Below are 114067 nucleotides of genomic sequence, written 5' to 3'. Positions count from 1 at the left end.
TACTAGAGGAAGAGAAGACGGTTTAAGAACTTCTTCCTGTTAACAATTAAGGGGAAGCCCTTTACAAGAGGAGTGGAGGGAATCCTATGGATGATGCTAACGAACGAATGAATAAGAGGCTGCAGCAATTAGCAGCATCAGCAGAGCCTACGTTTTGGGGCTTTCTTGGCTGTGAATTTGTAAGTATGCAAGACAATATCATCACGATTGCTTTGGAAGCCAAAACGCATCACTTAAACCCGATAGGGATCGTCCATGGCGGTGTACTATCTTCCTTGCTGGACAATGCGATGGGAATTGTTGTGATGGTGGCCAGACCGGAGGATAAGGTTGTAACAACGAATTTGAATGTTCATTTTGTAGCTCCGCTTTATGAAGGCCGATTATTGGTGACGGCTGAGCTTGTTCATCAATCCCGTAAGATGATAACTACGCAAGGTCGTGTTTTTGACCGTGAAGGCAATTTGGGGACGATTGGTACGGGAACGTTTCGAGTGATTTGAGGTTGATTCATTATAAAGGAGAGGCATGTGTTAAGCATGTCTCTCTTTTTCGCTGTATAGGAAATTCAAACTTTGCCTGCTCGCATCAGAGGTCTCGCTGAAAGCGCGGTTTTTGCGCTTATTTGTTCTAAGTTTTAGATTTCACTGTGCATATGTCATGTTTTCTGACATAAAAATAAAACAAAGTCATAAAACATTCATAAAATCCTACAGAATGTTATATAATCTAACATAAATCCATTGACTGAATTGGCAAGGTCATCCTATAATCATTTAAAAGGCACTAAGGGGGAAGCACAATGCATCTTACCATTCGTGAGGCATTATCCATATATCCTTTAACGGAAGCGAAGCTTGTTGCAGGCAAGCAAGGTGATTCACGCATCGTCAAATCAGTCAATGTGATGGATGCTCCTGACATTGCGGATTGGACGAAATCCGGAGAGATGCTCTTCACCACGGCTTTCGCGATGAAGGATAGTCCGCAAGAAACGGTTAATTTACTTCGTAAATTAAATGATCGTGGAGCTGCTGGGTTAGGGATCAAGCTAGGGCGTTTCTGGTCGGAGCTGCCGCAGATTGTTGCAGATGAAGCAGATCGGCTGCATTTTCCGATTATCGAGATGCCCTTTCAATTTACGTTCTCAGATCAAATGAATGCCCTATTTAACGCTGAATACCGCCGCAATACGCAGCTGCTGCAAAATGTTCTGGAGAAACAGAAGAAGCTGATGCAATTCGGATTGAAACAGGATAATATGCTTTCCATGTTCCAATTAATCAGTGACATTCTTGGTTATCCTATGGCGGTAGTGGGAGCTCGGGGACAAATTTTATATAACACAAGCACATGGAGTCCAGATCAACTCTCTCAGAATTGGCCGTGGAAACGGAAATCAGGCTGGGTGTACGCAGGTAAGGAACGCGCTTATCGTGTAGGACTGCATCAGCAGGACGATGAGCCTCTTGGACATTTATTGATAATTCCTGATGCGGTTCTACTCGCAAACGTGGAGGAAGGTTTATTCCAGCAAGCTGCAGATATCCTGACCTTCCATATGTGCTATACGTTCCGATCGCATGTTGAAGCATCCGCACAACGCGATTTACAAAACAATCTCATACGCTACTTGGATAAAGGAACCTCTTTAGAGGAATTCCTTGAACAGGCGGAAGCTAGAGGGATATCGATCTTTACAGGAGCTTATCAATGTGTGATTAGCAAAAATAAGCCTGAAAAACTGCTGGAGGAGCAGCCCCAACTTAAGCTCAAGAACCTCAAACAATATATGGAATCACATCCGAAATCAAGCGGTTTAACTGGACACCATTTTGTGTTCAAGGATTTGATGTTCTCGATCTATTCAACGAATCAGGTTGATGGGTTTCCAGAGGAAGAGCTGTCACAGCTTCTGACCAAGTACGCTAGCGATTCGGGATGCATCGAAGAAGCCGGTGAAATTGCTTTCTATACAAGCTCTATGAAATTAAAGCCAACAGCGTTAAGGGAAGCCTATATGGAATGTTTGGAGACGCAGCGTATGGCGTCCAAGCTTGGACTGCCAGATCGTGTGCTTCATTATGAAACCATCGAATTCGCACATCTCTTCCAGAACGTATCTTCCAGTATGATGGAAGATTACTGTGCCAAAATTCTACGTCCTTTACTTGAAAAAGATGCCGAGTATTCGCAAGAGATGATTCGAACTTTAGAGGTATTCATTCGTAATGATGGTCAAGTAAGCGAGGCGGCAAAGCAATTATTTATTCATAGGAATACCGTAACGTATCGCTTGGAGAAGATTAGTGATCTCTTACAGGTTGATTTCAAAAAAGTAAACGATCTATTAAAATTGAAGGCCGTCTTCTTGTTCCGCCAATTTTTACATGTTAGATAGTAAACATAAAACCCTGAGACGCTTTAGGCGCTCAGGGTTTTCGTTTTTCTAATGTAATTACAGTAATCTCCGGCCTGCACATCAGGCGAAAAGGGAGCGTCGTTGTTCCAATACCGCGATTGGTGTAAACAAGCATTTTCGAATTAGGCACTTCATTAAGCCCTATGACATAATTTCTACCGCGCGGTGGTGTAATAACAGCTCCAACTCCTGGTAACCGTATTTGACCGCCGTGTGTATGACCGGATAATTGCAAATCGATGGCGCGTTCAGTTGCCTTATCCGCAAAATCAGGACAATGAGAAAGCAGCAACGTAAATACTTGAGCATTGGCCCCGCGCAAGGTTTTCGCGATATCCGGTTTACCCGTCAGCATATCCTCAACGCCTGCTATTTGTATCGTTTGTCCTTTATAAGTGATCGTCTGAAAAGCGTTAACGAGAGATTGAAAGCCTCCGTTATGCAGGATCGGGAGCGTGTAGTTGTACCCAATCCACTTATCGTGGTTGCCAAGTACTGCCCATTTTCCCAAGGGTGCCTCTAAGCTGCCCAATAATTGACTGGTTAGATCTGGATCTTCATTAATATCTGCGTCAAATAAATCGCCAGTAAAACAAAGCATATCCGCTTTTTCTTTCTGAATAAGCTTCATGACGCGTTCTAAGTCCTGAAGGTCGAAGTGATGACCAATGTGGATATCGCTGAATTGTAGAAGTTTAATACCATGGAAGGCATTGGGGAGACGCTCGAAAGGCAGCGTTATTCTCGTAATCTCGACCCATTTGGGTTCCAAGAAACCAGCATAACTGCCAAGTAAACCTCCGGAAGCGATGAAAGAGCCTGCAAGCACAGTACCTTTCTTGAGAAAAGAGCGTCTTGAGATCGGGGGTGGTGATTGCATATGTTCCTCCTGTTCTTCCCTAGGAATATTTACAATTTCATTATACCAGTAAGTTAGAGGGGGTTGCGAGTTGTGCGAGTTGTATGATTTGCATATGATGGCTGCTTACTTTATAATCATTATTAACTAAAAGGAAGGGAGATGTTCTTATGTCAGCATGGAAAGAATTAACTACAGTAGAAGAGTGGCAGGAAGTACTGAATCGCTCCTCCGAGAAACCCGCTGTCGTTCTAAAGCACAGCACAACATGTCCGGTAAGTGCAAGCGCACTTGATGAATATGAGGAATATCTGTCTGGTAAACCAAATGCGGATGTGGATTATTTCTTAGTGAAAGTTATCGAATCCCGTCCGGTTTCGAATCAAATTGCTGAGGATCTAGGAATCAAACATGCGTCCCCGCAAATCCTTTATTTTAAAGATAAAGAATCCATCTGGAATACATCTCACTGGTCTGTTACAAACAAACATATCACAGCTGTTTTAGATTAATCCTATAATCCAATGCCAAAGAAGCCCTTGGTAACTGCCTAAATAAAAATAGGCGTTACTAAGGTTTTTTTTATTTTTTCCGTTGTATACATTTTACAATTAATTGAACGAAGTTTAAAAATGATTGGCAAGCCGTTCTTCCTCCTATATACTTATTTGGCAGCGATAAGATATCAACTTCTTGAGGAGTTACACATCATGAATGCTATGAATAAAACGAAAGTACCTATCTCCATATTTCTTTTAATCGGCATTATTGCCATTTCATTCTCAGCGATTTTTGTTCGCTGGTCAGATGCGCCTGCTTCTGTCATCGCGATGTACCGGCTTCTCATGACGAATGCCTTGATGCTGCCTTTTCTGTGGAATTATAGGAAAGAGATTGCTAGAATTCGACTAAGAGATTGGCTGAGAACAGCCATATCCGGTATATCGCTTGGTTTGCATTTCTTATTTTGGATGGATTCCCTTCATTTTACGACAGTAGCGAGTTCGACGGCTATTCTAACGTTAGAGCCCATTTTTGTGCTGCTCGGAGCGTTTCTTCTTTATGGACATCGGACTAGTCGGACGGCCTTGATCTCCATGTGTATGGCTATTGTGGGTGCCATTTGCATTGGGTGGGGGGATTTCCAATTTTCCGGTACAGCGCTTAAAGGGGATTTGTTATCACTGGTCGGTACGCTTGCTGTAGCCTTACATATGCTCTTAGGCAAAAGCTTAAGAGAACATATATCGGCTTTTGTTTATAGTTTTTTCGTTTTCTTATTCGCGGGTCTGGTACTTGCTGTCACGAACGTGTTCACAGGCGTGTCCTTTACTGCTTACCCAGCGAAAGAGTGGGGAATATTCTTACTTTTAGCTATTGTTCCTACGGTTTTTGGTCATTACGTATTTAATTGGCTGCTTAAATATATGAAGGCTTCTTCCGTTTCAATGACCGTCTTAGGGGAACCGCTGGGTGCCACTTTATTAGCTTATTTCTTACTTGGAGAAACGATCACAACCGTTCAACTGCTAGCCGGGTGTTTGCTGTTAGTTGGCGTGGGCATGTTTTTGCGCAGTAATGAAAAGCAGTAATTTTTTTTCGTAATTTATTGAACGTAGGTTGAATAATAACGACTGTCAAAAGCTTGCTTACGCGGAGGTATATTGTGAGATTTCGTGATTTTCATCGTAATGTCAAACTAAGAATTGGGCTATCCTTCTTATCGGGAACAGCCAATAATATGGTGCTTCCCTTCATGTCGATTTATTTTTCCGGAAAATTAGGAGATACAAGTGCTGGACTAGTCGTAATTCTTGGTATTCTTGCAGGAGTCATCGCGGGGATAATAGGCGGCTACTATGCGGATCGAATTGGGCGCAAAAAGCTGATGCTGACAGCAGAAATAGGTTGGATGCTCTGTTTCGTTGGAATGGCGATGGCTAATTCGGCTTGGCTTGAATCTCCGGGGATGACCTTTGTTTTGATGATTTTTGTTAGTATGTTCTGGGGCATTCATGGTCCTGCCAATGAAGCCATGCTGCTCGATGTAACTGCTCCGGATATACGAAAATTTATGTACGCCATCATGTATTGGATGAACAATTTATCTTTTGCAATAGCTGGGCTTGCAGGCGCTTTCTTATTCAAATCATATCTGTTTGAGCTGTTCATTGGCTTGTCCGTTATTGGCTTAGTCACTCTGCTCGTAACTTATTTCTTTATTGATGAAGTGTATCAACCACAAGCTGCTAGAGAGAGTAATAGTAGCCGAAAAGGAAGTCCGTCGATGTGGGCCAATTATCGAATGGTACTACGTGATAAAACCTTCATGATCTTCACACTAGCTTCTCTGCTGCTTGTCTCGGTTGAGTTTCATCTTGGTAATTATGTGGGTGTAAGGCTGGAAAGGGAGATGGTGAATATGCCATTCTTCCCATGGAATGAACAATCTTGGCATATTGACGGGTTGAAAATGTTAGGATTTATCCGCACTGAAAACACGGTGCTTGTCGTTGTTCTCTCCGTCCTTATGGGGGTTATGATGCGCAAGTTCTCCGATAGCAAAGTACTGTTCGTTGGGTACACCTGTTACATATTGGGTTACAGCTACCTTGCTTATAGCAATCACCCCTGGCTGCTGCTCATCTCGATGTTCATTGCAACGGTTGGAGAGCTTATGTATGTACCGATTAAACAAGCCTATCTGGGCAATATTGCGCCTGATCATGCAAGAAGCTCGTATATGGCATTATTCGGAATGGTGTATAAAGGGGCCATGCTCTTAGGAGGTTTCGGTGTCATGCTAGGCGGATTGATATCCTCGTGGATGATGGCATCTCTTATCGCGTTAAGCGGATTCGTTGGCATGATCATGTTCTATTCGATTCTAGCTCAATTAGAAGATCGTAAAGTGAAGGCGGAGATTAGCCACCAGGCTTCTTCTGCAAGCGTTTCGGCGTAAACAGACGAATCAAATAATCCGCAAATGAAACAGCCACATCAACAGAGCAGGAGCTCTGTTGCATGCGGCTGGTCTTTCGTATGGGGAGATGGTTATTTCTTCGCTGCAGCGAATTCCGCTTTGATTTTACTTAACAGCTCTGGGCTAGTGAGCACTTCGTATGCTGTGAAAGCCAGAAGTTTTGCCGTGAAAATCATAGCATTAAGCGCGGGTTCCTGCAGCGCCAGATCACGGAATTCCTTGGTGTGCAGCATATGTCTCTCGTCTACAACTTTGACGAATGGGTGAATCGTCGGGCATTGGGTAGACACGTTGCCTAGGTCGAGGGAACCATGATCCTTGCCAACTTCGATCTCTTTCGGATCAATTCCCATTGCTAATAACTGATCAGTGAAGACGGCTGAAAGTGTCTCATTGGTTCGAAGTTCGTCATACGAATACTCGTAAAAGGAAGTTTTCAATGTACAGCCGGTTTGCAGAGCAGCGCCCTCAGCGCAGTGAAGTACTTTTTGCACGAGCTCGTTCGTATATGTGCGGGATGCTGAGCGGACATAGAACTGAGCGACAGCATAGTCAGGGATAATATTTGGAGCTTTGCCGCCTTCGCTAATGATGCCGTGAATACGCGCATCAGACTTGGTTTGTTGGCGCAGTGCATTTATGGAATTGAACAGTTGAAGCACAGCATCAAGTGCGTTGACGCCTTCATAAGGTTGAGCAGCTGCATGAGCAGAGCGACCAAAGAATTCGTACTGGATAGCGTCCATAGCTAGCGATTCGCCTGACTTCTCATACGTATAGTAAGGGTGCGCCATCAGTGCGATATCCACATCTTTGAATAGTCCAGCCGCGGCCATTGGCACTTTGGCACCCTTCGTTTCCTCGGCAGGTGTTCCATATACACGGATGCTGCCGCCTGTTTCATCGATGACCGACTTAAGACCGATGGCGGCACCAATACTCATCATACAGATGAGATGGTGACCGCAAGCGTGACCCAGGTCGGGCAAGGCGTCATATTCAGCTAGGAAGGCTACGACAGGGCCCGCTTTACCAGAATCATAGGTAGCGATAAAAGAGGTTGCAATATCTAAGACACCGCGTTCAACGTGGAAGCCATGATGGGTCAATTCCTCCGTTAAGCGATCCGAAGCTTTAAATTCTTCATGCCCAAGTTCTGGGTTTGCTCCTATAAAGCTGGATATGGCTTTGAATCTGTCCGAATGGTTATCAATGGTTTGCGTAATGGTTGTTTTCATAAATGGAAGGCTCCTTTATTGAATGGTTCTTAGCTCCATTGTAGTATAAAGGAAGGCGAACTACCACTTTACAGCACACTGGGTTACAATTAATGAACAAAAAGAGTTAATATACGAAATCTTACCAAATAGATTTTTTGCGAAATAATTAGGGGGATTCTCAGATGATGAAATATGGAGCCGAACACGAAGAACACCGATTTACATTATCTTTCACGGAATCAGAGGTAAGAGGGCAATGGCGGGACATTTTCTTAAGTATTCATAAGGAGGTTGGCGAGGAGTTTCCGGAGGATTTAATCGATCCTTCTATACTCGTTATCTGTAATCTCGATGGAGAAATTGTTCAAATTGTCCTTCATGACGAGGGCTGTGATTGTGAATTTCAATTTACATTCTCGGAGAAAGCACAAATCGAAAATTATGTTAAGCAGCATGTAAACGTATAAAAAAACGACCAAAGAACTGGTTAGAATGTCCCTTCCCAAACTGGGCGCTGGCGCATATAGTATTATACGTCAGGCTTTAGGGAGAGGATAGCAATGGAAAAGACGATCAATTATTTGGCATTTGGAGATTCATTAACGGTTGGTTTTGGAGCTCCGGAAGGTCACGGATTCGTATCTATCTATCGGCAAAAGTTGGAGCAATTGCTGAAGGTTCCTATTCACTTAAAGCCTGCAGGCAAGAATGGTGCTACAACTAGTCAATTGCTTCAAACACTTGAGTTAGATCCGGAAATCCAAAAAGATATAAGAGAAGCGAATCTCATCACGATTACAGCTGGTGGCAATGACTTAATCCAGGCGGCAATTCCTTTCTTTTATCAGGGAGATCCTGCTTACTTAAAATCTGCTCTTCAAACGTATGAATCCAACTATAAGAAAATGATCGGAGAAATTGAGGCGCTGCGGAAAGGGATTGAGGAGCCTTTCTTAATCGTTTTAGTCGGGCTCTACAATCCTCTGCCGCAGGTGCCGGATGCCGCTTATTGGGTACAGCGTTTTAATTTATTTCTGCGCAAATTAGAGCAGCCTCATATTCTTGTGGTTCAAGTGTATGATGCTTTCGTAGGCGAAGATAGTCGTTATTTGTCTGAGGATGCCATCCACCCAAATGAAATTGGTTATGAAGAACTGGCGCGTCAAGTGGAGAATGCGGTTTCTCTCCAACACCTTCAGCAATTAATCCAATGATTAAGCCAGTATCACATACTCGAATATAGAGAAGAAATGACAGGCGCTACCAGCGAGAACGAAAATGTGCCAAATGGCATGGTGATAAGGGATGCGCCGCCATACATAGAAAATGGAACCAAACGTATAAAATAGTCCGCCTACGACGAGCCACACGATACCGCCTAACGGTAGGTTCATGTACAGTGGCTTAAATGCGAAAACGATCAACCAACCCATGAGTATGTAACAAAGGGTTGAAACCAAGATGAATCGTTTCACGTAGAATATTTTCAAGACGATCCCGACAAAGGCTAAGCCCCAAATCACGCCAAAGAAGCTCCAACCCAAGGGACCTCGTAAGGTGACGAGTAAATAAGGTGTATAGCTGCCAGCAATTAACAAATAAATGGCGGAGTGATCAAGAAGCTCAAACACATCCTTCAATCGCGGATGGCTCACACTGTGAAGCAGCGTTGAACAGGTATAAAGTATGACTAATGCTGCACCAAAAATGCTAAAACTGACAATGTGCCAAACAGTGCCATGTAAGGAAGCCTGCACAATGAGCAGGACAAGCGCTGCGATGCTTAACAACACGCCCACGCCGTGGCTGATAGCGTTGGCCTTCTCTTCCCGAACAGAATAGTCCATAAACAACCCTTCTTTCACAATAATTACCTACTACCTCATAGATTGGACGATGAAAAGATGTTTTTACCTTCATTTCAACTGCAAAATAAAATTGCCTTAGTCACAGGAGCTGGAAGAGGCATTGGCAAAGCGCTAGCCATAGGTCTTGCAGAGGCGGGGGCTGACGTAGCTCTTTTCGCCCGTACAGCAAGTGATATTGAGGAAGTAGCCCATGAAATTCGTGCCTTGGGACGAAAGGCATATCCGTTTACGGTTGATGTCACGAATAGAGAACAGATTGAGGAAGCTGTCCAACAACTCATTGAACAGACGGGCCGTCTGGATATTCTAGTGAACAATGCGGGCATGAATATTCGCAGTCAAGCGCTGGCTGTGACGGATGAAGAATGGGATACGATCATGCAGACGAATCTTAAATCTGCTTTCTTGTGCTCACAAATCGTTGGTCGTCATATGCAGCAAAAGGAATATGGAAGAATTATCAATATCGCATCTGTTGCTGGACAGGTTGCCCTTCGAACTGGAGTTGTATACGCAGCTACCAAAGCTGCGATGATCCAAATGACGAAGGTGCTTGCACTTGAATGGGGGAAATATGGGATCAATGTGAATAGTATTGGACCGTGGTATTTCAAAACGCCTTTGACAGAGAAAATCCTTGCTAATCCAGAATACTTAGCCGACATTATTGCACGTACACCTCTGGGGCGCGTGGGTGAGCTTGAGGAGCTGGTAGGACCCGCTGTATTTTTCGCTTCGGATGCGGCGAATTATGTGACAGGCCAGACTCTGTTCGTTGATGGTGGGATGACCATTTATGGCTTTTAATGGCATACCGCAGGTATTGTTTTCGCCAAATAATAAGAAATGAGTGGACACCATGACGACAATCAAGATTATCACAGATAGCAGTTGCGACCTCCCCGAAATGATCGTTAATGAGATTGGGATTGCGATTGTTCCATTATCCGTACATTTTGGAGAGGAATGTATGCCTCCTGATATGGAGCTTACTGATTTCTATGCGAGAATGAAAAAGGAGAGTGTCCTCCCGAAGACGTCAAGTCCGGCTCCGCAGCTATTCCTCGCTGAATATCAGAAGGCCAAAGTAGATCAAGATATTCTTGTGATCAGTCTTTCATCGGCGCTTAGCAGCACCTACCATCATGCAGTCATGGCTAAAGAGATGCTCCTAGAAGAAGGTTATACAGGTCGTATCGAGGTGATTGATTCGAAAACAACCTCACTTGGACTGGGCGTTCTTGTCTATAAGGCAGCCAAATTGGCGGAAGCGAATGTTCCATTTGAACAAATTGTAGAAGTGATAGGGCAATCTGTGAAGACTTCAGGCACTTTCTTCTTTTTAGACACGCTTGAAAATGTCATTAAAGGCGGCAGGCTCGACCGAGTGAGGGGAGCTGTCGCGTCTGTGCTGAATATTAAGCTTCTAATGAAAGGCAGCGAAGAAGGTGCCATAGAAGTGCTGGAGAAGATCCGCGGCACCCAGCAAGCCTTGAAACGTTTAATCGCCAAAATAGGGGAAGCTCAACACGATTTCGATAAAGATGTGATTGCCGTCGCGCATTGCAATTGTGAGGATAGAGCGCGTGAAGTCTTGGACCAACTCCTTGAGAAATATCCATTCCGTAAAGTGCTATTCTCTAACATGGGCACCGTCATTGGTACTTATGCTGGTGAAGGCGGCGTACTGATTGCTTACTAAAAATGTGAGAAAAGTCGTGACAAAGACACCTATTTACTCGATCCTTATGATCGGTGAACAGGTGTCTTTATTCATTGTTGAAATTATGCGGGATAATGGGTTTCGACAATCTCAGTATCTTCCGTTGAGACCAAAGGAGACAGTTCTCCAGGAGCCATTAGCCATAATTCATGAAGCGCACGCGTACAGCCTACGTACAGCAATTTGGCATCCATAAAAGTGGCTTCGTAATGCCCGGCAGTAACATCCATGAGCAGCACAGCATCAAATTCAAGTCCCTTGGTCAAAAAGACGGGCAGGACCGAAATACCACCGCGATACACTCGCTGCTTGGAAGTTATGAGATTTGTTTCGATGCCAGCGTCTGTCAAAGCATCATGCAGCTCCTGTGCTTGCTTCTCCGTACGGGCAACAACAGCGATTGTGCTCGAGCTCCCTTGCTTCAAGGTTGCGATGGCACGCTGCAGTAGCGGCAATCGGCCTTTGATATCTGTCTGTAGAACGCGGACTTTGTTGCCGCTGCGGAACACGGGCACAGCAAGTAGCGGATTCTCGACGCCTCGTTCCAGGACCTGATTGGCAAACTGGATGATTTCCATCGTTGAACGATAACTGCGTTCAAGTTCGAAATAACCGGTTTCGTCTACCTGAAATAAGCTGGAAAATTCCTTCCAGTCTGTGATGCCTTGATAAGCGTGAATTCCCTGTGATAAATCACCGAGTATTGTAAACGAGCTATTCCGTGTGTATGAATCAAGGACAGCCACCTGGAAAGGTGAAAAGTCCTGCGCCTCGTCGATTACGACATGGTCGAATAACCGGTCTGAGGGAATGCCGAAAAGGCGTGTATGAATATAAAGGAGTGGAGCGAGATCCTCGAGCTGCACTTCTTTTTTCTTGAAAAGCTTCAGCGAAGCGGTAACAATAGGTTCTGGTATTTGGTTGAGTAGGTCGATCGGCAAGCTGTCCGGACGGCCTTTATCTGAGAAAAGTATTTTGTAGAAGCTGAATGCCGAATGATCGGGCCAACCTGTCAGATACGTACGCAGGCGTTGAGAAGCTTTCTTTTTCAGCTCTTTCTTCCGACTTTGCTCCCAAATCTTGTCGAGCTGAATTTCCATCCAGCGTTTGATCCGTGCAATAACACGCTCGCGCCTTTTGACAAGCGGATAATGCTTATTCTCTACAAAAAACCATTCGCGGATGGTTGCAATTGGAAGCTTAACACCCTCCCACGGGATGAAATCCGAGGTAGGCACATAAGACTCCTCGAACCTTGTGAGACAGTCATCCAGGTATTGTTTAAAAGCAATAGACCCTTTAAATCGTCCCGGTGCTTGATCATCAACCGGCGGTCTTTTGCTGCCAAGCGAGAACCAGGTTTGAAGAACGAGTGACTGATCCGCTAGCTTTACTTCTTGGTCGAGCACATCAATTGCCCAATCAGTGAAAGTGCTTTGCTGGATATTTCCGACGCCAAGTTCAGGCAACACACCGGATATGTAATCAAGGAACATGGAGTTTGGCGCAAAAATGATCATCCGTTCTGCACGAACCTGCTCGCGGTATTGATAGAGTAAGAAAGCAAGTCGATGCAGGGCGACAGTCGTTTTACCGCTTCCTGCGACCCCTTGGATAATCAATGCTGTATTCTTCGCTGCGCGGATAATGCGGTCTTGCTCGGCTTGGATGGTAGATACAATGTCGCGCAGTTTATTGTCTTTATTTTCGCCAAGACGGTAAAGTAAGAACTCATCGCCGACGGCTAGAGAGTCTTCATTGCGGTCATAGGTATCAACGACACGCTGGAGAATTTGTTTGCGGACAACGAGGTTGCGCTTGAGATAAACGAGACCATCGATAAGGCCGTCCGGTGAATCGTAAGAAGCAGCGTCAAGCCCACCCGTGAATGAATAGAAAAGGCTAGCGACGGGTGCCCGCCAGTCAATGACAAGCAATTGGCCTGTTCGCTCGTCCTCGACGCCTGATTTACCAATATAAAGCGGAAGGGCGGAAGCCGATCCAGTCTCTTGGAAGTCTAGGCGGCCGAAATAAGGTTCATCAACAGCTTTAGCTAAATTGTTTCGGCCATTCTCGCGAGCTGCCTCTAACGCTTGTTCCGTTAAATCCGGTCCGTAATAAACAGGAGTCGACCTAAGCCGCTCAAGCTGTTTGTCAATTTCCGCATTCGTTCGTTCAAGCTGCTGTAATTCTTCTTGATAGGCACTTTGAGTCTTTGTGTCCAAGATCAGTTACCTCCTAAGATCAGATATTGTCTATTGTATGAAATAAACAGGTAAACAATATATCACACCTGTCAGTATATGGGAAGCTAAACTGTCAAGCTTATGATTTGGGCTCATTGGTAAAGAATGTTATAATAGACTGGAACTTATTATAATTTGAAGGAGTGCTGAGCGATGTCGATCTATCATATTGACGTTCAAACGATCTCAGGAGAAACGAAGTCACTTTCCGAATATAAAGGAAAAGTACTGCTCATTGTAAATACAGCAAGTGCATGTGGGCTTACACCGCATTATAAAGGGCTCCAAAGCTTATATGAACAGTATCAAGACAAAGGATTGGTTGTTCTTGGATTCCCTTGTAATCAGTTTGGCGGTCAAGAACCAGGAACAAATGAAGAGATCCAAAGCTTCTGCGAGCTCAACTACAAAGTATCATTCCCGTTATTTGATAAAATTGATGTGAAGGGTGAACATGCTCATCCTTTATATACTTACTTGTTAAACCATACACCTGAACCGTATCGTACAGGAGAAATCGAATGGAATTTCGTGAAATTCCTCGTTGACGCAAACGGTATTGTTGTTAAGCAGTACAGCGCAAGTACCGATCCAGCAACTATCGCTCCGGATATCGAAGCCATTTTAGCATAGGATAAATAAAAAAAGCTGTTGCATCTACATCAGCGGCTCGCTATAATCATAATAATCATGAAGTTGAAGGAGACGAATCATATGAAGAATACAACTTGGTTCGTACAAATTCATTATTTTTATAGGCGTTAGCACACACCTGTACATATCAGGGTGGGCTAACGCATTTCGCGTTGGCCTCCCTGCGGGATAGCAATTCGCGCAGGACCATAGGTCCGGCGCGTTTTTTTATCTCGTTAAGAATGGGAAGGGTGGATGGTATGCGAAACGTGGAAGGATCAAATGTAGGTTGGAGTTCAGAAAGTTCGTATGGAAAGCAGCTAGAAGAACAAGCTATGGTAATCCTTCTTGACCCTAAAGCATCAGAAGCTGCATATCGAATGGCAAATGAACTGAAACTAGCTGGTATAGGAATAAAGATACTTGATGAGAAGTTGGATGTGGATAAGCAGTTAATTGCTGCGACAAAGCTAGGAATTCGCTTTATTATCTGTATAGGCTTGGCAGACAGTTCGACTGACCAAGTGAAATTAAGGGATATGCTGGATCTGAAAGAGAAAGTGATGCCGATGGATCAAGCTATTTATTGCATCGAAAAAATATATCCGCCAGCAGCTTTTACATAATAAAAGAATGGAGTGAAGAGATGAAGCACCGATATGGATTTACATATGCACATCCGGATGATGAGACGTTTCTTAGTGCATGCATCATTCGCAAACTTGCCGATCAAGGGGAAAATCCTGTTTTGTTGTTGGCAACACGAGGTGATGCGGGAAGACTAGGGTTAGAGCGGGCAAAAGATCGATCAGAGCTGGCTAAGCTGCGAGAGAAGGAGATGGATGAAGCCGCCAAGGTGCTGGGCTTGTCTCACGTGGAGCACTTGGGCCATCCAGATGGTCAGCTTGCAGAGATTGATTTCAATGCTCTAGTTGAAGGCGTCATCTCTTTTATTCAGCGGTATGAGGTCGAGGTACTATTTACATTCCCGGAAGATGGGGGCAATGGTCACCCCGATCATATCACCATCTCCAAGGCGACAACGGCGGCTGTATTGAGCGGGAAATGTCCGAGTGTACGCAAGTTATATTATGCAGCAGCAGCTTCATTGCGAGCTAAAGGTCACAAGCCTTCGATAGAAGTAGATACAGAGGCTGGTTGGCCGATCAAGGCAGCAGCCTTGCGGGCGCATGCAACTCAGCATGTAGCTATCGCCAAATACTTTGGTGACCTTGATGTTTTTCCGGAAAATCGCCGATGGGAAGCTTTTGTGCTGGGTTGGCAGGATGGAACGATGTGGCCCGAGCAGGACCTCACGAAGGTACTGGAAGAATAGGGAAAGAAAGTGGTATAATAGGGGACAAGGCAGGTGAACGACTTCATGGCAATTGTGGCTAAAATTGAAGCTGTACTTATCGCAGATGACGCTTCAACGTTTGTAACGAGAGAAATCGACGGTGTTGAACTAAGTTTTGGGGGCATTGAAGGTGATCGGCACTTCGGGTTATTCGCCAAAGCAGACTCGCGGCAGCCGATGTACAAGAAAGGCGAAGAGATCATGAATCGTCGTCAACTCAGTATTGTATCCTTAGAGGAACTGCAAGGCATTGCGCAGCGACTGGGTGTAGAAACAATTAAACCTGAGTGGTTGGGTGCAAATATAGTAGTGAGCGGTGCCCCTGAATTAACCAAGCTTCCTATGGGAATCCGAATGATTCTGCCAAGTGGCGGCGGACTTGTGTGCGAAGGTGAGAACGAGCCCTGTGCAGGACCTGGCAAGCAGATTGCCAATCATTATGGAGACAGAAGCCTAACTCAACAATTTATCAAACATGCTAGGCAAAGCAGAGGGATTGTCGCTTACGTGGAACGCCCAGGCGAGATAAAACCGGGTGACTTAGTCCAGATTCAAATTTAGTGAAATTATTTTTTTAGGTACCCCCAGAAGTGTGCGCCTCTTCTCGAAGTCTATATTAGAGAGATTTATCATAGAGAATGGATCAGGAAGGTGTGGAGAAATGTCACTTTGCAACTGTGAAAAATGCGGACAAGTTTATATTTCGAAATTTGAAAAGCGTTGTAAAGCTTGCTCCCAACTTCATTTGAAAGAGTCACACAAAGTGAAGGATTTCGTTCGGGCCCATCCGCGTGCCACACTTATTGAGGTTTACCACCAAACGGGTGTATCTTTGAAAACGATTAAAGAACTTATGAGAGCTTGAATATTTAGTAAACGAAAAACCATTGAGAGCTTGAATACATAGTAAACGAAAAACCATGATGATCTTCATTGAAGATTTCATGGTTTTTTATGTGGGATTATATGGCTGCGCCTATAAAAGTAGCGATAGGAACTTATTAAGGATCTTGGTTAGGAACTGGCTAAAGGAACTGGTAACGAATTGGCTAAAGGAATTAGCAAAAGGAACTAGGAGGCGCTATTTGTCCCAATATTCACGTTTATTCGTGTAAAGGGAATTAGGAGGCGCTATTTTGCTGTTCTTGGTTGAAAATAGGGCAGCCGAAGGGAAATAAGTGATCGACGTTCCGTTTCATAAGCAAAATAGTGGCTATCGAGCAAAATAAGGCATTGACGTTCCGTGTATGAAACATAAGGGTGAAGGTAATAGGAAGGCGAGAGCTAATCATCATATATGAATCAGTTGAAATCCGCACCCAGGTTCTCCTGAGACAAATAGCTTAAAAGTCTTTAATTCCCAAGCGGGATTGAAGGCTGTTAAGCTATTTTGCAGCAGTCACTACCGCTTAGCAAACACATCCAACAGAAGTTCATCCTTCACAGGATCTTGTACATCCCAAGCTGTGGCGAATCTGACTTGGTGAGAAACGCCAACAATTTCGTACTTCTGTACGAGATGTTGGCGTGCGGAGCCAATGATGAGCGAATGCAGCCGCAGCTGCTTCTTCTGACCAAGAGCGCCAAGCTTCTGCAGCGTTGCTTTGGAGATTTGGCCGACACCATCGGTGACCATCACGAAGTCGGCATCGTGAAACTGCCGCTCGTGCTGTACGATGTCCATGCCTCTGCTTAGCGGCGCGTCGAAGTTCGTGCCGCCGCCGAAAGCAAGCTGAGCCAGACCATAGAAGCGGTCCCAATCCGGCCGCTTATGCGACAACACATGCTCGATGAGCTCGCCCTTCGCCCCGAACAGGAGCAGGACGAAGTCCCGCCGCTCGAGAAGGGAGAAGGAGGCGAAGGTCGCCGTAAACAGCTGAGCAAGCCGCAGCTTGCTGCCTCGCATGGAATGGGAGGTATCAAGCATGCAGATAACAGGACCTTTCTGCGGCTCTTCTATTGAGCCGGTATAATTGTAGGTCATGAGCTTATTTTCCATCCATTTGACGAGAAAATAAGGCTCAAAATCTTCGTCAGCGAGCAAGCTGGCTTCGCTCGGAAGCAGATGCGCGATGTCGCCAGACTGGCGTAAATCATCGTAGGCTTCCGGGACGTAAGGCGAGCGCAGCTTCTTCCGCTGCACCCGAAGGTGATGGATGTTCCGTCCCACCTCCTGAAGGAAAGACACCAGATCCTTGCTGCGCTTCAGCTTCTCAATCCACTGCACGTAATGCTCGAACGTCTGCCGCCGCAATTTCCCCAGCTCGCTGCCCCAGCGCCGGTTCGCGAGCCGCTGACTCGCTTGCACGAGCTCGTGCACATTGAAGCTGTCCATCTCTTCGAGGGACAGCGTCTCCTTTAAAGCCTGTCCGAGCCAATCGCCAAGCTCTGCCTCGATCTCCTTCATGGCCGCGAGGTCGCGCGCGCTCATGCGGTCCAGCTGCCGCTCGCGGCGCTCGAGTTCCTCTTCCGCCTTGCGCAGCTTCGCTTTGAGCTTATCGCGCCTCATGAACTCGGTGCGCATTTCGTTTTGCAGCTCCGTGATTCGCTGCTTCAGCGAGCGGATCTCCTCCGCGATGAGCGGCCGCGAATCGACAGCTTCCTGTTTGTCTTCGACGGCGCGCTTCCCTTGCTGCAGCGTATAGCCAACGAGCCGCAGCTTCTCGATTTGCTTCTCGGAGAGGCGCTCACTTACGCTCTTTTCCTCTTGTCCGCTCATCTGCTGCTTCTTCTCGAAGCCAAAGCCGCTTATTTTCTGTTCCTTATGCCTGCGTTTGACTTCCTTCTCATAGGACTCGGTAAGCCACATCAGCGCCTTTAGCGCTGTTTTGAAAGAGGCATTCACTTGCCCGATGGTACGAGGGTGAATGGACACATAGAAGTACTGCTTGCGCAGCGTTAAGACCATCCAACGGTGGAAGGGGGTTTCCTCTACGGTGCCGTCCACTTCCGGCTTCGTTAAGTAGAAGCACATAAAGAAATCCGCAAAAAGTTCAATTGTAAACCAAGGGGCTTGCCTTACGGCTTCGCGCATCCATTCTTGTGCGACGCGCGATGAGTGTACGTAGCCCTCGAACACATACCTGTCAACCCGAGTGCAGCGTATGATCATAGTGGTAACCTCTTATAACGTATAGTCGTATACGATTCCTGGGATTTCCCGGTCAAACAATGTGCGATATAAACCTTGGATGGATTGCAATATGCGCTCGCCCTGAATGCGCAGGTGTGTGAATTTAACGGCATACTGCTCAGGGTGCTGCAGAAAGATAGATTGGGAAGCGATCCATTCCGGCAATTTCTTTTCTTTCTCCTGCCAGGAGACAAGTCTGCCTCGTAAGCTTCTAGCTGTTTCTTCCAGTTCCGCTCGGCAATCTTCCAAAGTCGCTTTCAACCGCTCAGAAGCATCTTTATTTAAAGCGCCGCCGATTTCTTTTTTAAATTGGAAGGCATGTAATTCATCTTCTTTCTCCAACCATTTTTTAACCGTCAAGTTATATTGAAGCAGCGGGAGCTCTTGTTCCATTTCTCGTTTGAGCATGTCCTGGAATAAGGTGTCGAAGATCGCTTTGAGCTCTACCAAATCTTCAGGGAAATCCCAGAGCATATGCGGGGTTAGTACGGTATCCCACACATTGACAGCGCTGCGTCCATGGATGGCTGCTGAAATCTTCCACGAATGGCCAATCTTGTGGTAGCGGCGATCCGAAAGCACATATTCTTTCTCTTCAAGAGCTGTCTTCAATTGAAAAAGCATGTAAACCAGCGCATCTGGCAATTGCACCTCGGCCGCTTGTGATTTCAGCTGCTTCACCAATTCCGTTGACAAGAGGGTAGGGAGAGGTGTAGTTGGTGCCTGAAACATGAGTTCAAAGCTGGAAATTTGCTTGACATATTCAACTTCAAATCGGAATAGGAAACGGTCGTACAGCGCTGCTAATTGTTCGTTATCTTCGGGTAATTCATTCGATGCTGCCATTAAGAATAAAAGGGGAGACTGCTGCTTCTGCCGTCCATTAAAGAAGACACGTTCATTCAAGACAGAAAGGAGCGCATTCAGTATGGCGCTGTTCGATTTGAATATTTCATCGAGGAAAGCAAAGCGAGCACTTGGTAAATAGCCGTCTGTGAGCCTAACATACTCATCATTTTTAAGTTTTTGCAAGGAGACAGGCCCGAATAATTCGTCCGGTGTTGTGAATCGGGTTAATAAATAATCATAATAAGGTTCGTTACCGAATAATTCAGCCGCAGCGCGTGCTAATTGAGATTTGGCTGAACCGGGAGGTCCAACTAATAAGACATGTTCGCCGCTCATGATAGCGAGCAGCAAGACACGGATGAGCTCTTCCCGTTCCATGAAGCGTTTTTCGAGATGACCCATAGCTTCTCTTAATTTGTTCTGTATGACGATGGGTTCTTTCACATTGTTGTCCCCCTTGGCGTAATCAAAGCTCGTATGTTTACATTGTATCAAACTGACCGGCAAACATCGAATATGCTACAATGTAATCTGTAGTGTCTACATGACATTAACGCTGCACAGGCAGTTTGCAGTCTTCCAAGAAAATACAAAGGAGCGTTTCCTATGCCCCAAATGATCGTTAGAGGAATTAGTGTTCCTCAAATTCAATCCATTAGTACGGCTTTAATTGAAGAACTAGCTCAAGTATGCTCCTGTGGAACAGACAACTTTATGTTGGAATGTCTCCCCACAGTTTCTATATTTGAAGGGAAAGAAGTCGATCCTTATCCTTTTATAGAAGTAGGATGGTTTGAGAGAGGGCAGGAGACGCGTGATGAGTATGCTAGAGTACTAACCAAACACGTTCATTCGCTTGGCATTCCTGAGGTAGAGATCGCCTTTCGCGTATACCGGGAGGATAGCTATTATTGGAATGGGAAGTTAGTTTGAAGGAATTCATGGCTAAATGATTAAACGAAGGAGTGATCCCTATGCGGATTGGTGTAATCTCGGATACACATTTATCACCGCGTGTTCAGAAACTGCCTGATGCTTTAATTACAGGTTTACAAGGTGTTGATCTTATAATTCATGCGGGAGATTGGGTCAGTGAGCACGTTGTTGATCTCGTTGAGCGAATCGCACCGTGTGAAGCTGTGGCCGGCAACAATGACGGACCTGATATTATTGAACGATTCGGCCTGAGGAAAATACTGTCAGTCGGCAACTGCCAGATTGGTCTTATCCATGGAGACGGCTTTCGCAAAACGACAGAGGAAAGAGCCCGAGAAGCGTTCCAGGCCGAGCGGCCGGATATCGTCATCTTCGGACATTCCCATGTTCCATACAAGCAAATGATGAACGGAATTCTCATGTTTAACCCGGGCTCGCCAACGGATAAAAGAAGGCAGCCGCAGTACTCTTACGGTATCATCGAGCTCGGTGATAGCATTCATGCGGAGCATTTCTTTTATGATAGCAAGGTTTAGCATCTTACATTGCGTAATCCCGCATTAACCTCCTGAGACAGCTTGGAAAACGATAAGCTGATCACCTTGCTGCAGCGTGATATTTAAATCTTCGAGCCAAGCGATATTCATGTCATTGTAATAAAGTAGGACATGCTTGCGGACTTGCCCGGTTTCGGTCCAAAGATGAACGCGCAGCAGGGGATAGCTCGATATTAGTTGATTTAGTGCTTCCTGTAACGTAAGCGCATCCAATTGAAATTTGACGTTTCCTCCTGTGCAATCACGCAGCAAGGAGGGGACGCTGACGGATATAAGCATGCTAGTCCTCCAAAATCATTGGCTTCACAGTTAGGATTCGTGATAATTGTCCAGGCAGACGTTCCCAACTTTCTCCACGATCTAGTGAACAATAAATTTCACCTGAAGTTGTTCCAAAATAAAGACCATAAGGCTCAAGCGCATCTACAGCCATCGCGTCTCGCAGTACGCTGACATGTCGTTCTTCATCTGGGAGCACATCCCCAATGGGCTTCCAGTAGTGTTCACCGCGTGCCATTCTGTAGACAATTAACTTGCCGTCACGCATAGAGCGTTGTTCGCTGCTTTCAAGCGGGATAAGAAATAAATCGCCTGTTGGTGAAATGGCAATCGGAAAACCAAACGGGGCATCGCCATCACGAAGTGTAAGGCCTTCCTCGATCGGAAGCCAACTATCACCGCCGTCGATGGATTTGAACACCCCGCTATGCTCCTGCATATAGAGAACATCGGCGTTTTCCGGGTCGAGCACCATCTTGTGCACACAGTATCCGACACTCTCTTCCGGTTGACCTGTTGGTACTCGGTTTAATCCGTTGTTACAGGGCTTCCAGCTAATCCCCCCGTCAAGTGTACGGAAGACACCAACCGCGGATATTCCAATCCACATGCGCTGCGAATTCCTTGGATCAATGAGAATGGTATGCAAGCACATACCGCCGGCTCCGGGAAACCACTGTGGACGTGTGGGGTGCTTCGTTAAACCATCTAACTCTTGCCACGTTTGACCGCTGTCTCGACTCATGAATATTCCCGCTTCTTCGACACCCGCAAAAAGAGTATCAGGCTGAGACGCAAGACCAGGCACCAGCTGCCAAATACGGTTTAGCGAAAAACCACTTTCCTCGGAGTACCTTGGACTATCTGCAATCTGTTCCCACGTTTCACCGCCATTGCTAGACATTCGAATTGTCGCACCATAAGCAGCATGAGAGGTTCCTGCATACAACTTATTTGCTGATCGTGTATCTCCAAGAACACTATAAGCTTCCCATCCTGGTAAAAAAGGTCCTTGCATGGACCAATTTCGTCTTTCAGTCGTTGAGGAATAGATGAAAATGCCTTTATTGGTGCCGACAAGCAGTTGAAAGCGCTTTGACATATGTGGCCTCCTTTAATTATACTCCAAGGTTAAGTTCGACAGATGGCAAATAATTCCTTCTCCAAAATGGTGTCATTTCCTTAGTTTGCTTAGGTATACACCGTGTTAGCAAGAGTAAGTAGGACATACACTGTCATAGTTCTATTATTCGAATGGCGGTGATTCGGTGCGTACTACGGTAGGTGTCCTATTGGACTTGGAAACTTATTTAGGTATTGCGAAAGGAAGAACAGGAAATGAACGTTTAGCCTTGTATAACAAAGCAGGGAAGATGCATGGGTTAAGACCTTTTTATATGTGTTTACAACATGTAAAAGGGAAATCTGCTTTGGGCTATTACTATGAAAATAATGCGTATAGGCTTGTTAGACGTTCTATTCCTCGTGTGACACATAACCGAGCCATTAGCTTATCTCCTTATTTAAGAAAAAAATTAAAAGAGCTTTCCCAATCAAGCATCGTATTCAACAGACAAAATCGTTACGATAAACATCGCATACATCAACTCTTATACGCTAATCATTCGCTGCGTAAGTATCTTCCTGATTCTATTAAATATTCGCGGGAAAAATTAGAAGACTCTATGAAGAAATACTCCTCGCTGTTCATCAAGCCAACCAACAGCAGTGTAGGTGATGGGATCATCAAAATATCCAAGCAGGAGAGCGGGGGTTGGAATCTGTATTGGATGAAAGGGAAGCCAAAGCTTGTATCTAAGAAGCAAGTCATTTCTTTCATTGCGAAGATAGTAGGTAAACAAAACTACATGATACAGGAAGCGATTCAGTTAGCAACTTACAATGAAAGGCCTTATGATCTACGTATCTCGGTGCAGCGTGGAGGTAGCGGGCAATGGCAAGTTACCGGAATGATTGGGAAAGTTGCAGCTTCAGGCCGTCATGTGACTAATGCGGCAAAGGGAGGGAAAGTTAAACGGTGTGAGCAGCTATTTGAGGCAAGCCGATTTGATTCCAACCAAATGAAGCAAGAGTTACAGCAAGTATCTCTGGAAATTGCCCAATATATTGGCGTAAAATTGCCTCATATGGCTGATATCGGATTAGATGTGGGCGTTGAACGGGATGGCCGTATCAAATTGATTGAAGTAAACGGCAGAGACCAACGCTACACCTTTAAAAAAGCAGGCCTGGATACGACTTTTTACCGAACTTATGAAACACCAATGAGATACGCAAAGTTTCTTTTGAATCAGCTGAATGATTAAAGCCCCAGTCTACTGGGGCTTTTTGAATAAGAAAACATCCTGTTCTTCAAACTAGTTAGGGACTGATTTACAGGGGAATTCTCACTATTTTCTAATCTACTTAGATTATACTAAGAGTAATCACGAGACAAGGGAGATATCGATGAAACGGGTATTGATCATAGAAGATGAAAAAAACTTAGTTCGATTTATTCAACTGGAACTGGAACACGAATCGTTCGAAGTACAGACAGCTTACGATGGAAAAACCGGATTGGAATTAGCCCTTCAAGATCATTGGGACTTGATATTGTTGGATATTATGCTGCCAGAGCTGAACGGAATTGAGGTTTGTCGCCGTATTCGCGCAGCGAAGAAGACCCCAATCCTGATGCTGACAGCCAGAGATAGCGTTGTTGATCGTGTATCAGGCTTAGATAGCGGCGCAGATGATTATATGCCCAAACCCTTTGCCATTGAGGAATTATTGGCTAGGATTAGGGCTATTTTCCGCCGAATAGAACTTGATGAGAACGACCCGCATGCTATGCTTACTTTTCAGAATATTCAAATCGATATGGACGCCCGCATGGTCTATAAAGACAAGCAAATCGTTGAGCTTACAAAGCGTGAGTTCGATCTATTAGTGATATTCATGAAAAACCTTAATCTCGTGCTGACGCGCGATATGCTTTTGGATCATGTATGGGGGTATGATTCGTTAGTGGAGACGAATGTTGTCGATGTTTATGTCAGGTATTTGAGGAACAAGTTAGATCAAGCCGGCGAGAATAGCTGTATTCAAACGGTTCGGGGAATCGGATACGTGATGCGATGATGAAACGATTAGCTTATTATGTTCGGAAACTCCCCATTAAATGGAAGCTCATGTTAGGGGCATCTACACTCATCTTCCTTTTATTCGCAACTTATAATTTCTCCCAATATCTAGTGCTCAAACAGTGGATGATGAATCAAGAGGAAGACAAAATTCAAGTTAGTATGGCACAACTACAAGACTATTTACAAGAAAAATCAAATACGCTGGATGCCGTGCTGCTAACAGAAGTTCGACCCTACATAGAAAAAATGATTGGAAAAAACCAACTAGTACGTATCATTGGACAGAATGGAGATCCACTCCTGACTGTAACGAATCATTTTGACGAAAAATGGGTTACACCTAAAACAGTGTCTGCACCAGAGCTATTTGATATCACCCCTCAAGAAGATCACATTCTCATTTATAGGAGTCCATTCATTACGGCAAAGTTTGTCGGAACTTTAGAGATCGCAAGTAATCTAGAAACGTTCGATCATTTTAGTCAGACGTTATTCTGGGTTATGCTGATCGGTGGGGTGTTGGCTGTTTTCATCAGTGCAATTAGTGGCTTAGCTATTGCTAGACAATTGATGCGCCCTATTCGGACATTGGCAGCTACCATTCGGAGTGTGAAGGAGAAAGGGCTGACAGAGCGTGTTAGCAACATAGAAAAAGGAGATGAATTATCCAGTTTAGCGCAGCTTTTTAATGAATTGATGAATCAACTGGAAGTCTCTTTTCGCCAACAAAAGCAATTTGTTGAGGATGCCTCACATGAGCTGCGGACACCAATAACCATATTAGAAGGTCACTTGTCCCTCTTAAATCGCTGGGGTAAATCGGATCCTGAAGTTTTAGATGAATCCTTGCAAGCTTCACTTCAAGAAACTAGGCGCTTAAAAGGGATCGTCGAAGAACTTCTGACCTTAACGAGAGTAGAAACTCACCTCGACTCTGAAATTCATGAGCCCATTCCAATAGAACCCGTCATTCTTCAGACGCTCAAAAGATTTGAGGTCCTCAATCCCGATTTTGAATTTCAAGTGAATACGGTGAAAATAAGTAATGTCCTGATCGCGATAAGCCCACTGCATCTAGAGCAAATTCTCCTGATCGTTCTGGATAACGCGGTTAAATACACCATGCAAGATAGACGGATCGTAATTGAGGGACTACGTTTGATAAATGAAGTTCAAATTACCATAGAAGATCATGGCATAGGTATTCCGCAGACTGAATTGCCTTATGTGTTTGATCGTTTCTATCGTGTTGATAAAGCAAGAAATCGTGAGATAGCGGGTACAGGGCTGGGGTTGTCCATTGCCAAGCAATTCGTGTACAAGTATCAGGGTGAAATAACGATACGAAGCAAGGAAAATGAAGGGACCAAAGTTATCATTAAATTACCTATTAACCAAATTATTAGATAGTACATTTCTCATTTTGTTCTCATCTTCATCATGTAAAGTTATTTTAAATGCTTTGGTTCGAGCATTCAGTATAAATAAAGGATGATGAAGATGAGCTTTACTCAGTTGGATTATCATTGGTTTCAACTCATTAATCAATTAGGAAATACCCTACCTGCACTGAATCCGATTATGCGATTATTAGCTTCATATGCGGAGTACGTGTTTTACCTCGGCATTGTCATTTATTGGTTTTCGAGGCAAAATATTAAGCGAAGAATGGTAGCTGAATCACTTCTGTCCGCATGTGTTGCTGTGACTATCAGCGGTATACTTGCGCATTTCTTCTACCGCGATCGACCGTTTGTCACACATCATGTCATACAACTGATCGCGCATCCGGCCAATGCCTCCTTTCCAAGTGATCATGCCATCGGCGCTTTCGTAATAGCCACATCCATTTGGATACACCGGAGAAAAGATGGGAAGCTATGGCTTGCTTTAGCAGCGGGGATTGCTTTCTCGAGAGTTTGGACAGGGGTACATTATCCATCGGATGTCATGGGTGGCGCTGTGATTGGAATAGCTGCCGCGGTTCTCATACATCAATTATTTAATTCCTCGTCGCTTGCACTGGAATGGTTGACGAAAGTCATTGATTGGTATGAAGCAGTCGAGTCCAGGATTTGGCGCAGGAACTTTGCACCTCGATCTTCGGTAAACAAATGATGAATACATTTTTAGGGATCTCAAGCAAGAATTTTGTTATTTGCCGTTTTGGCGTATTATGTGCTCAAAACGATTATACAGAGACGATGGGTGGAACAATGGCTTATACTAAAAAAGAGTGCTATTGCCCTTTTGAGAATAACTCGGAAATTCCATACACCTATCGCTATTCTTGCCATCGGCGTCATTATTCTGCATATCGTGGACGCTATTTTATACGGTATCAAACTTGATTTTGCCAATATAACTGGACTGCTCGCAGGACTTTCCTTGTTGCCTGTACCGATTGCAGGTGTATTTCGATCCCGAGGACTTGATCGGAAATGGCATTTGCGATTTGGGCTAATTTTTGCTGTTTTATTTTTAATTCATGCCTTCCTCTGATAATCGGGGAATGACGGGAGGACATCCATTGAAAAAAACATACTTGGCTGTATCGTTTCTTATGCTAGTGGTGACAGCTTGTTCCAATCTGGATCAAGGTCGTGTTGCGACATCAACACAACCACAGATTCAAACTGCGACTCCCGCTGCATCGAAAGTGGACTCCCCTTTAAATACGAATAAACCTGATCAACAGGAAGTTCCAATACCGAGCCCTACCTTATCACCTACACCAAGTCCGTTGACCACGGCTTCAAGTCCACCGAAAGTGCCTAACCCGGCAGTTTCTCAAGGTGCTAAACCCGACCATGTTGTGGTTGTGGTAGAAGAGAATCATTCCTATGAGAAATTGATTGGCAATGCGTCGGCCCCTTATATCAATGCTCTGGCTGGGCAAGGGGCGTTCTTCACACACTCCTATGCGGTAGCACATCCTAGTCAGCCTAATTATTTCGTCTTATTCTCAGGCTCCGATCAAGGTGTCAAAAATGATTCTTGCGGGCATGAATTTAAGACGGCTAATTTGGCTAGTGAACTGGTGAAGGCAGGTTATTCGTTTGCTGGTTACTCGGAGGATTTACCTGCGATTGGTTCAACCGTTTGTACAAATCACCAATATGGCCGAAAACACAGTCCTTGGGTGAGTTTCTCCAATGTTGCCAAAGAGAGCAATCAACCTTTTGGCCAATTTCCAAAGGATTTCAGCAAACTGCCAACGGTATCTTTCGTCATCCCTAATCAGGATAATGACATGCATGACGGGACAATTCTTGCTGCAGATGATTGGCTCAAAAAACACATTGGACCCTATGTAACCTGGGCTCAAAGCCATAACAGCTTGCTCATTCTAACGTGGGATGAAGATGATAATTCTAAAGACAATCATATCCCAACAATCTTTGTTGGGCCTATGGTCAACCCAGCCAAATATGATCAGCGTATTACGCATTTGAATGTGTTACGTACGTTAGAAGAGTTGTATAAACTGCCTTATTTGGGCAGTACAGCTGATGTTCCTGCAATTCAAGGAATTTGGAAGTAAAAGTAAAATCAAATTACTTACTGCTCAAAGGTGCAGCTTTATTGAAATCCATTTAGATGCTAAACGGATTTTTTCTTTTGTCTTATCATTTAATGTTTTGGGTTAGGGGTAAGTGAAGCTTTCTCTCGGGCGCTCTAGAATAAGCGCGTTTTCCGCGCTTATTTGCTCGGGGGCTCCTGAATAAGTACATTACCGCGCTTATCAGAACTAGCGTACGGTACGATTTGCTGAGAAACTGGTTATCGGCTTAACCGAATTTCCAGTTGCATGTTGTTTTTAGCACTTGAATACTATAAATTTGATAGAAAAGAAGTATAAAAACGGGGAATCTACTTATGTCCATACGTCTGAAGTTGTTACTCACCTATGCGGCGATGCTGCTAATTCCACTAGTCATGATGATTATTAGAGCGATTAATGGGTACCAAAGAAAACAACGAAGAAATTCGCATACATGGTCTTTTAATCGATTATGGTTCCCGTCGCGTTTTCATTCATGAGCAAGAAATTAGCCTTACGACGAAGGAATTTGGTTTACTCTATTTTCTGGCTATGAATCCAAATCGTGTTTATAGCAAAGATCACCTTTTTGAACGTATATGGGGAATGGATGCGATGGGAGATTCTCAGACCGTTACGGTCCATATCCGTAAATTAAGAGAGAAGATTGAATTAGAAGCATCCAGCGCGCAATATATTGAAACAGTATGGGGTGCAGGTTATCGTTTTCGCCTATAAATATATGCGATGAAAGGTGGTTTTTCCTTGAGCATGAATGTGAATCCTCGTGTATTGATACTTACAGCTAGCTACGGTAACGGACATATACAAGCTTCAAAAGCCTTGGAGCAGCAATTTTTGAGGCGAGGTATAGATCAGGTGAAAGTCGTCAATTTGATGCAAGAAGGCCATCCATTCATTAACTTAATTACTACCTCGCTCGTTAACAAAAGTACAAAAAGTTCTCGGATAGGTCTCGATTATTATGGCTGGAGCTATTACTTAACCCGTGAAAGCAAACGGACCGCTTTATTCCAGAGATCTATGACCTATCTTGGGAAAAAAAAGCTGAGAGAACTTATTCATCAAGAACGTCCTGATTTTGTTGTTAACACGTTTCCATTTGGCGCATCGCCGGAAGTGTGTAGTTCAATGGGCATTACAAATTTCACTGTACTCACGGATTATGCTTTACATGCCACCTGGTTACACCCGAATGTTGATAAATACTATGTGGCTACGGAAGAATTAAAGCAGCAAATCATTTTCAAAGGATTCAGCAAGGATCAAATTGAGGTTAGTGGAATTCCGTTGAGACAAGAGTTCGTAAATGAGAGAAATAGCCATACTCAAAATCAAAAAAAGAAGATCATTCTTATCATGGCATCAGACAGCGGAATCTCCAGCTATATAGAGGAAATGTTGAACAATTTAGCCATGCTGAACAATTGTCAATTGGTCGTTGTTTGTGGCCGAAATGAAAGGCTTAAAGGTAAACTTGAAGATCAATTTGCTGGTTTTTCGGGAATAACGATTCTTGGATTTATTGACAATGTACATGAATGGATGTCTCAGGCAACTTGTATTGTAACGAAAGCAGGGGGATTAACCTTGACAGAGGCCATTGTTTTAAGAGTTCCTATCTTTATTTATAAGCCCTATGCAGGTCAAGAAAAGGAAAATGCCTTGTATCTCTCTAGCCGAGGGATGGCTTTGGTTTCTACGAATATGAAGGATTTTACGAGCAAAATCACTCATTTAATCAATCATCCAAGTTTGCATAAACAAATCAAAGAACGCATGAAAGCATTGCAACGAAGTCAAGCGGCTGCTCACATCGTGAACGATATGATGCTAAGTATGAATAATCAGCCAGTTTCCCTATCCATATAAGAGAGAGGACTGATCCGGATGAAGGAGAGTACCATATTCTTATCATTCCCGGAAAAAGCGGAGATCATGAGGAGAGTATAGTTATTTAATGAAAAAAAACTCCTTCAGATAGATATCTGCAAGGAGTTTTTTGCAAGTAAGGATATAGATGAATGAAGTGAATATCCGACTTAATTAATCACGCGGCGAGCGGTGCTGTAATTTCTGCTCCACCAACCGGAATTCATATCTGAAATCGTTACGCCACCTTTGCCGTACGTGTGAAGCACCTTACCATTACCCATATAAATACCGACGTGATGAATAGGTGAATAGAAGAAGACAAGGTCTCCTGGCTGCAGCTGATTTCTAGGTACATACGTGCCTACCTGTGATTGCTGCGAGGATGAACGGGGCAAATTAATGCCATTCTTCCCATATACATATTGTGTAAAAGACGAGCAGTCAAATGAACTTATGTTACCTTTCTGTGCCCCGAACTTGTACCTAACGCCTAGGTACTGTTTACCGGTTGAGATTACACGATTTGCATTCCCGGAAACAGCTGTTGAAGCTGCTGATATAGAAGCTGCGCTTGCTGCATGTGCAGATTGCGGCGCCGCTAGTAGATTAGCTGTTGTAAATAAGGATACACTAAGTGTAATTCCTAATAGCGATTTACTTAGGCGGTTCATTTTCATGTTGTTCATGATTGGATGTCCTCCTTCAGGATCGTGTTTTAGGCTTCCACCTGGGATAACCTTAACACATCCAGAATGACCTATAGATTACCAAGGATGGGGGAAAACTAGGTCAAATCAGGCTTAGAAGAGTTTTATTAGAAAACCATGAGAATCCAATGAGGCCAAAAACCTTGACAAGAATAAAAAAAGGTCGGTTCCACTTCTCATTTTCCTCTCATGTTCTTCTCACATTCCTATGGTAGGATGATTACGAGGCAGGTGAACAATAATGAATCATCATACGATGATCAATTTAATCACCCATTATGGGTATCCGGGTATATTTTTGTTGCTTTTCATTGGGATAGTTGGCATACCGCTTCCGGTTGAGATTATACTACTGGGGGCAGGGTATATCGCATTAAAAGCTAATCTTCATATAGGTGGTATCATCGGCTTTGCTTGGCTTGGTGCTTGTGCAGGGATGACACTGAATTACCTGCTTGGACAAAGCATTGGTTTGAAGCGTATCAGCAAGGTTACCAAGTGGATTAAGCTTTCCGAGATCAGATTAGAAAAGTGGGCAGAACATTTTAAAAAGCATGGTGCTATTTTACTCTTAGTTGGCTATTATGTAGCTGGACTGAGACATGCCGCTCCTTTCATTGCAGGGGCTACGAAAATGCGGTTCGTAAAATTCATGAGTATCTCATACATTGGCGCATTGGCTTGGATTTTGGTTATTGTTCTTCTTGGTCAAAAGCTTGGTAAAGCGTGGCATCACATCTATGCACAATTCCATCATCCAATTTGGGTTGTTGTCGCGGCTATTATTATAGGTCTTGGCTTGTTAACAAAAATGATGGCACGCCAGCGCCGATTAACTTCATAAAGCATAAAAACCTCTAGTCCCAAGTGGGATTAGAGGTTTTTACTGACCTTAGGTAACTCGAATTTACTTAACGTTTTCGGCGTAAAAATCGGCCGTTCACTCTCGAATAATGAAGTACTTTGAAGAACATTTTTTTATCTTTTAATTGGTTAAATATAAAGGGATCAGGCGCTGTGTTTACTTCTAGGACCCATGGTTTTAAATTTTTATCGATACCGATATCTACTCCGATTTCTTTAAATCCCGGATAAACTTTCTGGTATTGTTTTGCGATTCGATATCCTAGATGTCGCAAGCTTTTGATATAATCATCTTTTCTCTGATTCTTTAAGTAGGGAGCAAGTAATAATTCTAATGGCAGCGGTTTGCCGCTATTATGAAAGTTCGTTACTATTTTGCGCGGATGAGCAACTCGACCAATATAACCAGTAGCTTCCCAAGTTTTCTTAGGGCTTTTTTGAACCATAATGCGGGTGTCGAATATTCTTTTTTGGTGCGTTAAGAGATGTATGCCTTGCTGAACCAAATAGGATCTAGTTAACTTGGCTTTGTTTAGCGCAGTGAATAGGCCTAAAAAAGTTCGATAGGATCTTAATGTTTTACCGGATTGAAATCGATAAGACTTATTTTTCTCTACACGAATAACGCCCTGTCCGAAAGAACCGTTGATTGGCTTAACATAAACCATTTTATACTTATTTAACATGGCAAGTAGGTTCGTTTGATTGTAGATTCTAGTTTCCGGAACAAATTTGCGAAGTTCTTTGTTTAATAAGAGAACTTTCGTCTTGACCCATTTGCTGCCTACTGTTCGAGCTCGATTCATTGACATAACAGCACCTCTACGTGGGATTTTTCGTTGTATAAATTCTTTCTAATTTGCTTGCTGTGGCTCGCCAACTAAATTTTCTAATTACATCTTTTCGGGCTTGCTTAGCCAGTCTTTTGGCTTTAGATGGGTCTTTGGCTAGTTTCATAATTTCTTTGGCAAAAGCTTCTGGACTTCGATATTTCGTCACTAAAAGTCCGTTATGCTCATGCCGAATAATTTCAGGAATCCCGCCATTTCTGGAGGCGATCGCTGGAATGCCGGATGCCATCGCTTCCACATTCACTAAGCCAAACGCTTCATGACCTTGAGACGGACAGACGAAACAATCACCGGATTGATAGAAACGAGGCATTTGACTTCGTGAAACGTAACCCTTGAACGTTACTGGGATTCGAAGGGATGAAGCTAATTGTCTCAAATATTGCTTGTAACCTGGCTTACCAGTTCCACCGGCAATATGAAGCCTAGCTGAAGGGATAGATTTTCTAACGATCTGTGTAGCTTTCATCAATACGGGAAGGCCTTTCCTTGGAATCAACCTGCCTGCAAAAAGAATGACAAATGGACGGCGACCACTAGTAGAATACTCTTTCTTTTTACGAGGACGGAATTGAGTGAGATCAACGCCTAGATGAACGTAACGTACCTTATGGCGGATTCTTGGGAATGTTCGTTTCAGGTGATTTTGGAGCGAAAGGCTATTACCAATAATACGATTAGCCGCACTGAGATCGTAAGCAGCTTGTTTCTTGGATGTCATCGGCGGGGAGATGAACGTCGTTGAATGCAAAAAAACAGAGATAGGCGTATGTGGGAATACTCTTCTCACGGCATGCACAAATCTAGGGCGATTATCGATTTGAATCCTATCGAAACGATGCCCTTTGACAGTCTTAAGTACATTAGATAAATAAGCTTGTTTATTGCCACCTGGTACTCGAAGAATCGTGATATGACCTAATCTGCTTGTCTTCGGGTAGTTAGAGCGCAGTCGACTTATTATAGTCACGGTATGCTTCGATGATATTTTTTTAGCAATTTGGTATATACAATGCTCCACAGAGCCTCCGACGGGAGGAGGGACGGGGATTTGTTCCGGAGCAATAATCAGAATATGCATATTAGGAACCTTCACCTCTTGGCTTCATTTGTCGTTTCCAGTTATCATATTCAAAGGAAGTGAATGGACTTGGAGTAAAGTCTACTTGCAAAAATAAAATTTTTCGAGCGTTACCATATTGCAGCCATTTATAAAGTGGGATACACTGAGGCGACAGATTCTGATCTACTTAGAAAGTTCAATTAAGGAGCGATACTCTCTTGAAGACATTAATTATTGCGGAAAAACCCGATATGGGACGTAATATAGCCGCCGCAATAGAGCCCAAAGCCAAAAATCTCAGGTCACATCTAGAAGGTGAGCAGTACATCATCACCTGGGCGATTGGACACTTAATTGAGTTGGCTGAACCTGATCAATATGATGATAAATATAAAAAATGGAATATCAATCACCTGCCGATTATTCCAGATGAATTTAAACTGATTCCAAACCCACGTACTTACGATCAGCTTAAGGTGATTGCCGAGCTTGCGAAGAAATGCGACATGCTTGTTAATGCGTGCGATGCGGGGAGGGAAGGGCAGCATATCTTCTCACTTATTCAGCGGCATCTAGGACTGAAGCAGCCTGTTAAACGTCTTTGGATTTCCGATTTAACCTCGGAGACGATTCGTAATGGCTTCGCAACATTAAAGGACGGTGCTGAGTACGAGAATTTAACACGCGCCGCGCGCTCTCGGAGTGAGGCAGACTGGCTAATCGGCATGAATGGCTCTCGTGCATTCACAACGAAGCATAACGTATTGCTTTCCGTTGGACGTGTTCAAACGCCGGTTCTAGCGCTTATTTATGACCGTCAGAAGCAGATTGAAGCCTTCTCTTCACTCAAATTTTATGAGCTGGAGGGGCACTTTACACAAGGCGAAACGATGTATAGAGGCATGTGGCAGGGTGAGCGTCTGACGGACGGACCTAAGGTCGAGGCACTTGCTGCCAAGGTCAAAGGGAAACCAGCACGAATTATTTCTTATGAAGTGAAAGAGACGAAGGAATACCCGTTCAAATTGTATGACTTGACGCTGCTGCAGCGTGAGGCGAATGGGAAATACGCCTTCTCAGCGAAGAAGACGCTGGATACGGCTCAGGCTCTCTACGAGAAGCATAAGGTCATTTCCTATCCGAGAACCAATTCCAACTATGTGACTGAGCAAAATATTCCGGAGATGCACAAGTCCTTATCCGCCTTACAAGGAACGGCTTATCATGACCTTGTGCAAGGGGCAAACCGTAATCTGGTGCACAAAAATAACAAGTTTATTTGCAATCCGAGCAAAGTTGAAGATCACCATGCCATCCTTCCGACGAATCGCAAAGCATCGGGACTAAGTCCGGATGAACAGAAATTATACGATTTGATTGTAAGACGTTTTTTATCCCAGTTCTATCCACCGGCTGAGTATAAGGTTCATACGGTTATGACCGAGGTAGAACAAGAAATGTTTAAAACCACGGTTAAAGAGTTGCTCCAATTAGGCTGGAAGGTTATCTATGCCGATCAGAAAAAAGAAAAGGCGAAGAGCACGAAGGGCAAGGAGAAGGAAGAGGAAGAAGACGAAGAGGTTGAAGTCAACGAGCCTTTCTCCATCGATCCACAAGGGAATGTCCTTTGTCATGACGCGATCGTAAAGGAAAAAGATACGCAGCCTCCTAAGCATTTTAACGAAGGAACGCTGCTCAAAGCCATGGAAAGCGCCGGCAAGCAGATTGAGGATGAGGAGCTTCGAGATGCGATGAAGGATTCGGGGCTCGGCACTCCGGCAACTCGCGCAGCGACCATCGAGCGTCTGAAGAAAGTTGGCTACATCGACATGCAGGGCAAGAAAATCGTCTTGACCCAGAAGGGGCGAACGGTTGTTGAATTAATCCGCGGCGCGGGCATTGAGCTTCTGACTTCACCTGAGATGACAGGGCAATGGGAGCGCAGGCTGAATGAAATCTCCCGCGGTACGGCTTCGGACGAGCAGTTTATGCATAATGTCAAAAGATTCGCAACCCTGATCGTCGATAAGGTCCGCGTGCAGGCTAGAGCTTCTAAAACAGCTTTCGAAGGCGAAACGCCTCCGGCCAGTGCACCCAAACGCGGTTCTGCACGATCGAGTGCGGCTTCATCTGCTGGTGGGACTAAGACGGCAGCTGCAGCTAAGAAAGCGGCTCCTGCTAAACAAACAGATGGAGCTAGTACGTTCTTAGCGACATGCCCAAGACCAGGGTGCGGAGGCTCCCTTTTCATGGGTCGTAAAGGGTACGGCTGCTCGCACTATAAGGAAGGCTGCAAATTCGTCATCTGGAAAGAAAGCTTTGGCCGGAATTTAACAGACGCTCAGGTTCAGGCGCTTGTAAATAAAGGGAAAACGACGAAGCTGAAGCTCGTACTTGCTGATGGTACTGCGGCGGATGGACGAATCGTACTGAGAAATATCGATACAGGAGAGCTCGGTACGGAGACGGAGTGATAGGAGGGTGAGTCATGAACCATTTAACGAACGACTGGGCTTCTTTGTTGAAAGCAGAGTTTGAAGAACCCTATTTTCATGCTTTGCAAAAATTTCTTAATGATGAATATACGACACAAACCATATTTCCAGAACAAAGTGAAATTTATCGTGCACTTCATTTAACATCTTATACGAATACCAAGGTAGTTATTTTGGGACAAGATCCCTATCACGGGAGAGGCCAAGCCCATGGCCTCAGTTTTTCCGTTAAACCGGGTATACCGACGCCGCCATCTTTGCAAAATATGTATAAAGAATTACAGTCTGATCTTGGCTGCTATATCCCTGATAACGGCTACTTGAAGACTTGGGCAGAACAAGGCGTGCTGCTGTTGAACACCGTTCTAACGGTCAGAGCAGACATGCCGAATTCGCATAAGGGTAAAGGCTGGGAACGTTTTACAGACAAAATCATAATGACGTTAAGTGATCGGGAGAAGCCGATCATTTTTGTGCTATGGGGGAGTCATGCACAGGCCAAGCAGCGTCTAATCAATACAACGAGGCATGTAATCATAAAATCCGTTCATCCAAGTCCGCTTTCTTCGTATCGCGGCTTTTTTGGCAGTAAACCTTTTTCACAAGTGAATGCCTATCTTAGAGATCTTGGGAGTTCGGAAATTGATTGGCAAATACCCAATTTATTGGTAAAGGAGCGGGATTGATGAGCGACAATAAAGAATTTATTTATGTCTTACGATTAAAACCTGCTTTTCTAGACCGCAGTATTTGGACAGAAAGAGAAGATAAAATCGTGGAAGAGCACTTTCAATACCTTTTACAATTGAAAGAGGAGGGGGAGCTTATTTTAGCAGGAAGAACACAAACTTTTGACGAAAAAACATTTGGCATTGTTATTCTGAAGGTGGATAATGAATTAGAAGCTACACTGATTATGGAACAAGACCCTGCTGTCGCTAATCAACTTATGTCCAGTGAATTGTTTCCTTACAGTATTGCTGTTATGTAATCAGGCTGCCAGTTTTTCTGGCGAAAAATCAAAGGAGTGAATCCAATGAAATTTCAAGAATTTAAGTATGAAAGACCAGACTTTAATGCTTTTGAAAGTAAATTTAAGGAGCTTTTAGAGGGATTTAAACAAGCAGCTTCATTTGACGGTCAGGACCAAGCGATGGAAACTATCGTTAGCCTGCGAAGTGAGTTGGACTCCATGGAATCTATTGCGCGGATTCGTCACAGTGTGGATACAAACGATGAATTTTACAAGGCGGAACAAGAGTATTTCGATGAAATTGAGCCATTATATCAAGGCCTGATTACCGAGTTTTATAGAGCTCTAATCGAATCCACCTATCGATCGGAATTAGAAGTTAAATGGGGGAAGCAGCTATTCACAATTGCCGCCTTATCGTTGAAAACGTTTTCGCCTGAAATAGTTGAAGATCTCGTACAAGAAAACAAACTGGCTAGTGAATATTCGAAGCTGCTTGCTTCTGCCAAGCTCAATTATGCAGGGGAAGAACGAAATTTATCCCAACTCGTGCCTTTTCAATTATCAACAGACCGAAAAGTCCGTAAAGAAGCGAATGATGTGAAATATAGCTTTTTTATCGAGAATGAAGCGAAATTGGATGAACTGTATGATCAATTAGTGAAGATTCGAGCTCTTATCGCTAAAAAGCTCGGATACAACAATTTCGTTGAACTTGCGTATGCTCGTTTGAACCGCTCTGATTATAATGCCAAAGACGTGGACGTATTTAGGAATCAAGTTCTTGAACACATCGTACCGGTTGCAAACAAACTAAAGGAACGGCAGAAAGCTAGAATTGGTGTAGACTCGCTGCACTATTACGACGACAAATTTGGTTTCGCCTCAGGGAATGCGACGCCGAAAGGCGATGCGGATTGGATTGTGGAACAAGCTCGCAAGATGTATGCAGAGCTATCCCCGGAAACGGATGAGTTCTTTACCTTCATGATTGATAACGGTTTGATGGATCTAGTAGCTAAGAAGGGAAAACGCGTAGGGGGTTATTGCTCTTATATTAGTACATACAAAGCACCTTACATTTTCTCTAACTTTAACGGAACTTCTGGGGACATTGATGTCTTAACGCATGAAGTAGGCCATGCTTTCCAGGGCTATAGCAGCCGAGAATTTCAAGTCCCAGAGTACATATTCCCAACCTTGGAAGCCTGTGAAATCCACTCCATGAGCATGGAGTTTCTCGCTTGGCCGTGGATGACGTTGTTCTTCGAGGACGAGACAGATAAGTATAAATTCAAGCATCTTAGTGAGTCGCTCTTATTCATACCTTATGGTGTTGCGGTAGATGAGTTTCAACATCGGATTTATGAACAGCCAGAACTGACACCCGCAGAGCGTAAGCTAGTTTGGCGTGAGGTTGAACGCAAATATTTGCCGCATCGTGTCTACGAAGATAACGACTATTTGGATAGAGGGGGCTTTTGGCAGCAGCAGGCCCACATTTACAAAAGCCCATTTTACTACATTGATTACACTCTGGCGCAAGTGTGTGCGTTTCAATTCTGGAAACGAGCTAATGAAAATCCGGAGCAAGCTTGGGAAGATTACTTAAGACTTTGTCAGCAAGGCGGAAGCCGGAATTTCACGGAGCTTGTCCAAGTCGCGAAGCTAATTTCACCTTTCAAAGATGGCTGTGTGGCTTCGGTCATTGGTCATATCGATGCATGGCTTGATCAGGTTGATGATGCTAAGCTTTAAATCATAGGCTGGACATGAGTGATTTGCAGTCCGCTATCACAGTCTTTACCTGTTTCATAGGAGAGATTGCCGAGAACTTCTCCAAAGGCTTGGTAATCATCTGAAGTACCTCCTTGTAAGGCTTGAATGGCTGCTTGGAGGACGATGTGACCATCTTCCATCGCGATATCCCATAAGTCCCAAAGGCTGTATGTATACGTTTCTTCTAATGATGTAGGACAATTCCAAACCGTCCTGGCTTCGTTTAAATAATCAAGCGGAGCCGGATGCTTGGTATACACGAAGGGCGATATTTGACCTAAGGTAAATATGCGTTTGATTCCTTTCGGGTCGTGGAACAAGCGTTGAGCCCTGATCATATCGATATAAGCGTCATTCCAATCCTTCTCCGTAATCTGCGATGCCTGAACAGGATAGTGGATGGCAGCAGCGTGAGCAAGGGCAGGAACGATGCCGAGGGGGAGGGCTTCTCCAACATATATTTCTTTCCAAACAGGCGTATTCCATGTCTGTAGTCCAAGCTTACTGCGAACAATTAGCGTGTCCATAATAATCTCAAATCGTTGGTGATCCCATTTCTTGAAGCCTGATTTATAAAAAACGTAAGGATGCATGTTCCGGTCGAGAATATGGTGTGTAAGGAATCCAAGTGCATAAACAACAGCGGGATTATACAAGCCTCTGCCTTGCATATGGGAAAGTAGATCCTGGAGGAACGGCCCACATGCTTTCGTATGCATCAGACTTCCCAATTCACCCAGTTTCTTTTCTTTTTTCCAAGGTAAGAAGTTATGATAGAACAAGAAATCGGGTCCTTGACAGCCAAGGGAGAAAACATGTCGAAGCTGCTTATCACTCAGCATATTGGCATGCCCCATTTGGTTCATTAATTCTTGACCGAAAATCAGATGTGTCCAGATGTTAGGCAATAGGACCCCTCCTTAAATGCGTTGCACTAAAATACATAAAGAACCATTATATTTTATCATAATGAGGAATTTCAAGGGCACATTTCATGAACAATTTGATCAGTCAAGAGATACCACGGAAGGAATAATCTTCAAATCGTCGAATTCAAACACTTGGTGATGGGAACCATCCATGTATGTTTAAGATGGGGGATAAATGAATGGATATGCTTTCGAGAACGGAACCGTCATTTGCCACGGTATTTGAATTCACAGCCATGGGCATGGCGATTATTTCGCTCAATGGACAATGGATGAAGATGAATAACAGCCTAAGTGCGATTACAGGATATTCGGAAGAAGAATTATTAGATACGGATATAACTTCGATTTTTTTGCCCGAAGAGACCGATAAACTGCTTGGACTTTTAGAACATTTGTTGTCTGGGGAATTGCGCTCTTTTCAGATCGAACAAAGCATGAAATCAAAAGAGGGAACAATCATAAGGGTAGAATGCGGAATTTCGCTAATTAAAAACTCTGACAATGAACCTCTGTATTATATGGCCCAGATGAAAGATCTCTCAAAAAAATCCGAGATGGAACGTAAGCTTGCGGAGAGTGAGCAGCGGTATAATTCATTAATTGAGCATAATCCTGCGGGGATCATAACAAGTGATTTGAATGGTTTGATCATAAGTGTGAATCCTGCGATGGAACGGATTTTGGGTTACACGAAAATGGATATGGTGGGACGGTCCATTCATCATTTCTGGGAACAAGAGGATCAAGTAAGATACCCGACCGCTAGTGTACTCTTGCAAACGGATAATTATATGCTGCGGGTTACGCATAAGAGTGGCGATAAGATTGAATTAGGCTTAAAAAATGTGCCGATTATCGTCAATGGGATAACAGAAGGCGTTTATATAATCGCTAGAGATATCACCCAGCATAATAAAGACCGTGAGTCATTGAGAGTTGCGCAGCAGGACCTGCATGACACCGTTCGCAGACAGCAAGGAATGACCATGAAGTTCAGACAAATGCGAGGGAAATTCATTCATACGTTATGTGATGGTGAACTTCTATATAGGCTCGGCTACAAGCCATCGAATATCCTTGGCAACGGCTTATACGAGATATGGCCATTCTATATGGCAGCCAATATCGATAAGTATTACCGCAGGGCATGGAGCGGGGAAGAAAATGTCATGTATGAAGCCACATTTCGGGGGATTACGTATTTGACATCCTTACGTCCCATTTTTGAAAACGGCCGCGTAATTGAAGTGATCGGTTCATGTGTGGACATAACAGAACGTAAGCATATGGAGACGGAGCTCAGAGAAACGAAGGAGCTGCTGGAATCTTTTATTAATAATACAACAGATGCTATCTGTGTTCTTGATCAACGGTTCAAGGTTATTTCTGTCAATTCCGCCTATGAGAAAGTATTTGGTTGGAAACAGGATGAGCTTCTAAATAGACCATTGCCGATATATCCGGATTTCTTGGAAGAGCATCATAAAGAAATTCATAACATATTGAAAGCAGGTAACCAAGTTTCTGGGTTAGAGACAGTCCGGGTTCGTAAAGATGGAGAGCTCATTCACGTAAGTGTGACCAAAACGCCAATTAAGAATGAAAAAGGCGAGATTATCGGGTTCGCTGGTATTACGCGAGATATTACAGAACGTAAACGAACAGAGGAACTGCTTCGCAAGTCAGATAAGCTCTCCGTCGCAGGACAGTTAGCGGCAGGGCTTGCCCATGAAATCAGGAATCCGCTCACGTCTCTCCGAGGATTCCTACAGCTGCTACAGAACGATATGAAGGGTAAACAGCACTATTTTGACATCATGCTGTCCGAACTGGATCGGATCAATTTTATCGTTAGCGAATTCCTCGTCATTGCGAAACCGGAAGCTATTCACTACAAAAGAAGTGATTTGATAAATATTTTACAAACTGTGATTGCGCTGCTTGATACGCAGGCTAATCTATGCAATGTGCAGCTTATACTCGAATTTGAATCTGATATTCCGGAGTTCGTTTGTTCCGAGATGCATCTTAAGCAATTGTTTATTAATTTGATTAAAAATGCGATAGAAGCCATTACGAAGGAAGGACAAATTAAAATTACCGTTTCCATGCAGGGTAGCGATGTGATACGAGTGAGAACTCAGGACAATGGATGCGGCATCCCTGAGGAGCGGGTCAAGCAATTGGGTGAACCTTTCTATACGACGAAGGAAAAGGGTACAGGACTCGGTCTAATGATGTGTTTCAAAATCGTTGAAGCGCATAAAGGCACAATGTCGATTCAGAGCCAAATTGGAGAAGGAACCATTATTGATGTGTTTTTGCCGACACAGACGATCCTTAAAGACATGAGTGATTTCGAATAGCAGGAATGTAAAAACCGCCAGACCTGTCTAGTAACAGGAACGGGCGGTTTATTCATTTCTAAAAACGGATACTAAATTCATTCGTCTCTCTTGAATACCATTGTGTCAACGAGGAGTCATGTTCAGAGTGAATTTGTACTTCATCAGGTGTATATTTTACGATAAAACCCGAATTTACCTGATAATAAACGCCTAAAGAATCTAACGACCAAACATAAACAGGTGTTTTTGTAAGAGCGGCAATGAAAATTTCTGTATCTGTTTCAAGTAGTTTGGTTCCGTAAATCATCTTCACACCTCTGTCTTTTTATTTTGAAATTGCAGCACTTATTACTAGTGACAGCATGAACTTACAAACAATCACAAACTGTTTCTATTTTTTTGTGGCGTTTTGGTTTTATACGATTCCAGCAGAGCTCAAAATTCATCAGGCCTCGCATGCTCGCTATTTTGAGGATTTCCTAAAATAGGTAGAATATGAGCAGTCGATGGCGGAAATTTTGCATCATCAAGTACTAGGGCTCGTTCATCAGCAGTTGGAGCGAGATTATGAGCATAAACCTGAGGAACGTGAGCAGGAAGAAAAGGATTTGGAAATCTGGGCAGCGATGATCTTCATGCTGTCATCGAACGGATTACAAGCAAAGAAGAAAACGATAGATAAAAGTGAAAAAAATAGGGTTCCCACCACTAAGAATTCCTAGTATAATAGGTAAGCTTTGCAAGAATTGACACGCGGTAAATAAGGGCTGGTTAGAAGGAGAAAGGGGTCAATGAGTGTGATCGTGGTTGGGGGAATGATTGGTCTAGGTAAAACATCAGTTTCGACTTTGCTTGGACAACAATTAAATTCAAATGTTTATTATGAAAGTGTCGATGATAATCCGATACTACCGCTGTTTTACACGTCATCTCAGGAAGAAATTGAAAAGAAGCGATACCCGTTTTTACTTCAATTGCACTTCTTGAATACAAGATTTAAGGCCATTAAACAAGCGTTAGTACATAATAGAAATGTACTGGATAGAAGTATTTATGAGGATTGGTACTTTGCCAAAGTGAATCGGGAATTAGGTCGTATTTCACAGCTGGAATTTGATGTTTACGAAGGGCTGGCGGACAATATGATGTCAGAGCTTGCCGAGCTTCCTAAGAAAGCGCCGGACCTCATGGTTTATCTAAAAGCTTCATTCGAAACGGTTATGTACCGCATCGGACTCCGGGGACGCAGCTTCGAGCAAGATCAATCTTTGGTTGAATATTATCGGCAGCTTTGGTCAGGTTATGATGACTGGGTGATGAATCATTATCATGCTTCTGAAGTGCTGATTGTAGATATGGATCGTGTTGATGTTGTGAATCGTTCAGAAGATGCGATCGAATTGGTTGAGCAGGTACGTGCCAAGCTTTCTGAATTAGCTATCGTGTAATATAAAAATGTCGAAGGGCCCCCTCATTCCGAGGGGGTCTTTCGAATTATGTAGGAGTTTAATCGTGGTTACAAATTAAAAGTGTTCTAGCTGTTTCTTTTTACTTACATTTGGTTATAAAGTCCTGATAAATTACATATACTATCGAAATATGACGGTATTTATCTCTATTTGTTGTATCTCGAGCAAAATTATTGTATGATACATTATGTATCGAGCAAAAACGTGAAATCTTCAAATGGAAGAGTAGGTGATGAGTTTGTTATTTATCGTATGTTACAAAGGAAAGCCTATGTGCCCGCCACTTTCTAAATTGGCAGCAAGTGAGAAAATGATGAAGTTAAGCCGATTTTTCTCGAATCTTGAGATCGTTGAGGTTAAACAACAATTAGTTGCAACATAACAGAATCTAAACTTCATACCCTCAAAATAACGCACCTCCTTAACCCTTGGTTTAAGGAGGTTTTTGTCTTCCATGGATTATGTTACAGTAGATGGAAATGGTTCATTAGTTATGGAGGGCAGCATGAATAATATCTTACCTTCAACTAGGAAGGCAATTATCATTGGAGCTGGAATCGGTGGATTAACGACAGCGCTTTTCTTACAAAAGCAAGGTTGGGAAATTGCCATCTACGAGAAAAAGATTGAATTATCCGAATTCGGTGCCGGAATTGTGTTAGCTGCGAATGCCATGCATGTTTTAACGGTGCTTGGCTTATCTGAACAGGTGAGGGTAGCCGGCGCTAAAGTTGGCATGGCTGAAATTCGCTCTTGGGATGGAAAACCGATAACCTCAGTTCCCGTCTCGAAGCAAGCCGCCCAATATGGAACTTACAGCTATCTTATTCATCGCGCTAAACTTCAAACGATATTGTTTCAACAGCTAAATGAACGAGCAACGGTTTATTTGAATAAAAAGCTGATAACATTTGAGCAGGATCCTCATCAGGTCGTTGTCCGGTTTGAAGATGGAACAGAAGATAGCGGACATATCTTAATCGGAGCAGATGGTATTCATTCACAAATGGCTCATCTATTGTTTGGCATAGACCAGCTTCGGTATTCAGGGTTTAGAGCTTTCCGAGGCATTACTTCGTTCTTGGATAATCGATATATTCCTGAGGTCGGTGGTGGATTTGAGGCATGGGGAAGAGGAAGGCGGTTCGGTTTTTCCCAGATTGGCGAGGGACAAGTTTTTTGGTTCGCCGCAATCAACGCAGCTTCAGGGACAGGTGTGGAACGTAAGAAGGACTATGTTCTTCAGCAATTTGAGGGCTGGCATCATCCAATTGAGCGAGCAATCCAGTCGACAGATGAGAGATCCATACTAACGCATGACATTCATGATCGTAATCCACTTGAAAGGTGGAGCCGAGGGAGAGTAACACTGCTTGGTGATGCGGCTCATCCTATGCTGCCTAATCTTGGGCAAGGAGGCGCTCAGGCGATGGAGGATGCACTTGTCTTAGCTAGATGTCTAGAGGGGATTTCAATGCTATCTTTAAGCAGCGTAACAGCCGCTTTACATTCTTATGAAAGCAGTCGAAAACCACGTACCAATCAAGTTGCGCGTCAATCCAGACGGATGGGGCGCATCGTCCAAATGAGCAATCCGGCTGCTATTATGCTGCGTAATCAGGTGCTCAGGCTTCTTCCTGATGAGGTCCAAATGAAGCAGTTGGATTGGCTTCTTGGTTACCGCGTGTAAAGGGAAAATAATTTTTCGAAATGTGTGAAATTCAATAGAATAGATGGAAAACACCGAATATAATGGAATAGTATACTTTGAGAAATTAAGAAAGAGGTGCTGTCCATGTATGATTCTTCGGATATTCAAAGTAATAAGGGAATGGCTATCATTGGATACATTTTATTTTTTATCCCGCTCATCGCTGCAAAGGACTCCAAATTTGCATGGTACCACGCAAACCAAGGCCTTACGTTATTACTGGCCGCTGTCATCGTGAATGTTGTATTGAGTATCATTCCGATTATTGGTTGGATTCTATTGCCTTTAGCGAATTTAGCAGTCTTTGTTTTAGCTATTCTAGGTATTGTTGCTGCGGCTCAAGGCCAAGTAAAACCACTTCCGTTTATCGGAGGTTACACATTATTGAAGTAGCAGGACATACATATTAGAAGCAGGTTGCCTGATTGGGCAGCCTGCTTTTTTTGTAGTATAGGAAATTAGAGACGATGCCGATGCTGAAAGCGCGGTTTTCGCGCTTACTTGTTCTTTTAACTCAATAATGAAGATTCAGATTGAAGTTGCCAATTCCGCAATGCGTTGATTTACGTTGTCACTGTACAACCCGCCGTGATAGCAAATAACAGCTTCAATGTCGTATTTGATGAGCTTCTTAAGTGATTGCATCGCTAACTCATAGTTAACGGAGTACTCCGGTATGGGCCCGAGAAGTTGACCATCTGAAACGACCAAGGCATCAGCCGCAATCAATGTTTTGCTCTGTTTGTGATACAGACTGACATGTCCCGGAGTATGACCTGGGGTATGTATGACGATAATCCCACCACAGTTGGGTAACTCGAATCCATCTTCGAGAATACCATTGACCGGTCCTTTTGGCGGATTCTCCAAAGCTGATCGAAAAGCTTTTCGCCATTCAGGTGAAATATCCGCTGGTAAACTAGCGACCGCTTGTTCGATTGATTCTGGCGTGATTTTAATCAACATTTTCTCACCCTGGATATAAGGCTTCTCTATTTCACTGGCCAGAATATCAAGCTTATGCGGAGATTTGCTTATGAAATCAGGTAAACTTCCAATATGATCTATATCTTGATGGGTAATAATGATCTTCTTCAAATGACCGAATGGAACGTTATGTTCCTCCATGGCATTCTGTATCAGCGGCAATAAACCGGGATATCCGGTGTCCACCAGAATGGCGCCTCCTTCATCGGCAAAAAGGGTTGGGTGTATGACATCGATACGCCCCATGACAGGAACTGACAGTTCAAGCATGTAAATACTGTTCGCAATCTGCATTTCGAATCCCTCCAAAAAGAATTGATAGTGAAAGAACATGGTTATCATACCTATTAGGGGATGTTGTTGTCAAACAAATATTTTATTATACCACAAAAACATATAAATGTCAAGACAAATCAATTTGTGAACGAGGCGGATTTAATTTTGTCCAAATTTTGATCATCATGTGAATAAAATATGAACAAATTTTAGATTTGTGTTATACTATGTTTATAAAGCACTTACATTGGAGTTTGGAGTGATAATTATGGCAAATAGAGCTGTTTTGATCAGTAGTAATGAGCGCAGTGAGCGTGATGTAATGCCATTAGTCAAAATGATGACAATAGCGGCATGGGCGTTGCTTGGCATAGGATTACTATTAAGTCTGTTGAATATGGATCATTTTAGTGATCGGAATGCCTCTTTGATGGTTGGTATTGGCTTCATGGTTGGCAGTGTACACATCTATGTTATTCGGACAGCTATTCATTTGGTGCACTCACGTGCAGCTTCAAATACGGAATAAGTACAATCCATTATGAGTAGTAATAAAGCCTTTCAAGTTACAACTTGAAGGGCTTTTTCGTTTTCATTCATTTTCATACATTTTCATAATAGTCAACAAACGTTCTGTGACATTTGTTTTACAGTAAAACGTCGATCCTTTGACGTATTTGTTAAGTTGCTTTTGCGGCAGTGTACTTTTATCAGCGAGATGATATCTTGATAGTAGATCAGATTTGTTGATAGGGAGGTTAAGTAGGATGAAGAAGAGAACACTCGTACAAGCTATGCTGCTCTTCATGATGGTCGCCATCATTGTTTTATTGGCAGGCTGCAGTAATCAAGCTATGGTACTGAATCCCAAAGGACCTGTGGGTGCAGAACAGAAAGATTTGATTGTGATTTCCACTTTTTTATGTACGGTAATCCTCGTTCCTGTTCTTGCTTTAACCGCATGGATCGTATGGCGGTATCGTGATAAAGACGGCAATAAAGCATCTTATAAGCCGAATTGGGCGCACAGTACGACCTTAGAAATCGTTTGGTGGTCAATTCCTATCATTATCATTGTAGCCTTGGCTGTCATAACGATTCGTTATACACACGCGTTAGAGCCTTCAAAGCCGTTGAAATCCAATAAACCACCCGTCACTATTCAAGTGACATCGCTGGATTGGAAATGGTTGTTTACGTATCCGGAACAGGGTATAGCAACAGTCAACTACTTGCAAATTCCAGAGGATACACCGATTAAGTTTGAGCTGACCTCTGACGCGCCAATGAACTCGTTCTGGATCCCGCAGTTGGGCGGGCAGATCTATACGATGTCAGGTATGAAGATGACACTGTATTTGCAAGCCGATGAGATCGGGCACTACTTCGGAACAGGAGCGAATTTCAGCGGTGAGCATTTCGCGGGTATGACGTTCGATGTGAATGCGACTTCCCAAAGCGATTTCGATGCTTTCGTAGCCAAAACGAAAAAGGTTCCGACAAAACTTACGATGGAAAGCTATGAAGCATTAGCAAAGCCTGGCAAGTCGGATGTACAATATTTCTCCTCGGTGCCTGATGGACTATTCGAAAAGATTGTAACGAAATATTCGAATGGTCAATCCATTCACAGTGGTCATGGCGGTACAGAATCCGTGAAAGAGACGAGTAAGCCTCAAACAACGGACAAAAATGCCCCTATGAACCATAATGATCACAGTCAAATGAATATGACAAAATGATCGATCAAAGCTTTTGAGAAAGGGAGATCTGCTCATGTTGGATAAAATAAAGCAATTCGCATCAGAGTTTTTCGTAACTGGCGATCCACTCATCCTGGGCGCTCAGGTTAGTATCGGACTCTCGATGATCGCTATGATATTCGTATTATCCTATTTCAGAAAATGGGGCTGGCTTTGGCGTGAATGGTTAACAAGTGTTGACCATAAACGTATCGGGATCATGTACATCATTTGTTCGATCATGATGCTGTTCCGCGGCGGCGTGGATGCGCTTCTAATGCGTGTACAGCTTGCAATGCCAAATAGCGAATTTCTGCAACCGGAGCACTATAATCAAATCTTCACAACGCATGGCGTAATCATGATTTTATTCATGGCAATGCCTTTGATGTTCGGTCTATTTAATATTGTTGTCCCACTGCAAATTGGAGCTCGAGACGTCGCTTATCCGTTCTTGAACTCACTTAGCTTCTGGATGTTCTTCTGGGGAGCTATGCTTTTCAACGTGTCGTTCGTCATCGGTGGATCACCGGATGCAGGATGGCTTAGCTATCCGCCGCTTTCGGAAATGTCTCACAGCCCTGGTGTTGGCCAGAACTTCTATATCTGGGGGATTCAAATATCCGGTATCGGTAGTTTGGCAACAGGGATTAACTTTATCGTGACTATTTTGAAAATGCGAGCGCCTGGCATGAAGTTGATGAAGATGCCGATGTTTACTTGGTCCGTATTTTCAAGTTGTATTATGATTATCTTTGCTTTCCCGATCCTTACAGTGACGTTAGCCTTATTATTCCTTGATCGTTTCCTTGGCGCCCATTTCTTCACGCTCGATGGCGGCGGGAATCCGATGATGTACATCAACTTGATCTGGATGTGGGGTCACCCTGAGGTCTACATTGTTGTCGTTCCGGCTTTCGGGATTTTTTCGGAAGTTGTTGCTACCTTCTCCAAAAAGAAATTGTTTGGTTACAAATCAATGGTATTCGCCATGCTGATTATTAGTTTATTGTCCTTCTTCACATGGGCGCATCACTTCTTTACAATGGGGTCCGGCGCGAATGTTAACGCCTTTTTCGCCATTAGTACGATGTTGATTGCAATCCCTACTGGGGCGAAAGTATTTAACTGGTTATTCACCATGTTCCGCGGGAAAATTCGTTTTACGACACCGATGATGTGGACGATTGCCTTCATTCCATGTTTCGTTGTTGGGGGTATGACAGGGGTATTATTATCTGTTGCCCCTGCAGATTTCCAATTCCATAATAGCTACTTCCTGATTGCACATTTCCATCAAGTTTTAATTGGCGGTGTAGCTTTTGGTTACTTTGCTGGACTTTACTACTGGTGGCCTAAAATGTTTGGCTTTAAGCTGAACGAACACCTAGGTAAATGGGCATTCTGGCTGTGGAACATTGGATTCTATGTTTGTTTCATGCCACAATATTTCTTAGGCTTAGATGGTATGACGCGTCGTACGTACACGTACGATTTCGATATGGGCTGGGGACCGCTGAATCTTGTGTCAACAGTTGGTGGTTTCCTTATGGGTATCGGGTTCATTTTCCAAGTATGGCAAATTGCCCACTCCATTAAATTCAGAGAACCGGATGTATCCGGGGATCCTTGGGATGGCCGCACATTAGAGTGGTCGATTCCTTCGCCAGCTCCGATATATAACTTTGCCGTATTGCCCGTAGCAAGCGAGGCAGATGCATGGTGGGAACAAAAACTGATGACGCAAGGATCATCCGCTAAGCAACCAGACAAGATCGTATATGAACCGATTCATATGCCTAAGAATTCTTCCATTCCATTCATAATGTCTGCTTTATGGTTTTTCGCAGGATTTGGTTTTGTATTCGATTGGATGTGGCTGACGATTCCGGCCTTAATCGGTGTCGCGATCAGTATGATTGCACGTTCGTTCAGCTATGATACGGATTATTATATTCCTGTTGATGAAGTGAAACGTACGGAAGCCGCATTGAAAGGGGCGAAAGTATAATGGCACATGCAGCCGCGCAAGGTGGGCATCACGCCCACGAACACGATCATGAACATGATCACGAATCGCTCAAAACGTTCGGATTCTGGATATTCCTAATCACGGACTGTATCTTATTTGGATCTCTATTTGCTACGTATATGGTTCTTCATCAAAATACAAACGGGGGACCAACGCCGGAAGAATTGTTCAAAATGCCGGGTATCATTGCGGAAACCTTTATCTTGCTTACTAGCAGCTTTACAAGCGGTCTAGCTGTGCTTGGTATGCACAAAGGGAACATGAAGCAGTTAATCGGCTGGCTCGCCGTTACGGTGCTTCTGGGAGCGTCATTCGTTGGACTCGAGCTGAATGAATTCATTAACATGGTTAATCATGAGGGTGCAACCATTAGTACGAGCGCATTTTTATCAGCTTTCTTTGCATTAGTAGGAACACACGGTTTGCACGTTTCGGTTGGATTGATCTGGATGATCGGCTTAATGCTGCAGCTGAAACGCCGCGGCATCACAGCAGTAACCAAACGGAAAGTGGCTGTCATTTCCTTGTACTGGCATTTCCTTGACGTTGTTTGGATCTTTGTATTTACAGTCGTCTATTTAATGGGGGTGATGTAAGATGAGTCAACCGCATACAGGTTCACATGAAAACCATGATGCTCATGGTTCATTGAAATCTTATATCATTGGCTTTGCGCTCTCGATCATTCTGACCATCATACCACTCGTAGCGGTCATGAATCATATGTTGAGCAAAACAGGCACAATCGTTTTGATCCTCATTATGGCTGTTCTGCAATTCGGTGTTCAATTGTTCTTCTTTATGCATGTGAAAGAGGGCGAGAACGCACGCTGGAATATCATGGCGCTGATCTTTGGGCTTGTCATTTTGCTAACGATCGTAGCAGGTTCGATTTGGATTATGACTTATAATCAAGTCGCACATTAAGATAATAGGAAAGACGTTCTCACCAAGCTTCACGTGGTGGGAACGTCTTTTTTTGTATTGTCTCGGGTTGCTGCGGTGCCTCGCAGGAGGCAGTTTAGAAACTTAGAAGATGCCAGCTGAGACGATGAATTTCATAGTTAAAGCACATTGAGCAGCTGGAATTGACTCCATAACGATGAAAAACATGCTTATTAACGCCGAATCAGCCCAATTCTCCGAAAGTCGCAGCTGAGATGATGAATTTCATCGTTAAAGTACATGGAGCAGCTGGAATAGACTCCATAACGATGAAAAACAACCTTACAGGCAGCGAACCAACCTAAAACCACTGAAGATGGCAGCTTAGACGAGGAATTGAAGACCTCTAGCACGTCGGCTTGTTACGTTCCTTTGCTTCTCGTTTCTCTTGTTGTACTGCTTTTTCTCCGAATTGATCTAAGCGAGAAGGGCTGCCTGAGGGACCATTGTTCTTGGGCTTACTATTTCTTCCACTCATGATTTATCACCTCCGTCGATTCAGCTTTTGCTAAATGATTATCGTTCATTCAGATAGGTAAAAGGTAATAAATAGTTGTCTTTCTAACATTCGCGTGATACATTATGTATCAGAGATACTAATTGTATCATTCAACTAGAATGGACAAGCTATTCTATTGAACGGAGAGGAGCCGAATGATTCGCAGAAGCCAACGATTTCGTAACCATCTTGACGATAATCTGATTCATCTGCATAAGAACTTGTTCATAAGTCCTTCTGATCCTCAATATTATGAGAAAGTGATCCGATATATTGACGCTAATTCCCCGGAAGCTCATTATAAGATCGGACAAAAGTTTCAATTAAAAGGGAATATGAAAAGGGCGATTTTTCATTACAAAGAGGTACTTCGAACGTATCCATCGCCATTCTATTCCGCTGCAAATCGAGCCCTTCATGAATTAGATCAACAACAAGCGGAACATGCAGCTAGTATGCAAAAGGCTTTCCCAGAGGCGGAGAAGCGGCTATTACCCCCATTTATGAAAACAATGCTTATCGTGCTCTTTGTACTTAATTTGATGTTGGTCTTTTTGTTTGTTGGCGATGCCCCGATTTATAAAGCGATTTCGAAAATGAAAGTCTGGGGCGTTGGAAGTGATGTTACATATGAGACAGTGGATGTCCCATTTATCATGTACCTTGACCCTGACACCAAAAATGAAGATATTGAAACAGCGCTGCATAAACAGGCTCTGGAATTAGCCAAAGAGATGCCGAATTCCAGTATTCTAATTTATGGCATCTTTTCACAAGATCATGTAAACAAAGGGAAAACGATGCTTCTCACAAATGAAGAGTTGACGAAAGGCGCCATCGTTATCGCGCAATATCATCCCGCGACGGATCGAACTGTACGAATTCGCTTTCTGAATGCCGAATTTGAAAAGCACCAACCGCTTAGTGCGATTGGTGCTAATTTAGTTCGTACAGCTTTGGAATCGTACCGCAAAGATTATGGAAAGGCTCCTGTTAATCTGAATGCGCTCCTGCAAGATTATCCGAATAATTATTTGAGCTTTATTCCATTAGAAGCGGTCACAGGTTCCAATGACATTTCCACGGAGTTTAACGGGCGAGGAGGGTGGGTCTATCAGTTCGACGCGGCTGATGTCGAGCAGATGTTTTATGCGAATGTAGCAGGCGTTGGTCGAGCCCCCTATGAGCCTTTGCATATCGAAATCAACAAGGCTGAACATCAATTGAAACTAGTTAGCGGCAGCTACTTACTGTGGGTAAAAGATATTGGTCTTGGCGCCAATGGTAGCACACCACAAGGAGAATTTCGGGTTATGGATCGAGTGCAGCAGCCCAAAGGGAAACATGCACAGGTGTATGGGGAAGCCGGCTTGGGACTTGGAGCGATCGCGCTTCATGGGACATTTGATGAGAGCTCGATTGGCAGGGATCAATCATTGGGCTGCATACGTCTAACGAATCCGGATGTGCAGCAATTATTTCAGTTTGTTCCTAAGGGCACAGAGGTTCAAATAAATCCGGCCAAATGGGCTGTGATTAATAATGAACAAGTGAAGGATACGATATTGCTCATTCCAAGTAAACTGCCATCCCTTGATCAATCGCCTGAACAAGTATTTCATTGGCTTGGTTAATCACGTTTTGTTAATGGCATTAGCTATTATATCCTGCGAATCTCATGAAAAAAGCAGCCAAGGCATACCGAAGATAATTCGGAAGCGACAGCTGCTTTTTTTAATGAACTACATTAAGTTTTCTGGGTTGAGTTTTTCCAGTTCTGGGATGACGAAGCGTCCGTCTTTGCGAATAAGAACATCGTCAAAGTAGATTTCGCCGCCACCATATTCGGGACGCTGGATAAGCACCATATCCCAGTGAACAGATGAGCGGTTCGTATTATCCGCTGTCTCATAAGCTTGACCTGGAGTGAAATGAATGCTGCCATCAATCTTCTCATCGAATAAAATATCTTTCATTGGATGCTGGATGTACGGATTCACACCAATTGCGAATTCGCCGATATATCGAGCGCCGTCATCCGTGTCCAAGATATCATTCAATTTCTTAGTGTCATTGCTTGTAGCTTCAACAATACGGCCATTTTCGAATCGTAATACGATGTTTTCAAAAGAAGTCCCTGAATAAATCGTAGGTGTGTTATAGCTGATTACACCATTAACGGAGTCCTTCACAGGTGCTGTGTATACTTCGCCGTCAGGAATATTTCTTTTACCAGAGCAAGGCACGGCGCCAATATTTTTGATGGAGAAGCTAACATCGGTCCCTTTGGCAACAAGACGAACGCGGTCTGTACGGTTCATAAGATCAACAAGCGATTCCATAGCGACTGCCATTTTGCTGTAATCGAGATTACATACATTGAAGTAGAAATCTTCGAAAGCCTCGGTGCTTTTGCCAGCTAGTTGAGCCATAGACGGATTCGGATAACGCATGACGCACCATTTCGTATTATTAATGCGTTCGTCGAAGAGAGGACGTTGGAAGTATTTCAAATAGAGTCTCATTTGCTCATCGGGTACATCGGAAGATTCCGTAATATTATCACCACTGCGGACAGCCACATAAGCATCCATCTGCTTCATCCGCGCAAGCTCAAATTCGGACCATTGGGTAAATAGCTCTTGTGTACCAGTCATCTGCAAGCTTCTCAGAATTGCTGGATCACGCATCTCGATGAAAGGTTTACCGCCTACGGCATGCACTTCTTCAATGAAGCATTTGGCGAGTTCGGGGTCTTTGACTCCAATCATTTCAAACAGTATGTTCTCACCAGGCTGAAGGCTAACGGAATAACGGATTATATTTCGGGCAAAAGTTTGAAGTCTTGGATCTCTCATTCTATAGGTCTCCCTTAATTGAATATAGGTACTTACAAATTATATCGCAACAGGCGTTCTTAAGCCAATAATGGCGATGATTTCGTGGAACATAGTAGGGTATGCTACAATATATAACAAGGCAAAACAGTAAAAAAGCAATGACAACTAGAGGAGGACGCAATGGCAAGAGATCAGATTAAAGTACCATTCGGATACGAACCTCCGGCGGAAACTCATAAAGGAACCGTCTTATTATTTGAAACGTTTGAGGACTGGACGGAGACAGAGCTGCAAGCTTTTACCAGATGGGCGGAGGAAAGAAAGTTTGTTCGAGCCATCTTTTATCCCCAGCATGAGGAAACGCTTCGGAGAATGGACATACGTAGTCAGCAGCCCTACTATACTCGTGTGAAGCATTTGGAAAGCCTTCTGGAACATGTGGATTCCACCCTTCAATTGGAACTGGATAAGTGGGAAGGGAAGCGCAAGAAATACACACCGATAGATACATCTTTGAAATTTTTGACCGATAAATCGCCCGGACCTCATTTCGTGTGTATGAGTGATCGCTATGCGAATCTATTCGTTACCTATCCTTCCTTCAAGGAATGGATAAAAAAAGTAAGACTCGTTATCATCAACCAATTCCATGTCCCTCTCCATGGTAAGCTGAATGAATACGCGGAGAGATGGGAAGCTGTGGATTTTGGCAATGACTCTTAAACAACGGATCTCGAACAACAAATTAATGATATTAATTATGGTCGTTATCGTGGCAGGAATGAGTCAAGGTATGCTCCTGCCGCTGTTAACGATCCTTTTGGATCGTTCGGGCGTCTCAACGGAAGCGAATGGTCTGAATGCTGCAGCGCTTTATATTGGTATTTTTTCCTCGGTGTTCTTCATAGAGAGACCTGTGCGAAGATACGGATATAAACCAGTGATCATGGTCGGGATGGGACTGGTCATCCTGGCAACATGTTTGTTCCCGTTATGGCAGCAGATTGGCTTCTGGTTTGTGCTTCGTTTGCTTGTGGGGATAGGGGATAGCGCCCTGCATTATGCGACACAGTTATGGATTGTTACATCAAGCCCTAAAGAGCGCAGGGGACGTAATATCTCTTTATATGGCATGGCTTATGGCGTTGGTTTTAGCTTAGGACCTACAGGAATTACCTTGCTTAAAGCTGGTAGTTGGGTTCCATTTTTAACGACCAGCTCTTTCTTTTTAATCGTTCTTACACTTGTGATGCAGCTGACTAATGAGAAGCCAGAACAATTGGACAAAGTGGAGGCTGTGCACAAACGTGCTTCAAAAGTGTTGGCTATTGCTTGGTTTCCACTCATTACCTCCTTGCTCTATGGCTATATGGAAGCCTCGATGAACAGCAACTTTCCGATTTATGGACTGCGTGCAGGTCTCTCGGAATCTAATATTGGTGTTCTGCTGCCCATTATGGGGGTAGGGGGACTCATTATGCAGCTGCCGCTAGGGATTTGGAGTGATCGTGTAGGACGAAGAAATATCCTTATTGCGAGTGGCCTCATTGGCTCCATTGCATTTCTATGTATTCCGTTCGCAGGCTCAAATCTTTGGTTGATTGGTCTCTGTCTCGGCATTGCCGGTGGCATGGTGGGTTCGTTTTTCTCATTAGGTTTGGCCTACGCAGCAGACATACTGCCCAGACATTTAGTACCTACTGCGAATGTACTTGCATCTATCCAGTATAGCTTAGGAAGTATAGCGGGCCCTTTAATGGGAGGGTTAGCGATACGTTATATTAGCACAGCCAGTATTTTTTTCTTGATAAGTTTTATCTATGTCTTATTTGCCCTATCTGGGTTTACTTTTCGGCGTCAATCGGTATGAAAAAGGACACTAACCTTAAACAAGGTTGGTGTCCTTTTTTCATTTGCCCGTCATTTAGCCTATTTCATAGCTGGCTGCTTGATCGGTCATATACCGCTCTGTCAAAATAGTCAGCATAGAAATTCCGATTTGATTTTCTCCGCCCTCAGGAATAATAATATCAGCATATTTCTTGGAAGGCTCAATAAAGGCATCATGCATCGGCTTAACGGTCGTCAAATATTGATCGAAAACAGATTGCAGCGTACGTCCCCGTTCATTAATATCTCTGGACAGTCGGCGCAGAATACGTACGTCCGGGTCAGTATCAACGAACACTTTGATGTTCAATGCGCCGCGCAGCTCTTCGTCTGTTAAGACATGAATGCCTTCGAGCAGTACAATCGGCTTTACCTCGATGCGAATTGTTTCTTCTGAGCGAGCATGCTGTGAGAAATCATATACCGGAATGTCAACGGCATTGCCGCTTTTCAGTTCATTTAAATGCTTAAGAAGCAAGGCGTTTTCGAAGGCACGGGGATGATCATAATTAATACGTTCCCGTTCTTCTAAAGTAAGACCACTATGATGAAGATAATAATTATCTTGTGAAATTAAGGTCACGTTCGTGGATCCTAGCTTAGTAATGATAGATCGTGCTACTGTAGTTTTTCCTGAACCGGTACCACCGGCAATTCCGATAACGAGCATGAAATGTAGTGCCTCCCCAAATAACTTGAAAACCTTCTTTCGTAGTTTAACATAATGTTCATATAAAAAGAAAAAGCGATCGAATTTCGATCACCTTTTGCCTAAATTATTGCCTTATCGAATTTGCTTCGGGGTATGGAACTTCTCTTGATTGGCCTCGATATCTTGAGAAGCTTGCGCCAATTGTTCCATGGTTTGTTTTATTTGCTGCCCATATTCATCATTATTAAAAGTTTGAAGCTGCTCATGTGCTTCATGAACTTGATGCTTAGCCTCTGTAAGAGCTGCATTTGCAGATTGTATAGATCGAGGGTTGGCCTGTGTAATGGCTACTTGCAGCTGATGCTCAGCGTCCTGAGCTTGGAGTATAGCATGATCTGCTGTGTCAATGGCGTGTTGAACCTGCCGCGAAAACTCACGGGTGTCTGTCATAGGGAAGAGCCTCCTAAGGATAATAGTAGTTGATTTTTTAAATAGAACAGTGACTTTACTACATTGCTCCAAAGCCAAGGAAATCATTCTTCGTTTGGGAAATGAAATTATTTCCTGGGGAAGCGCAAAATGTGAGCGCAGTTATGATATTTCGACATGAAAAGTCAGAAAATTTCGAATACAAAATCAATTAAAGAAAAGGTTATTGTTTCCAAAATAAAAGTGGACAAACCGCTTGAATATTCATAAGCTAGAGAAGATAGCTTTTTTTTGACATGATTAGACAATTAGGTGCTAAATAGGGGATGAAACGATGAGAACATGGAAAGGTTTTTGCATAATTGCAGCTGTTACATTAAGTATTACCGGATGTGGATCATCCAAAACCAATACGACACCAGCAAATTCGTTCACGCCTACCTTAGAGGCAAGTATCACTGTTATTGGAGATGCAGCAACCCTTCGAATTACAACGGACCTTAAGCTTTCCAAAGAGCATTATGATCAACAGCGCAAGCAAGGAGAAGGGCACGTGCATGTTTCCTTGGACAAAGCAGAAAAAGAAGTCATGACGACCACTGAAAAAAAATATGAACATTTAAGCAAAGGTCCTCACGAATTAAAAGTTTCCTTACATAATAACGATCACACGCCTTACGATGTAAGCAAGACGATCACGTTTGAAGTGAAGTAGGAGCATCCCATGCCATTTCTTAAAAAGAGATTGAGCTTACAGAAAAGAATTGTCTTCGTCGTAACGGCTGTTACGGTGAGTATGCTCTCTACGATGTTGATCTTCGATACCATAAGTTTAAATCAATCCATTCGAGAAGCCTATGTAAGTCAAATAAGCGGTATGACAATTGCCATCAATGGACGCTATGAAGAATCTCGTTCCGTTACCGATGTACAGCAAATATTTGACTATATTCAATATAAAAATACGCGTGTTCTCGAGATGAAATTATACGATAAGCAAGGCGTTATTCTTGCGGCTTCCAATCGATCTGAAGTCGGTACTCATATGCCTGTTTCAGGGGTAGTCATTCCTAAACAGGATCAAACCATTGTTAACCGCGTGCCAATGGCGCAAACAGATAAACCGGTTGTCCGTCTGACGGCACCACTTCAGGAGGATGGCCATGTTGTAGGTGCGGTAGAAGTTATTTTTGATTCATCCGAGGAAGCCGCGCTGCTGACAAAGAGAACGAAACTTATTCTGATTGTGGGCTTTAGTGTTGCTTTTGTTATGTCAACATTGCTGTGGCTTATTTTGCGAAGGATTGTTATTCGTCCGTTAAGCCGGCTTCGTGAAGCCGCGCTTATTGTGAAGCAAGGAGGAGACCTTCCTAAGCTGCAGTTCAAAGCTTCTCCTGAAATCGCTGAGGTGTCAGAAGCTTTTAATGACATGGTCAAAAATTTGGATGAGCGCTACCACGAGCTTCAACAGGTGCTAAATACGCTGCAGGTGACACAGGACCACCTTGTCCAATCGGAGAAAATGGGAGCTTTGGGTAATCTGGTTGCCGGGGTTTCACACGAAATCAATACACCAATCGGAATCGGTGTTACAGCAATTAGTTATTTGGATCAAAAGACGAAGGAATTTAAGAGCTTGTATGAGACAGGGAAAATGAAAAAGTCTGACCTTGAACAGTTCCTATCCATTACCCAAGAAACGAATACTATGGTGCAGTCCAATTTGGAACGCGCTTCTTCCTTGGTTCGCAGTTTTAAACAAATTTCTGTTGATCAAAGCGTTGAAGTCAAGCGCACCTTTCATTTGAAGGAGTACTTAGAGGGCATCATCTCAAGCTTGAAACCTACTCTCAAGAAAACAAGGCTCCGAGTAGATGTATATTGCGATAATGAGCTGACGCTTTACACTTATCCTGGTGCTTTATCACAGATTATTACGAATTTAGTTATGAATTCTTTGAACCATGCCTATACGTCAGAGGAAGAAGGCAGTTTGACCATACGTGTTGAAGATCATCGAGACTATATCATCCTTGCCTATACGGATGACGGTAAAGGAATGACGCAAGAAGTTCTTGATCAAATTTTTGATCCTTTCTTCACGACGAGCCGCGGCAAAGGCGGAACCGGGTTAGGGATGAATATTGTCTATAATCTCGTTACTCAATCACTGAATGGAACCATCGATGGTTCTAGTACCTTGGGACAAGGAAGTTTATTTACGATTACGATTCCGAAAGAGGAGGAAGCCGAGCAATGACAGTACAAGATGGGTTAATGGACCAGGATGAGCTTCTTTTTGCTGAGGAAGAAGAGACCGATTCAGCTAACGAAGTTACGATCGAACAAGACCCTTGGGTCGTGCTCATTGTTGATGATGAGAAACAAATCCATCAAGTGACGAAAATGGTTCTTCAAGATTTCGAATTTAATGGAAAGAAGCTGGAATTCCATAGTGCTTATTCGGCTTTAGAAGCCAAACAGCTATTGAAACAACAATCGAATGCCGCCTTAGTACTTTTGGATGTTGTCATGGAGCAAGATGATGCGGGGCTGCAAATTGTGAAGTACATACGCGAAGAATTGAATAATCAGGCTATACGTATAATTTTGCGTACAGGTCAGCCAGGTCAAGCACCTGAACGCACGGTCATTATGGATTACGACATAAATGATTATAAAGAAAAGACGGAGCTCACAACTCAGAAGCTGTTCACTACTGTAGTTACGGCGCTGCGTTCCTATCGTGATATTAAAACAATTGAGAAAAGCAGATCGGGCTTGGAGGAGATTATAAAGTCAGCTGCTTCGTTATTCGAGCTGCAATCTATGAAGAAATTCGCTTCCGGTGTTTTAACTCAAATGACATCGATCGTTAATTTACATAAAAATGCGCTTCATTGCAGCTTTGCTGTTACCAAAGGTGTTGAAGATATTTATATCCTAGCTGCGAGCGGGGATTATGCATCCAATCAAGATGAACGAGCAAGGGATGTTGTTCCTTCCGATGTGCTCGAAGAGATTGAACATGCCTTTCATTCCAAAAAAAGCAGCTTCGCATCAGATCGCTTTGTGATTTATTTTCAAAGTAAGATGGGGATGGAAAATGTCATTTATATGAATGGATTCAAAGCACTCAGCGAGTGGGAGCATTATTTAGTCGATATTTATTGTGCGAATGTTTCTGTGGCATTTGAAAATATTTATTTAAATGAAGAGCTGGAAAGTACACAGCAAGAAATTATTTATACGATGGGTGAAATCACGGAAACGAGATCCAAGGAAACGGGACACCATGTGAAAAGAGTCGCCGAATACTCCCGTTTACTGGCCATTAAATATGGATTATCCGAGCAGGAAGCAGAAGTCATTCGCTTGGCTTCGCCGATGCATGATGTTGGTAAGGTTGGCATACCTGATGCCATTTTAAATAAACCTGGATCGCTCACGAGTGAAGAATTCGACATTATGAAAACTCATTCGAATCTGGGTTATGAAATGCTCAAGCATTCGAACAAGCAAGTCTTAAACGCCGCAGCTATCATCGCGCAGCAGCATCATGAGCGTTACGATGGATCTGGATATCCCCAAGGACTTCGCGGCGATGAGATTCATCTCTATGGTCGTATAACCGCATTAGCTGATGTCTTCGACGCTCTGTGCAGTGATCGTGTTTATAAAAAAGCTTGGGAGCTTGATCGTGTTTTGGAGTTACTTAAAACGGAAAGCGGACGTCATTTCGATCCTGTAATCGTAGATCTCTTCATTAAGCATTTGGATGAGTTCCTGGTCATCAAAGATTTTTATAAGGAACAGCGTTAACGGCATTAATTACCTGTAAAGTATAATAATTTGTTGCGATCCAGCACTTGCTGCTGCAGTGGGGCAAGTTCGTTATTGCTTTCCGACTGTCGCCAACCAATGGATGGATCATCCGTAAAATTCGCCAAAAACGCGGATTATCAGGGGTAATTCCTGAATCCTCCTAATAAAGTGGTATGAAATCTGCTTCTTTGTCTCTTTTACGGAGATGGAGGAGCATTTCTTTTAATTTACATTTCCTGTATGCTAGAAAGGGGCTAGAGACAGAGAGAAAGAGAAAGAGAAAGAAGGTGTGACCATGGAAGGAATTGGACTCGTACTGGAAGGCGGAGGCATGCGAGGTGTATACACCGCTGGAGTCTTGGAATACTTTATGGAACAAGATTTATATTTCCCTTACGTGGTTGGTGTATCTGCTGGTGCGTGCAACGCAGTTTCGTATATTTCCAAACAACCCGGGCGTAATAAAAAAGTAACGATTGGTTACATTAGGGATCACCGATATTTAAGCTATCGCAATTTATTCCGTTATAAAAGCATATTTGGGATGGATTTCATATTCAACGAGTTGCCAAATAAGTTGGTACCATTTGATTACGATGCCTTCTATAGCTCTACGCAGCAGTTCGCCATTGGTACAACCGATGCACATACGGGTGAACCCATTTATTATACGAAGCATCAACTCATGCAGCAAACGATGCCAATTGTTCAAGCTTCAAGCTCATTGCCATTTGTAGCGACACCCATTCATTATGAAGGTCGGACCTTGTTTGACGGTGGCTTAGTGGATCCGATTCCGGTGAAGAAGTCTATCGCTGATGGGAACAAAAAGCATGTCATCGTGCTGACTAAAGAACAAGGGTATCGCAAGACTCCTTTTAAACAGCGGTGGCTAGCTAAGAGCTTCTATCCGGCTTATAACGGCCTAGTAAATGTACTTGTCAATCGAAGCGAAATCTATAATGGAACCTTAGAAACCATTAAACGAATGGAAGCAGATGGAAGTGCGATCGTTATAAGGCCTTCGTCCAAAGTAGTAGTAGGCCGCATGGAAAAGGATCCAATGAAATTAGAAGCGCTGCATGAGCTTGGGTATCAGGATGCGAAGCGAATGGGATCACAGATGAAAGAATGGCTACTTAGTTGATTAGTAGGAGTTAGGATTTATCATAAGGTGAATGGTGGTTTTTTCTTGTTTTAAGGGATTATGAAGGACTGGATCAAGGGTATTGAAGAATGATGTTGTACAAAGTACAACAATTGCAGTCTATTTCGCTTGATTCCGTCACGTAGTTATCATTTCTGTTTGCAATAAGTACGAACATGAGGTATGGTATTAACAAACCAATAAGAACCCACGGGAGCTTGAGAAGTCAGGCTGAGATTGTGACCGTCATTGTCACTCACCGTTAATCTGATCTGGGTAATGCCAGCGTAGAGAACTCACATAAATGCACGTTCATTCGATTTGTTTCGAATGGGTTTATCATTTTCTACTCATGGCGCTCCCGGATAACGGGGGCTTTTTCTTGTGGTTAAATAGAGATGTGGAGAGGGGAAACAAAGAATGAAATGGAAGAAAATTGCACCACTTATGCTAGTTAGCTTAACCGTAGCCTTGGCTGGTTGCGGCAACAAGATGGCTGAACAGCCGGCAAAACAAACGGCCAAGCCGTTAACGAACGTGAAGGTCGTTCTAGACTGGACGCCAAATACGAACCATACGGGGTTATACGTCGCAAAGGATCAGGGCTTTTTTGAAAAAGAGGGACTAAATGTAGAAATTATTGCTCCCGGTGAAGGCGGAGCCGATGCGATGATCGCTTCAGGGGCTGCGGAGTTCGGTGTCAGTTATCAGGAAAGCATTACGCAAGGACGAATTCAAGGTGTGCCATTGGTTTCCATTGCTGCGGTGATTCAGCATAACACATCCGGTTTTGCGTCGCCGGTAGCGAAGAACATCAAATCACCCAAGGATTTCGAGGGGAAAACATATGGCGGTTGGGGTGCTCCGTCAGAGAGTGCGATGATCGACTCGCTTATGCAATCCGAGAAAGCAGATCCGAGCAAAGTGAAGATCGTGAACATCGGTGATGCCGATTATTTCACAGCCGTGAAACGGGATATTGATTTCGCTTGGATTTACTACGCTTGGACAGGTGTAGATGCCGAGCTGCGCGGCGAGCCGCTGAACATGATTTATTTGAACAAATATTCGGATAAATTGGATTACTATACACCGGTTCTTGCGACAAGTGAGAAAATGATCAAAGAGAAGCCTGAGCTCGTGAAAGCTTTCATGGCCGCAGCATCGAAAGGGTATCAATTTGCGATCAGCAAGCCTGAGGACGCTGCTAATATTTTGATCAAAGCGGTTCCTGATCTAGATAAAAAACTTGTGCTCGCCAGTCAAAAATGGCTCAGCCCACGTTATCAAGATGATGCTGCTCGTTGGGGCGAACAAAAAAAATCCGTATGGGAAAATTATGCGAACTGGATGCTAGATCATAAGCTGCTAGAGAAAAATATCGATGCAGACGCTGCATTTACGAACAAATTCTTACCGGAAAGCTCAAAATAACATGATTTGTTGAGGGAGGCACTTATAGTGGCTAATGCACTTGTCAGTATTCAAATCATTCCGAAAACGAAAAACAATGAAGATGTCATCCCCTATGTAGATCGTGCAATTGAAGTCATTGCCAAGTCTGGCGTGAAATATTTCGTTTCTCCGCTGGAGACGACGATGGAAGGGGAGCTCGACCAACTACTGGCTATCATTCAAGACATGAATGCCGCGATGATTGAGATGGGCAGCCCCAACGTAATTTCGCAGGTGAAAATATACTTCAACCCGTCGGGTGCTTCTATGGACAAGCTGACGGAGAAATACAGATAATGAAACAGCATCGCTGGTTCAAAGCGGGGTGGCCACCAATTGTTGTGGTCATCCTTCTGCTGCTTTTATGGCAGCTTGCCGTGACTTGGGGAGGTACAGCAAGCTGGCTGCTTCCTAGTCCGCTTAAAATATGGAAAGACGGCACTACGGATATGCCCAGAGTTTGGATGCACACTTTCGCCACTCTTCGTTTGATGTTGATTGGGTTTGGTGCTGGTGTAACAGGCGGCGTGATTGTTGCTAGCTGCTTACATCGGGTACCTGCCTTAAAGGCTGGCTTTTACCCGCTGCTTATTTTATCTCAAAATGTCCCAACCATTGCACTGGGGCCGCTGCTTATCATTTTATTTGGTTTTGGCATTTTACCTAAAATTCTATTAATCTCACTTGTTTGTTTCTTTCCTGTCACGATGTCCACCTTGGATGGCTTCATGCAAACAGACCGCAGCATGTACAACTATATGCAGATGATCGGCGCCAGCAAACGGCAAATCTTTTATAAACTAGAGCTGCCGCATGCTTTGCCATTTCTCTTCACAGGACTCAAAATATCGGCTACATACAGTGTGATGGGGGCCGTCATTGCCGAATGGCTTGGTGGAGGCGTTGGACTGGGCTATTATATGATTTTGCAAAAATCGGCGTTCCGCGCTGATCGCGAATTTGTCGCTATTCTGATGATTGTCACGCTCAGCTTACTCTTTTTCTGGCTCATCGCAGGAGTTGAGAAGCTCGTCATTCGATGGAACGCGAAACGGTCATCATAAGAAAGGGGAGATGCGTTCATGAGTAAATTAGAACTTAGAGGCATTCATCAAACGTTCCCTGGCAAAAAACAGCGCGTATCTGTGCTTGCGGATATTTCTTTACATGTGAAAGAAGGGGAGTTCGTTTCACTTATCGGCCCTTCAGGCAGCGGAAAGAGCACGCTTTTTCACATTATTGGCGGACTTGTAATGCCTTCTTCAGGGGAAGTGTGGCTGGATGGCGTGAACGTAACCGGCTCTAAAGGCCTAATCTCGTACATGCCGCAGCAGCCTTCCTTGTTCCCATGGCGTTCTATTGAGTCTAATGTAGCACTTGCACAGGAAGTTGCAGGAGAAACGCGATCGGACGCTCTGGCAAAAGCAAGAGAGTGGTTGCCCAAAGTTGGATTAGGCGGCTATGAGCAAGAGCTTCCGCATGTACTCTCTGGAGGGATGCAGCAGCGTGTCTCTTTTCTGAGAGCTTTGCTTAGTCCACAAGAACTCATGTGTCTGGATGAGCCGTTCGGCTCCTTAGACGCACTTACTCGGCAAGACATGCAAGCGTGGCTGCTTAATATATGGGAACAAAATAAGCGCTCCATTCTATTTGTGACGCATAGCATTGAAGAAGCACTGTTTCTATCCGATCGCATCTATGTACTCTCTAACAAACCTGCCAAGATCATAGAAGAATTGGTTATTCCGTTTGCAAGGCCTCGCCAAGAGTCCGTCATGCTTGAACCGAAATTTCAAGAGCTTCGACAGTTTATTCAGGGGCTTTTGCGTCAGGAGATTACATATGATAAAAGTCATTGATGCCCATATTCATCTCGATATGTACACGGAAAGAGATGCAACGACTTTGTTATCGGAATTAGCAGAGTACCACATCGAAGGGCTATTAGCAGTGTCGAGACATCTGGACTCTTGTATGTCAACTGAGCGGCTGCTGAAACAAGCACCAGAGCAAGTTTTTGCTGCCTATGGCTATCATCCTGAACAAGAACTGCCAACGGAAAAACAGTTGAATGATTTAATTGAATGGATTCGTGAGCGTTCGTCTACGATGGTCGCTGTAGGTGAAATTGGTTTGCCTTATTATATGAGGCTTGAAACAGAAGCAGAGGGGCGTGCTTTTGAATTAGCGCCTTACATTGTACTGCTTGAAAGCTTCTTGAAGCTGGCGGTGTCTTTGGATAAACCGGTCGTCTTGCATGCTGTGTACGAAGATGCTGATGTTGTGTGCGATTTACTTGAGAAGCATGGCATTAAAAAGGCGCATTTTCACTGGTTCAAAGGGTCACATTCAACGGTGGAGCGAATGATTCAAGTAGGCTACTTTATTTCCATAACGCCGGACGTTCTGTATGAAGAGGAAATACGTTCACTTGTTCGCGATTATCCGATTACACTATTAATGGTCGAAACGGATGGCCCATGGCCGTTCGAAGGCCCCTTTGAGGGGCAGCAGACGCATCCGCGTATGATTCATGCTGTCATTGAACAGATAGCCCTTCTAAAAGATCTGCCTGTGGAAGAAGCGGCACTTACGCTTTTGAATAATACGAAACGATTCTACGACATTCCTTCGCCTCACTTATTTTAATTAACTCTAACTGGACATCTATGCGTATAGGTTTTATAATAATACAGAACACATGTTCGATTTCTGGATAAGGTGAGTGTTGAAATGACTATGAGATGCGGTTGGGTTAATGAAGATCCGTTATATATCGATTACCATGATCATGAATGGGGGGTTCCTGTCCATGATGATCGCCATTTGTTCGAGATGCTTAATCTGGAAGGCGCACAAGCCGGACTGAGCTGGTATACGATTCTGAAGAAGCGAGAGAGCTATCGGGAAGCGTTCGACGGATTTGATCCGCACATTATTGTGAATTACGACGATAAGAAACTGAATGAACTTCTTGAGAATTCAGGGATCGTTCGCAATCGCTTGAAAATTGCATCTGTTGTTCAGAATGCGAAAGCTTTTCTTAAGGTGCAGCAGGAGTTTGGCACATTTGATTCTTATATCTGGGGATTCGTTGGCGGAAAGCCGATCAACAATCATTGGACGGATATGAGTCAGGTGCCTGCCACGACGGAAATCTCGGATGCGATGAGTAAAGATTTAAAAAAACGCGGCTTTAAGTTCGTGGGATCGACGATTTGTTATGCTTATATGCAAGCGGTTGGCATGGTGAACGATCACAACCAAACTTGTTTTCGATATAAATAACGTAAAAAGAAAAGGCCATCTGATAGGACAATTGTCCAATTCAGGTGGCCTTCTTTGTTCTTCAATCAGGCATATTGGAGTTGCTTCTCCATTAGATTGGTTTTAATTAAATAAATACGTTTGCGAATATAGAAGTCATAAACAGCTCCTGTTAGTTCGCGAGGTTTAATGCGGTTATTGGTGTCGTTATCTATGATTGTCACCGAACCATCGTCATAAAACTTGAACGTATAATCGGCGTAGTGGGTGTGTGCTTCGTCCAGCATGGCGTCAATCTGTCCGGGAAGAAGATGGTCAGTGTCACACAATGCCTTGTGGTACCAATAATCCCTCTCAATAAAACGAAAATTGTGACTGGTGTTCATCATGTTAACAACCTCCTCATCTAATTGGAACATTTGTTCTTGTTTTTATTATAGCAAACAAATGTTCGTAATGGAAGGGGAATCTATGAAAAATGGGAAATATTTTCATATGAAAAAACCTCCAATCAATTGGATAGGAGGTTCGTTCTGGAAACGATATGCTTCGTGATGGCCAGACCATGCATACGGCCTGTTTCAATGAAAATTTCGTTCGCATCGTATTTAGATGAAGCGACAACACCAGCTACATATAAACCTGGGATGTTCGTTTCCATCGTATCTGGTTGAACTAGAGGAGCGTTGGTTTCTTCGTGAAATTGTACACCGATGGAAGTCAGCAGCCCGCGATCCGGTCGAAATCCGGTTAGGGCAAGTACGAAGTCATTGTCTAAAGTGACGTGTTCGGTTGCTTTACGTACTGTAATGGTATGCTCGTCAATACGTTCAACTTGAGAATCGAACCACATTTGAATACGGCCTTTTTTCACCATACTTTCAAAAATCGGACGAACCCATGGTTTAATGTTGGCTGAGAAGTCCTTGCCGCGGTAAACCACTGTAACTTCAGCGCCAACTCTGAGTAAATCCATAGCGGCATCGACTGCGGAGTTGTTTCCGCCAATAACGGCTACTTTGGCTCCGGCATAAGGATGGGCTTCTTTATAATAATGCGATGTCTTTGGCAGTTCTTCACCGGGAATTCCAAGCAAATTAGGATGATCAAAGTAGCCCGTAGCTACGATGACGTTGCGCGTGTTGTATGCGGCTTTCTTTCCAAATTGATCCTCCGTATGCACCGTAAATCCCGTCTCTAATCTTTCGATAGAAACAACTTCCTCATAGGAACGAATTCGCAGCTGTTCTCTACGCGCAACTTCTCTATAGTAGACCAAAGCTTCTTGGCGATAAGGCTTTTCATGAGGTGTTGTGAACGGATAACCGCCAATTTCCAACAGCTCAGGTGTGCTGAAAAACTGTAAATAGGTTGGATATAAATAGATTGCATTTACGATGCAGCTTTTTTCTATAAGTAAAGGTGAAAGGCCTTCGCGCTGTAAGGCGATAGCGGCTGACAAACCGCAAGGACCCGCACCAATAACGATGACTTGTTCCAATGTGACAACCTCCCCAAGAATACATGCTCATTTCATAGTATCGCAAGCTGAGGGAGATGCCAAGTTGCGCAAAGCAAAAAAGAGCAGACGGCTACCCCTAGCCATAGGAAATAGCAGACTGCTCTAAATCTAAGAATGCCCCTTACTTCTGATTTAATTGCCGTTCTTCGTTATTTTCGCTAATGTCGTCCTCGGCTATGTTGACAGGTGTCGTGTCGGGTGCATTTTCTAACGTGTCGTTCACAAAAGCCATATCTTGATTTTTCGCATTCATATTCGTTGTGCCTGAGTATTTGCCTCTATGCTTCTCGTTTTCCATGTCATTCATCCTTTCAAGGGCAGTTTAATGTTCAGGTTTAACGTGTACATATGTGGTTGTTTTTATTCTCCATAAAAAGGAAAGTTAATGAAACCAATGGAAGCTGGAATGAAGCGGTTGGTCGAAGGGATAATCTCGAGAAAGATATGCTTGAAATGCGGAACAAACTCCATTCCATACAATTTTGGGACAAAAAGACTTTGTAACGAGTTAGAGCAAGTTTTACGCAAGGCGGAGTCGAACGGTGAAGAAGCAAAGAGGTTGTATAGTTCGTTGATACAAAATCCGCTATAATGAAGATATAGATGTAGCCGAAAGGAGAAGAGAGACCTATGAATCAAGCAAGTATCAAACATATGGTGATTTTTAATTTACACGCAGGTAAAGATACGCTGGAAGCAGAACAATTTCTAAAAAGCAGTGCTCAAGAACTGGCGGCAATACCTGGGGTTGAGCAATTTGAAGTGTTTCGTCATGGTTTTTGCAGATAGAGCGGCTTATGAAGCTTACAATGATCATCCGGTGCATACTCATTATGTTGCGGAGCGTTGGGTAAAAGAAGTAAGCCGTTTTCAAGAAATCGATTTGTCTATTTTTGAGTGAGGTGCTCGTATGAAACCATTGAAATTAGCGAAAGAAGAGAAAGAATTGTTGATTGAGGATTTGCAAGGCCATCTGGAGTTGGATCACAATATTGAATTAGGACGTTTGGCCACGGAACAATTAATCGATTATATGCTTCAACAATTGGCTGCGCCTATTTATAACCAGGCCATAGAGGATGCTGGTAAGACATTGATGGAAAGAATGAGTTCATTGGAAGAGGACCTTTATGCCATGAAAATGACAAAAAAAATTACACGCAGATAGCATGTACATAGAAGGTATTGAGGGGAGAACTCGAGCAATTTGAACAAGTCAGAAGAAATGTTTGATATCTATGATGAAAAGATGAATAGGCTTGGGGTGGCTCCGCGCTCAGAAGTGCATGCGAAAGGGCTGTGGCATTGCACTTTTCAGTGTTGGATCGTTAGCCTAGAAGGGAAGAAACCTCATCTCCTACTCCAGTTAAGACATCCAGAGAAGGATCTGTTTCCGAATTTACTGGACATTTCTTGCGCCGGGCATCTCGCTGCTGGAGAAACCCCGGAAGACGGTGTTAGGGAACTTGAGGAAGAGCTTGGGCTTAAGGTCGAATTCAGTGATTTAATCCCTTGCGGGATGTTTGCAGAAGAAGATCTGATTTCGGATCAGCTCATGGATCGTGAGTTTTGTCATGTGTTTCTTTATCGCTGTGACCAACCATTGAATCGTTATATGCTGCAGCCAGATGAGGTAAGCGGTCTTTTTGCAGTAAGTGTCGCAGACCTTGAGCGTTTAGTTCATCAAGAAACAAAAGAAATAATGGCTAGTGGATATAAAATGGGTATCGAAGGCGGGTTAGTTCAAACAAGTCTGCTTATGAGCCTAGATTATTTGGTTCCGCATCCAGTCGCTTATTTTGATCTTCTGTTTCGTACATTAAGGGAAAATGGATGGTCTGAATGAAAAAGAACCGTATCGGGTTGACCCAATCGGTTCTCATTGTATACAACCTATTTGTTAGACGAAGTACTTATTCGCTATGTAGGCATAAGCGATATAACAGACAATGGAGAGTCCGATACAGACTATACCGAGTGCTGTTTTCCGCTTGAACAAAAACAAGAATCCGGCACTAAATGCTGATCCCATAACTAGCATTGAAATAAAAGTTAGAACACCCATCGCTATTTATCTCCTTAACCTTTGTTTACGTAATCACGCACCATGTCTTCAGTTACATAAGAACGGAGCGGAGAAATACCTTCTTTGGCATGGGCGATGATTTGGGCTGTTACGGCGTTAATCGCATCAACGCTAAAAGGGAGCCCATTTCTGCACAGATCGACAGCAGCGTCAATTGCTTGCTCACGCTGTGCATCTAGCTCTGCAAACCTAACGAGATGTAGGTGCTGTGCATTCGAATGTTTGGATATCGCTTCATGTACATTCATCTTCAAGTTCTCCTTTAATGACCGTATTCTAATCTAGTATACACGATTGAATGGATGAGTAACAGGTTTTGCAAGAGGAAATCCGAACAATAATCGACATTATAAAATTTACCTCATTAATGATTAATGTCATTAATTAATTTTGGAGCAAGCGATAATAAGACTGACAGAAGCCTCGGAGTGAAACTAATGAACTCGTTACCGATTGAAACCGTTCTTCCTCAATTGAAAGAAGCTTTACGAACAAATCCATGCGCCATATTGGTCGCTCAGCCTGGTGCGGGCAAAACAACGCAAGTTCCGCTTGCCATTCTGCAAGAATCTTGGCTGCAAAATCAAAAGGTACTCATGCTTGAGCCGAGAAGACTGGCAGCTCGTGCTGCTGCTCGCTATATGTCGAAGCTTCGTGGCGAAGAAGTTGGGCAGACCATTGGTTATCGAGTGAAAAATGATACGAAAGTTGGACCGAACACACGAATTGAAGTGATAACGGAAGGTGTTCTGACGCGCATGCTTCAAACAGATCCGGCCCTGGAAGGGGTGGGGGCTGTTATTTTTGATGAATTTCATGAGCGCAGCTTACAGGCAGATTTGGGGTTGGCACTTAGCAGGCAATCACAAACCTTGCTTCGTGAGGATCTGCGAATTCTTATTATGTCGGCTACAATTGAGGCCAACACGGTTTCCGCCATGCTCGATCATGCGCCGATTATTCAAAGTGAAGGACGAACTTATCCGGTTGCAACGCATTACCTGGCTGCGAAAATTACGAGCAAATTAGAACAAGCTGTAGTAACAAGCATCCAGCGCGCCTTGCAAATGAATGAAGGCAGCATGCTCGTTTTTCTCCCGGGAGCAGCTGAAATTCATCGAGTTGCTAACAGCCTTACTGCGCTTAAATTGGGAAAAGAGATAGAGATCGCACCCCTGTATGGTAATCTCTCCCAAGAGGCGCAGGATCAGGCGCTGGCAGTATGTTCGCCAGGGCACCGGAAGATTGTGCTGGCCACTTCGATTGCCGAGACAAGCTTGACCGTCGAAGGCATCACGGTCGTTATCGACAGCGGGCTCATGCGTGTGCCCCGCTTTTCGCCACGCACTGGCATGACACGTCTGACGACGGTGCCAGTGTCTGTCGCCTCTGCGGATCAGCGCAGAGGCCGTGCCGGTCGGCTCGGTCCAGGCGTGTGTTACCGCCTGTGGACCGAGACTGAGCAGCGGCAGCTCCCGCTAAGCAGCACGCCAGAGATCCGCGAAGCGGATCTGGCGCCGCTTGCGCTGGAGCTGGCCGCCTGGGGTGTGCCAGACCCAGCTTCGCTGGTCTGGCTGGACCCGCCGCCTGCTGCTGCGTATCAGCAGGCGCGGGAACTGCTCGTGCAGCTGGGCGCGCTGCACGAGGACGGGAGCCCCAGCGCGCACGGCAAACGCCTAGCGTCGCTGGGGCTGCACCCGCGGCTTGCGCACATGGTGCTGCAAGCCATTCCGCTTGAGCTCGGCGCGCTGGCGTGCGAGCTCGCCGTCATGCTGAGCGAGCGCGATTTCATGCGCGCCGCCGAGGGGAGGGATGCGGATATTCGCACCCGAATCGAAGTGCTCTGGCGCGCTGCGCAGGGCGAGCAGCGTGCAGACGTTGACTTTGGCTTATGCCGCCGCATCGCGGCGGAAGCCAAAGTGCTCATGCAGCAGCTCGGCATCCGTCCGAGCAGCAATAGGTCATCTGCGAGCGGATTGCTGCTCGCATTCGCTTATCCCGACCGCGTCGCGCAGCGGCGGTCTACTGGTCGGTTCCTGCTCAGCAGCGGGCGCGGCGCTGTGCTGCCCGAGCTGCAGCCGCTCTCCAACGAGCGTTATCTCGTCGCCGCTGAGCTGGATGATAGCGGAGCGGAGAGTCGAATTTATTTGGCTGCCCCGATTCAGGAGGAGGAGCTATTAGAAGCCTTTGAGGACCGCTTGCTCAAAGAGCAAGAAGTGCTATGGGAACAGGCAACAGGTTCCGTTAAGGCAAGACAGCGTCTTCGGTTAGGTGCCATTGTCCTCAAAGAAAACCCCTTGCAGGATCCAAACCCAGATTTGGTGCTGCAAGCTTTGATTTCCGGTATTCAAAGTGAATTTTTGGAGCTGCTTCCTTGGACTCGGAGTGCGAGGCAACTGCAACAGCGAGTTATGTTTTTGCATCGATTTGATGTAGAATGGCCAGATATGGGAGAAGCCAATTTGCTTGCTACTTTAGAGGACTGGATAGGGCCCCATCTTTACGGTTTAAAAAGCAAAGGGGCATTAGCACGTCTTAACTTGACAAGCATATTAGAAGAAATGCTAACATGGGAGCAGCGTCGATGGTTAGAAGAATGGGCGCCTACACACATTCAGGTACCCAGTGGTTCCCGTATCCCCGTTGATTATAGCGTCAGTGAGCCGACTTTATCTGTTCGTTTGCAAGAAATGTTTGGTTTGGCCGATACCCCGCGGATCGCAAAGGGGAGGGTGCCGGTTACCTTACACTTATTATCGCCAGCTCAGCGTCCTGTTCAGGTGACGAAGGACTTGGCGAGCTTCTGGCGGGATGCTTATTTCGAAGTCAAAAAAGATCTCAAAGGCCGATACCCCAAGCATCACTGGCCGGATGATCCGATGGCGGCGATGCCAACAAATCGAGCTAAACCGCGTTCCTAACCTAATTTGCACGAGAAGGGAACTGAGCAAGCCATGACAATCCACTCCGAACCGGAGGAATTCGTCATTTATGTATCTGCTGGTTTTGCAACAGCGCCAAATTTCCTAGATGCTTTCGCCGCGGCACTGGAAGCACGTTTTGAACAAGCTGGTTCATCTGTCCAAGTCGTTATCCACTATCCATATGGTGATTGGACACGCCGAAAGCAAGTGCAGCTTCGAGAAATTACCAGTGATCTATGGAACAATGCACATCGGAAAAGGTCTCATTATGGCGGCAAAAGCTTGTTGAAGTTGATCACCGACAAGCTCGTCCCTAGACAGAAGTTGTTACTAATCGGACATAGTGCAGGAGCTGTGGCTTCTATTCTAGCGGCAGATGCCCTTCAGAAAGAGGGGGTTTCCATTCATGGCGTGGTCCAAATCGGATCGCCGAAATGTGCAATTCCTCCATCGTTAAGTAGTCGTGTTCTTTATCTGGATGCTGCTAATCAATTGGATAAGTTCAATGATCCCGTACCAAGACTGGGCACATGGGGGGGCTGGATGAGAACGCGCTTGGGACTGCGCCGCTGGAATCGCATGAAACATGCTCCTATTCATCGACATACGTTACCGTTAATAGGTGGACATGCCGATTATTTCAGAGATCACAATCCCTATATATGGAATGAAACAACGAACATGCAAACCACGATGAACACGATTTGGACTTGGTTACAACGAATAGAAAAGGATGATGAACATGATTGAAATTCTAAAAGCGAGCATGGAACACAGCAAAGAAGAAGGCTACCTCGGGCAAGTGCAATTCAAGGTGAAAGGCCATGAGCATCCGTATGAAATCACCCTACAAAGCAATCGAGGTAAAGATGACTGGAGCTACGCGCTTAACTTTTTACAGGAATCAGGAAAAGAAGAGGATATTGAAGCTGTTGAAGATTTGCTAGAAGATGACGAATGGTTTGATTTGCTCGTGGACGCAGCTCAAAAAACCATTGTGAAGTAAGACATTTAGCTGCATAACGATCGTTTCGATAGGAGAAAACGCCGATGGATCCTGGGGTAAAAGCAACGCTCAAGTTGAGCTATGATCAACATGCCCGATCAAGGGATGGGGTTTCAGTTCAGTCGTGGAAAGTAGAGGAGATGGATCGTTTTTTGGCTTGGCTGCAGTCAGTTGACAAGGGTAGTGGGCAACGGATTTTAGATCTTGGAAGCGGTCCTGGCCATCAAGCGATTTATTTGAAAAATCATGGATGCGAAGTCACATGCGTTGATTTATCCGATGAGATGGTGAACATTTGCCGGGAAAAAGGACTTGAAGCCTTCGTTATGGATTTCTACTCCTTGGATTTGGAGTCAGAGTCGTTTGACGCTATTTGGACGATGAATGCTCTGCTTCATGTACCTAAGGATAGCTTCCTGCAAGTTCTGTCCAATATGGAGCGAGTGCTGAAGCCAGATGGTATCTTGTACTTGGGCCTTTATGGCGGATTCGAAAGCGAAGGGATTTGGGAGAATGACACGTATAGACCTCAGCGGTTTTTCGCCTTCTATGAAGATAAGCATATTCAGAGAAAAATAAGTGAAGTATTCGACATTGAATACTTTTCAGTTCTACCGATGGAGGGCACGCAGGTCGATTACCAATCGATCTTTGCCAAGAAAAAGAAATCGAACCTTTTCTCAGGACCGAAGTAGTACAAACGCCGAAATGAATTCATGAAAAAGGTAAGCCTAATTAGCTCTGAACTAGCTGAACTAATTAGGCTTATTTTCGTCTTCTACATTTAGAATAATCTCCTGGCCGTAACAAAACGCTTTTTCCATTTTTCATCGAAATCTGTGATGTGAACGCCGAGCTCTTTCGAATAAGTTTGAAGGATTTTCCCATCACCCGCATAGATGCCTACGTGGCCGATATCGAGCCCCCGAGCGCTGAAGAACAGCAGATCGCCTTTGCGTATTTGGTCGATTCCGATTTCTTTCCCTTTCTGGGCTTGGTCGTAGGAGACACGCGGAAGATCGATGGACAGGACTTGTTTAAAAACATATCGGACAAATGATGAGCAATCGAACGTATTGGTTTGGCCGGAAGCGGCACCGAATTCGTAAGGTGTTCCCAAGAATTTGGATCCGAAAGCGATCAACTCATCGGCTTGCTTTTCGGCTACAGCCGGACTTGCGTAATCGGTATACATCGGTGCAGCCGAGATGAAACCAATTGAATTGTCTTTGGTCTGCACCTCCAACCAATTTGCGTCGATTTCTCGGATCACGTGGATTCTCTCGTTTTTCGGAAGAATTCGGAGCACTTGGGTATCCGTATTTTTTGCTGGAGAGTCACGCAGGTTGACGCCGTATTCGATCGTGGTTTCATAGTCATGAGCGGATGAAATGGTAATTGAACGGGAATATTCATGCCATTTCACAAGATTGCCTAATGCTTCGCTAATAAATCGTACTGGAACCATGGTAAACCCGTCGATAATTTTGCCTGACACGGGCATATCCAGCTTTTCTTGGTTTTTATAAGCGACTGTTTCTCCGATTCGGTATGTAAGGACGACGTTATCTTTAATGGCAGTAACCGTTCGTGTGCTTTCATCCCAAGAAACTTTTGCACCCTCAGCTTCAAAAATGGGACGCATCGGAACGAGGCTATAGCCGTTTTCGATCACGGGAGGAGTCTGAAAGGTCAGCGGATGCCCGTCGAGAAGTACAGAAGGTGGCAGATTCACTTCAGCATGTGCCGACGCTGCACGGAGCATCATCATGGTTAGCAGTGTAAATTTGGCCCCGTAAAGGAAACCGGTTCTAATCTTCATGTTGTTTATACACCCTTACTAAGTTTTCTTTTGATAAAATATAGACGCAGCTGCAAGCGTGTTTGTTGCTTTCCAATTTGTGGGTATTTATCACTCGAAAAGTAACACCAGAAAATCTTATTAATTTAATAAGTCGATATGCTAAAATGTGGATAGCATTTTATTAATCACATCTAAACTTAAGGAGCATAAGGATGAATCAACACACATCGGAATCTCAACAAAACTCTGCTTTTGCTGAGAAGAAAGTGACCTGGCTGGAACTTTTCTATGATCTGCTTTTTGTAGCGGCAGTTTCGAAGGCTAGTCATGTTTTATTAAATGTCGAAAATGGATCCATTCCAGTTGAATACTTAGCCAAATTCGTTCTCATCTTTGTTCCGATCTGGTGGGCTTGGGTGGGGCAATCCCTCTTTGTGAACCGGTTTGGACGAGATATCTTATCTCACCGAATATTTCTGATTCTACAATTATTTTTTGTACTCATCATGACGGCCAGTCTATCGGTTAATTTTGACCAATACTATGTTCCATTCTTAATAGGCTATATTGGTTTAAGAGCGATGACAGCCATCCAATATCTTTCGGTACATAAAAAAGAAGAATCACATAGAAAGACTGCTGCCCGATATTTAGGGAGTCGCTTTTGGATTGGATTAGTAATATCTGCTTGCTCACTTTTCTTCGACTCATGGTTTCGTTATGCCGTTTTGTATGCGGGAATTATTGTAGATATCTTGCTCCCGTTAATAGGTCGACACTATTTGGTAAAAAGCCCTATAAATACGCATCATCTTTTAGAACGGTTCTCGTTGTTTACACTCATTCTTTTAGGTGAATCCGTAATCAGTATACTTGCAGTCTTGCAGTCTAGTGACTGGACGTGGCCATCTATTTTATTTGCATCAATGACTTTTTTATTAATTATTGCTATGTGGTGGCAATATTTTGACAACGTTGAAAAGAAAGTGAATAAGACATTAGAAACTGCCGGACAAACCATCATATATGGCCATTTATTCATTTATTTATCCATGTGTATGATTGCAGCGTCGATCCAATTGTTATTTTTGAAACAATTAAATTATTCTTTTATGCTAAGTTTTATTTTTGGATCTGTACTGCTTTACTTTTTCTCAACCACGTTGGTTTTCCATAAATATCGACACGCACATCTAAGACTAGGTATCTATCATTTCGTGTTATTAGTAGGGTTACTTGGGATTTTTTTCACGGTGGATTTGTTTTTGCTTTTGCCAAATTACATGATTATTGGAGAAGTGATGCTGTTTTTTGGTGTATATGCGAAATTAACGACTTGATCTTTTAGGTGAATGAACCAAGACAATCATCGTGCCATGTCATATTGCCATCCTCATATAATGTGGGTAGTTTGTTATAGCTAGAAGGATATGAGGAAGGATGATGGCATTGGCTAGAAGACGAACGTTATCAAGCGTAGATAATGATATACAAGCTTTGAAGAGAGATGTTAGGAAGCTTGAACAGCCAATAACATCAGACAGATTAGCAAGTAGGGCGGTAACAAGAAGGGAGCTTTCTCCAAGATCTGTTATTGGATCCAAGATAGCTAGGAGGGCCATCACATTAGACAAACTTGCTCCCAGCGTCGTTAATAATATCACATCAAACGTTGTGCAATTGATCAGTACTGGTGCATTAAGCGCAGCAACAGCTGCTAGTCAAGCAAATGACGCTGTCGGACCCCAGGGACCGGTGGGGCTCCAAGGGCCGGCGGGAGTTCAAGGACCGACAGGTCCACAAGGTCCGGTAGGACTTCAGGGTTTACAAGGTCCACAAGGAGAAGAAGGTCCCGCGGGACCGGCTGGAGCAACAGGAGCGACAGGACCAACAGGTGATCAAGGAATCCAAGGCATACAAGGTCTCGAGGGTCCGACGGGGATGACGGGTCCTTCTGGAATTGTCGATGTTCGATTCGCAGGAAGCAATGTACCGGTTCCATTTATCATTATCCAAGGATCGGGAGACGCTACGTCAGAGTTAATTCTACCGCCAATTACATTGCTAGCTAATCAGGTAGTCAAATTAGATGCATTTGCGAATATTAATTTTATCGTCGTTCAAAATTATTCGGTGGATAGCTCCATTTCCAGAAATCAAGGGGACACTGTTACATCGGATAATGCTGCAATGATCCAAAATCAGGATCAGCCCTTTTTTCCGCAAGCAGCTGTTACGACTTCTCTAACTTGGGTGGATAATCCAGGTCCAGGAACCTATAATTATTCGTTTACAATTATAGGTTCAGCTAACGGTATAACTGATGCTTCAATAAATAGCAGGGGATTAACCGCCATGGTTATTACCGTAACATAGTAGGGTGGTTAATAACATTTATTTGAAAAAAATGGAAATAAGGCTGGACACAAGTCGTGTTCAACCTTATTTTTAGTATATGGAATACGTTAAATTTATTTATTGCTGATTGCTGCCTTCATGTCGCTATTCTGCTAATAATTGTTTCTTCTGCCACACGGCTTCGAGTTCCGGAAGAAGGAGGACACTCTCCTGTTCATTAGGATCCGTACGGGCAATCAGAGCTGTGCAGGACTCCGTATCACTGGGATTATAGGGGAGATGTGGCATCCCTGGTGGAATGTAAAGAAAGTCTCCCGCATCTAATTCCATATGCTGCTCAAGGTTCTCACCATACCACATGGCGGATTTTCCTTGCAGCATATAAATGGCTGTCTCATGATCTTGATGCAGGTGAGCCTTCGCTCTTTTTCCTGGTGGAATAGTTAATAAATGCATACAGATCCCTTGAGCATCAACGCTTTCCTTGGAGATGGCTTCGGCGTAATCAAGCCCTTGTTTTCCATGATAAGTTCGAGATGAACGGATGAGTCGACAAGTACGCTTTTTATCCACTTCGTTAAGCACCTCCTTAAGATTCAAAATATAGAAAATCGTTATAAGTTTGAAGATGAGGAATTGAATCTAGTTGAGAGGTTGTGGAATCTATAAGAGTCATTTATCGGTCAGCGTATAGATACCACACGCGCACATTGGCATATATCGTTAATTGTCCTGGTTGGATTGGGGAGACGGTACTTTTGGAAAGCATGGCGGTTGCATAGGGGATAGGTTCGGCGGTTCCTTTAATTTCTTGGATTTGACACGGGACTGTGAAAAGGGTAACTCCTAGTGAATTAGCGATGGTCACAGCCTTTTGACGGGCGTTTCGAATGGCAAGCGATAATGCCTGATTCTCGTAAATTTCTGGCGTTGAAGTCGTAAACTTAATGTCGGTGATGTTATTGGCGCCACTGGAAACGGCGGTGTCAACGATAATTCCTGTTAGTTCCACTTTATCGTTGGTGATTTGTAAGAGATGGGTCACTTTATAGCCTCGAAAAATTTGCTTCCCTTCTTGATAATCGTACTGCATTTCAATTCCAAAATCGTATGTTTGTATCTTTTCCCTAGGGATGTTTAGTTTTAATAAGGACTGAATGATAGTGGTTACGATTCTAGCGTTTTCGGCTTGGACAGCAGGTAAGACAGGTCCTTCGGTTATGGCTCCCAGCACTAATAACGCCCTGTCGGGAGTTGCATACGTGGTTCCCATACCTATTACTTCTATGGTAGGTGGGCATTTTTGATGAGGAAAAGAGACCGATTTATTAACTGGATAATTGCACATAGTAGGACTCCTTTCAAGTGAAGGTCATAATCTAATGTATGGAAATATGCGAACAATAATTCTTGTTGAAGTAAGCAATACCGCAGGTGTGAGAAAGGAACTGCAAGATCATAATATCGCAACATCACAACATATCTTCTGAAAAAGGTGGAAGTCGATAAAGGAGTCTCAATTCAACAAATGTACCATATCTTTTAGTAAGATCTTGTTCTTGCGAAAGGATGGTTACATTGTTGTATTCGCCTCATTTGATCACACGAAGAATCATGCCGGAAAATCAAGAATTTCCCATGCTGTCACTTTCCAGTCGAATTACACCCGAACATCTGTTTTATATACGAAACCATTTTCCATATCCCCATGTAGACATGCGCACTTGGGGACTTTCTATCGAGGGATGTGTAAACAAACCAAGGTATTTTCGATATCATGAGCTATTAAAAATGCCTCAAGTTACACTACCTGTAACGCTTGAGTGTGTTGGAGATAAGAGGTCGTTTTTTCAACCGAAAACTCGCGGTGAGCAATGGGGACTAGGGGCAATTAGTCATGCGGTTTGGACAGGGGTTCGTCTTCAAGATTTATTGCTTGCAGCGGACGTTCAAAGGCATGCACATGAAGTGACTTTCGAGGGTATGGATAAGGGCGTTCGAACGGATATGCCAGGCGTTTTTTCCTATAAAAGAAGTTTATCTCTCGAACACTCTTTGCATCCTGATACGATTGTAGCCCTTTACATGAATGGAAAACCCTTGCCCTACCGGCACGGTTATCCAGCTAGATTAATTGTTCCAGGATGGTATGGAATGGCGTCGGTCAAATGGCTTCACCGTATCGTCGTTATAGAGGAAAACTTTCAAGGGCCTTACCAAGTCGTAGATTATGTCTATGATCGAAAACCATTAACGCCATCCTCTCCCGAGCCGGTTTCAACCATTCGTCTCAATTCGACCATTGCGGAGCCAACAGACCAAGAGGTATTGGCTAAAGGGGAGAATTGGGTATGGGGGACAGCCATATCTGGCAGAGATCCAGTTGATCTGGTAGAGATAAGTACTGACAATGGAAATACCTGGCTGGCAGCATCTTGGATGGATCAATATGAAGCTTATTCTTGGAGGCGTTGGTGCTGGAAGTGGAGGGTAACTGAATCCGGGACCTACGACTTGAAAGTCAGAGCTAAAGATACAGCAGGTAACATGCAAAGTGAAATGGCAGATTGGAATGTAAAAGGTTACGGGTATAATGCGATTCAGCATATACGTGTTTATGTTAACTGATCTTTATTATTCGATTTAATATTGGCGGCGCATGTTTTGGGTTGGAGCGAACTTTAACAAGAAGAAGTGACTACGGTTGTGGTAAACCTGCAATTATACATGCTTTTTTTCTTTGAATAGCTTCTAATCGTAAATTCCTGCAATCGTGCAGGCTTTTACGATCTTTTTTTAATTTCAGGATGGAAAAGCAAAAAATTCCTGCATAATCGGCTAGGCCCCCTAAAACCGGAGTCTTGCCCACCAAAAATGATTCATGCGTAGAATACCGCGTTTTTTCAAGGTATTACATCGCTTTATGAAAGGCAGAAGTGTCATCCAGCGTCTTGACCCATGCTGAAAACATCTTCGGAGGTTTTCGGTTTAAACTACCATGCATCCTGCGATTATTGTAGAAGTCCATGTAACGATCGAGTGCATCATAAGCCTCTTCAAAGGTCATGAAGTCTCTTATGCCGAACAAGTGACGTTCAAGTAGACTGTGAAACGACTCAATGTAAGCATTCATATTCGGCGTCCTTGGCGGAATGCGTTCATGGACGACGTCTAGGCACTCGCACATATCTCCAAACAGTTTGCTTACGAATTGCGGGCCGTTATCTGTACGGATTACAGGCATCTCTTCTCCAGGGTTTAGCCGGCTCTGTATCGCATAACAAAGCGTCTGGACCGCATGCTTGGCCTCACATACCGGACCTCTGTACTGTTTAACGACGACACGGTCAAACACATCAATGATGCTGAGCATATAAAAGAATCGCTCCTGTCCAATGACGTATCCGTACTTGATATCCATTTGCCATAATTGGTTGGAGCCTGTTACTACTCGGTTCTTCGGCAGCCTGCGCGGATGTGTCTGTATGCGCTGGCGTGGCTTTTGAAGAATGCCTAACTCTTTGCATAAGCGATACGATTTCTTTTTGTCCAGCCTCACGTTATATTGGTCACGAATACATTGTGCAAGAAGCTTGTAGCCATAGACATGTTCTTCGCCCTCTATGAGCTCAAGCAGCCACGCGTTGATTTGTTCGTCACACACTTGTTCACCCGTAAACGTATGTGAGTATCCAGGCACAGGGCGCCCTCTCCGGCTTTCTTTGGAACATTCAGATAGCGGGGTGGTAGCTCTCTTCTTACGATCGTAATAGGTGGACTCTGAAAGGCCAAGGATACGCAGAACCAACGCTACTGGTTCACCCCGCTTAATAAATGGTTCTGCTACTTCGAATTTCTCGGATAAGCGGGGTCTTTCTTTTTTAGCAATTCGCGCAGGATCTCAAGCTCTAGCTCTTTCTCGCCAAGTACTTTAACGGCTTTTTCATAGCGTTGTTCTACATCTTGTAGACGCTGCAATTCTTGCAGATGCTCGTCAGCCACTGGGATTTCTTCCGGAGGAATAGAGTCACGGTGATCTCTGATCCACAAACGGATGGTTTCAGGATGGATGTCATACATGCGGGCTAATACCCCCACCTTAATACCAGCCAATGCTTCCTTAACAATTTTAAGCCGTGCTTCTTCTTTCAGCCTTTTCCCCATACTGAATCATCTCCTTGTCCCTAGTTTAAATTATTGGGTGGGAGGACTCCAGTTTAATTAGGGGGCCTAGGAGTAATAGCAGGCATTTCCTCTATTCAAACGATTTTAGTAAAATGTCTGCACTTTCGCAGTTATTTGGGCCTCGAATAATTGTTCTCCTCGACATTGGTGAAACCTTATGGGGATTCAACTGCAAAACCCTAAAGTCTCCTTGTACACCTCCAACCCCTCCTCCGACCGTATATGTACATACAAGTTGAGCAAATGATATAATACGGTCAGAATCAATAACCTGAGGTGAATTATGAAAGAAAAGCAAATGCCGAAATACTTACAGTTGAAACAAGAAATTCTATCGTGGCTGCATACCGGGAAGCTGAAACCGAATGACCAAATGCCATCGGAAAATGAAATAGCCGAGCAATTTCAGATGAGCCGTCAAACCGTCCGCCAGACATTCGGCGAGTTAGAGCAAGAAGGATGGCTGTATCGGATGCAAGGCAAAGGAACATTCGTTTCCACGCCCCAAACGCAAAAAAGTCGAGATGTGCAAACCATTGGCATTCTGACAACCTATATATCGGATTATATTTTTCCTCATATCGTAAGAGGAGCGGAGTCAGCCTTACGCGCGAGAGGATACAGACTGCTTTTGTCATCTACAGACAATGATAAGGAAAAAGAGAAGGAAAGCCTAAACATGATGATGAGTCACCCTTTAAGCGGCCTTATTATTGAACCGACCAAAAGCGCGGAAGGCAATCCGAATTTAAGCTATTACCTTTCCTTAGACTATCAACATATTCCGTATTTGATGATTAATGAGCGGTATCCGGAAATGAACTGCCCTTCTTTAGTCGTGGATGATGAAGAGGGCGGTTTCAAGGCGGCTCAGCATTTAATTGAACTTGGGCATCGCCGCATTGCGGGGTTCTTCAAGACCGATGATTTGCAAGGGGTTAATCGGCTAAAAGGGTTTATTCGTGCTCATCATCACTATGAAATACCGCTGCTGCCGGAATTCGTCATTCACTATTCGACGGAGGAGAAGAGACAGAAACCCTACGAAAGCGCACAAGCGATGCTAGGTCAGGCGGATGAGCGGCCAACGGCTTTCGTTTGCTACAATGATGAGATCGCTATTCATCTGCTTGAAGCTGTGCGTACAACTGGTCTGCAAGTGCCTCGGGATATCTCTCTAGTCGGTTTTGATGACTCATCGTTAGCAACCGCAACAGAGGTCAAGCTGACGACACTTTCACACCCCAAAACGGAGATGGGAACAGACGCAGCAGAGATATTGATCGATATGATACAGAATAAACGAGGAAATGGAAGTAATACGGGGAAAGTCTACAAGCCAGAATTAATCGTCAGAGAGTCAACCATCCGAATTTAACTGTCATAAAAATTCATCTAGTCAACTTGTACGTACAAGTGATATACTAAATTTAGAAACAACTGAAGTTTGAAGGAAGTGAAAACCGTTCATTCCTTTTTTGTAGGGGAACGGTTTTCTTATTCGTACCATACCGTAAGTCACATTTATCAGGGTATGTATTATTTTCATCCATTGACTTCCTTGATTCACATGCTTTAGAGTAAATTCATATCAGCCTGTCCCAAATTAAATGTGCAGCTAACAGCTATGTAGGAGGTTATCGCGAAATGACGACGCAAGCGTTTGAAGGAACATACCAAGGAGAGAAGGCCATTTGGTTACAAGCTGGCCGTTATGAAGCAGTTGTTTTACCAGAAATAGGCGCTAATTTAATTGCTTTTAGAGATACTGAAAAAGAATACCGTTTTTTGCGTGAGCCTGCAATAGAAGAGATGGAAGCTTTTAAAGCACGTCCAATCGTGCATGGGATTCCGGTCTTATTTCCACCTAATCGGTATGAAGACGGGAAGTTTCCTTGGCAAGGCAAAGTCTATGAATTTCCGATCAATGAGCCGAAAACGGGAAATCACCTCCACGGTTTTGTTCACAATATTCCATGGGCTGTTGAGAAATTTAGTGCAGATGAAACAGAGAGTCGTGTTACCTTAGCTTTACGCGTTAGAGAAGGGCATTCGGTTTATAAGTATTTACCGCATGAATTCACGATACGCTTGACTTACACATTAAATGCATATGGTTTGCATCAGCATGTATCCGTACATAACGAAGGCAAAGAGGCTATGCCTTGCTTGTTAGCGTATCACACGACAATCAATGCGCCTTTTGCGCCGAACAGTCAGGCTTCTGATTATGGGTTCAAAATGACGATCGGCAACCGCTGGGAAATGAGTGAAAGAATGCTGCCAACGGGTGAGTATCAGCCATTGTCAGCGGACGAAGAGAAGATGAAAGTAGGCGGGCTATCACCGTTCTTTGAATCCATGGATAATCATTACACAACCTCGCCGCAAAATGGCCGCAACTATATGGAGTTGACAGATTCCCGCGCAGGTATCAAACTGGTGTATGATGTAGGAACTTCCTACAAACAGTGGATGATCTGGAATAATGGCGCTTCTGAAGGTTTTTTCTGCCCAGAGCCGCAAATGAATCTGGTGAATGCACCAAACGTAGATCTCCCAGCTGATCAAATTGGACTTGTTTCCTTGGAGCCAGGCGAAATTTGGGAAGAAACAGGACGTCTTTATACGATTGAATTGAACAAATAAAACGAGAGATTTTGATCTCCGACCAAAGATTCCTATATAAGTCCCTTTGACGCATGGAGAGAATCCGACGTGATAATCTGCAAGTGGCGAAGGGGTATTTTTATCTGGAAGGAAAGGGTGGGATACCGTTGGAAAATAAAGAAGGTTCAGAAAAGGAACAGCTTCTAGAGCAGATCAAGAAATTAACATTAGAAAACGAGAGATTGAAACAAGAAATCGCGAAATTACGTGGAGTTAAGCGTCCAGCTTCTGGCTCCATGGATAGTATGTCTACGAAATTGAAAGAAGCGTTGAGAGAGTAATTATCAAGCTTGTCTGGGATCACTAAAATAAGAAGAAGTCTCTTGGTGAGGGTTTAATCGCCAGGAGATTTTTTTCATATTACTGGTTTGACCAGATTGAGTGAGATTGTGATAGATGCATAATTATTCGGTAAATGACATTTTTGGTGTTGTGTTTTCTTGTTAGAGGTATGGGGAAGCGGATAAACAAGCAGAGTTTAATACCTATTCGTTTTAGGCGTAACCCCTTATTTCAACTTTTACATATGCAAGGTAGGCAAAGGCCGGTTATTTTTTCATGTCAAAATACCAGAGAAAGTAACCACTGTCCCCTATCAAGTCAGTCATAGTTATGATAATTTCTATACCAAACACACAATGGCAGGAAAATGCCGTGCCATGAGCGAAGGGGTTCTGAACACATCTTATCCATCAAGGAGATTCCGTCTATGAATTTATTAATTGTGGAAGATGAAGTCCGCCTCAGAAACGCACTAGCCAACAACATTCTCTGGGACAAGCACGGAATAGAGGTCGTCGGGCAGGCTGGAAACGGACTGGAAGCGCTGCGGCTGATTGACCGCAAAAAGCCTGAGATTATCTTACTGGACCTGCAGATGCCGGAGATGGACGGGCTTACTTTAGCCCGACAACTTCGCCAAACCGACCCTTTGTTGAAAATCATTGTTCTCAGTGGACATGACGATTTCGCATACGCACAAGAGGCACTTGGGCTTGGCGTTATGAAATATTTGTTAAAACCGGCAGGGGACGAGGAGATATTGGAGACGGTGCTCGAAGCGGCCGATCGGGTGAAAAGTGAGCTTGAGCAGCGACATACCGAGGATGAGCTAAAGCAAAAATGGAAACAGCATCTTCCACAGTTGATCAATGAATTTTTCCAGGGGTGGCTGAACGGAAAGTACGAACCTTGGGAAATTGAACAAAAAAGCAAGGATCTTCATTTGGATTTACAAAAAGATGCCGAATATGCTGTTGCCGTAGTCGATATGGATCCGTTATCGGAGGTTGAAACCCGATTCAGCAAGAAAGATATTTCGCTGCTCCAATTTTCACTGAGCAGTATCGTGAAGGAAACATTGCTGACCACTCCATGTTGGGTATCTACCGATTATGCGGGCTGCACGGTCGTCGTGTTTCAGATTGATGGAAATGAAGAGCCCGGAGTAGCCCTCCAGAAAATCAATGCAGTGACCGAAAAGCTGCTTTTAACTGTGCGAAGCTGCCTTAGGCTAAGTGCAAGCGCGGGGATTAGCGGGATAACTGGCAGCCAAGAGGATATGAACAAGCTGTACGTACAGGCGGTTCGTGCGTTACAGAATCGGATCGTACTGGGCTATGATCTGGCAATCCCGTACCGGGAAGAGCAGGGGAGAGAGCCGGAACTGTTGTTTCAACCAAACCTGGAGAAAGCGCTAGAGATCGCACTCGAAACGGGGGATGGCGACAAAGCGATCGAGTCGTTAACTGCACTCTGGGACGGCGGCATGGCCAAAGCGGAAACGCTTGAAGACATGCATGAGCACATCCTTTATTTTACAAGCCTCTTTACTTGCATGATCCAGAAACAGGGTTGGCCAGTACGAGAAGTGGCTGGTGAGGACTACTTTTATTTCCATAATCACATCGAACTTGCCGCAAAGGAACAAATTCTGTTTTGGCTGCAGCGGATGATAAAGGCGTATTTAAGCTATGCCAGCCAGAGGCGGAAATCGACAAGTCATGGGATGATCAAGACCATTTTAAGTCTCGTCGAAAATGAAATCGATCAGGAAATGACGCTGCATGCTGTCGCCGACCGGCTGTATGTGAACTCATCCTACCTTAGTCGACTCTTTAAACAAGAAACAGGTAAAGCCTTTTCCAACTATGTCCTTGAACGTAAAATGGAGCGAGCAAAGGCGATCCTGCAGGAGGGAGCACGGGTATACGACGCCGCAGCTGGTGTCGGGTATAGGGATGTGAGCTATTTTACAAGAGTATTCCGTAAATATTGGGGCGTGACGCCCGGGGAAGTTCGTCATTGAAATCCTTGCTATCGAAAGAAAATAAAGTGTTAGACTGGAAAATAAAGACAACGGGTCAATAATATTTTCACATGATGTACTGGAAGAAGTGCCGGTCGAAGCAATCAAGAACTATCAACCTTATTGGGCGCTAAGAGCCCATTTGTTCAAGCGGATGTAGAGGTTCGAAGAGGCCCGTGCCGCATACAGCCGCTCCATCGGACTGTGCATGGATCCTTCCATTCGCGCGTTTCTGGAGAAGCAAGCTGGAGAATGTTAATTGTCAGGTCTGTCGTCATGGATGTTCGTATCCAGAGGCAGACCTTTTTTTGGTGTTGTTCACAAAATCCGTTCTGCTATTTTCGTTGGACACTTACAAGCCGTTTGGCAGCCTTCTCCGTTCATCTGGGAAGGATTTTTTTGTTTTCCAGAAACGAGAAGTTATGAAAGTACCAAAACAAGTAATATTCCTCTAATTCGCAAAAAAACGGCGGGTGATAAACTAAATCTAAGAAAGAAAGGTAAGAAGGAGGAGACACCTTGCGAGATACGACCACTACGACGGAAACTGTGATATCTACAAAAAAGAATGGTAAGAAGAGCTATAGACGACAATTGTGGCTCGATATCAGGAAAGATTGGGATTTGTATCTCGCACTCATTCCCGGTATCGCATTTCTGCTGCTGTTTAAGTACACGCCGATGTATGGAATTATCATTGCTTTCAAGGATTTCAATATTTTCGATGGTATGGCGGCAAGTCCATGGGTTGGGTGGAAGCATTTCGATAAATTGATTTCATCCGCCAGTTTTTTGCAGGTGTTCCAGAACACCTTGATGATTTCTGTTTATAAAATCGTATTTCTCTTTCCGCTCCCGATTGTGGTCGCCATTTTGCTTAACGAATTAAAAAACATGGCGTTCAAAAAAAGCGTACAAACCGTCGTTTACTTGCCTCACTTCCTGTCTTGGGTTATCGTCAGCGGCTTGTTCATCGATCTGCTTTCCACGAATGGCGGTATCGTCAACAAAATAATCGTCGCCATGGGCGGCGAACCGATTCGCTTTTTCCTAGACAGCCATATTTTCCGCTCGGTTCTCATTAGTACGGCAGGATGGAAGGAGACTGGTTGGAACACGATCATTTACTTGGCGGCTTTGGCTGGTATCGATCCTGGGTTGTATGAAGCGGCCAAAATCGATGGCGCCAATAAATGGAAGCAAATTGTACATATTACGCTGCCCGGTCTTGTTCCAATCATTCTGCTCATGTTCATCCTACGACTCGGCTATGTGCTCGAGGCTGGAACTGAACAAATTCTCGTTATGTACAACCCAAGCGTATACAACGTCGCAGACGTTATTGGCACCTATGTGTATCGCATTGGTCTCGGTGAACAGGATTACAGCTTTTCAACTGCCGTCGGTGTATTTGAATCCGTGGTAGCGTTTATTTTGATCTTATCGGGTAACGGGCTGGCCCGAAAGTTTTTCGGACGAGGTATTTGGTAAACGGGGAATAAAGGAGGATCAGCTATGCATACAAAAAGCACCTTACAAACACCTGGCGTTAGAAGGACAGGAGCCATCCAAGCATCCCTCGGTGAGAAAATTTTCACGTTCGTCAATCATATTTTCTTTATCCTGCTGGGACTTTCCACCATCTTTCCGTTCATCAATCTCATTGCCAAATCGCTTAGCAGCGAGGCTGCGGTCGTTTCGGGGATGGTAACGTTGTTCCCGATCGATTTTCAAATAGGGACTTACAAGTATGTGGCGAGCAATTCCTTATTCCTGAATGCGTTTATGGTTTCCATTACGGTGACACTGGTTGGTTCGCTGCTCGCGTTATTCATGACAACGTTAGCTGCATATCCGCTTTCCAAGCCAAGGCTGCGGGGACGCAAGTTTTTTATCATCATGTACCTGTTTACAATGTTGTTTAGCGGTGGATTGATCCCGACTTACCTGCTTATGCACAAGCTCAATCTTATCGATAAACTGCCAGTGTTGTTCCTGCCATTCATGATTAACGTATACAACATGCTCATTGTCAAAAGCTATTTCGAAAGCCTGCCTGACAGCCTTGAAGAATCGGCGAAAATGGACGGGGCCAGCAATATGACGATCCTTGTACGAATCATCTTGCCGCTGTCAATGCCAGTACTGGCGACTATCGCATTATTTTACGCGGTTACTTTCTGGAACGATTACTTTACGTCACTTATTTATATCAACTCGGTAGAAATGAAGCCGCTGCAGCTTTATTTGAAGGAATTGTTCGTCACTTCGACGGATGCTTTCATGCGGACCAATGTTGACGCATCGCTGAACGTTTCACCACAGTCGATCCAAGCGGCTTCCATTATTCTGGCGACTCTGCCGATCATTTTCATTTATCCGTTCCTGCAAAAATATTTCGTGAAGGGGGTTCTGGTCGGCTCCGTAAAAGGCTGATTCGCATAAACAAAACTCGAAGGGTGGTGGTGGGCAGGCTCAAAGATGGTTCCATGAAATGTTGTTTTACGCACTTCTCCATACTCAATGTACGAAAAAAGGGAGGCTCTTTCATGGTAAAAAAATTATTAGCTTTGATGTCCATCACAACTTTGGCAGCATCCATCACCGCTTGTGGCGGAAACAGCCAAACGGCAAGCAGTACCACAACACCGTCTGCGTCCACAGCTCCAATCGCAACTGCAGATACGAATAAGCCGAAGCCAGAATTCAAGGCACTGCTGCAGTATGCTCGTTTTGATCCTAATGCCGAAGTCGTAGCGAAGTTCCTGAATGAAAAAACCGGCTATAAAGTTACCTACGATATGCTGCCGGTCGAGAATCCAGATGACAAGCTCAACCTGCTCATGGCCAACAAGGAGAAATATAGCTTCATGCTGCTCAGCGGTCCACAGTATTCCAGGCTATCATCATCCGGTGCGCTGGAGCCGATTGATGAGCTAGTGAACAAATACGGCACGAACATGAAAAACGTAATTTCTCAAAACTCCTGGAATGGGGCAAAGCTGAACGGTAAAATTTACGGTATTCCGCAGACCGGTTCGGGTACGATCGTTAACACGGCACTAATCGTTCGTCAGGATTGGATGGATGAGCTTGGATTGAAGGCTCCGACAACACGCGATGAGCTGTATAACGTGATGAAGACGATCAAAGAGAAAAAGAATGTTATGGCGTTATCTGGCGGTAAATCCCCGCTCGTTCCTGAAATCATGCCGACATTCGGCCTTACGCTGGTTCAGTCGACAGCAACGACCGGCTGGCAGGATGTTAGCGGCAAACTGGTCAATGTGGTAGAAAACCCTAACATGAAAAAATACTTAGCGTTTATGAAAAAGCTTTATTCGGAGAAATTGATTGATCAGGAATGGTCTCTCAATCAGGCGAACAAAGTCATCGAGAACTTCACGAGCGGCAAAACGGCTATCATCTCGAACGGCTACTTCAACGCGCCTACCGTACAAAATGCACTTCTGAAAAACACGCCAAACGCTAAAATCGCAAGCCTGCCTTATCTGAAAGGCGATGATGGCAAAGTACAGGTTATGGGCTCCGCAGGTATCAGCTATTACGTGGGAATTCCGAAATGGGCCGAAAATAAGGAAGAGATTATCAAATACCTTGATTTGAAGCTCGATAAAGATATACACAAAGAAGCGACGATCGGTAAAGAAGGCGTTCACCACAAGGTGGAAAACGGCAACTACTTCCCGATTCTACCGATTTTCAATGACCAGTATAACAACGCTTCTTCGTTCCTCACAGGCGTGGATGAGAAAAACTATCCGATCTACTGGCAGGCGCGTGTTCGTAAAGATCCAATCCTGACCGATGCATTTAACAAAAATCAGGAAGCTGCCAAAGGCAATATCGTCATAGACCCACTTTCTTTTGCACCTCCGCTTGAAGCAATCGGTAAGTACAATTTAAAGCTGCAAAAGCTGATGGAAGATACCTTCCTGAAGTACATCACAGGAGCAGAGCAGCTAGAAAATTATGATAAGTTCTTGGCTCAGTGGAAAACGGATGGCGGAGACGAAATGACGAAAGCTGTCAACGAATGGTACGCAGCAAACAAGAAGTAATGTTAAAGCGCAATTTTCCCCTGCGGTTCGCGCCGTGGGGGTTTTATTTCTCTGATGGAGTGTGATAAGGATGTATAAGATCGGGTTTATTGATTATTTTCTGGACGAATGGCACGCTGAGAAATATCCTGGATGGATCGAAAAGGCATCGGGTGGCAGCATGAAGGTAGCATACGCATATGGCAAGTCAAATATCGTAGGAAAACTTAGCAATGCGGAATGGAGCGAGAAGAAGGGAATCCAGCTTCTAGACTCAATCGAGGCGGTAGTGGAGCAGAGTGACTACTTGGTTGTTTTGTCGCCGGATCATCCGGAGTACCATGAGGAATTGTCGTTGGTTCCACTTCGGTCGGGCAAGCCTACTTATATTGATAAAACGTTCGCGATTAGCCGGGCTGCGGCTTTGCGGATGTTCGAACTCGCTGAGAAACATGGGACACCCATGTACTCAACTTCGGCTTTACGCTTTGCTTCAGAGTACACTGGATTTGAAAAGCAGGGGATAGAGTCCATATGCAGTCTTGGAGCGGGACAATTTGAGAATTATTCGATCCACCAGGTGGAACCGATCGTCTCGTTGATGGGGACGGATGTCAAACGAGTAATGTGGACGGGAACGGTGAATACGCCAGCGGTACTGATCGGGTATGCGGACGGCCGCCAAGCAACGATAAACCTATATGGGTGGGAATGTCCGTTCAGCATGGCGATCAGTTATATAGCGGGGCCATCGAAGTTTCTTAAGATAGAGTCGGATTTCTTTGGGGCGTTTATTGAGAATCTGATCGGTTTTTTCCATACGGGTAAGCCCCCGGTTCCTCAGAAGGAAACGATTGCAATTGCAACGATTCTGGAATTTGGAATGAAGGCGGCGAAGTCGCCTTATCAGTGGTTGGAGCTGCCGTAAGTGGAGATATAGAAAAATTAACCCGAAATCTACACAAACTGCACAAACTGCCCAAAAAAACATCCGGACCTTCTCTCTAAGAAGGAGCCGGATGCTTTTATTATGTGATGCTATCCGTTGTCAAATCTTAACCCTTATCTCCAATTTCATTCTCTCTATTATCGTTCGCTCTATCGCCGTACTCGCCATCTTCATTCTCTTTATCTTCGATCTTCTCTTTTTGAGTATTGAACACCTTGATCTTTATCTCCGATTGTTTGCCACGATAGGAGGCAGTAATGGTTGTGGAACCGGGCTTTACGGCTGTAATAGTGCCATCGGCAGCAATGGAAGCGACATTATCGTGCGAAGAGATGAATGTCGCGCCTTGGGTGATGTACGCCATGGTGCCATCAGAATAAGTAGCTTTGAGAGGTTCTAGGAAAGTTTCACCTTTCACAAGACTATGCTTCTGCTCATCAAAGGAAAGACTTGCCACCTCGACGACAGTAACGGTTGATTTGGCTGTTTTTCCTTCATAAACAGCGGTGATTTCCGAAGTTCCAGCCTTCAACGCGGTAACCGTTCCGTCTGCGGCAACGGCAGCAACCTGAGGATTGCTGGAGCTGAACTCAGCACCGGTCACTTGGGCTGTCGTTTCGTCCGAGTAGACCGCTGTCGTGACGGTTGCATGCTTGTCGCCTGCCACTAGACGATAGGTGGCAGCATCAAGCTCAATGCCTGTGATGACGGGAGCCGTACGCGTTACGTTTACGGTTTTTTCGTTCGTTTTGCGGCCGTCAACGTAAACGGAGATTGTTACGGGATTGACGCCAACTTCCAGCGAGACCTTTCCGCTGAAGTCTCCGTTGCTAGCCAGATCTGCTGGTATGCCGTTCAAACGAACTTCAGCCGTTCCCGGCCCAAGTACTTCGACATTGCCTTTGATCTCAAGATTTTTGAGCGGCGTTATGGTGTTGGCATAGGCAAGGTGACCGCGCAGAACGGCCGACCTGACAGCATCGCCGACCTTGTACGTTTTGGCGACCAGCTGCCGTCTCGTCCGAACGCCGGAAGCATCCAGTGCAGAGATGACGAAGCCGCCTTGCGGAATTATGCTGTTATTGGGTGACATATTCGTCCAGTTCCAGCTGAGAGCTTGTTGTTGGTTAACGACCTTAGTGACTTTACCGGTGCTGTCGACGAGCGCTTCGACACCAAACGTGCTGGTAGCTGTCGTTAGACCGAACGCATCCGTGTAAACATTAAGATTATTCTCGTTACGGCTCACATTGTACAAATCGCCTTCGAGGAACTGTTCCTGATTGCTAGGAACGCTAGAGCCTACCTGATAATCTTTAACATACTCCACGTTTTGGAGCGATGCTTTCACGACTGACCAGTTAACCTGCGAATAGTCGAAGAGCATCAGACCATTCGATTGCGACAAGCCTGCTTGAAACACGGACCGCTGCAGCGGGGGATCCTGGATGTTCGCCAATGCGATACTAGCGTACATTGGAACTTCACCGTTCGTTACGATGCTGCCCAGCGTAATGTGCTGCTCAATTTCTTTTTGCGTTGTTTGATACGTGCCGATCATTAGAAAATCGATGTTGCCCGTATAACCGGTTTGAGCGTACGTGTCGGTGTAAAGGCTGTCGTCTGGGAATTTCAAACGGCTATCGTATTTGAAGTTCGGGCTGCCCCAGTGGACACCGTTCAGGTAGTAAGATTCAAACCAGGAGCCGACATAAGCGGAAGAGTAGATCTTATGGCCCTTCAGGGCAGTGTATCGATCGGTGAGCGAACGGACTTCATCCGTAAACGTCTTGATCGTCTGCGAGCGGAACTCCCACCAATCATTGATGAGCGGTCCGTATTGGCGGACATTGTTCACGTAAGTGAAAACGTCGGCCGGCCAATTTGTAAGCTGTTTACCGCGAACGGCGAGAAACGCTTCGAACTTCGAACGAGTTAACGGACTGAAGTCAGCCGTTTCATTGTCATAGCGGGTTCGGTCGAGAACGACGCCGTCGACATCGTAGTTTTTGATGACTTCTTCCATGTTTTTGAGCTCGAAGGCTCTTACGTCATCATTAGCCGGGTTAACGAAAGCAACGAGGGATTTGCCCGTTTTGTAATAGTTGCTCTCTCGAAGCCGCAGAATTTGGCCGCCATCCTCGGGACGGTAAATATGTTCTTCCCAGTCGAGGTGCTGATTCAGCAGTCCATACTCGTTGTGCGCAGGTGAGCCTTCGGCAAAGACATTGAATGCTGCGTGGATTTTGATGCCGAGCTGATGACCGTACCGAATGAACTCCTCCAGCATGTCAAGGTTTGGATTTGCTCCTGCACGGGTCGGCGCAGTCATTTGGGAAATATGCGGACGACCGGTTAGGTCGTTCTTCTTGTAGTTGGCGAAGCCTTCAACGCCTTTCACATCCAATGCGATTGCTGTTACTCCGGCGTCTTTCGCCTTGATCAGCATATCATGAACATTTTCAGGCGTTTGCAGCTTGAAAATATTCGTTCCTTGGTCGACCCAGAGAACGACTTCCTTCGTGGTGTCGGTTTGTTTTTTATAAAACACGACAAGTGTCTTGCGGTCATTTTCTGTCCCATTCTTGGAGGCGATGACTTCTAGATAATTGACACCTTCCGTGAGTGCAACCTCGAGCTGAAAGGTGCCGTTCGGTTGCAAGGCAACCGTGGATTGGTTCACACGAATCGTATAGGGGATACCTTGTTCGAGGTTTTCCAGCTTGCCAGAGACCACTGTTTTCGGCTCGGTAACCGTAAACCATTCGTCGTTGTTCAGCTTAAGTCGAGCTTTGAGGCCTTGTCCTGTCATTAATTCAGAGACAGGGATGACTTCACCGTTTTTACGCAGTTTAATTTTGTCACCGACCTTGAAATTTTTAGCGAGATATTGCTTATAGGTTTTGTTTGCCCAACTGTCGTCGTTTGAAACTAGGATGTAACCGCCTTGAGGGATAATTAGGTCAGTTGGTCCTGTCCAGACAGGCACTCCGCCGTTCACAGAAGGGTTTACCACGCGTGTGACTTGGTTATTTCCATCGACGACAACGCCGACGGAAGTTTTGCCAACCGTAATCTGCGGAGCATATTCCGGTGTGAATAAAGCAACATAATCGGTGATGCCCGCTACATCCTTATCAACTGCATTAATTTGCTTGCGAGGACCTTCAATATCAATGGTAATATCGACCGGAGCGGCTTCTACTTCAATGTAATCGGAGGCGTTAGGTGCTACGGAAGTGGCGGCGGAGCCAGAAACGGTATCCGCAGCAAATGCGGTCGTGGACCAAAGGGAAACGATCATTGTGAGCAATAGGGTCATAGACATCCATTTCGACTTATTCAACGGGTTTCACTATCCTTCCATTCAATTGATAGGGCTAGTTATGGACCAGTTCAACTATGAGGTTTGTCGCAAGTCATTTCTTAGAAGTGTATTTCTTCGCCTTTCTCGCTAGATTCATAAATACCGCAAAGGATTTTCATCATTTCAACACCGTCTTGAACAGGAGAAATGGTTTCTTTTTTGCCTTGGCATACTTCAATGAAATAATTGATTTCATCCTGAAACCCGGCAACAAAATCGAAAGACAGGTTGTTGATCTGCGGCGTGAGGTTCAAGATGGTATCGTGCTTCTCCGTAACGATGGATAGCTGAGGCTCCAGTTCGGCGCCGCCTTTGTCACCATACAACTTCACGGTAAGCTCGTCTTCCTTCGCATGAAGCGTGAAGCTAACGTCAACGAGGATGGAGGCACCATTCTCGAAGCGAATCAACGCATTCGCCATATCCTCTACCGTATTGTGGGAAGCGTCATAGTCCGCCGCCTTATAAAAGGCAAGATTTTTCACGTTCGCGCGGTTGCCGAGTTTTTTGTAGGTGTTGCCGGAAACGGACTTCACCTTTGGTCGGCCCATCAGGTACCAGCATAAGTCAATGACGTGGACGCCTACATCGATCAGCGGACCACCGCCCGAACGCTCAACATCCGAAAACCAGCCACCCGGATTACCGAGACGACGAATGCACGAAGCTTTGGCGTAGTAAATTTCACCGAGTTCATCGTTTTCCAGAAATGATTTGATGATGCGGGTGTTAGACGCATACCTGCGGACGAAACCTACTTGAAGCGTTTTGCCGGAGCGGCGGACCGCTTCCTCCACAGCTAACGCTTCGCCCACCGTCTTGCAGAGCGGTTTTTCGGTAAGTACGTTTTTGCCGGCATCCAATGCAGCGATGGAGATCGGCGCATGGCTATTGTTCCACGTACAGATGCTGACAGCATCGATCACTGGATCAGCAAGCAGTTCCTTGTAGTCCGTGTAAATGCGTGTTATGCCGTATTTTTCGGCTTTCGCCTTAGCGCGTTCTTCGTTCAGGTCGCAGATGGCGTAAAGCTCTGCGTCCGAATTATTTTGGTATGATTTCAAATGCATTTCGGAAATAGAACCGGCTCCGATGACCGCTATACGTACTTTGCTCATTTGCAAAACACCTCGTCTTTAGAATTGTTATTTATACGGAATGAATCGTCGGCCAAGCCAGCTCAATTCCATTGCTTACTAGCATGTTCTGGAAGCCTCGAAGTTCAGACTCCATACTGCGAACCTCACGGGGCAGGAGCTTACGGTCGATACAGTGGCTTGCAAGAAATCCAGCTGCCTCGCCGATGTTCCATTCAACCGGATGGAGCCGGTAGCAGCCGTTTGTGATATGCGTGACGCCAAGATTTTTGCATGCCGGCAGCAGATTGTTCATGCGGACAGGAATCAAACTGCCCAGTGGAATCTGGAACGGCAGGGAAGAGATATCGATATAATGGCGGTTTCCAGTGCTCGGATGCAGGTCAATTCGGTAACAGCCGATACCTACGGAATCGGCGAATTGCTCTGCTTTACCATCGGGTCGGCAGGCTGTGCTCACATGCTGTTCCAGTACGGTAAACTGCGCTTTGATCCTGCGTGACTCCCGCATGTACGGAGACATGGCTATTCCATCGTCGGTGCCGACGATGTCTTTGCGCAGCCGAAGTCCAGGGTAGCCGAACCCCCCGTCCGGCCGAGGCGCTTCCGTTTGCAGCCAGTACAGCAAGGAGAGGCTAAGCTGCTTCGCATCCCACAGATTCCGTTCTCTTTCCTCGTCGCTCACGTCGATGACCGAACCAAGCCAGTAGTCATTCTGCGGCCAGTTAACCAGTGTAATACTCCCTGGATAAAAGCCTTGCTCGAAGTTTCTGCTGTCGATGATGCGCCGATAGTAGAACAGGGAGTACTTGTCCGTCCCTTCAAAAAGTTCATAAGTGACATGCTCTAGCGTATGTGGGCGGACGCCGGACCAGCTCAGCAGCCGATCGGGCCAAAAATCGGCTTTATACTGCCGCCAGAAGTCATAGCGCTCCGGACGTTCTATGGTGTGGTCTTCGCCTTCGATGTAATCCATCGCAAAACAGTAAGTAAAGCCTTGCATATCCTGTGGAAGTGCTTCACCTTCCACCGCATGAGGTTCCCCGGTTTGGCTCTTGGACTCCGCCCCGGTCACATATTCCACACCGGCAAGCGGCAGAACATCTCCACATTCCGTTGCGTCGAGGAAATAGGCGGCGGATAGCTCCACGAGTTCCCCGGTTAGCAAATTGCGTACCGTTACCGTTTGAACGTCATCACCGTCAACGGAAGCCGATTCTGCGCGATGACGGATAAGAATCTGCAGTCTACCGCTGTGAACATAAGGAGCCAGCATTTCCTGCAGAACTGCCAATGCTGCGCGTGGCTCATGACACAACCGCGATACGCCACCGTTCCCAGGATTAAGATGAATACGGGATCGTGCTTCTGCAGTAAGGGGGAAGTGGCGTCGGTAATAATCGCGGACCCCATTCCGGAACTGCCTGTAGGTGCGGGTGCAGCCGAACTGTTCAATCCACGGGTGCTCATCTGGCGGAACAGCCTGGCTCGTTAATTGCCCACCAATCCAGTCGGTTTCCTCGGTCATGATCACCGTCTTGCCCGATTTGGCAGCGGCAAGTGCGGCTGCGCAGCCGCCGGTCCCCCCGCCAATGACGACGATATCGGCATGAAATTCTTGAATGTTGTGGTTAATGCTCTTGTGTGCCAACGGAAATATTCCCTCCTTTTTCCTCCTCGCCTGCAGGTTTTCACAGGCTATCCTTATTGTAATACAGCGGAAACGAGGCCACAGCGGAGGACCATGACTTCTTTTGGTACTTTAATAACCATTGCCTATGGAAAAAAAGGGATTATTTGATCGGAGTCGAAAATGGTTAACAAGTCCTTATAATGTGAGTGTATTTTAGGAGTAAATAGAGGAGGAATGTATGATGTCAAATCAACAACAACCTGTAAACGTCGTGCAGTTGGACGCAAACATGCATATTCAGCAATCCGGTGATCATCATTTGAATTGGTATTCACCGCTAGAGAAGCCCTTCTATATTGCCGGTTTCGGCTGGCTTCACGAAGAAAGGCTTTACCGCCGGTTGCCTGCAAAACCAGATTGGAAACTCCCACAGGCGGTAGACCAACTGGCCAACTGCACCGCCGGCGGTCAAATTCGTTTCGAGACGGATGCCACTTCCTTGAGCATAAAAGTAAAACTAACAGGGACTGCTAATATGTATCATATGACGGCTACAGGGCAGTGCGGGTTTGATTGTTACATGGGAGGTCCGGGAGAGCAGCTATATTACAGCACCACTGTTTACGATCATACGCTGATGGAATACGAAGCTGTTATTTTTAAGGATATGGCGCGGGAGAGCCGGATCATTACATTGAATTTTCCGCTCTACCAAGGTGTAGAGGAAGTCTGGATCGGTTTGGATCGGGAAGCGCAGATCGCTCCGCCACCGGCTTACGTTGATAACGGGAAGATCATCGTCTACGGCACTTCAATCACACAAGGCGGCTGTGCAGCCCGTCCGGGTATGGCTTATACAAACATACTTTCTAGACGTATTAACAGGGAGTTTCTCAACCTGGGCTTTTCCGGTAATGGTAAAGGGGAACCTGAGCTCGCTTATATACTTTCTGCCATTCCGGATCCAGCATGCCTGATCCTGGATTATGAGGCGAACTGCGTTTCTACAGAAATGCTTCAAACGACACTGCCCAAGTTCATCTCGATTTACCGTGATAAACACCCGTTGACACCGATATTAATAATCTCGCGCATCACTTATGCGAAGGATAAATTTCAAGATCAAATGGCGCAAGATCGGGCGGAACGCAAACAATTTCAGCTCCAAACCGTAGAGCGGGAGCGTGAAATGGGCGATGCTAACATCTATTTTTACGACGGATCTAATCTTCTGGGTGAGGATGCGCACGAATGTACCGTTGACGGTGTTCATCCGACTGATCTTGGCTTTTTGCGTATGGCAAATGGGCTGGCACCAGTCCTCCAGAAGATTTTGACGGATTGATTGCCGGTTTCAATAAGCCTGAAGGGGTGGTTGAGAAATGAAAAGAACTAGCGCGGCCATTCTCGCCTTGCTTACGTGCTTCACTGCCGCCGGATGCAGCTTTTCAGAATGGCCATATGATAATGATTCGATAGCTGTACAAGAACCGGTCATTCGAATCGTCGTAAATAGTCTAGGCATGAATTTTCCGGAAGGTATGGATGAGAATAACAACCCCTACCTTACCTACATCGAGAAGAACATTGGCGTACAGGTGAATGTGACACTCCCGCCGCTGAATGGATATGATGAGAAACTAAACGTCATTATGACCTCTAGGGAGCCTCCGGATCTGCTGAACACGAGTAATCCCTCTTGGTTCATCAATTTCGTGAATCAAAAGGCGCTCACACCTTTGAATGACTATATTGAGAAGTATGGGGCGAATCTGAAAGCCAAAATTCCAAAGGAAGCTTGGGATAACGTCACCGTCGATGGCCATATATACGCAATTCCCAGTATGAACGAAGTGAAGGGAACTGAAATAGTTTACGCACGAAAAGACTGGCTGGACAAACTTGGCCTGCAGCCTCCGCGAACCATTGCAGAGTATACAGTGGTGATGAAGGCATTTGCCGAAGGAGATCCGGACGGAAACGGAGTTAAGGATACTGTCGGCCTTTCAATCCTGGAGCGTCTCGGGAGAACATCGCCGTTTCTCGGCGCCTTCGGCGTACAAATGAACGCCTGGTATGAGCGAAAGGGGAAGTTGGTATATTCCGGTATTCTCCCAGAAATGAAAGATGCACTCCTTTACTTACGCAGCCTATATGACCAGAATATTCTGGACCCGGAATTCCCGCTCAATAAAATCGATGTACTTGGCGAGAAGATAGCGAGCGGCAAGGTTGGCTTATATTCCGCAGCATGGTCGGATACACGCACTCACATTGCGGCTAACCGCAAAAATGATCCGAAAGCGGTATGGATTCCGCTTGATTTCCCGATCGGACCAAACGGCAAACACGGGGTCTACAGCACTTCAAACGTCCGATCTTATAATGTTGTCCCCATCAAAAGTCAAAATGCGGAAGCCGTTGTGAAATTTCTCGATTTTATCGCAGGCCCCGGTCAAACAAGTCTGAAGCTTGGTTTTGAGAACGAAATATGGACCAAAGTGAACGGAAAGCTGGCAATCCGATTCGATGAGCACACGAAGCATGGTTATCGGGGTATTTATGGATCGTTGGTCGATACTGCAGAGCGGGACATCACTCGGGATCGGCTGGAGGGACTCGGGGAGCAATTTCATCTATATGACAATCTGCAGCGAATCGAAAGCAACCTGATGGAAGATCGGTTTAATGGACCACCTACACCTGCAATGGGCAAGCATCACGTCAAGCTGTCCAAGCTGCAAGATGAGACTTTTACAAGAATCATCGCGGGGGTGAGCCCCATCGAAGAATTCGATGCCTTTGTGAAGAAATGGAAGGATGCTGGCGGCGATGAAATAACAGGTGAAGTGAACGAATGGTGGCGAGAAACCGGCAAGTAGCCGGAAAGAGACAGGGCACGAATGGAGGGACTACCAACATGTTAAAAGAAATCCTGCCCAAAGTTCGTAAAATTCTGGCCGGTTATATTCAGATTCGGCTGACATGGTACTTTTTACTGATTCTGCTTCCGCTCGCCGGATTCAGTCTTTTTGCCATCTCAAAATCGCAGACGATCTTAGAAGTACAAACGGGTGAGAGGACACAAGGGGCTCTGCATACGATGACGGATTACATCGACCTGACACTGCAGAACCTCGAACAGCTTTCTTCGCTGATCGCGTTCGATATGAATATGAACACGACACTGCAGTCCGTTGGGCAAGAGCCGGAAAAGCAGTCGTTCGTTTATTTTGCACAAGTCATGGACCAGATAACGAACATGACAACAGTCAATTTGATCGTGGATCAAATCACCATCATCCATATGCCGTCACGCACCGTCATTTCCACCAAACTTGGAGGACGCAAGCTGCCCGAAGGCGCGGAGAAGCAGGAATGGTATCAGCGTTTAATGGAATCGAGTGGAGGCACGGTTTTTTTTACGCCGAAGGAGGGTGAATCTTACTTTGATGCAGACAGCATTCATCTGATCCGAACGATGGATCCTTATAATAGGACACTAATTAATCCGAATCTACTCGTGCTTTCCGTCAAAAAAAGCGCGCTCATCGAGTTGGCGAAACCGCTTCTTCCCTCCAAAAATGCGAACATCTATCTGTTTGACAGCGACGGAAGCTCGATCGCTGGCACAGGTGCGAGTGTTTACCCTCAAGTTTGGAACACCGTGAACGAGGTTAGGTCCATCCGCAAATCGCAGCAAACCGGTACGGAAATGGTTACGATCAGCGTGAAGTCGAAGTTTTCCGGATGGTCGCTCATGATGGAGCAGCCCTTGGAGGAACTTCGCAGCCATACCGACTCCCTAAAGGTGTTTAGTTATGGGATTTTAGCCGTCAGTCTGGTGCTAGCCGTTTGGATTTCCTGGATCATCTATAGGGGGATATCCGCTCCGCTGCGGAAGCTGGCTTATGGGATGAAACAGCTCCGTACAGGTAATTTCACCATACAATTGGAAGATACGCGTGTAGATGAACTGGGATACGTTATCGAATCGTTTAACCGGATGGCGGAGAACCAGAAGACACTTATACGTGACCACTATGAGAAACAGCTTTTACTGTCCAAAATGGAGCTTAAGTTTTTGCAATCGCAAATCAACCCGCATTTTCTTTACAACACACTAGACTCTATCTATTGGACAGCCAAAAACTATGAAGCGGATGAAATCAGTGAAATGGTGCTCAACCTGTCGAAATTTTTCCGGCTAAGCCTGAACAAGGGAAACGAAACGTTTGCGGTCGGGGAGACCATCGAGCATTTGAAATATTACATTAAAGTCCAGCAGCTAAGGTTCTTAGATCATTTTACCGTTCGATACGACATCGCCGAGGAAAGCGCTCCTTATCATGTATTGAAGCTGCTCTTACAGCCGCTTGTTGAAAATGCTGTTCTGCATGGTCTGGAGAAACAGATCGGGGGTGGAGAACTTCTCATTTCCTCGTATTTGGAAAATAACCAGCTTGTACTCGAAGTGTACGACAACGGGGTCGGGGTCACTAACGAAAGGCTCGCCTATATTTGCGGCAAACTAGAGGAAGCTTCTAAGCAAGCGATAGAAGGTATCTCGACGGACCTCAAGAAGGACAAGGATCTGTTCGGACTGCGAAATGTGGTCACACGGATGATCATGTACTACGGCAAGGAATCGCAATTTCTCTTCGAGAGCGACGCGAAAAGAGGCACTCGGATCACGCTTCGCCTTCCGCTGGAAAAGTGTGTGTCGCCTTATGAAGAGCAGGCGGGGTGAGGGGATCTCCAAAGGGAAGTTGATGTTGGGAAATCGTGGCATTCTTGTTCGACATAATGTGATAAAATGGTATCAACTTAAGTATAACGAGGGGAGGTATCAGGATGAAAAATGAGAGTTTAGCGCGCAGATCAATAGAAACATCCATATTAAATGATCACGGTTTGTCAGCTTCTACTCAAGTGCAAATGAGTTCAAATTATATACACAGCTTACATAAGACGATAGGGAATCGGGCTGTTGCTCAAATGGTACGGGCTGGCCAACTAGCCAATCCGACACAAACAGTCCAGAGAAAGACGAATCAAACAGGGCTTCCGGATGATTTGAAATCAGGTGTAGAGAAACTTTCGGGGATTTCCTTGGATGATGTGAAAGTTCACTTTAATTCTCCCAAGCCTGCCCAATTGCAAGCCCATGCTTACGCGGAGGGAACGGATATTCATGTTGCACCCGGACAAGACCAGCATCTTCCTCATGAAACATGGCATGTTGTACAGCAGAAGCAAGGCAAGGTGAAACCTAGGATGCAAATGGGAGACGTTGCGATCAACGATGATGCAGGGTTGGAGCAAGAAGCTGATATCATGGGTGCCAGGGCCTTACAACTTGCGCAAAGGGGGGCTGAGTCTTCACCTCCAGGCATTCAAAGAAGATCGCTGAACGATGCCGGCGTCGTGCAAAGAATGCTTGTTTCCAGTGACAAAAAACGTAACGGTGACGAGGATGAAAAGAATGTGAAAGCCTCCGACCTCGGAGAATCCAATGTGATTTTTAATGAGTACGCCCAATTCCTTGAAAATGATACCTCTGCGTATGCCAAAGGAGAGGTGAAAAAAGGGATTGCAGGACTGAAAAAAGTGTTAAATGAAGCGGAAGTTGACGCCGGTGAGTTAAAAGAAAGCTTCATTACCGGACTGATTCAGAATGAGTTATGGATAAAAGCAAAAGCTAGCGATTTTGAATCGCTGCGGACACAGATTTCCACGCTTTATCCTGATTACGAGGGTGTTGACGCGTATACAGATCAGGAAACGATTGATTACTGTAAGGACGATCCCGAGCCATTACAGGCCTGGTTAGAGGAAATAATAACATTAGCTGGGGATAAGGTGTCTGATTTCGTCACCGGCGCTGCTGCCTTCACGGCAGAATGGAAAAATTACTTGGCCTACGTTCTGTATGATAAGGCTAAGGTTAAGTTTTACGATATGACAGAAGAATTTGTTCCGTTTGTTCAGCCGTTTATTCAACTCATCGAGGATATCAACGCGAACCGGATTGACAGTTTGGATTATGTGAGAAAGTATGGTAATAATCCAGCTAATTACGGGGCTGAATTTGAGGTTGCGGGACCTGCTGAGATGGTCGCGAAGTATGATAATAAAGCAGTAATCCATACGCATTATGGCGCTAACAATACGCAGCCAAATTATGGACATACGAAACCGTATGATAAAAGATATGAAACAGGTTACGGGTATACGGTCGTAAATCTTCCCGAACTCTTGGGGATGGATGACACCCAAAAAACGTACAATGCTTTATAGATGATTGATTCCGCCACCATGTGTCTGGCGGTTTTTTAATTTTAATCATATTGGACTATGCTTTTGCTAGTTTATCTCTGTCAGCAGCCTGTGGCGGTTGTTCCAACCAACCATTCTCAATCAGGATATCTGATCCATCTTTTGCAAAATTCAAAATTTCCGAAGTTAGCCGAATGTAAATTTATCCCAAATCAGTCCTACGACTTTGACCAAGACTTCTGCCATAATGTGCAATTCCAGCCGAGTTTAACGTAGTCGTATGGAACATCATTAGTTTATCTGAAAACGGTGCATCGGTTGATTCTGTTGGTAGTGTATCCCATGCACTTGCAGATGGAAGATATTCTTTACTTAGTAATGTTCCGAATATTTCAACGTGTTTATCTGAAATGTTCCTGCCCCTTATGAAATAATCGCGGACCTTTTTGTCCTTAGCAACTTGACTATATCCAATCAACAAAGACCGACCCAATTGATTTTGAATGAGGTTAAAATAGATATGATTTATTTCAATTGCATTTAACGGTCTAGCATGTCCAAACAAACCTGCAAGATAACTTTGATTTTGGACATACTCAACTTTATTCGGAATTGGAATAAAGGGAGCTCTTATGAAAGTCCCTTTTTGTAACATGATTTCTGTTGCTTTATTTAGCAATCTAGCCGATTCATTTAGACATTCGGTAAAGTACTCGCACATATCCAAACGAGCGGCGTTGGCCAAAGCCAGTGTATAAAATTCAAGTCCAACTTTGCCAATATTCTGTATGTAAAAAAGATAAAAATCATCAAGAAACAAGCGTGGAGTTTCTAAATTAACATCTGATTTTTCCGAAAATCCGTCTATTTCCTCCACTGGCATTAATATTCAATAATTGATATTAGTGAATTGTCATCTGTCAGGCAAGTGATGTGTCCATCTGCCATAAAAAAGCCACTCCATAAAGGAGTGGTTTGGCTACTTTTTATATGGAGGTATTAGTACTTCGCCTCCCCAAAAGGGGCTGCTATTTCGATCTCACCATACATAGATAGGTTAGCGTTGACGCGCAGTGAAAATCTGAAAGACAACACCAAACTTGTCTATCACCATACCGTAAGCAGGGCTAAAATGAGTTTCTTGCAGTTCCAAACTTACTTGTCCGTCTTGTCGTAACGATTCATAGAGTTGTTTCGCTTGTTCCTTCTCAGAAGTGGTTATACAGATAGTAACTTGATTGCCAATAGGATGGGCTTGACCCGGAAAAATATCGGAAACCATCAGCTCTGTTTGGCCGACTTTTAGCACGGAATGAGCTATACGATCCCTTGCATTTGCCGGTAATGATAATTCGGAGGAATCCGGACTCTCTCCAAATGTTTGGGTAAAAACAACTTTAGCGCCTAATGATTGTACATAAAAATCGATAGCTTCTTTAGCATTTCCGTCCAACATAATAAAAGGTGTTAATTGTAAAATCATGATCAAACAGCTCCCTTTGTCAAATTTTGATTTTTTTCGTAGGATGTTCAGAAATTCTTGTGGGCTCAATGTTCATTATAATTTATAATAGTGACAGGGATTGTCGTGAATATATAAAACGGAGAAATATTATGCCCAAATCGAAACGACTCCTGGCATTGATGATGACCGTTAACCGCAAAAGGAAGTTTACGGTCAAGGAACTTGCCCAAGAGTTTGAGGTGTCATCGAGAACGATTTTAAGAGACTTACAGGAATTAAGTGAGTTAGGGGTTCCCTTATATTCGGAAGTGGGACCTCACGGCGGCTATCAGGTCCTGAATGAAAGAATCCTGCCCCCGATCGCGTTTACCGAGGAAGAGGCTACAGCTATATTTTTTGCCTGTCATGCTTTGCGGCATTATGCCTACCTTCCTTTTAAAACGGAAGCTTCTTCGGCATTGAGCAAGTTTTATAACTACATGTCTGGAGACGTCCGGGATCGTATTGATCAAATGAAGAACCGGGTTGACTTTATAACACCGTCCAGACATTCGGAATCCCTCTATTTATCCATCTTGCTGGATGCGGCTATCGATCAAAAAGTCATGCTTATCGATTATGAATCGCGTGAAGGAATAGCCAGTAGGGAAATTCAGCCTATTGGCATCTATGCAAGCAACGGTTTATGGTACTGCCCAGCTTATTGCTTTCTTCGCGGCGAAATTCGTGTGTTCCGATGTGACAGAATGCATTCGGCGGTTTATGCTTCTTCTGCATCGAAACCGATGGATCTTCGGCATGTTCATCTTGGAAATAGGGAATCACTTAGTAAGGCGGAAGAGGAAGAAGTTATTTTACATGTGGAATTGAGCAAAGAAGGTGTCCAGAAGTGCGAGGCTGAGTTATGGGCGGGATCTAAATTACTTATCCGTAACGATGGCACTGGTTGGTTAGAGGGTAACATTGGGAAGAGTGACATCCTTTTTTTCGCAAAGTTTGTTCTTGGTCTTGGCAATGAGGCGACAGTCAAAAGTCCACCGGAATTGGTGGATGCAATGAAAGAGATGATGGCCAAGATCATGGCAAAATATAATTGCGAGTGACAGGATTGCCGCGCAGTTCGACAAAGCTTGTGACATTCGTTATAATGAGAACTGCCAAAAGGAGGGAACTAACATGAACGAAACTTTGCCACCAAAAACGTGTTCGATCGACCGACTCGTTACGAAAGAAGCTGAAGTTAACAAAGTGCTTGCTGGTGAGAAGACGGCTTGCAGACGTAATGGGCGCTATGCCGATATCGGTGAAACGATGGAATTGCAAGGCACTGCGTTTACAGTAACCAACGTTTACCAACAAGCTCTAGGTGATTTAACTGTGGAGCATGCGAAAGCAGAAGGACATACGTCCGTTGATGAGTACCGTGATAGTATTTTAGCTATGCATCCAGGTATGCCATGGCTGCCGCATATGAAAGTATGGGTACATGAATTTCAAAAGGCTGAATAAGTAAGAACAAAAAGACAGTGTGGATCTCAGGATCTGCACTGTTTTGTTGACCACATAAGAAAGTATAAGTTTTCGGTTTCCGAAAACCGCTTTCTTATTGGCGATAAAAACTACATCTAAACGCGGTCGCTCATCTTTGAATGGCCTCGATAGAGGTTTTCTCAATTTTCTCATAAAGAACGGATGATGGTGTTGTCTTGGTATGTCCTGCTTTTATATATTCATATATTTAGTGTGATTTTAAGTATAGGCCCTTATTTTATCCTGTTTCCATTATTGGCTAGAATTCGTAATGCGCCATTCGAGCAATTGCCGGACTATCTTGAGCCATTTCGCATTACAGTTCGGCTTACTAAGCATGCAGGCCACGTGCTGGTTGCGACAGGGATTTTACTCACGTGGTTAACGGCATGGACGTGGAAAACATCATGGATTATCGTCACGGTTCTCATCATGGTTGCCTCGCTGTACTTTATTGCCCGTGCTTTCTCGCCCCTGCTTCGTAAGCTCAAGGCACCACATGAGAATCGAGATTTCTTAGTCAACAAGCTGCGCAAGGCATTAATCTGGTATGTCATTATCACGTTGTCGATGATGTGGTTTATGGTGGCCAAACCGACGCTTTGGTAAAAAGGTTAAATAGCTGGCTTTTGAGCGTACATCACAACGAAATTATAATATTTGTAGACGCAGTCAACGTCAATGAAGCCACAAGCTCGAAGCCAGTTCAGCTGCTCATCGAGGGGAGCCATTTTATCAAGCTTCGTCCTTTCATAAGCAGCTTGCAGAGCTTCAGGAGTTAGATCAGTGGCTTCTACTTTGGCCACCCAATCAGAACGATACAATTGATCAAGGAATGGGCTGCTGCCTTGGACTTGATCTGCGTTAACGAAGATCCCGCCTGGTTTAAGCAGCTTAAAAATCTTTTCATACAGGTCTTGCTTAGCTTGATCTTCAAGATGATGAATGGAGAGAGAAGAGATGACGCAATCAAAAGGCTCTGAAGACTTGAATATACTATAATCCTCAGCAATATAGGTCATATTGGCTTGGGTTTCTCCAAAGCGCTGTTTAGCGATGTCGAGCATGCTTTGCGAAAGATCTATTAATGTTATTCTCGCATTTGGGTAATTGCCAAGTACATAAGAGGAGAAGAGACCGGTACCTGCACCTAGGTCGAGAATACGTGGAGATGTATGATCGACCTGCACTAGTGAAGTCGCTGTATGGTAAAAATCATCAAAACAAGGTATTAGTTTTCTCCGCTGACTATCGTACTTCTCAGCAATTTCGTTGAACTTCGTTGTGATTTGCTGGTTTGCTTGTTCGCTCATTGGCTGTCAACTCCATTACATAGATTAGATGTGATTGCTTCCTGGTCTTATTTTAAAGGGAAAAACAGGAATAATCTAAGATATAAAACCGATCATCTTTATAGGTAAAAACTATTAATTGGGCATGAACTATTACAAATAGTTCAATAAGGTCGCTATTTTGTTCGACGTAACAGCTGATTCAGAACCTCGGAGAAGACGAGTCCGATGGCGATAGCACCAGATAACAGGAAGGCTTTGGCTGCGAGCTGTACGGCCAGATCATAGTGATTGAGGACGACATTACGCATGGCATCATAGGCTAAGCCGCCCGGAACTAAGGGGATAATACCCGATACACTGAAAACAATAACAGGTGTTTTGTATATTTTCGCAAAAAATTGACTGATGACGGTTACGAAAAAAGAGGCAATCAATGTGGCTAGGATCGGGTCTAAAGGAATCATTTGAATGGAAACATATAACATCCACCCACACATCCCCACGAAACCGCACTGCAAAAGGGTGCCTTTAGGGACATTGAAAAGAATTGCGAATGCCGCCGTCGCGATGAAACTCATTAAGAGCTGTTCAATCATCATCATACTAAACACCCACCCCATTATAAAATGAAAGTACAAAGGCAATGCCGGCACCTATAGCAAAAGCCGTTAAAAAGGCTTCGGCGCCTTTGGAAACCCCTGAAACGAAATGGCCTGCCATTAAGTCGCGCACGGCATTCGTAATAAGAAGTCCCGGAACAAGCGGCATGACCGAGCCAATAATAATGGTATCTAGGGCATGTCCAACCCCAATTTTGACAAACACGAAAGCCATGGTTCCAATGAGTAAGGAAGCCAGAAATTCAGCGAAGAACTTGATCGGCACTAACCGATGAAAATAGTTCAGGAAGGCTAGTCCAGCCCCGCCAGCAACGAAAGCAGGTAGGAAATCATGCCATTCTCCTTGGAACATGATTAAGAAACAACCGCTTGCAATAGCAGCGGATAGTATCTGAAACCAAGCGGGATAACGCATTTGGGCCACATCAATGTCCTCAAGCAGCCGATAAGCCTCTTTGGGCGTTAGTTCCCCTTGGCTGATTCGTCTAGAAACAGCATTCACAACCGTGACTTTGCGGAGATCGGTCGATCGAGCCGATATACGAATTAATCTTGTAGTCTGCTCAGGTCCATCAATGGAGAAAATGATGCCAGTCGGCGTTACGAAGCTATGGGAGTTCGGCACACCAAAGGCTTCCGCGACGTGGGTCATGGTGTCTTCGACACGATAGGTTTCTCCACCGTTTTCCAGCATGATTTTACCAGCCAGTAAACAAACTTGTGCAATTTCGTAGTTCGTAGCAGCAGGATACGCCATGGTTTGTTCTCTCCTGAAAAAGTATTTGCCAAAAGTATAATATATCACGGAAGCCACTGGAAATCATATGCCGAGAACATTTGGTGTACCCCAAACTACAATAGGTCATTTCTCCGTATGTTCTTAACAACAAAAGGATATCGTAAAAGGTAAGGAACATAAGGAGGAACATCATGAGAGCTTTTAGAAATATCATTCTTGCCATATCGTCTCTCTTACTCATCATAACGAATAGCACGACTATTTATGCAGCAAAACCCGCTGAACTGCTGAAAGCAGCATTCGTTCGAAATGGCGATCTATGGATTAAAGCTGGTGACAGTGAAAGACAGCAAACCCGAGGAGCCTTCATATTAAACCCGAAGTGGTCCTATGACGGCCAGTGGATAGCTTACACAAAAGGTGAGAATGAGCAGGAACTGTGGCTTTTACAAGTTCAAACTGGACAAAGTCATCTCGTTGCACAGGAAGGCGGAAGGAACTTTCAGTGGCAACCTAACCGGAACTCTATCGCATTTCTAGCCGCGCAGCAGCTTAATTGGATAGACTCCGATGAACTTGCAAAACCGAAGATAGTTGCAGAGGGGATCGGGAATTATTCCTGGTATCCGGATGGGAACGCCTTTTTAGTTTCAATGGCAGCTAAGAGTTCAAAGGACGGATGGACACCGATACGAATAATGAAAATACCATTAACCGCGAATGCGGATCCTAACCTCTTTAAAACGTTGCATGTGCTGCCCAAGCCATCTGACGAATTTTTTGCTGTTGACACGAGCCTCTTCAAATGGTCTGCAAACGGACGTTGGATTGCTTTCTTGGCTAAGCCTACCGCATCGCTGTCCGCCGATGGCAACACATTGTGTGTATTATCCGCAGACGGTGCAGTTTTCAAAACAATTGATCAAATGGTTAACAATGAGATGTGGTTTGAATGGGCGAGCAAAGATGAGTCTCTTGCTTATATCGAGGGAGTCGGAAGAGAAGCTACAACGAATAAACATTTGAAAGTTTTGCAGCTTCCTGACGGGAAATCTGTTTCCTACACACCTCAGGGCTATGTCGAACATGGTTTCACTTGGCGTGGTCTTCAACATATCGTTACTTCAAGATCCAAAGAAGCGGAATGGTCGATCGATCCAGCTAAACGCCATTTTCCGTATTTGGTTAATGTGAAGCTGAAGAGTCATCAACAGAAACTTATTACACAGCCTTCGGATACTTATGGTGATTTTAATCCCATCTCATTACCCTCACACCAGTTGGCATGGATTAGATCCAATCGCACCATTTCAAATGTCTTGGTCGCGGGTCCCCATGGCACAAAAGCTGAAACTTGGATCGAAAACATTGACCTTGGAGCCAACTACTACGAACAGAGGAACTGGAATACGGTACTGAGTTTTTTTGTTCGAAAATAAACGAAAGAGACAATTCTTAACAGATTTGATGCAACCTGAGCCAATTATTCAATGGATTCAGGTTGTTTAGTTTTGCTGCAATTAAAGGCTAGTATGAAAGCAAATAGGCCATAATTGGTGTATAATGGAATTAAAAATTGGTGTGAGGTTATGCGATGCCGAAGTATATTGCACTTTTGCGTGGAATTAATGTAAGTGGTCAGAAGATTATTAAGATGGAAAAGCTGCGAAGCATTTTTGAATCCATGGATTATAAGAATGTGATTACGTACATACAAAGCGGTAACGTCATTTTTGATTGTGAAGAAGATGACCCTGCTGTCGTTCGTGATCGAATTGTGAGCGAGCTCAAAGTTCAACTTAACTTCGATATTCCTGTTATCATTCGAACATTAGAAGAATTGCAAGAGGTTGTTGAGAACACGCCCTACCAAATAGTCAATGCAGAAGCAAATGAACAAAGATATATTACCTTATTGTCTCATTTTGCAACCGATGCGGCTATCGCCAAATTAGAAGCCTTGCAAAATGAAGTGGACGAGTTCCTCGTCAAAGGGCTCACCGTCTATTTACTCATTCGTAAAAACTACGGAGAATCAAAGTTCAGCAACAATTTCATCGAAAAGAAGCTAGGAGTATCCGCGACAACAAGGAACTGGGAAACCGTGAATAAATTAATTCAACTTGCAGAAGGAGGGAGTTAATCCAAAATGCCCTATGATGATGCACATATGAGTTATAAGGATACATTTATACAGGTTTCTGTTGACTGTCCAGTCGAAGTAGGAATCGTGCCTTCCATGAAGAAGGATAGTAAAACCGCACATTTAATTCAATACGAGCTGCTCTCTCAAAACCCATACAAATATACACAAGGCGAGCTTATTTATGAAGTCTATTTGCAACATAAACAAATCCCTCAGACTGAAATCGAAGCTCGCAGTGATGAAATTCGTGAGGAGCTTTTTTCTAAAAACCACCCTTGTTTAAGAGCATCCATGCTTCCAAAGAAACACGGTTGGGGTGTGCATTACAATGAAGAAGGCAAAATTGCGATTTACCCCATGGAATCTGAAGCCTACCAGCAATTTGTTGAAGCAGGTACAAAGTGTGAAGATGGTCCTAAGTTGTTATTTGCTATGCGAAATTCTCGCGGGTGAAAGAGACGGGGTATTTCGAAGAAAACGATGCGCTGAGAAAGCTGGAAGAGAAGTGGGAACTATGAATGAATTGGGCTAATAAATACTTGCGAATTATGCGAAAACTCGTATCTGTTTTCGCGCTTGCGTGGCTATTGCTGGCATGCTTCGCGTCAGCACCAACCCAAGCATCCGCGTCTAAAGTCGCGGCGGAAGAGCGGCAGCACGAGATCGCGATTCCCGTACTGAACTACCACAGCATCGGAGTGGAGCCAGGGAACACGTACGTGCTCCACCCCGATATGTTCGCGCGCCAAATGGACTTTTTGGCCGCGCATCACTTTACCCCGTTGACGCTGGGGGATTTCGCGCGCATCTTGGAGAAGAAGCAACCGTCACCGGAGAGGCCTGTGCTGCTCACGTTCGATGACGGCTACGCGAACAATGCTGAGGTGGCGCTGCCGATCCTGCAGCGACATGGCTTTCCGGCGACGTTGTTCCTGTCGCCAGGATTCATTGGCCAGCCAGGTTACTTGAACTGGCCACAAGTGAAAGAGCTGAGCGCGGCGGGGTGGGACATAGTGCCGCATGGCATGACACATCCCCATCTGCCGCAGCTCAGCATAGAACAGCAGCGCGAGGAGATCACGGAATCGCGCAGACGTATTGAGCAGGCGCTCGGAAAGAGCGCAGATGTTTTTGCATATCCGTTTGGCGAGTACAACGAGGATACGTTGAAGATCTTAAAAAAGGCAGGAT

117 protein-coding genes and 3 pseudogenes (2 of these 120 cut by a window edge) are annotated in these 114067 nt (G+C 44.5%); 83 read left to right on the top strand and 37 right to left on the bottom strand.

The features are described 5' to 3' along the window. From NYR53_RS19575 to NYR53_RS19565, 3 genes are all read left to right on the top strand, one after another. Positions 1 to 26, top strand: partial view of a long-chain-fatty-acid--CoA ligase gene (locus NYR53_RS19575; protein WP_261300905.1) — the end only. It extends 1645 nt beyond the left edge of the window; only the last 26 of its 1671 coding nucleotides appear in the window; the start codon falls outside the window, past its left edge; it ends in the stop codon at positions 24 to 26. 60 nt (positions 27 to 86) lie between these two features. Next, positions 87 to 503: a PaaI family thioesterase gene (locus tag NYR53_RS19570; RefSeq protein WP_261300904.1), complete on the top strand. Its 417-nt coding sequence runs from the start codon at positions 87 to 89 to the stop codon at positions 501 to 503. A 299-nt stretch (positions 504 to 802) separates the two neighbouring features. Next, positions 803 to 2401, top strand: a complete 1599-nt coding sequence (locus NYR53_RS19565) for a PucR family transcriptional regulator (protein ID WP_261300903.1) — start codon at positions 803 to 805, stop codon at positions 2399 to 2401. 31 nt (positions 2402 to 2432) lie between these two features. Here the strand turns inward: NYR53_RS19565 and NYR53_RS19560 are convergent, their stop codons facing one another. After that, a complete protein-coding gene (locus NYR53_RS19560; RefSeq protein WP_261300902.1) occupies positions 2433 to 3302 on the bottom strand; it encodes a metallophosphoesterase in 870 nt (289 codons plus the stop codon). 149 nt (positions 3303 to 3451) lie between these two features. Here NYR53_RS19560 and ytxJ point away from each other — a divergent pair, with 149 nt between their 5' ends. From ytxJ to NYR53_RS19545, 3 genes are all read left to right on the top strand, one after another. Further along, a complete protein-coding gene (ytxJ, locus tag NYR53_RS19555) occupies positions 3452 to 3793 on the top strand; it encodes a bacillithiol system redox-active protein YtxJ (protein WP_029194256.1) in 342 nt (113 codons plus the stop codon). A gap of 198 nt (positions 3794 to 3991) precedes the next feature. Next, positions 3992 to 4873 carry a DMT family transporter gene (locus NYR53_RS19550; RefSeq protein WP_261300901.1) on the top strand — a complete coding sequence of 294 codons (882 nt, stop codon included), beginning with the start codon at positions 3992 to 3994 and terminating at the stop codon, positions 4871 to 4873. A gap of 74 nt (positions 4874 to 4947) precedes the next feature. Then, positions 4948 to 6243: an MFS transporter gene (locus NYR53_RS19545; RefSeq protein WP_261300900.1), complete on the top strand. Its 1296-nt coding sequence runs from the start codon at positions 4948 to 4950 to the stop codon at positions 6241 to 6243. Positions 6244 to 6335: 92 nt separating this feature from the next. On the opposite strand, the gene NYR53_RS19540 is transcribed toward NYR53_RS19545, so the two are convergent. After that, complete coding sequence (locus NYR53_RS19540; protein ID WP_261300899.1) at positions 6336 to 7502, bottom strand: M20 family metallopeptidase; 1167 nt, start codon at positions 7500 to 7502, stop codon at positions 6336 to 6338. 164 nt (positions 7503 to 7666) lie between these two features. On the opposite strand from NYR53_RS19540, the gene NYR53_RS19535 reads away from it, so the two are divergent. Continuing rightward, complete coding sequence (locus NYR53_RS19535; protein WP_261300898.1) at positions 7667 to 7951, top strand: hypothetical protein; 285 nt, start codon at positions 7667 to 7669, stop codon at positions 7949 to 7951. A 93-nt stretch (positions 7952 to 8044) separates the two neighbouring features. Then, positions 8045 to 8698, top strand: a complete 654-nt coding sequence (locus tag NYR53_RS19530) for a GDSL-type esterase/lipase family protein (RefSeq protein ID WP_261300897.1) — start codon at positions 8045 to 8047, stop codon at positions 8696 to 8698. On the opposite strand, the gene trhA is transcribed toward NYR53_RS19530, so the two are convergent. Continuing rightward, the gene (gene trhA, locus NYR53_RS19525) at positions 8699 to 9331 is read right to left on the bottom strand and encodes a PAQR family membrane homeostasis protein TrhA (RefSeq protein ID WP_261300896.1); all 633 of its coding nucleotides are present in this window, start codon (positions 9329 to 9331) and stop codon (positions 8699 to 8701) included. A gap of 57 nt (positions 9332 to 9388) precedes the next feature. Here trhA and NYR53_RS19520 point away from each other — a divergent pair, with 57 nt between their 5' ends. Both NYR53_RS19520 and NYR53_RS19515 read left to right on the top strand, forming a co-directional pair. Next, a complete protein-coding gene (locus NYR53_RS19520) occupies positions 9389 to 10159 on the top strand; it encodes an SDR family NAD(P)-dependent oxidoreductase (RefSeq protein WP_261300895.1) in 771 nt (256 codons plus the stop codon). A gap of 52 nt (positions 10160 to 10211) precedes the next feature. Continuing rightward, positions 10212 to 11054, top strand: a complete 843-nt coding sequence (locus NYR53_RS19515; protein WP_261300894.1) for a DegV family protein — start codon at positions 10212 to 10214, stop codon at positions 11052 to 11054. Between the two features lie 83 nt (positions 11055 to 11137). Here NYR53_RS19515 and NYR53_RS19510 read toward each other — a convergent pair whose 3' ends face one another. Beyond that, the gene (locus tag NYR53_RS19510; protein WP_261300893.1) at positions 11138 to 13300 is read right to left on the bottom strand and encodes a HelD family protein; all 2163 of its coding nucleotides are present in this window, start codon (positions 13298 to 13300) and stop codon (positions 11138 to 11140) included. 174 nt (positions 13301 to 13474) lie between these two features. Between NYR53_RS19510 and NYR53_RS19505 the strand changes: the two genes are divergently transcribed. The 4 genes from NYR53_RS19505 to NYR53_RS19490 all read left to right on the top strand — a co-directional run bounded on the left by NYR53_RS19505 (position 13475) and on the right by NYR53_RS19490 (position 15872). After that, a complete protein-coding gene (locus tag NYR53_RS19505; protein ID WP_261300892.1) occupies positions 13475 to 13954 on the top strand; it encodes a glutathione peroxidase in 480 nt (159 codons plus the stop codon). 260 nt (positions 13955 to 14214) lie between these two features. Next, positions 14215 to 14580, top strand: a complete 366-nt coding sequence (locus tag NYR53_RS19500; RefSeq protein WP_261300891.1) for a His/Gly/Thr/Pro-type tRNA ligase C-terminal domain-containing protein — start codon at positions 14215 to 14217, stop codon at positions 14578 to 14580. 20 nt (positions 14581 to 14600) lie between these two features. Next, positions 14601 to 15290 carry a PIG-L deacetylase family protein gene (locus NYR53_RS19495; RefSeq protein ID WP_261300890.1) on the top strand — a complete coding sequence of 230 codons (690 nt, stop codon included), beginning with the start codon at positions 14601 to 14603 and terminating at the stop codon, positions 15288 to 15290. Positions 15291 to 15335: 45 nt separating this feature from the next. Continuing rightward, a complete protein-coding gene (locus tag NYR53_RS19490) occupies positions 15336 to 15872 on the top strand; it encodes an MOSC domain-containing protein (RefSeq protein ID WP_261300889.1) in 537 nt (178 codons plus the stop codon). 841 nt (positions 15873 to 16713) lie between these two features. Here NYR53_RS19490 and NYR53_RS19485 read toward each other — a convergent pair. Together NYR53_RS19485 and NYR53_RS19480 are read right to left on the bottom strand one after the other, a co-directional pair. Continuing rightward, positions 16714 to 18423: a vWA domain-containing protein gene (locus tag NYR53_RS19485; RefSeq protein WP_261300888.1), complete on the bottom strand. Its 1710-nt coding sequence runs from the start codon at positions 18421 to 18423 to the stop codon at positions 16714 to 16716. A 12-nt stretch (positions 18424 to 18435) separates the two neighbouring features. Further along, entirely contained in the window at positions 18436 to 19737 is a 1302-nt protein-coding gene (locus tag NYR53_RS19480; protein ID WP_261300887.1) for an AAA family ATPase, read from the bottom strand. A gap of 162 nt (positions 19738 to 19899) precedes the next feature. Between NYR53_RS19480 and NYR53_RS19475 the strand changes: the two genes are divergently transcribed. Next, positions 19900 to 20226 (top strand): DUF1904 family protein, encoded by a 327-nt coding sequence (locus NYR53_RS19475; RefSeq protein ID WP_261300886.1) that lies wholly within the window; start codon positions 19900 to 19902, stop codon positions 20224 to 20226. Positions 20227 to 20267: 41 nt separating this feature from the next. Further along, positions 20268 to 20765, top strand: a complete 498-nt coding sequence (locus NYR53_RS19470) for a metallophosphoesterase family protein (RefSeq protein ID WP_261300885.1) — start codon at positions 20268 to 20270, stop codon at positions 20763 to 20765. Positions 20766 to 20789: 24 nt separating this feature from the next. Here the strand turns inward: NYR53_RS19470 and NYR53_RS19465 are convergent, their stop codons facing one another. Continuing rightward, complete coding sequence (locus NYR53_RS19465; protein WP_261300884.1) at positions 20790 to 21065, bottom strand: MoaD/ThiS family protein; 276 nt, start codon at positions 21063 to 21065, stop codon at positions 20790 to 20792. Between the two features lies 1 nt (position 21066). Then, the gene (locus NYR53_RS19460; protein WP_261300883.1) at positions 21067 to 22167 is read right to left on the bottom strand and encodes a WD40/YVTN/BNR-like repeat-containing protein; all 1101 of its coding nucleotides are present in this window, start codon (positions 22165 to 22167) and stop codon (positions 21067 to 21069) included. A 166-nt stretch (positions 22168 to 22333) separates the two neighbouring features. Between NYR53_RS19460 and NYR53_RS19455 the strand changes: the two genes are divergently transcribed. The 8 genes and pseudogenes from NYR53_RS19455 to NYR53_RS19420 all read left to right on the top strand — a co-directional run bounded on the left by NYR53_RS19455 (position 22334) and on the right by NYR53_RS19420 (position 29651). Then, positions 22334 to 23392: a YheC/YheD family endospore coat-associated protein gene (locus NYR53_RS19455; RefSeq protein WP_261300882.1), complete on the top strand. Its 1059-nt coding sequence runs from the start codon at positions 22334 to 22336 to the stop codon at positions 23390 to 23392. Between the two features lie 142 nt (positions 23393 to 23534). Further along, a complete protein-coding gene (locus tag NYR53_RS19450) occupies positions 23535 to 24209 on the top strand; it encodes a response regulator transcription factor (protein ID WP_261300881.1) in 675 nt (224 codons plus the stop codon). Next, positions 24206 to 25624 (top strand): HAMP domain-containing sensor histidine kinase, encoded by a 1419-nt coding sequence (locus tag NYR53_RS19445; protein WP_261300880.1) that lies wholly within the window; start codon positions 24206 to 24208, stop codon positions 25622 to 25624. The genes NYR53_RS19450 and NYR53_RS19445 overlap by 4 nt, the downstream gene beginning before the upstream one ends. Before the next feature lie 90 nt (positions 25625 to 25714). After that, complete coding sequence (locus NYR53_RS19440) at positions 25715 to 26332, top strand: undecaprenyl-diphosphatase (RefSeq protein WP_261300879.1); 618 nt, start codon at positions 25715 to 25717, stop codon at positions 26330 to 26332. 132 nt (positions 26333 to 26464) lie between these two features. Next, positions 26465 to 26716 (top strand): hypothetical protein, encoded by a 252-nt coding sequence (locus NYR53_RS19435; protein WP_261300878.1) that lies wholly within the window; start codon positions 26465 to 26467, stop codon positions 26714 to 26716. 28 nt (positions 26717 to 26744) lie between these two features. After that, positions 26745 to 27758 (top strand): alkaline phosphatase family protein, encoded by a 1014-nt coding sequence (locus NYR53_RS19430; RefSeq protein WP_261300877.1) that lies wholly within the window; start codon positions 26745 to 26747, stop codon positions 27756 to 27758. A 408-nt stretch (positions 27759 to 28166) separates the two neighbouring features. Beyond that, positions 28167 to 28496 (top strand): annotated as a pseudogene (locus tag NYR53_RS19425) (winged helix-turn-helix domain-containing protein); the annotation flags it as partial. A gap of 33 nt (positions 28497 to 28529) precedes the next feature. Beyond that, entirely contained in the window at positions 28530 to 29651 is a 1122-nt protein-coding gene (locus tag NYR53_RS19420; RefSeq protein WP_261306438.1) for an MGDG synthase family glycosyltransferase, read from the top strand. A 170-nt stretch (positions 29652 to 29821) separates the two neighbouring features. On the opposite strand, the gene NYR53_RS19415 is transcribed toward NYR53_RS19420, so the two are convergent. Beyond that, entirely contained in the window at positions 29822 to 30325 is a 504-nt protein-coding gene (locus tag NYR53_RS19415; protein WP_261306437.1) for a C40 family peptidase, read from the bottom strand. Between the two features lie 277 nt (positions 30326 to 30602). Between NYR53_RS19415 and NYR53_RS19410 the strand changes: the two genes are divergently transcribed. After that, positions 30603 to 31205, top strand: a complete 603-nt coding sequence (locus NYR53_RS19410) for a DedA family protein (protein WP_261300876.1) — start codon at positions 30603 to 30605, stop codon at positions 31203 to 31205. Between the two features lie 67 nt (positions 31206 to 31272). Here the strand turns inward: NYR53_RS19410 and NYR53_RS19405 are convergent, their stop codons facing one another. Then, the gene (locus NYR53_RS19405) at positions 31273 to 32037 is read right to left on the bottom strand and encodes a YheC/YheD family protein (RefSeq protein WP_261300875.1); all 765 of its coding nucleotides are present in this window, start codon (positions 32035 to 32037) and stop codon (positions 31273 to 31275) included. A 10-nt stretch (positions 32038 to 32047) separates the two neighbouring features. Further along, the gene (locus NYR53_RS19400; protein ID WP_261300874.1) at positions 32048 to 33157 is read right to left on the bottom strand and encodes a glycosyltransferase family 4 protein; all 1110 of its coding nucleotides are present in this window, start codon (positions 33155 to 33157) and stop codon (positions 32048 to 32050) included. 200 nt (positions 33158 to 33357) lie between these two features. On the opposite strand from NYR53_RS19400, the gene NYR53_RS19395 reads away from it, so the two are divergent. The 4 genes from NYR53_RS19395 to NYR53_RS19380 are packed head-to-tail and all read left to right on the top strand — an operon-like array spanning position 33358 to position 38365. Continuing rightward, positions 33358 to 35613: a type IA DNA topoisomerase gene (locus NYR53_RS19395; RefSeq protein ID WP_261300873.1), complete on the top strand. Its 2256-nt coding sequence runs from the start codon at positions 33358 to 33360 to the stop codon at positions 35611 to 35613. A 14-nt stretch (positions 35614 to 35627) separates the two neighbouring features. Then, complete coding sequence (locus NYR53_RS19390) at positions 35628 to 36320, top strand: uracil-DNA glycosylase (RefSeq protein WP_261300872.1); 693 nt, start codon at positions 35628 to 35630, stop codon at positions 36318 to 36320. Continuing rightward, complete coding sequence (locus NYR53_RS19385) at positions 36320 to 36625, top strand: YciI family protein (protein ID WP_261300871.1); 306 nt, start codon at positions 36320 to 36322, stop codon at positions 36623 to 36625. The genes NYR53_RS19390 and NYR53_RS19385 overlap by 1 nt, the downstream gene beginning before the upstream one ends. 45 nt (positions 36626 to 36670) lie before the next feature. Further along, positions 36671 to 38365 (top strand): M3 family oligoendopeptidase, encoded by a 1695-nt coding sequence (locus tag NYR53_RS19380; RefSeq protein ID WP_261300870.1) that lies wholly within the window; start codon positions 36671 to 36673, stop codon positions 38363 to 38365. On the opposite strand, the gene NYR53_RS19375 is transcribed toward NYR53_RS19380, so the two are convergent. Next, the gene (locus NYR53_RS19375; protein ID WP_261300869.1) at positions 38362 to 39294 is read right to left on the bottom strand and encodes a zinc dependent phospholipase C family protein; all 933 of its coding nucleotides are present in this window, start codon (positions 39292 to 39294) and stop codon (positions 38362 to 38364) included. The genes NYR53_RS19380 and NYR53_RS19375 overlap by 4 nt on opposite strands. A 200-nt stretch (positions 39295 to 39494) precedes the next feature. Between NYR53_RS19375 and NYR53_RS19370 the strand changes: the two genes are divergently transcribed. Further along, complete coding sequence (locus tag NYR53_RS19370) at positions 39495 to 41684, top strand: PAS domain S-box protein (protein WP_261300868.1); 2190 nt, start codon at positions 39495 to 39497, stop codon at positions 41682 to 41684. Positions 41685 to 41742: 58 nt separating this feature from the next. Here NYR53_RS19370 and NYR53_RS19365 read toward each other — a convergent pair whose 3' ends face one another. Continuing rightward, positions 41743 to 41973 carry a hypothetical protein gene (locus NYR53_RS19365; protein ID WP_261300867.1) on the bottom strand — a complete coding sequence of 77 codons (231 nt, stop codon included), beginning with the start codon at positions 41971 to 41973 and terminating at the stop codon, positions 41743 to 41745. 124 nt (positions 41974 to 42097) lie between these two features. Between NYR53_RS19365 and NYR53_RS19360 the strand changes: the two are divergent. The 5 genes and pseudogenes from NYR53_RS19360 to NYR53_RS19340 form a co-directional block, all read left to right on the top strand. Further along, positions 42098 to 42292 (top strand): annotated as a pseudogene (locus NYR53_RS19360) (DUF3900 domain-containing protein); the annotation flags it as partial. A gap of 165 nt (positions 42293 to 42457) precedes the next feature. Further along, the gene (locus NYR53_RS19355) at positions 42458 to 43114 is read left to right on the top strand and encodes a deoxynucleoside kinase (protein WP_261300866.1); all 657 of its coding nucleotides are present in this window, start codon (positions 42458 to 42460) and stop codon (positions 43112 to 43114) included. A gap of 253 nt (positions 43115 to 43367) precedes the next feature. Next, a complete protein-coding gene (locus NYR53_RS19350; protein ID WP_156411052.1) occupies positions 43368 to 43517 on the top strand; it encodes a hypothetical protein in 150 nt (49 codons plus the stop codon). A 72-nt stretch (positions 43518 to 43589) separates the two neighbouring features. Next, positions 43590 to 44825, top strand: a complete 1236-nt coding sequence (locus tag NYR53_RS19345) for an FAD-dependent monooxygenase (protein ID WP_261300865.1) — start codon at positions 43590 to 43592, stop codon at positions 44823 to 44825. Between the two features lie 105 nt (positions 44826 to 44930). Further along, entirely contained in the window at positions 44931 to 45239 is a 309-nt protein-coding gene (locus tag NYR53_RS19340) for a magnetosome magnetite crystal formation protein family (RefSeq protein ID WP_261300864.1), read from the top strand. 135 nt (positions 45240 to 45374) lie between these two features. Here the strand turns inward: NYR53_RS19340 and NYR53_RS19335 are convergent, their stop codons facing one another. After that, the gene (locus tag NYR53_RS19335) at positions 45375 to 46127 is read right to left on the bottom strand and encodes an MBL fold metallo-hydrolase (protein WP_261300863.1); all 753 of its coding nucleotides are present in this window, start codon (positions 46125 to 46127) and stop codon (positions 45375 to 45377) included. Positions 46128 to 46377: 250 nt separating this feature from the next. Here NYR53_RS19335 and NYR53_RS19330 point away from each other — a divergent pair, with 250 nt between their 5' ends. From NYR53_RS19330 to cyoD, 5 genes are all read left to right on the top strand, one after another. Next, positions 46378 to 46638, top strand: a complete 261-nt coding sequence (locus NYR53_RS19330; RefSeq protein ID WP_261300862.1) for a hypothetical protein — start codon at positions 46378 to 46380, stop codon at positions 46636 to 46638. A 238-nt stretch (positions 46639 to 46876) separates the two neighbouring features. After that, positions 46877 to 47851 (top strand): ubiquinol oxidase subunit II, encoded by a 975-nt coding sequence (gene cyoA / locus NYR53_RS19325; protein WP_261300861.1) that lies wholly within the window; start codon positions 46877 to 46879, stop codon positions 47849 to 47851. Between the two features lie 34 nt (positions 47852 to 47885). Then, positions 47886 to 49862: a cbb3-type cytochrome c oxidase subunit I gene (locus tag NYR53_RS19320; RefSeq protein WP_261300860.1), complete on the top strand. Its 1977-nt coding sequence runs from the start codon at positions 47886 to 47888 to the stop codon at positions 49860 to 49862. Next, positions 49862 to 50479, top strand: coding sequence for a cytochrome o ubiquinol oxidase subunit III (gene cyoC / locus NYR53_RS19315; protein WP_056836930.1), 618 nt, complete (start codon positions 49862 to 49864; stop codon positions 50477 to 50479). The genes NYR53_RS19320 and cyoC overlap by 1 nt, the downstream gene beginning before the upstream one ends. A gap of 1 nt (position 50480) precedes the next feature. Beyond that, a complete protein-coding gene (gene cyoD, locus NYR53_RS19310; protein WP_047677705.1) occupies positions 50481 to 50810 on the top strand; it encodes a cytochrome o ubiquinol oxidase subunit IV in 330 nt (109 codons plus the stop codon). Between the two features lie 364 nt (positions 50811 to 51174). Here cyoD and NYR53_RS19305 read toward each other — a convergent pair whose 3' ends face one another. Next, positions 51175 to 51306 carry a hypothetical protein gene (locus tag NYR53_RS19305; protein WP_261300859.1) on the bottom strand — a complete coding sequence of 44 codons (132 nt, stop codon included), beginning with the start codon at positions 51304 to 51306 and terminating at the stop codon, positions 51175 to 51177. Between the two features lie 176 nt (positions 51307 to 51482). On the opposite strand from NYR53_RS19305, the gene NYR53_RS19300 reads away from it, so the two are divergent. After that, complete coding sequence (locus NYR53_RS19300) at positions 51483 to 52961, top strand: L,D-transpeptidase (RefSeq protein ID WP_261300858.1); 1479 nt, start codon at positions 51483 to 51485, stop codon at positions 52959 to 52961. A gap of 108 nt (positions 52962 to 53069) precedes the next feature. Here NYR53_RS19300 and NYR53_RS19295 read toward each other — a convergent pair whose 3' ends face one another. Next, the gene (locus tag NYR53_RS19295; protein ID WP_261300857.1) at positions 53070 to 54185 is read right to left on the bottom strand and encodes an aminopeptidase; all 1116 of its coding nucleotides are present in this window, start codon (positions 54183 to 54185) and stop codon (positions 53070 to 53072) included. 162 nt (positions 54186 to 54347) lie between these two features. Here NYR53_RS19295 and NYR53_RS19290 point away from each other — a divergent pair, with 162 nt between their 5' ends. Continuing rightward, a complete protein-coding gene (locus tag NYR53_RS19290) occupies positions 54348 to 54890 on the top strand; it encodes a hypothetical protein (protein ID WP_261300856.1) in 543 nt (180 codons plus the stop codon). After that, positions 54880 to 56037 (top strand): MFS transporter, encoded by a 1158-nt coding sequence (locus NYR53_RS19285; protein ID WP_261300855.1) that lies wholly within the window; start codon positions 54880 to 54882, stop codon positions 56035 to 56037. The genes NYR53_RS19290 and NYR53_RS19285 overlap by 11 nt, the downstream gene beginning before the upstream one ends. 54 nt (positions 56038 to 56091) lie before the next feature. Here the strand turns inward: NYR53_RS19285 and udk are convergent, their stop codons facing one another. Both udk and NYR53_RS19275 read right to left on the bottom strand, forming a co-directional pair. Continuing rightward, the gene (udk, locus tag NYR53_RS19280) at positions 56092 to 56727 is read right to left on the bottom strand and encodes a uridine kinase (RefSeq protein WP_261300854.1); all 636 of its coding nucleotides are present in this window, start codon (positions 56725 to 56727) and stop codon (positions 56092 to 56094) included. Between the two features lie 114 nt (positions 56728 to 56841). Further along, entirely contained in the window at positions 56842 to 57159 is a 318-nt protein-coding gene (locus tag NYR53_RS19275; protein ID WP_261300853.1) for a hypothetical protein, read from the bottom strand. Positions 57160 to 57472: 313 nt separating this feature from the next. Here NYR53_RS19275 and NYR53_RS19270 point away from each other — a divergent pair, with 313 nt between their 5' ends. From NYR53_RS19270 to NYR53_RS19260, 3 genes are read left to right on the top strand one after another with little or no spacing between them, the layout of a single operon-like run. Further along, entirely contained in the window at positions 57473 to 57853 is a 381-nt protein-coding gene (locus tag NYR53_RS19270) for a hypothetical protein (RefSeq protein ID WP_261300852.1), read from the top strand. A gap of 9 nt (positions 57854 to 57862) precedes the next feature. Next, complete coding sequence (locus tag NYR53_RS19265; RefSeq protein ID WP_261300851.1) at positions 57863 to 59398, top strand: sensor histidine kinase; 1536 nt, start codon at positions 57863 to 57865, stop codon at positions 59396 to 59398. Beyond that, positions 59395 to 60960 (top strand): DUF3369 domain-containing protein, encoded by a 1566-nt coding sequence (locus tag NYR53_RS19260; RefSeq protein ID WP_261300850.1) that lies wholly within the window; start codon positions 59395 to 59397, stop codon positions 60958 to 60960. The genes NYR53_RS19265 and NYR53_RS19260 overlap by 4 nt, the downstream gene beginning before the upstream one ends. Before the next feature lie 5 nt (positions 60961 to 60965). On the opposite strand, the gene NYR53_RS19255 is transcribed toward NYR53_RS19260, so the two are convergent. Then, on the bottom strand, positions 60966 to 61088 hold the full coding sequence (locus tag NYR53_RS19255; protein WP_261300849.1) for a hypothetical protein: 123 nt from the start codon (positions 61086 to 61088) through the stop codon (positions 60966 to 60968). Positions 61089 to 61258: 170 nt separating this feature from the next. Between NYR53_RS19255 and NYR53_RS19250 the strand changes: the two genes are divergently transcribed. The 7 genes from NYR53_RS19250 (at position 61259) to NYR53_RS19220 (ending at position 66853) form a co-directional block, all read left to right on the top strand. Continuing rightward, entirely contained in the window at positions 61259 to 62110 is an 852-nt protein-coding gene (locus NYR53_RS19250; RefSeq protein WP_261300848.1) for a patatin-like phospholipase family protein, read from the top strand. A 420-nt stretch (positions 62111 to 62530) separates the two neighbouring features. Beyond that, entirely contained in the window at positions 62531 to 63544 is a 1014-nt protein-coding gene (locus NYR53_RS19245) for an ABC transporter substrate-binding protein (protein ID WP_261300847.1), read from the top strand. 27 nt (positions 63545 to 63571) lie between these two features. Beyond that, positions 63572 to 63862: a thiamine-binding protein gene (locus NYR53_RS19240; protein ID WP_029194191.1), complete on the top strand. Its 291-nt coding sequence runs from the start codon at positions 63572 to 63574 to the stop codon at positions 63860 to 63862. After that, entirely contained in the window at positions 63862 to 64629 is a 768-nt protein-coding gene (locus NYR53_RS19235; protein WP_261300846.1) for an ABC transporter permease, read from the top strand. The genes NYR53_RS19240 and NYR53_RS19235 overlap by 1 nt, the downstream gene beginning before the upstream one ends. 18 nt (positions 64630 to 64647) lie before the next feature. After that, a complete protein-coding gene (locus NYR53_RS19230) occupies positions 64648 to 65424 on the top strand; it encodes an ABC transporter ATP-binding protein (RefSeq protein WP_261300845.1) in 777 nt (258 codons plus the stop codon). Next, the gene (locus NYR53_RS19225) at positions 65408 to 66214 is read left to right on the top strand and encodes a TatD family hydrolase (protein WP_261300844.1); all 807 of its coding nucleotides are present in this window, start codon (positions 65408 to 65410) and stop codon (positions 66212 to 66214) included. The genes NYR53_RS19230 and NYR53_RS19225 overlap by 17 nt, the downstream gene beginning before the upstream one ends. An 84-nt stretch (positions 66215 to 66298) precedes the next feature. Beyond that, positions 66299 to 66853 carry a DNA-3-methyladenine glycosylase I gene (locus NYR53_RS19220; protein WP_084595118.1) on the top strand — a complete coding sequence of 185 codons (555 nt, stop codon included), beginning with the start codon at positions 66299 to 66301 and terminating at the stop codon, positions 66851 to 66853. Positions 66854 to 66918: 65 nt separating this feature from the next. Here NYR53_RS19220 and NYR53_RS19215 read toward each other — a convergent pair whose 3' ends face one another. From NYR53_RS19215 to NYR53_RS19205, 3 genes are all read right to left on the bottom strand, one after another. Then, on the bottom strand, positions 66919 to 67221 hold the full coding sequence (locus tag NYR53_RS19215) for a hypothetical protein (RefSeq protein WP_235550974.1): 303 nt from the start codon (positions 67219 to 67221) through the stop codon (positions 66919 to 66921). A 122-nt stretch (positions 67222 to 67343) separates the two neighbouring features. After that, entirely contained in the window at positions 67344 to 68333 is a 990-nt protein-coding gene (locus tag NYR53_RS19210) for a YpdA family putative bacillithiol disulfide reductase (RefSeq protein ID WP_261300843.1), read from the bottom strand. A gap of 142 nt (positions 68334 to 68475) precedes the next feature. Continuing rightward, positions 68476 to 68652, bottom strand: coding sequence for a hypothetical protein (locus tag NYR53_RS19205; protein ID WP_261300842.1), 177 nt, complete (start codon positions 68650 to 68652; stop codon positions 68476 to 68478). A 332-nt stretch (positions 68653 to 68984) separates the two neighbouring features. Between NYR53_RS19205 and NYR53_RS34495 the strand changes: the two genes are divergently transcribed. The 4 genes from NYR53_RS34495 to NYR53_RS19190 are packed head-to-tail and all read left to right on the top strand — an operon-like array spanning position 68985 to position 70200. Next, complete coding sequence (locus NYR53_RS34495; protein ID WP_367618550.1) at positions 68985 to 69143, top strand: hypothetical protein; 159 nt, start codon at positions 68985 to 68987, stop codon at positions 69141 to 69143. Beyond that, complete coding sequence (locus NYR53_RS34490; protein ID WP_367618549.1) at positions 69127 to 69255, top strand: antibiotic biosynthesis monooxygenase family protein; 129 nt, start codon at positions 69127 to 69129, stop codon at positions 69253 to 69255. The genes NYR53_RS34495 and NYR53_RS34490 overlap by 17 nt, the downstream gene beginning before the upstream one ends. A gap of 9 nt (positions 69256 to 69264) precedes the next feature. Further along, complete coding sequence (locus NYR53_RS19195; protein WP_047677672.1) at positions 69265 to 69522, top strand: DUF2164 domain-containing protein; 258 nt, start codon at positions 69265 to 69267, stop codon at positions 69520 to 69522. A gap of 39 nt (positions 69523 to 69561) precedes the next feature. Next, positions 69562 to 70200 carry an NUDIX hydrolase gene (locus NYR53_RS19190; RefSeq protein ID WP_261300841.1) on the top strand — a complete coding sequence of 213 codons (639 nt, stop codon included), beginning with the start codon at positions 69562 to 69564 and terminating at the stop codon, positions 70198 to 70200. A gap of 54 nt (positions 70201 to 70254) precedes the next feature. Here the strand turns inward: NYR53_RS19190 and NYR53_RS19185 are convergent, their stop codons facing one another. Further along, positions 70255 to 70419 (bottom strand): hypothetical protein, encoded by a 165-nt coding sequence (locus NYR53_RS19185; RefSeq protein ID WP_261300840.1) that lies wholly within the window; start codon positions 70417 to 70419, stop codon positions 70255 to 70257. 14 nt (positions 70420 to 70433) lie between these two features. Beyond that, entirely contained in the window at positions 70434 to 70688 is a 255-nt protein-coding gene (locus NYR53_RS19180) for a YpbS family protein (RefSeq protein ID WP_261300839.1), read from the bottom strand. A 189-nt stretch (positions 70689 to 70877) separates the two neighbouring features. On the opposite strand from NYR53_RS19180, the gene hrpB reads away from it, so the two are divergent. From hrpB to NYR53_RS19160, 4 genes are read left to right on the top strand one after another with little or no spacing between them, the layout of a single operon-like run. Next, a complete protein-coding gene (gene hrpB / locus NYR53_RS19175) occupies positions 70878 to 73361 on the top strand; it encodes an ATP-dependent helicase HrpB (protein ID WP_261300838.1) in 2484 nt (827 codons plus the stop codon). Positions 73362 to 73394: 33 nt separating this feature from the next. After that, positions 73395 to 74114 (top strand): alpha/beta hydrolase family protein, encoded by a 720-nt coding sequence (locus NYR53_RS19170; protein ID WP_261300837.1) that lies wholly within the window; start codon positions 73395 to 73397, stop codon positions 74112 to 74114. Further along, positions 74107 to 74370 (top strand): hypothetical protein, encoded by a 264-nt coding sequence (locus NYR53_RS19165; protein WP_367618548.1) that lies wholly within the window; start codon positions 74107 to 74109, stop codon positions 74368 to 74370. Before NYR53_RS19170 ends, NYR53_RS19165 begins: the two co-directional genes overlap by 8 nt. Before the next feature lie 44 nt (positions 74371 to 74414). Beyond that, positions 74415 to 75065, top strand: a complete 651-nt coding sequence (locus NYR53_RS19160) for a class I SAM-dependent methyltransferase (protein WP_261300836.1) — start codon at positions 74415 to 74417, stop codon at positions 75063 to 75065. Positions 75066 to 75154: 89 nt separating this feature from the next. On the opposite strand, the gene NYR53_RS19155 is transcribed toward NYR53_RS19160, so the two are convergent. Then, a complete protein-coding gene (locus NYR53_RS19155) occupies positions 75155 to 76192 on the bottom strand; it encodes a stalk domain-containing protein (protein WP_261300835.1) in 1038 nt (345 codons plus the stop codon). A 194-nt stretch (positions 76193 to 76386) separates the two neighbouring features. On the opposite strand from NYR53_RS19155, the gene NYR53_RS19150 reads away from it, so the two are divergent. Then, on the top strand, positions 76387 to 77514 hold the full coding sequence (locus tag NYR53_RS19150; RefSeq protein WP_261300834.1) for a low temperature requirement protein A: 1128 nt from the start codon (positions 76387 to 76389) through the stop codon (positions 77512 to 77514). Between the two features lie 109 nt (positions 77515 to 77623). Beyond that, entirely contained in the window at positions 77624 to 78550 is a 927-nt protein-coding gene (locus NYR53_RS19145) for a collagen-like protein (protein ID WP_261300833.1), read from the top strand. 126 nt (positions 78551 to 78676) lie between these two features. Here NYR53_RS19145 and NYR53_RS19140 read toward each other — a convergent pair whose 3' ends face one another. Together NYR53_RS19140 and NYR53_RS19135 are read right to left on the bottom strand one after the other, a co-directional pair. Beyond that, positions 78677 to 79105 (bottom strand): cupin domain-containing protein, encoded by a 429-nt coding sequence (locus NYR53_RS19140; RefSeq protein WP_261300832.1) that lies wholly within the window; start codon positions 79103 to 79105, stop codon positions 78677 to 78679. 103 nt (positions 79106 to 79208) lie between these two features. After that, positions 79209 to 79880 (bottom strand): SIMPL domain-containing protein, encoded by a 672-nt coding sequence (locus tag NYR53_RS19135; protein ID WP_261300831.1) that lies wholly within the window; start codon positions 79878 to 79880, stop codon positions 79209 to 79211. A 221-nt stretch (positions 79881 to 80101) separates the two neighbouring features. On the opposite strand from NYR53_RS19135, the gene NYR53_RS19130 reads away from it, so the two are divergent. Next, positions 80102 to 81160 carry a sulfite oxidase gene (locus NYR53_RS19130; protein ID WP_367618547.1) on the top strand — a complete coding sequence of 353 codons (1059 nt, stop codon included), beginning with the start codon at positions 80102 to 80104 and terminating at the stop codon, positions 81158 to 81160. A 283-nt stretch (positions 81161 to 81443) separates the two neighbouring features. Here NYR53_RS19130 and NYR53_RS19125 read toward each other — a convergent pair whose 3' ends face one another. Together NYR53_RS19125 and NYR53_RS19120 are read right to left on the bottom strand one after the other, a co-directional pair. After that, on the bottom strand, positions 81444 to 82364 hold the full coding sequence (locus tag NYR53_RS19125) for an IS3 family transposase (RefSeq protein ID WP_261306233.1): 921 nt from the start codon (positions 82362 to 82364) through the stop codon (positions 81444 to 81446). A gap of 11 nt (positions 82365 to 82375) precedes the next feature. Next, positions 82376 to 82696, bottom strand: coding sequence for a helix-turn-helix domain-containing protein (locus NYR53_RS19120; protein WP_261300830.1), 321 nt, complete (start codon positions 82694 to 82696; stop codon positions 82376 to 82378). Between the two features lie 304 nt (positions 82697 to 83000). On the opposite strand from NYR53_RS19120, the gene NYR53_RS19115 reads away from it, so the two are divergent. From NYR53_RS19115 to NYR53_RS19080, 8 genes are all read left to right on the top strand, one after another. Next, positions 83001 to 84095: a GntR family transcriptional regulator gene (locus tag NYR53_RS19115; RefSeq protein WP_261300829.1), complete on the top strand. Its 1095-nt coding sequence runs from the start codon at positions 83001 to 83003 to the stop codon at positions 84093 to 84095. 269 nt (positions 84096 to 84364) lie between these two features. Beyond that, positions 84365 to 85366 carry an aldose 1-epimerase gene (locus NYR53_RS19110; RefSeq protein WP_261300828.1) on the top strand — a complete coding sequence of 334 codons (1002 nt, stop codon included), beginning with the start codon at positions 84365 to 84367 and terminating at the stop codon, positions 85364 to 85366. 53 nt (positions 85367 to 85419) lie between these two features. Then, positions 85420 to 85668, top strand: coding sequence for a hypothetical protein (locus tag NYR53_RS19105; RefSeq protein ID WP_261300827.1), 249 nt, complete (start codon positions 85420 to 85422; stop codon positions 85666 to 85668). Positions 85669 to 86096: 428 nt separating this feature from the next. Next, positions 86097 to 87695 (top strand): response regulator transcription factor, encoded by a 1599-nt coding sequence (locus NYR53_RS19100; RefSeq protein WP_261300826.1) that lies wholly within the window; start codon positions 86097 to 86099, stop codon positions 87693 to 87695. Positions 87696 to 88214: 519 nt separating this feature from the next. Continuing rightward, a complete protein-coding gene (locus tag NYR53_RS19095) occupies positions 88215 to 89186 on the top strand; it encodes an ABC transporter permease (RefSeq protein ID WP_437180055.1) in 972 nt (323 codons plus the stop codon). 24 nt (positions 89187 to 89210) lie between these two features. Further along, positions 89211 to 90131: a carbohydrate ABC transporter permease gene (locus NYR53_RS19090; protein ID WP_261300825.1), complete on the top strand. Its 921-nt coding sequence runs from the start codon at positions 89211 to 89213 to the stop codon at positions 90129 to 90131. 113 nt (positions 90132 to 90244) lie between these two features. After that, positions 90245 to 91777, top strand: coding sequence for a type 2 periplasmic-binding domain-containing protein (locus NYR53_RS19085; RefSeq protein WP_261300824.1), 1533 nt, complete (start codon positions 90245 to 90247; stop codon positions 91775 to 91777). Between the two features lie 70 nt (positions 91778 to 91847). Next, positions 91848 to 92684, top strand: coding sequence for a Gfo/Idh/MocA family oxidoreductase (locus NYR53_RS19080; RefSeq protein WP_261300823.1), 837 nt, complete (start codon positions 91848 to 91850; stop codon positions 92682 to 92684). 127 nt (positions 92685 to 92811) lie between these two features. Here the strand turns inward: NYR53_RS19080 and NYR53_RS19075 are convergent, their stop codons facing one another. The 3 genes from NYR53_RS19075 to NYR53_RS19065 all read right to left on the bottom strand — a co-directional run bounded on the left by NYR53_RS19075 (position 92812) and on the right by NYR53_RS19065 (position 98793). Next, the gene (locus NYR53_RS19075) at positions 92812 to 96051 is read right to left on the bottom strand and encodes a family 10 glycosylhydrolase (RefSeq protein WP_261300822.1); all 3240 of its coding nucleotides are present in this window, start codon (positions 96049 to 96051) and stop codon (positions 92812 to 92814) included. 80 nt (positions 96052 to 96131) lie between these two features. Further along, positions 96132 to 97190, bottom strand: a complete 1059-nt coding sequence (locus NYR53_RS19070) for a Gfo/Idh/MocA family protein (protein WP_261300821.1) — start codon at positions 97188 to 97190, stop codon at positions 96132 to 96134. 31 nt (positions 97191 to 97221) lie between these two features. Beyond that, positions 97222 to 98793, bottom strand: a complete 1572-nt coding sequence (locus tag NYR53_RS19065) for an FAD-dependent oxidoreductase (protein ID WP_261306433.1) — start codon at positions 98791 to 98793, stop codon at positions 97222 to 97224. Between the two features lie 247 nt (positions 98794 to 99040). Between NYR53_RS19065 and NYR53_RS19060 the strand changes: the two genes are divergently transcribed. The 4 genes from NYR53_RS19060 to NYR53_RS19045 all read left to right on the top strand — a co-directional run bounded on the left by NYR53_RS19060 (position 99041) and on the right by NYR53_RS19045 (position 105102). After that, positions 99041 to 100147 carry an SGNH/GDSL hydrolase family protein gene (locus NYR53_RS19060; protein ID WP_367618546.1) on the top strand — a complete coding sequence of 369 codons (1107 nt, stop codon included), beginning with the start codon at positions 99041 to 99043 and terminating at the stop codon, positions 100145 to 100147. 37 nt (positions 100148 to 100184) lie between these two features. Further along, the gene (locus NYR53_RS19055; RefSeq protein WP_261300820.1) at positions 100185 to 101684 is read left to right on the top strand and encodes an extracellular solute-binding protein; all 1500 of its coding nucleotides are present in this window, start codon (positions 100185 to 100187) and stop codon (positions 101682 to 101684) included. 38 nt (positions 101685 to 101722) lie between these two features. Further along, a complete protein-coding gene (locus tag NYR53_RS19050) occupies positions 101723 to 103552 on the top strand; it encodes a cache domain-containing sensor histidine kinase (protein ID WP_261300819.1) in 1830 nt (609 codons plus the stop codon). 104 nt (positions 103553 to 103656) lie between these two features. Beyond that, positions 103657 to 105102, top strand: coding sequence for an eCIS core domain-containing protein (locus NYR53_RS19045; RefSeq protein WP_261300818.1), 1446 nt, complete (start codon positions 103657 to 103659; stop codon positions 105100 to 105102). Between the two features lie 55 nt (positions 105103 to 105157). Here the strand turns inward: NYR53_RS19045 and NYR53_RS19040 are convergent. Further along, a pseudogene (locus NYR53_RS19040) lies at positions 105158 to 105964 on the bottom strand (DUF3231 family protein). 174 nt (positions 105965 to 106138) lie between these two features. Then, positions 106139 to 106564, bottom strand: a complete 426-nt coding sequence (locus NYR53_RS19035; RefSeq protein WP_261300817.1) for a VOC family protein — start codon at positions 106562 to 106564, stop codon at positions 106139 to 106141. A 131-nt stretch (positions 106565 to 106695) separates the two neighbouring features. On the opposite strand from NYR53_RS19035, the gene NYR53_RS19030 reads away from it, so the two are divergent. The 3 genes from NYR53_RS19030 to NYR53_RS19020 all read left to right on the top strand — a co-directional run bounded on the left by NYR53_RS19030 (position 106696) and on the right by NYR53_RS19020 (position 108685). Next, positions 106696 to 107649, top strand: a complete 954-nt coding sequence (locus tag NYR53_RS19030; RefSeq protein ID WP_261300816.1) for a helix-turn-helix transcriptional regulator — start codon at positions 106696 to 106698, stop codon at positions 107647 to 107649. 73 nt (positions 107650 to 107722) lie between these two features. Further along, a complete protein-coding gene (locus NYR53_RS19025; RefSeq protein ID WP_261300815.1) occupies positions 107723 to 108055 on the top strand; it encodes an ASCH domain-containing protein in 333 nt (110 codons plus the stop codon). Between the two features lie 276 nt (positions 108056 to 108331). Beyond that, entirely contained in the window at positions 108332 to 108685 is a 354-nt protein-coding gene (locus NYR53_RS19020) for a hypothetical protein (RefSeq protein WP_437180054.1), read from the top strand. A 5-nt stretch (positions 108686 to 108690) separates the two neighbouring features. On the opposite strand, the gene NYR53_RS19015 is transcribed toward NYR53_RS19020, so the two are convergent. The 3 genes from NYR53_RS19015 to NYR53_RS19005 form a co-directional block, all read right to left on the bottom strand. After that, positions 108691 to 109389: a class I SAM-dependent methyltransferase gene (locus NYR53_RS19015; protein WP_261300814.1), complete on the bottom strand. Its 699-nt coding sequence runs from the start codon at positions 109387 to 109389 to the stop codon at positions 108691 to 108693. Positions 109390 to 109544: 155 nt separating this feature from the next. Further along, complete coding sequence (locus NYR53_RS19010; RefSeq protein ID WP_261306430.1) at positions 109545 to 109970, bottom strand: threonine/serine exporter family protein; 426 nt, start codon at positions 109968 to 109970, stop codon at positions 109545 to 109547. Between the two features lie 4 nt (positions 109971 to 109974). Beyond that, positions 109975 to 110748, bottom strand: a complete 774-nt coding sequence (locus tag NYR53_RS19005; protein WP_261300813.1) for a threonine/serine exporter family protein — start codon at positions 110746 to 110748, stop codon at positions 109975 to 109977. Positions 110749 to 110921: 173 nt separating this feature from the next. Here NYR53_RS19005 and NYR53_RS19000 point away from each other — a divergent pair, with 173 nt between their 5' ends. From NYR53_RS19000 to NYR53_RS18985, 4 genes are all read left to right on the top strand, one after another. Beyond that, positions 110922 to 112169 carry a TolB family protein gene (locus NYR53_RS19000; RefSeq protein ID WP_261300812.1) on the top strand — a complete coding sequence of 416 codons (1248 nt, stop codon included), beginning with the start codon at positions 110922 to 110924 and terminating at the stop codon, positions 112167 to 112169. A 155-nt stretch (positions 112170 to 112324) separates the two neighbouring features. After that, positions 112325 to 112873, top strand: coding sequence for a DUF1697 domain-containing protein (locus NYR53_RS18995; RefSeq protein ID WP_261300811.1), 549 nt, complete (start codon positions 112325 to 112327; stop codon positions 112871 to 112873). A 6-nt stretch (positions 112874 to 112879) separates the two neighbouring features. Continuing rightward, the gene (locus NYR53_RS18990; RefSeq protein ID WP_261300810.1) at positions 112880 to 113329 is read left to right on the top strand and encodes a DUF6157 family protein; all 450 of its coding nucleotides are present in this window, start codon (positions 112880 to 112882) and stop codon (positions 113327 to 113329) included. 65 nt (positions 113330 to 113394) lie between these two features. Further along, a protein-coding gene (locus NYR53_RS18985) for a polysaccharide deacetylase family protein (RefSeq protein WP_261300809.1) crosses the window boundary here: on the top strand, positions 113395 to 114067 show its 5' portion. The gene runs 152 nt beyond the window's last position; only the first 673 of its 825 coding nucleotides appear in the window; it begins with the start codon at positions 113395 to 113397; its stop codon lies off the right edge, out of view.

Origin of the sequence: Paenibacillus andongensis, from assembly GCF_025369935.1 — a bacterium.
GTDB lineage: Bacteria > Bacillota > Bacilli > Paenibacillales > NBRC-103111 > Paenibacillus_E > Paenibacillus_E andongensis.
Note: the sequence above shows the minus strand (reverse complement) of the source record. Positions and strands in the feature narration are given on the sequence as shown.

What these genes read in the sequence shown, in the direction of transcription:
- NYR53_RS19570 (WP_261300904.1), top strand. Translation starts at nt 87, where the DNA reads ATGGATGATGCTAACGAACGAATGAATAAGAGGCTGCAGCAATTAGCA.
- NYR53_RS19565 (WP_261300903.1), top strand. Translation starts at nt 803, where the DNA reads ATGCATCTTACCATTCGTGAGGCATTATCCATATATCCTTTAACGGAA.
- NYR53_RS19560 (WP_261300902.1), bottom strand. Translation starts at nt 3,302, where the DNA reads ATGCAATCACCACCCCCGATCTCAAGACGCTCTTTTCTCAAGAAAGGT.
- ytxJ (WP_029194256.1), top strand. Translation starts at nt 3,452, where the DNA reads ATGTCAGCATGGAAAGAATTAACTACAGTAGAAGAGTGGCAGGAAGTA.
- NYR53_RS19550 (WP_261300901.1), top strand. Translation starts at nt 3,992, where the DNA reads ATGAATGCTATGAATAAAACGAAAGTACCTATCTCCATATTTCTTTTA.
- NYR53_RS19540 (WP_261300899.1), bottom strand. Translation starts at nt 7,502, where the DNA reads ATGAAAACAACCATTACGCAAACCATTGATAACCATTCGGACAGATTC.
- NYR53_RS19535 (WP_261300898.1), top strand. Translation starts at nt 7,667, where the DNA reads ATGATGAAATATGGAGCCGAACACGAAGAACACCGATTTACATTATCT.
- NYR53_RS19530 (WP_261300897.1), top strand. Translation starts at nt 8,045, where the DNA reads ATGGAAAAGACGATCAATTATTTGGCATTTGGAGATTCATTAACGGTT.
- trhA (WP_261300896.1), bottom strand. Translation starts at nt 9,331, where the DNA reads ATGGACTATTCTGTTCGGGAAGAGAAGGCCAACGCTATCAGCCACGGC.
- NYR53_RS19520 (WP_261300895.1), top strand. Translation starts at nt 9,389, where the DNA reads ATGTTTTTACCTTCATTTCAACTGCAAAATAAAATTGCCTTAGTCACA.
- NYR53_RS19515 (WP_261300894.1), top strand. Translation starts at nt 10,212, where the DNA reads ATGACGACAATCAAGATTATCACAGATAGCAGTTGCGACCTCCCCGAA.
- NYR53_RS19505 (WP_261300892.1), top strand. Translation starts at nt 13,475, where the DNA reads ATGTCGATCTATCATATTGACGTTCAAACGATCTCAGGAGAAACGAAG.
- NYR53_RS19500 (WP_261300891.1), top strand. Translation starts at nt 14,215, where the DNA reads ATGCGAAACGTGGAAGGATCAAATGTAGGTTGGAGTTCAGAAAGTTCG.
- NYR53_RS19495 (WP_261300890.1), top strand. Translation starts at nt 14,601, where the DNA reads ATGAAGCACCGATATGGATTTACATATGCACATCCGGATGATGAGACG.
- NYR53_RS19490 (WP_261300889.1), top strand. Translation starts at nt 15,336, where the DNA reads ATGGCAATTGTGGCTAAAATTGAAGCTGTACTTATCGCAGATGACGCT.
- NYR53_RS19485 (WP_261300888.1), bottom strand. Translation starts at nt 18,423, where the DNA reads ATGATCATACGCTGCACTCGGGTTGACAGGTATGTGTTCGAGGGCTAC.
- NYR53_RS19475 (WP_261300886.1), top strand. Translation starts at nt 19,900, where the DNA reads ATGCCCCAAATGATCGTTAGAGGAATTAGTGTTCCTCAAATTCAATCC.
- NYR53_RS19470 (WP_261300885.1), top strand. Translation starts at nt 20,268, where the DNA reads ATGCGGATTGGTGTAATCTCGGATACACATTTATCACCGCGTGTTCAG.
- NYR53_RS19465 (WP_261300884.1), bottom strand. Translation starts at nt 21,065, where the DNA reads ATGCTTATATCCGTCAGCGTCCCCTCCTTGCTGCGTGATTGCACAGGA.
- NYR53_RS19460 (WP_261300883.1), bottom strand. Translation starts at nt 22,167, where the DNA reads ATGTCAAAGCGCTTTCAACTGCTTGTCGGCACCAATAAAGGCATTTTC.
- NYR53_RS19450 (WP_261300881.1), top strand. Translation starts at nt 23,535, where the DNA reads ATGAAACGGGTATTGATCATAGAAGATGAAAAAAACTTAGTTCGATTT.
- NYR53_RS19445 (WP_261300880.1), top strand. Translation starts at nt 24,206, where the DNA reads ATGATGAAACGATTAGCTTATTATGTTCGGAAACTCCCCATTAAATGG.
- NYR53_RS19440 (WP_261300879.1), top strand. Translation starts at nt 25,715, where the DNA reads ATGAGCTTTACTCAGTTGGATTATCATTGGTTTCAACTCATTAATCAA.
- NYR53_RS19420 (WP_261306438.1), top strand. Translation starts at nt 28,530, where the DNA reads ATGAATGTGAATCCTCGTGTATTGATACTTACAGCTAGCTACGGTAAC.
- NYR53_RS19415 (WP_261306437.1), bottom strand. Translation starts at nt 30,325, where the DNA reads ATGAACCGCCTAAGTAAATCGCTATTAGGAATTACACTTAGTGTATCC.
- NYR53_RS19410 (WP_261300876.1), top strand. Translation starts at nt 30,603, where the DNA reads ATGAATCATCATACGATGATCAATTTAATCACCCATTATGGGTATCCG.
- NYR53_RS19405 (WP_261300875.1), bottom strand. Translation starts at nt 32,037, where the DNA reads ATGTCAATGAATCGAGCTCGAACAGTAGGCAGCAAATGGGTCAAGACG.
- NYR53_RS19400 (WP_261300874.1), bottom strand. Translation starts at nt 33,157, where the DNA reads ATGCATATTCTGATTATTGCTCCGGAACAAATCCCCGTCCCTCCTCCC.
- NYR53_RS19390 (WP_261300872.1), top strand. Translation starts at nt 35,628, where the DNA reads ATGAACCATTTAACGAACGACTGGGCTTCTTTGTTGAAAGCAGAGTTT.
- NYR53_RS19385 (WP_261300871.1), top strand. Translation starts at nt 36,320, where the DNA reads ATGAGCGACAATAAAGAATTTATTTATGTCTTACGATTAAAACCTGCT.
- NYR53_RS19380 (WP_261300870.1), top strand. Translation starts at nt 36,671, where the DNA reads ATGAAATTTCAAGAATTTAAGTATGAAAGACCAGACTTTAATGCTTTT.
- NYR53_RS19370 (WP_261300868.1), top strand. Translation starts at nt 39,495, where the DNA reads ATGGATATGCTTTCGAGAACGGAACCGTCATTTGCCACGGTATTTGAA.
- NYR53_RS19365 (WP_261300867.1), bottom strand. Translation starts at nt 41,973, where the DNA reads ATGATTTACGGAACCAAACTACTTGAAACAGATACAGAAATTTTCATT.
- NYR53_RS19355 (WP_261300866.1), top strand. Translation starts at nt 42,458, where the DNA reads ATGAGTGTGATCGTGGTTGGGGGAATGATTGGTCTAGGTAAAACATCA.
- NYR53_RS19350 (WP_156411052.1), top strand. Translation starts at nt 43,368, where the DNA reads ATGAGTTTGTTATTTATCGTATGTTACAAAGGAAAGCCTATGTGCCCG.
- NYR53_RS19345 (WP_261300865.1), top strand. Translation starts at nt 43,590, where the DNA reads ATGGATTATGTTACAGTAGATGGAAATGGTTCATTAGTTATGGAGGGC.
- NYR53_RS19340 (WP_261300864.1), top strand. Translation starts at nt 44,931, where the DNA reads ATGTATGATTCTTCGGATATTCAAAGTAATAAGGGAATGGCTATCATT.
- NYR53_RS19335 (WP_261300863.1), bottom strand. Translation starts at nt 46,127, where the DNA reads ATGCAGATTGCGAACAGTATTTACATGCTTGAACTGTCAGTTCCTGTC.
- NYR53_RS19330 (WP_261300862.1), top strand. Translation starts at nt 46,378, where the DNA reads ATGGCAAATAGAGCTGTTTTGATCAGTAGTAATGAGCGCAGTGAGCGT.
- cyoA (WP_261300861.1), top strand. Translation starts at nt 46,877, where the DNA reads ATGAAGAAGAGAACACTCGTACAAGCTATGCTGCTCTTCATGATGGTC.
- NYR53_RS19320 (WP_261300860.1), top strand. Translation starts at nt 47,886, where the DNA reads ATGTTGGATAAAATAAAGCAATTCGCATCAGAGTTTTTCGTAACTGGC.
- cyoC (WP_056836930.1), top strand. Translation starts at nt 49,862, where the DNA reads ATGGCACATGCAGCCGCGCAAGGTGGGCATCACGCCCACGAACACGAT.
- cyoD (WP_047677705.1), top strand. Translation starts at nt 50,481, where the DNA reads ATGAGTCAACCGCATACAGGTTCACATGAAAACCATGATGCTCATGGT.
- NYR53_RS19305 (WP_261300859.1), bottom strand. Translation starts at nt 51,306, where the DNA reads ATGAGTGGAAGAAATAGTAAGCCCAAGAACAATGGTCCCTCAGGCAGC.
- NYR53_RS19300 (WP_261300858.1), top strand. Translation starts at nt 51,483, where the DNA reads ATGATTCGCAGAAGCCAACGATTTCGTAACCATCTTGACGATAATCTG.
- NYR53_RS19295 (WP_261300857.1), bottom strand. Translation starts at nt 54,185, where the DNA reads ATGAGAGATCCAAGACTTCAAACTTTTGCCCGAAATATAATCCGTTAT.
- NYR53_RS19290 (WP_261300856.1), top strand. Translation starts at nt 54,348, where the DNA reads ATGGCAAGAGATCAGATTAAAGTACCATTCGGATACGAACCTCCGGCG.
- NYR53_RS19285 (WP_261300855.1), top strand. Translation starts at nt 54,880, where the DNA reads ATGACTCTTAAACAACGGATCTCGAACAACAAATTAATGATATTAATT.
- udk (WP_261300854.1), bottom strand. Translation starts at nt 56,727, where the DNA reads ATGCTCGTTATCGGAATTGCCGGTGGTACCGGTTCAGGAAAAACTACA.
- NYR53_RS19275 (WP_261300853.1), bottom strand. Translation starts at nt 57,159, where the DNA reads ATGACAGACACCCGTGAGTTTTCGCGGCAGGTTCAACACGCCATTGAC.
- NYR53_RS19270 (WP_261300852.1), top strand. Translation starts at nt 57,473, where the DNA reads ATGAGAACATGGAAAGGTTTTTGCATAATTGCAGCTGTTACATTAAGT.
- NYR53_RS19265 (WP_261300851.1), top strand. Translation starts at nt 57,863, where the DNA reads ATGCCATTTCTTAAAAAGAGATTGAGCTTACAGAAAAGAATTGTCTTC.
- NYR53_RS19260 (WP_261300850.1), top strand. Translation starts at nt 59,395, where the DNA reads ATGACAGTACAAGATGGGTTAATGGACCAGGATGAGCTTCTTTTTGCT.
- NYR53_RS19250 (WP_261300848.1), top strand. Translation starts at nt 61,259, where the DNA reads ATGGAAGGAATTGGACTCGTACTGGAAGGCGGAGGCATGCGAGGTGTA.
- NYR53_RS19245 (WP_261300847.1), top strand. Translation starts at nt 62,531, where the DNA reads ATGAAATGGAAGAAAATTGCACCACTTATGCTAGTTAGCTTAACCGTA.
- NYR53_RS19235 (WP_261300846.1), top strand. Translation starts at nt 63,862, where the DNA reads ATGAAACAGCATCGCTGGTTCAAAGCGGGGTGGCCACCAATTGTTGTG.
- NYR53_RS19230 (WP_261300845.1), top strand. Translation starts at nt 64,648, where the DNA reads ATGAGTAAATTAGAACTTAGAGGCATTCATCAAACGTTCCCTGGCAAA.
- NYR53_RS19225 (WP_261300844.1), top strand. Translation starts at nt 65,408, where the DNA reads ATGATAAAAGTCATTGATGCCCATATTCATCTCGATATGTACACGGAA.
- NYR53_RS19220 (WP_084595118.1), top strand. Translation starts at nt 66,299, where the DNA reads ATGACTATGAGATGCGGTTGGGTTAATGAAGATCCGTTATATATCGAT.
- NYR53_RS19215 (WP_235550974.1), bottom strand. Translation starts at nt 67,221, where the DNA reads ATGATGAACACCAGTCACAATTTTCGTTTTATTGAGAGGGATTATTGG.
- NYR53_RS19205 (WP_261300842.1), bottom strand. Translation starts at nt 68,652, where the DNA reads ATGGAAAACGAGAAGCATAGAGGCAAATACTCAGGCACAACGAATATG.
- NYR53_RS34495 (WP_367618550.1), top strand. Translation starts at nt 68,985, where the DNA reads ATGAATCAAGCAAGTATCAAACATATGGTGATTTTTAATTTACACGCA.
- NYR53_RS34490 (WP_367618549.1), top strand. Translation starts at nt 69,127, where the DNA reads ATGGTTTTTGCAGATAGAGCGGCTTATGAAGCTTACAATGATCATCCG.
- NYR53_RS19195 (WP_047677672.1), top strand. Translation starts at nt 69,265, where the DNA reads ATGAAACCATTGAAATTAGCGAAAGAAGAGAAAGAATTGTTGATTGAG.
- NYR53_RS19185 (WP_261300840.1), bottom strand. Translation starts at nt 70,419, where the DNA reads ATGGGTGTTCTAACTTTTATTTCAATGCTAGTTATGGGATCAGCATTT.
- NYR53_RS19180 (WP_261300839.1), bottom strand. Translation starts at nt 70,688, where the DNA reads ATGAATGTACATGAAGCGATATCCAAACATTCGAATGCACAGCACCTA.
- hrpB (WP_261300838.1), top strand. Translation starts at nt 70,878, where the DNA reads ATGAACTCGTTACCGATTGAAACCGTTCTTCCTCAATTGAAAGAAGCT.
- NYR53_RS19170 (WP_261300837.1), top strand. Translation starts at nt 73,395, where the DNA reads ATGACAATCCACTCCGAACCGGAGGAATTCGTCATTTATGTATCTGCT.
- NYR53_RS19165 (WP_367618548.1), top strand. Translation starts at nt 74,107, where the DNA reads ATGATTGAAATTCTAAAAGCGAGCATGGAACACAGCAAAGAAGAAGGC.
- NYR53_RS19160 (WP_261300836.1), top strand. Translation starts at nt 74,415, where the DNA reads ATGGATCCTGGGGTAAAAGCAACGCTCAAGTTGAGCTATGATCAACAT.
- NYR53_RS19155 (WP_261300835.1), bottom strand. Translation starts at nt 76,192, where the DNA reads ATGAAGATTAGAACCGGTTTCCTTTACGGGGCCAAATTTACACTGCTA.
- NYR53_RS19150 (WP_261300834.1), top strand. Translation starts at nt 76,387, where the DNA reads ATGAATCAACACACATCGGAATCTCAACAAAACTCTGCTTTTGCTGAG.
- NYR53_RS19135 (WP_261300831.1), bottom strand. Translation starts at nt 79,880, where the DNA reads ATGTGCAATTATCCAGTTAATAAATCGGTCTCTTTTCCTCATCAAAAA.
- NYR53_RS19130 (WP_367618547.1), top strand. Translation starts at nt 80,102, where the DNA reads ATGGTTACATTGTTGTATTCGCCTCATTTGATCACACGAAGAATCATG.
- NYR53_RS19120 (WP_261300830.1), bottom strand. Translation starts at nt 82,696, where the DNA reads ATGGGGAAAAGGCTGAAAGAAGAAGCACGGCTTAAAATTGTTAAGGAA.
- NYR53_RS19115 (WP_261300829.1), top strand. Translation starts at nt 83,001, where the DNA reads ATGAAAGAAAAGCAAATGCCGAAATACTTACAGTTGAAACAAGAAATT.
- NYR53_RS19110 (WP_261300828.1), top strand. Translation starts at nt 84,365, where the DNA reads ATGACGACGCAAGCGTTTGAAGGAACATACCAAGGAGAGAAGGCCATT.
- NYR53_RS19105 (WP_261300827.1), top strand. Translation starts at nt 85,420, where the DNA reads ATGGAGAGAATCCGACGTGATAATCTGCAAGTGGCGAAGGGGTATTTT.
- NYR53_RS19100 (WP_261300826.1), top strand. Translation starts at nt 86,097, where the DNA reads ATGAATTTATTAATTGTGGAAGATGAAGTCCGCCTCAGAAACGCACTA.
- NYR53_RS19090 (WP_261300825.1), top strand. Translation starts at nt 89,211, where the DNA reads ATGCATACAAAAAGCACCTTACAAACACCTGGCGTTAGAAGGACAGGA.
- NYR53_RS19085 (WP_261300824.1), top strand. Translation starts at nt 90,245, where the DNA reads ATGGTAAAAAAATTATTAGCTTTGATGTCCATCACAACTTTGGCAGCA.
- NYR53_RS19080 (WP_261300823.1), top strand. Translation starts at nt 91,848, where the DNA reads ATGTATAAGATCGGGTTTATTGATTATTTTCTGGACGAATGGCACGCT.
- NYR53_RS19070 (WP_261300821.1), bottom strand. Translation starts at nt 97,190, where the DNA reads ATGAGCAAAGTACGTATAGCGGTCATCGGAGCCGGTTCTATTTCCGAA.
- NYR53_RS19060 (WP_367618546.1), top strand. Translation starts at nt 99,041, where the DNA reads ATGATGTCAAATCAACAACAACCTGTAAACGTCGTGCAGTTGGACGCA.
- NYR53_RS19055 (WP_261300820.1), top strand. Translation starts at nt 100,185, where the DNA reads ATGAAAAGAACTAGCGCGGCCATTCTCGCCTTGCTTACGTGCTTCACT.
- NYR53_RS19050 (WP_261300819.1), top strand. Translation starts at nt 101,723, where the DNA reads ATGTTAAAAGAAATCCTGCCCAAAGTTCGTAAAATTCTGGCCGGTTAT.
- NYR53_RS19045 (WP_261300818.1), top strand. Translation starts at nt 103,657, where the DNA reads ATGAAAAATGAGAGTTTAGCGCGCAGATCAATAGAAACATCCATATTA.
- NYR53_RS19035 (WP_261300817.1), bottom strand. Translation starts at nt 106,564, where the DNA reads ATGATTTTACAATTAACACCTTTTATTATGTTGGACGGAAATGCTAAA.
- NYR53_RS19030 (WP_261300816.1), top strand. Translation starts at nt 106,696, where the DNA reads ATGCCCAAATCGAAACGACTCCTGGCATTGATGATGACCGTTAACCGC.
- NYR53_RS19025 (WP_261300815.1), top strand. Translation starts at nt 107,723, where the DNA reads ATGAACGAAACTTTGCCACCAAAAACGTGTTCGATCGACCGACTCGTT.
- NYR53_RS19015 (WP_261300814.1), bottom strand. Translation starts at nt 109,389, where the DNA reads ATGAGCGAACAAGCAAACCAGCAAATCACAACGAAGTTCAACGAAATT.
- NYR53_RS19010 (WP_261306430.1), bottom strand. Translation starts at nt 109,970, where the DNA reads ATGATGATTGAACAGCTCTTAATGAGTTTCATCGCGACGGCGGCATTC.
- NYR53_RS19005 (WP_261300813.1), bottom strand. Translation starts at nt 110,748, where the DNA reads ATGGCGTATCCTGCTGCTACGAACTACGAAATTGCACAAGTTTGTTTA.
- NYR53_RS19000 (WP_261300812.1), top strand. Translation starts at nt 110,922, where the DNA reads ATGAGAGCTTTTAGAAATATCATTCTTGCCATATCGTCTCTCTTACTC.
- NYR53_RS18995 (WP_261300811.1), top strand. Translation starts at nt 112,325, where the DNA reads ATGCCGAAGTATATTGCACTTTTGCGTGGAATTAATGTAAGTGGTCAG.
- NYR53_RS18990 (WP_261300810.1), top strand. Translation starts at nt 112,880, where the DNA reads ATGCCCTATGATGATGCACATATGAGTTATAAGGATACATTTATACAG.